Origin of the sequence: Bartonella sp. PS17NMGDW, assembly GCF_042193555.1 — a bacterium.
GTDB classification, from domain to species: domain Bacteria; phylum Pseudomonadota; class Alphaproteobacteria; order Rhizobiales; family Rhizobiaceae; genus Bartonella; species Bartonella grahamii.
Genome location: NZ_JBHILY010000004.1, coordinates 1 through 115,343 on the forward strand (window position 1 = coordinate 1; position 115,343 = coordinate 115,343).

Below are 115,343 nucleotides of genomic sequence, written 5' to 3' on the forward strand. Positions count from 1 at the left end.
AGTATACGGATGAGAAAGTTTCTCATATTGTAAAAGATGGAGTTAATGAGGCTAATTCGTATACGGATATGAAGTTTGAAACGTTAAATTATGCTATTGAGGATGTTCGAAAAGAGGCAAGACAAGCTGCAGCGATTGGTCTAGCGGTGTCAAACTTACGTTACTATGATATACCAGGATCTTTAAGTGTTTCATTTGGTAGTGGTTTATGGCGTAGTCAATCCGCATTTGCTATTGGGGCTGGTTATACATCTGAAGATGGAAATATTCGCTCGAATGTATCTATTACGAGTGCTGGAGGTCACTGGGGGATAGGTGCTGGAATTACTCTGAGGTTGAGATGATAATAGAAAAAATGGCTGTTATTGTAAAAAAGAGAAGTATGTTAGTAAAGGTTTTGTTTGCTCTTGCCTTAATAGGCAAGAGCGAAAGCTTTGCTAATGAGAACAATAATATTTATACAGTGCATCCACCGCACTTATCGATACCTAAGGGAGAACCTGGTGAAACACGTCGAATTATTATGCAGTTTTATGACTGGACTTTGATTTGTGACGAAAAACAAAAGCTTAAACATAAGCAAGGTATATGTAATGTGACACAGACTGTTCATGATCAAGAAGGAAATACCATTTTTAGTTGGTCTCTTGTGTCTACGACAAGTGGTCAAGCAGTGATGCTTTTTCGGACATTGCCAAATTCTGATATAAATGTTCCGATTCAAATGTTTGTAAAAGGTGTTAAAAAACCTGTTCTTATTCATTATACGCAATGCAATGAAACTGTTTGTTTGGCACAATCGCCTGTAGGGCCGGTTTTGACTAAACAAATAGAGCAGGACAATAAAGTACGTATTTCCTATAAAATTAAAGAAGGAAAGGTATTTTCTTTTACTGTACCATTTAAAGGATTAAATGCGGCACTTAATTCTTTACGTCCTTAGAATCCATCGAGTGTTTTTAACAAGATTCATTTTTCATAAATTGTTATATTATATTTTTGAGTGTAAATTATAAGGCCAAATAAGTAAGAATTTTTATATAATATGATATAGAGGTAATTTATTGGAAAGAGCGAGAGTTTTATGAATATAAAGTCACAATAAGTTCTTTGTATGTAATAGAAATTCAAGTTAGTAATTTCCATAAAGCTTAAAGAGTGATTTCGTTAGTTATTAAAAGTAAAAAAGATTAGCAATACTCGATTTAAAATAATTAAAAAGATAGCTTCCTTACAATAATAAGTAGGCTAAATTCTTTTTTAAAGCTTTAAATGGATTTTTAGAGCGATCTGATTAAGCATTAATATTTTTTAGATAAATTTATAATCCTAGAGAATTTTTTGAACGATAGTTTTAATTGGTATTCACAAAATAACAGCTATTGTAATTGCATTTTGTAGTACTACGGAACTTTTATTCCAGCATAATCAAAGCCATTTCATTGTATACAACAAACGAGGCTCGTGTGTGGATAACGAGATTGAAAAAAGAAAAATTTTTTTATAAACCGTACTAATGTATAGGTTGTTGTGACCTTAAGAGTCAGCAAATAGTATTGTTATAATAGAGGTGTGCTCCGTGTAAATGGTATAAAGAAAAGAGCAAAATTTATAAAAATTGATGCGAACGTAAACGATTAATTTATAGTTTTAAGTACATAAAGAGAAGCATGATTTTACGGAAACAATCAAAAGATTATACAAAAATCTGAATGATGCTAGTGTAGAAAATTTTAATGATAGGCAAAGAAAGAATGATTTTTTGTATTTATCATTTGATGCTGCATTATTGCTTTATTTAGGAATGAGCAGAAGAGTTTTCGCGTTTATTTATTGGGGGGAACGCTCAAGGGATAAAAGAAATGACCCCGTTAAATTATGGTTCAAAAGAGTTAAAGCGAGGAGAAATATACGATACCAAAGCAGATCAGTTGTATGATCAGGGCGGTAGTAATACAAATAATCGTTCTGCATTGTCACGAACAGAGGCATACTCTGTCTTTGTTGATATAAAGAGACAACAGAGAAAAAAACATTATGAACAGAAACAGGCTTTTGTTCAATCTGAGACAGCTTTTGAGTTTCATAGTCAGATAATGATAGGTGCTCAAAAAACAAAAAAACTCAAAGCGCCTTTTCTTCGACGGTTCCCTCCAGTAAAATCTCCACCTCTTTATGCTGCACTCGATCTCGGAACGAATAATTGTCGTCTTCTTATCGCATCTCCCAGTAAACCTGGATATTTTCGTGTTGTTGATGCTTTTTCTCGTATTGTAAGATTGGGAGAAGGTTTAATAAATAACGGTTTTCTTAATACACGAGCTATGGATCGTGCGATTGAAGCATTAAAGATTTGTCATTTAAAGCTAAAACAAAGGCATATTAAGTGTTATCGCTTGATTGCAACAGAAGCTTGTCGTTCTGCAGAAAATGGTAGACATTTTATTCAGCGTGTTTTGGAGGAGACAGGTCTTGAATTGGAAATTGTTGATCGGCAAACAGAAGCGCGTTTTGCTGTTACAGGGTGTAGTACACTTGTTGAACCAAATACTGACGCAATTGTGCTTTTTGATATTGGAGGAGGATCATCAGAAATTGTGCTACTAGATGTTTCTCAAAAGCGTTCTTTTCGTTTAGCTAGACAAATTATCGCTTGGACTTCTCTTCCCGTTGGTGTTGTTACGCTTGCTGAACGTTTTGGAGGGAATGATATTAGCTTAGACGATTTTGAAAAAATGAAAAGCTATGTGCGAGGGTTGTTAAATAATTTTTCAGATCGTCATAAATTAGGAGAGTTAGCGCAAGGTTCGAAGTTTCATCTTTTGGGAACTTCTGGTACGGTTACGACTTTAGCAGGAATGTATCTTAATTTAGAGCGTTATGATAGGAAAAAAGTGGATGGCATTTGGATGAATGATGCAGATATTACACTTATGACACAACGCCTATTATCATGGGATATAGAAAAACGTGTCATAAGTCCTTTTATTGGGCGCGAGAGAGCAGATTTAGTTTTAGCTGGTTGTGCAATTTTAGATGTTATTCGGGAAGTTTGGCCAAGCCAGCGTTTAAGAGTTGCTGATCGTGGATTAAGGGAAGGAATTTTGATAGATCTGATGTTACGCGATGGGGTATGGTGTCGTCATAGAAAGAGCAGAGGTTCCAAGCGTTAGAGAATTAAATATGGAGACAATGAATAACGATGAAAAAAACAACAAAAACACCGAGAGGTGGCTATGGAGGTTCAGGGTCACATGAATTATATCAGCGCGTAAAAAAGAAAGCAGGAACCATTAAAGCTTCATCACGACGATGGTTAGAGAGGCATCTGAATGATCCTTATGTTCATCAATCAAAAGTAGATGGTTATCGTTCGCGTGCGGCTTATAAACTCATTGAAATTAATGAGCGTTATAGGTTTTTGAAAAAAGGTCAAAAGGTTATTGATCTAGGAGCAGCACCTGGGGGCTGGTGTCAGGTGGCTGAGCGTATAGTAGGGTCAAGTGATGAAGATCCTAGCGTTGTTGGTATTGATTATTTACATGTTGATCCATTGCCTAGAGTTGCCATGTTGGAAATGGATTTTTTGCATACAGATGCACCGCAGAAATTAATTGAAACTTTAGGGACCAAACCGGATGTGGTTCTTTCTGATATGGCAGCACCAACAACAGGTCATCGTCAGACGGATCATTTAAGAACGATTTATTTATGTGAAGTTGCGGCTGATTTTGCTCTTTCGGTTCTTAAGCCTGGGGGACATTTTTTAGCAAAGGCTTTTCAAGGAGGAGCAGAAAACACTCTTCTCACGATATTGAAACAGCATTTTAAAAAAGTTTATCATGTTAAACCGCCCGCAAGCCGATCAGAATCAGTAGAGCTTTATCTTCTAGCACTTGAATTTAAGGGAAAAACAAAAATACAAGAATAGCGCCTTCTTTTAAGAAGACTTAACTTCACTTAACCTATTTAGATGTGATGATTTTTTTCTCAAAGAGTTATCGGCGATATTGACAGTTTTTTTGTTATCAATGATGAAAAACTGGTAAAACTAATGTATTGCCTATAGAGGTAGAGAGATTGATTCCTCAGAGAGTGCTTCCAATGAAATTTCTTGATCAAGCTAAGGTTTATATTCGTTCTGGTAACGGAGGTTCTGGAGCAGTATCATTTCGTCGTGAAAAATTCATAGAATTTGGGGGACCTGATGGGGGGAATGGAGGACGGGGTGGTGATGTTTGGGCTCTTGTTGTTGATGGGCTTAACACGCTGATTGATTATCGCTACCAACAGCATTTTAAAGCAAAAACAGGGGGGCATGGCAAGGGTCGTAATATGACGGGTGAAAAGGGTGATGATGTCATCCTTAAAGTTCCGGTTGGGACGCAAATTTTTGAAGAAGATAATACAACGTTAATCTGTGATTTAACAGAAGTGGGACAGCGCTATCGTCTTGCAAAAGGAGGGAATGGCGGTTTTGGTAATCTGCATTTTACAACATCAACAAATCGGGCACCGCGTCGTGCAAATCCAGGTTTGACTGGAGAAGAGCGTGCAGTATGGCTTCGTTTGAAGTTAATTGCTGATGCTGGGCTTATTGGTTTACCCAATGCTGGAAAATCAACTTTTTTAGCTTCTGTAACGGCTGCAAAACCAAAAGTTGCAGATTATCCTTTTACCACTCTACATCCTCATCTTGGTGTTGTACGTATTGATGGTCGTGAATTTGTTTTGGCTGATATTCCAGGATTAATTGAAGGAGCGCATGAAGGTGTGGGAATTGGAGATCGTTTTTTAGGACATGTGGAACGTTGTCGCGTACTGCTTCATCTAATTTCTTCTCAAGAAGAAGATGTAGCAAAAGCATATCAAATTGTGCGTCATGAACTTGAGGCATATGGAAATAATCTAAGTGATAAAACTGAAATTGTTGCTTTAAGCCAGATAGATACTCTGACAATTGAAGAGCGTGAAGCTAAACGGGAAGCTTTGCAAAGAGCAGCGGATCAACCTGTTATGATGTTTTCTGCGGTTAGCCGCGAAGGTTTAGAAAATGTGCTGCGTGCTGGTGCACGTATTATTGAAATGTCACGCAAAGAGGAGATTAGTGGGGATAGCAAGGTTGATTGAGATGGCTGTTGGATCGCAAAAACTTACACACTATAAACGTATCGTGGTCAAGATTGGATCTGCACTTTTGGTTGATCCACAGACGGGTTTACGCGTTGAATGGCTTAAAAGCTTGATCAATGATGTTGTTGAATTGCACAAAAAAGGCGTAGAGATATTGTTGGTGTCTTCAGGTGCTATTGCTTTAGGAAGGACATTGCTACAGCTTCCTAAGGGGGCTTTGAAATTGGAAGAAAGTCAGGCATGTGCTGCTTTGGGGCAAATTGAGTTAGCAAAAACCTATGGGGATGCGCTTGCTCAACATGGGCTCAAAACAGGCCAAATTTTGCTCACTTTATTTGATACGGAGGAGCGAAGGCGTTATCTCAATGCACGTGCAACGATTGAGATGCTTTTATATTTAGGAGCTGTGCCTGTTATTAATGAGAATGATACTGTTGCAACAACTGAAATTCGTTATGGTGATAATGATCGTTTAGCTGCACGTGTGGCAACAATGGTGAGGGCAGATCTTTTAATACTTTTATCCGATATTGATGGTCTTTATACAAAGTCTCCCCATAGTGATCCTACGGCTGAATTTATACCTTTTGTTGCATCCATTACGCATGATATCGAAAAAATGGCAGATGTTGCTGTTTCAGAGTTTTCACGGGGAGGAATGAAGACCAAGCTTGATGCTGGAAAGATAGCTAATGCTGCTGGAACGGCGATGATTATCACCTCAGGCAAGCGTATGAATCCTCTTGCTGCAATTGACAAAGGTGAACGCAAGAGTTTTTTTGCGGCAAGTAAGAAATCTGTCAATGCTTGGAAAACATGGATTTCTGGTCATTTAGATCCATCTGGTGTTTTGACGATTGATCAAGGAGCCATTAGGGCTCTTGAAACAGGAAAATCGTTATTAGCAGCAGGGGTTATTGGCGTTGAGGGAAATTTCCAGCGTGGGGATACGGTTGCAATTATTGATACAAATGGGGTTGAGATTGCGCGTGGGCTTGTAAGCTATGACAAAGATGAAGCTGTACGTATTATGGGACATAAAAGTGAAGAAATTGAAGCTATTCTTGGGTATGAGGCGCGTTCTGCTATGGTGCATCGTAATGATATGATTGTACGTTGCTTGATCAATTCTGTTTAAAAAAGTTACTTTTGTTTTTATTGTTTTCGCAGAGTGGATGATACGATGACTTTAGAAGAACAAATGAAAGATATGGGACAAAAAGCACGCTATGCCGCTGCAGCGTTGGCCGTTGCTTCTTCTGAGCAAAAGAATAATGCATTGGAAATGATCGCTTTAAGTCTAGAGGCTCAATCAGATGAAATTTTACGAGCGAATTGTCAAGATTTAGAGAATGCTGCTCAGAATAATTTGAAAGCTGCAATGATTGATCGGCTAAAATTAGATGACTTGCGTTTACGTGCAATGATAGACAGTGTTCGCCAAGTTGCTCGTTTATCTGATCCTGTTGGACAGGTCATGAGTGCGTGGCAACGTCCAAATGGGCTTCATATAAGTCGTGTACGAACACCTCTTGGTGTGATTGGTATTATTTATGAAAGTCGTCCAAATGTTACAGTTGATGCGAGTGCTTTGTGTTTAAAAGCAGGTAATGCTGCGATTTTGCGCGGTGGTTCGGATAGCTTTCATTCTTCTCATGCTCTTCATTTAGCTTTGGTACAAGGTTTAGAACGCTCTGGTTTACCTAAAGATGCTATCCAAATGGTTGGAACGACAGATCGCGCTGCCGTTGGGGAAATGCTCAAAGGATTGGATGGAGCGATTGATGTGATCGTACCACGTGGTGGAAAGAGCCTTGTTGCCCGTGTTCAGTCTGATGCACGTGTTCCAATTTTTGCTCATCTGGAGGGACTTTGTCATATTTATATTGATAAATCGGCAAATTTAGATATGGCACGCAATATTATTTTAAATGCAAAGTTGCGGCGGACAGGGATATGCGGTGCTGTTGAGACAGTTCTCATTGACAGCCAAGCATTAAAAAAATTTCTTCCTGTTTTAACTGCTTTACAGGAAAAGGGGTGTGAAATTCGTGCCACAGAAGATATTGTTTTTCTTATGCCAGATGTCAAATTAGCTTCTGAAGAAGATTGGTCACATGAATATCTTGATGCTATTCTTTCTGTTAAAACGGTTGAGGGTGTTGAGGGAGCCATTTCTCATATCAAGCGTTATTCATCAGGACATACGGAATCGATTATTGCTGAGGATTTGGAAGTGGTAAAGAAATTTTTTAATCATTTAGATTCAGCTATTTTGCTGCACAATGCGTCCACACAATTTGCTGATGGAGGTGAATTTGGTTTTGGAATGGAAATTGGTATCGCAACAGGAAAAATGCATGCACGTGGCCCGATAGGTGTTGAACAGCTAACTTCATTTCAATATCATGTTAAAGGAAATGGTCAGGTTAGAGCTTGAGAACACCATTTTTTCCATGGAAAAATTGTATGCCACATGTTGAAAGATCCAATGTTGTGGGTCTTTTTGGTGGTTCCTTTAATCCACCGCATGCGGGGCATCTTCTTGTTGCAAAAATTGCCATTCGGCGTTTGCATCTTGATCAGTTATGGTGGATGATCACTCCAGGAAATCCTTTAAAGGATTGTACACAGTTGCTCTCTTTAGAGGAGAGAATGCAATTAAGTTTTAAACTTATTGACCACCCGAAAATTCGCTTAACAGGTTTTGAACAGGCTATAGGGAGTAAAGTATCAGTAGATACAATTTTTCATATTCTTACCCATTATAGTGACGTAAATTTCGTATGGATTATGGGGGCAGATAGTTTTACGACGATACATCATTGGTATCGATGGCATGATATCGTTTCTATGCTTCCTATTGCGATTATTGATCGTCCTTTAGGCAATCGGTCAGCACTTTCTTCTCCTATGGCACATATTTATCGTCGTTTTCGTTTGGATGAGAGAGAAAGTAAGCGATTACCTTTTATAAAGCCACCAGTTTGGACTTATTTGCATGGACCTTTATCTTTTCAATCTTCAACAAACCTGCGTTTGAAAAAGAATGATTTTTCTTGAATATTTCATAAGATTCTGCTTCTCTTTAGAGAAATCTCTTTTTTAGATTCCACAACGATAAGAAAGGATATTGATCTGAAAAACATTGCACACAAACACTCTTGCGATAGTATGCTTTCAAAAGAAAAAAAAGTTTTTTCTGTTAGTGAGAGTCTTGAAGTTATTCTCAAGAGTTTAGAAGATACAAAAGCAGAAGATATTGTTACTATTGATATTCGAGGAAAGTCATCTTTGGCTGATTATATGGTCATAGCTTCAGCAAATTCGCAGCGTCATGTATCTTCTGTTGCTGATCATTTATTACATACTTGGAAAGATAGTGGGCAGGGGCTTGCGCGTGTAGAAGGGCTTGCTGGAGGTGACTGGGTATTGATTGATACAGGTGATATTATCACTCATCTTTTTCGTCCAGAAATTCGTCTTTTTTATAATTTAGAAAAAATATGGATGACTCCGGATTTAAACGATACAGCTTTGCGTTTCTTCGGAGATCATTAAAATGCAAATTTCTATTTTTGCGGTTGGTCGTATGAAAAGTGGGGCGGAGCAAAAATTAGTTCAGCATTATTTGGATCGTTTTTCTAAAATTTCTGGAGTTGTAGGCTTTCATTTAAAAAAGTTACAAGAGATACCAGAAAGTCGTGCTCAAACAGCGTGTCAACGTATGGAGGAAGAGGGGAGAAAACTTATTGAATTTTTACCTGAAAAATGTCGATTAATTGTGTTAGATGAGCGTGGAGAATCGATTTCTTCAACTTCTTTTTCTGAAAAATTGAGATGTTATCGTGATGAAGGCATTCGAGATGTTGTTATTGCTTTGGGAGGACCTGATGGGCATAATGAACAAATAAGGAAGCATGCTGATTTTCTTTTATCTTTTGGTTTGATGACGTGGACACATCAAATTGCACGTATTCTTCTTACAGAACAACTTTACCGCGCTGTGACAATTGAAAATAATCATCCGTATCATCGTTTTTAATATTTTTGTGCAATTTTTAGCACTTATTTATATATTTATTAATATTGTTTTAGCTGACACCATTTAAAGCATCTCTAATGTATACGATGAGGTGTCATGGTTGGGCAAATGAAAAAGCTTCTTCATAGAAAGATGCTATATTTATATGGGGAGTGCGTGATATTTGTCATTTTGCTCTTGAGTATGTTTTTTTGCTTTTCTGTATCACATGCGGAAGATACAATGAGGAGTACGCAAGCACATAAAGAATTAGGAGAAATTCGCCAAAATATTTCACTTTCGCGTGAGCGTGTTGCTTTTCTTACGCATCAAGTTGAGCATTTAAAAAAAGATCAACGTGTTTTGAGTGATGCACTCATAAAGGCGGCTAAAGAAGAACGTACAGTAGCAGATGATATTGCTAAAAGGGAAGAAAAGCTTAAAAAAATGATAGAAGAGCGGGTACAAGTCTATCAAAGTTTAAAAAGTCGTCGCGCTGAATTTGCGGAAGTTCTTGCAATTTTGGAACGTATGGGATTGAATCCACCTCCTGCTCTTATGATACAGCCAGAGGACGCGTTGGCTTCTATACGTAGTTCTGTTTTATTAGGTACTGTTATTCCTCAGATGCAGGAGAAAACGCGAGATTTAACACAGAAACTCAAGGAGTTGACCAATTTGAGTAATTCCATTACTACGGAATATACGGCGTTAAAGACAAAACTGCAAAATCAAGCAGAGCAGCGAAAACGTCTAGAGCTTTTATTAGACAAAAAAAATAAACTACAAAAAAAATCAGAAAAAGAACTTACAGAACAACAACAAAAGAATATTGCTCTTGCTAAAAAAGCGCAGTCTTTGGAAGAATTGATTTTAGAGCTCGACCGTCAGTCAAAACTTAACTCTGATGCATCAGTACAGGTACGGAAAAGTTTGCAATTGTTAGAACAGTCCAATTTTGAAAGCCGAAAAGGTTCTTTACTTTTTCCTGTTTCAGGAAAAAGAATACATCACTCTAACAAGAATTCGCAGATTACGCGCTTTGGTGAAACGATAGAAACAGAGTCAGGAGCTGTTGTTATATCACCTGTGGATGCTTTTGTTGCTTTTGCTGGGCCATTTCGTTCTTACGGACAGTTAATTATTCTCAATGTTGGAAATGGTTATCATATCATTCTTACTGGAATGTCGAGAATTAATGTAAAACAGGGGCAGTTTGTTCTTTCAGGTGAGCCTCTGGGTATAATGGAGATGCAATTTATTTCAAACAGTGTTGCATTGGATATAGGAAAAACTTCTCCAATGCTTTACATTGAGTTTAGAAAGCAGGGAAAACCTGTAAATCCAACTCCTTGGTGGCAGACTGAAAAAATAAGAAGGAGCCAAAATGATTCGTAAAGTTATTCTTTTGGTCGCTGGGGTATTGCTCGGCGCCTGTTCAATGATTATGGTGCAGTCTGTTGCTGCAAATAATGAAGATAATGCATATAAAAAGCTAGCTATATTTGGCGATGTTTTTGAGCGCGTGCGTATGCAATACGTTACAGTTCCAGATGATAAAAAGCTTATTGAAAATGCTATCAATGGCATGCTCACATCACTGGACCCTCATTCATCTTATTTGAATGCTGAAGAAGCCAAGGATATGCGGGATTCTACGAAAGGAGAGTTCGGAGGTCTTGGTATTGAGGTCACTATGGAAAAAAACTTAATTAAAGTTGTTTCACCAATGGATGATACTCCCGCTTCAAAAGCAGGTATTCTGGCAGGAGACCTTATTTCAAAAATTGATGATGTACAAACGAATGGTCAAACATTGAATGAAGCTGTTAATAAGATGCGAGGTGCTCCTGGAACACCAATTACCTTAACAATTATTCGTTCTGGCGTTGATAAGCCATTTGAAGTGAAGATTGTTCGTGATATTATCAAAGTAAAAGCGGTGAAATATCGGGTTGAGGGTGACATTGGATATTTAAGAGTTATCCAGTTTTCTGAGCAGACATTGAATAATCTTCTGGCGGCAATTAAAGATATCCAATCTAAAATTCCTGAAGATAAGCTAAAAGGTTACGTCCTTGATTTGCGGCTTAATCCGGGTGGGCTTTTAGATCAAGCTGTTAGTGTTTCGAGTGCTTTTCTCAATAAAGGTGAAATTGTGTCGACTCGTGGGCGCAAAAAGAGTGATGTGACAAGATTTGATGCGAAGCCAGGTGATGTCATCAGTGGAAAACCGCTCATTGTCCTTATTAATGGTGGTTCGGCAAGTGCTTCTGAAATTGTTGCTGGTGCATTACAAGATCATCGTCGTGCAACAATTTTAGGGACGCAGTCTTTTGGTAAAGGATCTGTTCAAACAATTATTCCTTTGGGTGAAAATGGAGCTTTACGCTTAACAACAGCACTTTATTACACGCCATCTGGCACTTCTATTCAAGGGACAGGGATTACGCCTGATATTATTGTAGAGCAACCACTCCCTGAAAAATATAAGGGTTATGATGTAAAAGTTGGTGAGTCTGCATTAAAAGGACATATCAAAGGAAAACGAGAGAGTAATAAAGGATCTGGTTCAGCTGCTTTTGTTCCGAAAGACCCTAAAGATGATATTCAATTGAATGAGGCCTATAAGCTGTTACGAGGTGAAATGGCAAATGCAGCATTTCCACCAGATCCCAATAAGGATGTGTTAAAGTGAGAAATGATATCTATAGCTTGCGATTTTGAGGAATATTAAATGGATGCAGGTATTGATTTGAAGATTCTTCCATATCGCAAATGTGTTGGGATTGTTGTCTTTAACCATGAGGGTAAAGTGTGGGTTGGGCGTCGTTTAAAGATGCCCATTCATGCAGATATTGAAATATCTCATCGTTGGCAGCTTCCTCAAGGAGGGATTGATGAAGATGAAAAACCATTGGATGCAGCATATCGTGAACTTTATGAAGAAACGGGTATTCGATCTGTAAAGTTAATTAAAGAAGCACAAAATTGGTTCCACTATGATTTTCCACAAGAACTTATTGGGTGCACATTAAGCAATAAGTATCGTGGGCAAATACAAAAGTGGTTTGCTTTCCAGTTTACGGGAAAGCTTTCTGAAATTGCGATTAACCCGCCACCAGAGGGCAATAAAGCGGAATTCGATCAATGGAAATGGATCGATCTAGAAACCCTTCCGTTGATTGCTGTTTCTTTTAAAAAGCACGTTTATACGAAAGTGGTCAGCGAATTTCGAGGTAGCCTTAGACCATTATAAAAGCTATATGATGATGAGAAAGCTTTTTTTATTAAGATGCTTTATATTATAATAAATAATAAACATGTTTCTCTTTTACGTAAAGAACAGGAATATAAAATGAAAAAGTTATTTAATTTACTTATAGTTTTTACTCTCTTGAGTATTTCATCTGTTGCATTTGCAACAAGTTCAAAGCCTCCTGCATCAAAAGATGCGGCAGCGACATTGCCAAATGGAGCTTCTTCTTTGACTGAAACCTACGGTTTATGGACTATTAACTGTGGTATACAAGAAGGGAAAAGAATTTGTTTTATGCACCGTCAAGAAGTGAATGAGCAGGGGCGTGTTGTTGTGGCTATGGGCCTTACTCTCGATGCTGAGGGTGTTGTATCTGGTAATTTAACAGTTCCTTTTGGTATTTTGGTCTCTAAGCCTGTTCGTTTACAAGTTGATGAGGGAAAAGCTGTTATCGAAACTGGTATTCGGACTTGTGTACCAGCAGGTTGCATGGTTCCTGTCGTTTTTGACAAAAATCACGTAGCAGCTTTACGTTCTGGAAAACAGTTAAAGTTGGCAATGACAATTGCTGCTGCAGGTGAACCAGCTTTGAATGATTTATTTGTTCAGCTCAATGGTTTTAGCAGTGCTCTTAACCGTTTGACTGCTTTGCAGAAATAATTTTAAAAATAAAAGCGGCCTTTAAAAGGCCGTTTTTATTTTGTTTGTTTTTTATATATTAATAATTAAAACGATGAGATTTAAGATTAATCCTATAAGGGATATTCAGATTTTTTGCTGTTTCTTCTATTTTCATGTGCTATTTTTAATTTTGATATTTGTTTTCTAGCTGCATCGTCATTAAATAGAGAGATGAAGAATTTAGATGTCTGGTTTTTATTCAAGAAAAAAGAGTATTGAAGTATAAAACCATTTTTTGATACACAAACCTGCTTTAATGAAGGTTTTCTATACGCTCTTCTGTTTCCTTGATTGAAAGGGATCACGCATGATTTATGCATTGCTTCGGACGATTGATTTGATTTTTGATATTTATATTGATATTTTAATCGCTAGTGTTATTTTTTCTTGGCTTTATGTCTTTAATATTATAAATTCGCGCAATCGCTTTGTTGTTTTGATAGGAAGCTTTCTAAATCGTCTTACAAATCCTGTTCTAAGCCGTATCCGGCAAATTTTACCAAATTTTGGAACAATTGATATTTCACCTATTGTAGTGTTCATTATTATTTATTTTATTCGTAATTTCATGTGGCGCGTTTACGCAAACATGTATTTATAGAAATATTATTTGAGGCGAATACATGTTTTATCAAGTTGATAAAAATAACTTGATTTTGTTTGTATATCTCATTCCCAAATCATCTGTTGACAAAATAATAGGGGTTGAATGTAGAGATGGTGAAAAACAATATCTGGTTATACGCCTTCGTGCTGTTCCTGAAGATGGAAAAGCGAATAAAGCTCTCATTAAATTTCTTGCGAAGCAGTGGAGAATACCGTCTTCTTCTATTTCTCTGAAAAATGGCGCAATATCTCGCTACAAACAACTTTACTTTTCAACACATTTAGAAGAGTTAAAGCAGATATGGCAATCCTTTAGAGATTGCATCTCGTAGAAAAAATAAATAATAAAGCCTATTATAAAAACAGGCTTTATTTTATTAAAATCGTTATATTTTTTTATTGCGCTCAACAGCTTGCTTAATTAATTCATAAGCAAAGTTTTTATCACGCCATCCTTCAATTTTAGCCCATTTTCCAGGTTCCAGATCTTTGTAATGCTTGAAGAAATGTTCAATTTGTTTGAGAGTAATCTCGGGTAGATCTGTATAGTCATGAATATTGATATAGCGTTTTGTTAATTTTGGAGTGGGAATGGCAATAATTTTTTCATCTTTACCACCATCATCTTCCATCATCAGAGCTCCGATGGGGCGAACATTGATAACACAACCAGGCATAAGTGGACGGGTATTACAGATAAGGACATCAATAGGATCACCGTCATCTGAAAGCGTATGAGGGACAAAACCGTAATTTCCAGGATAAACCATTGATGTATGAAGAAAACGGTCAACAAATAATGCGCCCGACTTTTTATCCATCTCATATTTTATTGGTTGCCCACCAAGGGAGACTTCCACAATAACGTTAATATCTTCTGGTGGATTTTTGCCTACGGGTATTTCCTTAATATTCATAGAGACATCCTTTCTGGGATATAGTGAGGCTCAATACAATTAAGTATTTTACCAAAGAGATTATGAAATTAACTTGAAATTGATGCACGTGTTTTTTCAAAACGTTTACGTTCATTAGGATCAAGATAGAGTTTGCGGAGACGAATATTTTTAGGGGTTACTTCCACAAGCTCATCATCTTGTATCCACGATAAGGCACGTTCTAATGTCATTTTAATGGGAGGCGTTAGCTTTACGGCTTCATCTTTTCCGGAAGCGCGCATATTGGTGAGTTTTTTTCCTTTTAACACATTAACTTCTAAGTCATTATCTCGTGAGTGGATGCCAATAATCATACCTTGATAGACTTTCACACCCGCATCGATGATCATAGGTCCACGATCTTCAAGATTAAAAAGAGCATAAGCGACAGATTCACCGTTGTCATTTGAAATCATAACACCATTAACACGACCAGCAATGTCTCCTTTATAAGGTTCATAAGCATGGAAAAGGCGATTCATAATTGCTGTACCACGTGTGTCCGTTAAAAGTTCAGATTGATAACCAATGAGTCCTCGGGTTGGTGCATAAAAGACAAGGCGGACACGATTACCTCCAGAAGGGCGTAATTCCACCATTTCTCCCTTACGTTCAGACATTTTTTGTACAACAGTACCGGAATATTCTTCATCAACATCGATAACAACTTCTTCGATTGGCTCAAGAGTTATTCCATTTTCATCTTTTTGCATAACAACACGTGGGCGTGAAACACTAAGCTCAAATCCTTCACGGCGCATATTTTCAATGAGAACTGCAAGCTGTAATTCTCCTCGCCCTGAAACGTAGAAAGAATCTTTATCGGCTGATTCTTCAATTTTAAGAGCGACATTGCCTTCTGCTTCTTTTAACAATCGGTCACGAATGACACGACTTGTTACTTTATCGCCTTCAGTTCCAGCAAGGGGACTATCGTTGACGAGAAAACTCATAGTAACAGTAGGAGGATCAATTGGTTGGGCAGTAAGGGGTTCATTAACAGCAGGATCACAGAAAGTATCAGCTACGGTACCTTTTTGTAGGCCTGCAATCGCAACAATATCACCAGCACTTCCTTCTTCAATGGGTTGCCGTTCTAAGCCACGAAATGCTAAAATTTTTGAAATACGCCCAGTTTCTAAAAGTTTTCCATCTTGTCCAAGAACCTTGACACTTTGATTGGGTTTTAGAGAGCCAGAATGAATCCGCCCTGTAATAATTCGTCCCAAAAACGGATCCGCTTCAAGAATAGTTCCAATCATGCGGAACGGTCCTTCTGCTACACTAGGAGAAGGGACATGCTGTGTCACAAGATCAAATAAAGGACCTAATCCATGATCTTTTGGTCCCTCGGGGGCTTCAGCCATCCATCCATCGCGTCCAGATCCATAAAGAATAGGAAAATCAAGCTGTTCATCGGTTGCGTCAAGAGCAGCAAAAAGGTCAAAAACCTCATTAATGACTTCATCAACGCGTGCATCCGGTCGGTCAATTTTATTAATAGCAACAATAGGGCGCAAACCCACTTTCAATGCTTTGCCAACGACAAATTTTGTTTGTGGCATTGGTCCTTCAGCAGCATCAACAAGTACAATGGCTCCATCAACCATATTTAGGATACGTTCAACTTCTCCGCCAAAGTCGGCGTGTCCTGGTGTATCAACAATATTAATTCGAGTATCTTTCCAAACAACAGATGTCACTTTCGCTAGGATTGTAATTCCACGTTCTTTTTCAATATCGTTTGAATCCATCATACGTTCGCTTGTACGCTGATTATCACGGAAGTTTCCTGATTGCTTGAGAAGTCCGTCTACAAGCGTTGTTTTCCCATGGTCAACGTGGGCAATGATGGCAATGTTACGCAATTGCATAAATTTTCTTCTTTTCGTTTAATGAAATTTCATTTGAGGCAAAGTCTTTACATTCTTTGCCTGACTATTAAAAAACCTTTTACATGTTTTTTTATAATTTTGGAAGATGGAGGCAATATTTTTATGGCAAAACTATTTATCCAAGTCTTTAAGGCTCTATTAAGCTTCAATTGCTGGAGCTTCGTAAAAGGATTTTTATAGTACGTATGTTCTATTCTCGAGTTAAGAATTATCCCAAAAATCACCGTCAACTTGATTTCTATCAATATGACACAAGGAGTTTATATGAGCTCTTGTAAGAGTAAGTAAGTATAAAGCTAGCCGTATTATTGTTGTTTTTTTGCAAAGAGATTGATAAAAATCCCGAATATCTCTTAATTCATAGCCAATTTATTACAACTGTACGATATTTTTATTCTAACACAGCTTTTTCTTATTCTATAACTTGTCAATCAAAATCCAGATCTAATGCAACCGTGTATTTGAGGTAAATATTGAGACGATTAAGCATTTTATAAGAAGTTCTAGCTTTTGTATGACAGATTGGGGCAAGAATTATATCTGTTTTATTTATTTATTTATGAAACCGGAATACAGTCTTTTTTAGAAAGAAGATGAAGGCATCAAAAGAAAATTCTTATCTTTGCCGTTAAGCCAAACTTATGCTTTCAAAAGCATCTAAGCAATATCTTCTAAGCCATGGAGATAGTGCATTACCTCACACTTTTGTTAATCGCATTCTCTAATAGGAGTATGCTTTTCATGCCAAACAGAACGCTTCAAACAGAATACACTTGTTGTTGCATATTCATGTACTTAAGAGAGTTTTCTGAACGTACACTAAATCCATTCCATGATAGGGCTCATAAATGATGTAATATACGTGAATAGTATACCTATCAACACCTTTGTGAAGAAATATAAAGCCTATAGAGCATATCATTATTATTCTTTCTCAGCTGTCAATATTGCAACAGTTTTTGATACGAGAGAGAGGATATAAGGAGTATTTAATTTTTTTCTTGAATAGTTTTTAGCTATACACCAATCCCGTTTGTGACTGGCAAGAAGATGACTTTAATTGATTTAATATGAGAAGCTTTATGATGAGGCAAATTCACGATATTCGGAGCTGTTATTCAATAAAAATAATAAATTGTTTATGGAGCGGTGCGCTAGAAAATAAATTAATGGAGCTTATTCTCTTCTGGAAAGATCTTAGGTTACATGACAAAGTCTTTCCAGAAGAAAGAGTTTCTACTTTACATGTTTAAAGAAGAGTTCCTGACAAAATGATGGAAGCTACAGAGAAATAGATTATAATGCCCATGACATCTACTAAAGTTGCCACAAAAGGAGCAGAAGCACTTGCTGGATCAAATTTTAAACCTTTAAGAATAAAAGGCAGCATAGATCCAGAAAGAGAACCAAAGGTAACGATTCCGACTAAAGCTGTACCTACTGTTGTCGAAACAGCAATCCAATGTTGCCCATAGTCGTAGATACCGAATTGTTGCCAAAGAGCAATGCGCGTAATGCCAATAATTCCGAGTAAGAGACCAAGAGATAGTCCTGTTGGAATTTCACGAATGAACACTTTCCACCAGTCTTTCAACGTGAGTTCACGTAAAGCCAATGCACGGATAATAAGGGATGTAGCCTGTGAGCCGGAATTTCCTCCTGAGCTCATAATGAGAGGTATGAACAGTGTAAGAATAATCGCTTTTTCGAGTTCTGTTTCGAAATGTTGCATAGCACTTGCTGTCAGCATTTCACCGACAAAGAGTAAAGCGAGCCATCCGCCACGTTTTTTCATCATTTCAGGAAATTTAATTTGCATATAGGGCTTATTAAGCGCTTCCATACCCCCAAATTTATAGGCATCTTCATTCATCTCATCAACCATAGTATCAAGCACGTCATCGACGGTTACAATGCCAATGACATGGTTACTTTCATCAACTACAGGCACAGAGAGAAGATCATGGCGCTGGAAAAGGCGTGCGATATCTTCATGATGTGTGAAGGGCGATATTGTAATGGGCGAGTCATGGGTAGGGACATTAAGAATTTGTTCATCAGGTGAGGCAAGAATAAGGTTACGCAGTGAAACAGCTTTGAGAAGAATACCTGTTTTAGGGTCAATTACATAGCTGGTATAAACGGTTTCACGTGTTCGCTCGACCTCACGAATGTGATCCAACGTTTTTTGTATAGTCCAGTTTGAAGGAACGGCTATAAACTCTGTTGTCATCAGTGCCCCTGCTGTATGATCAGGATAACTGGTGAGTTTTTTAAGTTCAGCGCGCGTTAAGGGTTTAAGCAAGGCATAAAGTCGTGTGCGGGTTTCTTTATCCATTTCTTGAAAGACGTCCGCAGCAGCATCGGCAGACATGCCATCAAGAATTTCAACTGCACGATTTATAGGGAGAAGTTCTAGGATGGAAGCAGGTTGCTCAAGCTCTGGTTTATCAAAAAGTTCGATAACATAATCAAGAGGCAGAAGACTAAGAATGGTTACACGTTCCATGATATCGAGGTCATTGATGATATCAATAGAGTCTGCAAAATGCTGATTTTTTAACTTTTCAGCGAGAGCTTCAGGAGAAAAATTTTTGAAGTCGAAGGTCGTTTTAATTTCAGTCATGATAAAGTACCTCCTGAAGAGTTGGAGAGTTGTAAATCTAGATAATAGATGAGATAAAAACAAAAGTTTATGGAAGATTTAAAAAACTCCCCAGCTATATTCCCAATTGTTAATATTTGAAGTAAAGTCAATGGTAAATTATAGGTTATAAACAAGTTTCTGAATCAATAAAACAAGAATACAGTTTAATTTGAGAATAATATAAAAGCGTAAATGTAAAAATCAGTTCTGATTTTTACCATCATTTCTTTGATGCAGTTTTGCGATTTTCAAAAGGATCTACAGCAATATTTTCTAAAGAGTGGAGATTATGCCTTTCTTCAAGTGTTTTTATTAATATGCAATTGTATTGTGATGTGCGAACGAATAATCTTTATTTCTCCAATATAATATGGTTTGAAATGAAAGAATTTTACGATTTCTAGATTTTTTTATTCAATAGCGTTTGGAAAGGTCGTTTTGAAACTCACGAAATAGTTTTAGTATATTATCAATTTGTGTCGTAAAGATAATCGTTACAGCTTAAATTTATAATGGAGACATAAAGTATTATGACAAAAGCAGCAGTGCTGGACTGGAAGGGATTTTCAGGTCTTCCTGATTTTTCTTCTATCAGTGATGAAGATTTTAAACCCGCTTTTGAACAGGCTCTTCAAGAAGCCGAAGAAGAACTAGAGGCGATTGCGATGGTGCAAGAACCACCAACGCTTGAGAGTTTTTTGCAGCCTTTTGAGCTTTGTGGCAAAGCGCTTGATCGTGTTTGTTCAATATTTTTCTTGCGCACCAGTGCTCATACGAATGTATTAATTCAACAGCTAGAGCAAGAGTTCGTTGTAAAACTTTCTCGTTATTCTTCAAAAATGATGATGGATGCACGGATATTTGCAAAAATAGATGTGCTTTATAAACAGTCGCAGCTGGGCATATTTGAGAGTGAAACAACACGTGTTCTTGAATTATGGTGGAAAAAGTTCGTTTGTCATGGGGCAAAACTCGATGAAAAAGCTAAGAAACGGCTTTTGGAAATTAATGAAAGACTTGCTTTTTTAAATGCTACTTTTGGACAAAATGTCTTAAATGATGAAGCTGAATGGATTCTGTTTTTAAAACAGACCGACTTATCTGGTTTACCGCAAGATCTCATTGATTCAATGAAGGAAATTGCGTGTGAAAGAGGTAATGAAGAAGCGTATGCATTAACACTAGCACGTTCGATTGTTGAACCTTTTTTAAAATTCTCTGATCGTCGTGATTTGCGTGAGGTTGCATTCCAAGCTTGGGCTAAACGTGGTGAAAATAATAACAAGAATGATAATAAAACAATTATTGTAGAGATTGTTGCGCTTCGAGATGAGCAGGCGAAATTATTAGGATATAAATCTTTTGCAGATTTGAAACTCGATAATACCATGGCTAAAAGTGTTGATTCCGTTATGGATTTGCTTATGCCTGTATGGGAGCGTGCAAGAGCGAAGGCTTCTACTGAGCAAATTGAATTACAAAATTTTGCCAACAATCAGGGCAGCAATGAATCTTTAGCTGCTTGGGATTGGCGTTATTATACTGAAAAACTTCGCACTGAAAAACTTTCTTTCGATAGCGCTGAAATTAAATATTATTTTCAGCTTGATCGTATGATTAAAGCGGCTTTTGGGGTAGCAGAAAAACTCTTTGGCATTACGTTTGAAGAAAAAAATGCTGTTGCACTTTGGCATCCTGATGCACGTTTGTGGGAAGTAAAAAAGTCTGATGGAAGTCTACTTGGGCATTTCATTGGTGATTATTTTGCACGTTCTTCAAAACGGTCCGGTGCGTGGATGAGTAGTTTGCAATCACAATATAAATTGGATGGCGGACAAAAGCCTATTATCTACAATGTTTGTAATTTTGCTAAACCACCCAAAGGGGAGGTTGCTCTTTTATCACTTGATGATGCGCGTACGCTTTTCCACGAATTTGGGCATGCATTGCATGGTTTGCTTTCTGATGTCACATGGCCATCTGTATCGGGAACATCTGTTTCACGTGATTTTGTTGAGCTGCCTTCTCAACTTTACGAACATTGGTTAACTGTACCAGAGATATTAAAATCTTATGCTACGCATGCAAAAACAGGACATCCTATGCCGCAAGCATTAATGGATAAGGTTTTGTCAGCACAGACATTTAATGCTGGCTTTGCTGCAGTTGAATTTACTTCATCAGCTCTCGTAGATATGGCTTTTCATAAAGGACAAAAGGTAACTGATCCAACAGGATTTGAACGCCAAGAATTAGAAAAGCTGCAAATGCCTGATACAATTATTATGCGCCATCGTCCTCCACATTTTACGCATATATTTTCAGGTGATGGTTACGCCGCTGGTTACTATTCTTATATGTGGGCGGAAGTCCTTGATGCTGATGCTTTTCAGGCTTTTGAAGAAACGGGAGATGTTTTTAATTCAGAGCTTGCTGATAAGTTGAAACGTTTTATTTACTCTGCTGGGGGAAGTCGTGATCCAGAGGAGCTTTATAAAGCTTTTCGGGGACGGATGCCTTTACCAGAGGCAATGATTAACAAACGTGGACTATAAGATATAACGGTATGGTTAATACCATGCCGTTTTCATATTATTCGAAAAATGCAGTTGTGATTTATACGAATTCTCTCTTCATTATAGCTCTGTAAACAGAGTTTTTTATCTTGTTCACCTTTTGTTTATGAAGGAAATTAGATTTTGTCTTTTAAAGAGACATTATGGGAAAGAAAAATTATCAGCTCGATCTTTTTGATGCCCATTTGGTGCAAACCATGATTTTTTTATAAAACTTGACTTTCTTTTGCCTAAAAGGTGAGTGTTTTGTTGTGCCATATCATCGAGGCTCATTGGAGGCTGACGCATAATATTGCTCCGCTCTTTATTCTCTGATTCTTGTATAAGTTTTTGAATAGCTTGATCGGTTGAGTAAGGATTTTTATGAGAAAAGGCATAAAAATTTAAAATATTTTTCAATGGTTTTTCTAAATAAGAGGCAAGTTTTTTCTTTCCTTCAGAGGTGAAATGCATGCCATTATTGGTGCGTAATTTGGTTATTTTTCCATTAATATCATAGCCTGAAAAAGAAAAATTTCCTGTCTCATCACTAAAGCCGCTCCAGATATCGAGGAAATATCCTCCTGCTGTTTCTGTTTCTTGTTTATAGAGCACATTAAAAATTTTCATTTTTTGTGTCAAAAGGTCATTTCTAAAGGCAGGTTGACTTATCCATATCCATGATTTTCTAGAGGCATGAAGACTTTCAACAATTTCGATAATTCTTTGTTTGTAGATGTGCATCCATTCTGATTGATCTGTGTTAATTGTTCTATAAGAGTCTGTGATTGGTTGATTGTCATTTGCACCGATCATCATGATAATAACATCGGGGTTATTTTGATCAATGAGTTTAGGAATATTGCTTTGCCAAGAATAATAATTCGTCCGAACTAAGCCGGAAGCTGGCATTGTATTGTTCATGATAACGATATCGCTATTATTTATAAAAAACTTCTTAAGTGCATCGGCAACAGCAGAAGCTGTAAAATCCCCTATGACAAGAATGCGCTTTGCATTCTCATCTTTTAGCTTTTGTATGTTTTTTTGTGTTACGATCTTTTTTTGCGGCTTGTCTATTTTTTGTTCTATAATTTGCGGTGGTTGTTGCGTCTGTTTGTTATGTTGTGATAACCATTTGAAGAAGTTCGTTGCTTTACTTGGGGATGGCTGTATGATCCCCACAATGGAAAGTGAAAATAGCAATAATGCCAAGTATATCAGGCGAACAGAAGACAAAACCTTAGTCTCCATTATTGTTTGCGAAGGAGAAAAAGCACTTGAGATGATGGATATCCATTTGCTTTTAGACCGTGACGTAGTTGAAAGGCTTTAATTGCTTTGCGAGAAGCTGTTCCGATTTTTCCATCAACATTCCCTTTGTAATAGCCCAGTGCACTTAAGCGAGATTGCAGTTCTTTGCATTCTTGGAAAGTAAGAGGTTGAAAAGGTCTTTGCCAATCATGCACCAATCCAGGATGTCCAGCGATGCGGTCAGCAAGAAGAGCAACAGCAAACGCATAACGATCTGCATTATTATAATGTTTCAGAACAAAGAAATTTTTTGTGACTAAAAATATAGGTCCTTTTGCTCCATCTGGATATTTTAATATTGCTTGTTCAGCTAATGTAGGAAGAGGATGCCCATTTGCGTGTTTTACACCTAATTTTTTCCATTGTTCAAAGGAATACCAGCCTTCAGGGAGGTTTTCCCCCTGCGGTACTTTTACCTCTACTCCCCAAATAAGATTAGATTGCCAGCCATTTTTGTGGAGAAGGTTAGCAGCAGTAGCCAGAGCATCTGGAACAGAGTTCCAGATATCACGCCGTCCATCTTGGTCCATATCAACTGCATAGGCGAGATAACTGCTTGGAATAAATTGTGTATGCCCCAATGCACCGGCCCAAGATCCAGTGAGTTGAGAGCGTTTAATTTCGCCACTTTGTAGAATTTTCATAGCAGCAATCAGCTGTGTATATGCATATTTTGCACGTTTTTTATCAGCATAGGCTAAAGTTGCAAGAGAACGAATGGTGTCACGCATTACACTTTTATTAGCTAAAACTTTCCCATAGTTGCTTTCCATTGACCAAATAGCAAGCAGAATATTGCGGTCAACACCAAAACGTTTTTCAATTTGAAGAAGCCATTTGTTCCATTTTTGAGTTTGGCGCCGTCCTTCCTCAATTGCAATATCATGGACACGATTATCGAAATAGTTCCATGAAGGAGCAACAAATTCCGGTTGGTATGCGGCACTTTTTAGAACTTCTGGATCAATTGCATTAACACCTTTAAACGCCATATGAAACGTATAAGGGGTAATATTGTGAGCAATAGCTATTTTTTTAAATTCTTTAATCCAGTGTTTAAATCCGCTATCAGCATATGAAAGGGATACAAAAAACATTAAAAAAGCAGAAAAAATAACGGCAGAGCCAGTGAGAAGAGTTCTCCAATTTATGGACTTCTCTAAAAAAGAGAAAGTCTTCAATTCTGTTTTTTGCATTTTGAAATCCCCATTAATATTCAATTTATTAGATGTGCAATAACTTTATTTTGTATTTAGTTTAATCGATAATATGATCAAGAAGGGGAGAAAACTGAAATAAATAATTCGTTTTAATCCTTTCAATAAATTCTCATACTCTTTTTTACATTTTTGATTGCCCATTATAATGATAATCAAAACAATAAGATATCTTTTTTACCATTTCGTAAAAACATATGTTAAATAAAACAAAAAATATATGAATTCATTGAGGAGGGTGAGTGTGCGTAAAATCCGGAAAGCTGTATTTCCAGTAGCAGGTCTTGGTACGCGTTTTCTTCCTGCGACAAAAACAATTCCTAAAGAAATGCTAACAGTTGTTGATAAACCTGTTATTCAATATGTTGTGGATGAGGCGAGGGAGGCTGGTATTGAGCATTTTATTTTTGTGACTGGACGTAACAAAGCAGTCATTGAGGATTATTTTGATGCGCAAGTTGAATTATACACGACACTGGCTGAATGTGGAAAGAAAGAAGATCTTGCACATTTATACCGTTTACAGCCATTACCAGGGTCAACTTCTTTCACTCGGCAACAGCAACCTTTGGGATTAGGGCATGCTCTTTGGTGTGCGCGTGAATTAGTTGCAGGGGAACCTTTTGCTTTGTTATTACCCGATATGCTGATTCAAGCCAAAAAGGGATGTCTTTCTGAGATGATTAGTCTTTATGAAAAGGTGGGCGGGGGAAATATTATTGCCGTTCAGGAATGCGATCTTGAAGAAGCACATAAATACGGTATAGTTGGCAAAGGTAAACAGATTGCAAATGGTTTTAAAATCACAAAAATGGTAGAGAAACCAGTGTTAGGAACGGCACCATCAAATTTGTACATCAATGGACGTTATATTTTGCAGCCAGAAATTTTTAATATTCTTTCCACTCAAGAACGAGGAACAGGAAATGAAATTCAATTAACAGATGCTATGATACGGCTTTCAAATGAGCAGGATTTTTGGGGTTTGCAAGTAGAAGGGCGCACTTTTGATTGCGGTTCTAAAACTGGTTTCATTGAAGCCAACGTTGCATTTTCTTTGGCACGCGCTGATATGCACAGCCATGTTTCTGCCTCATTGAAAAATTTACTGGAAACCATTAATGTTGAAAGATGATATAGATCTCTCATTTAATTTTATTGATCGAATTTGATTATGATAACACCGTCTCCTCATATGGCTTTGCAAGGTGCAGTTGCATCAGCGCTTAAAACACTTGCCAGTGAAAAGCAGGGGCTTGAAGCCCTTGAAAAATCTCTTCTGGGAACTCTTTCTTCTTCTGTTGAAGCGGCTGTTCAAACTATTAGAAAAGCTCGTGGACATGTGGTCATTACTGGTCTTGGGAAAAGTGGTCATATAGGGACAAAAATTGCAGCAACCCTAGCTTCAACTGGAACGCCTGCCTTTTTTGTTCACGCTGCAGAAGCCAATCATGGTGATCTTGGTATGATTGGATCTGATAATGTTATTCTTGCTTTATCATGGTCTGGTGAAACTCAAGAGTTAAGTGGTATCATAAGTTATGCGGCGCGTTTTCGTATCCCCCTTATTGCGATGACATCAAGTGAGTACTCTGTATTAGGACGACAAGCTGATATTGTTTTATTATTACCAAAGATAGAAGAGGCTTGCCCCCATGGTTTAGCCCCTACAACTTCAACAATTATGCAATTGGCAATGGGAGATGCATTAGCGGTTTCTCTTTTAGAAATGCGTGGTTTTACCGCAACGGATTTCAAAATATATCATCCTGGTGGTTCTCTTGGTGCAAGCCTTAAATACGTGTGTGATATTATGCATGAGGGTGATAATATGCCTTTGGTTATGCAGGGAACATCTATGACTGAAGCGATGAATGTTTTGGTGGAAAAGCATTTTGGTTGTGTTGGTGTTGTGAATCAAGAAGGCGAACTAATTGGAATTGTAACCGATGGCGATCTTGCACGTAACATGCATTTTAATTTATCAAAATTTAATGTTGACGAGGTGATGACCAAAGCTCCTAAAGTTGTAAAACCAAATACACTTGTTGGTGCAGCAACAGCTTTTATTAATGATCATCATATTGGTGCATTTTTCGTGGTTGAAGATAAAAAACCGATAGGAATTGTTCATTTTCATGATCTTTTGCGCATTGGCGCTGCTTAGATTAAAGTTTCCTATCAAATAAAATGTTATTTTAGGTTAAAATAGATTGAATGATACAAAGTAACAATTTTATTGTGAGGTGGCTTTACTGATATTTGGTGGAAGAAAATGATTATTTTATGCATTTCATAATGTTTAGAAAATTTTCAAGGTAAAAATTATATCCGTATCTTTGCGTATTTTAGAGAGGATTTTCTATCAGGAGGAGAAAGGATCACCTCCTGTTTAATGTATGTGCTCCCTCTGTTCTTAAGAGAGGCTTCCTTTGTACCTTGTCTAAGATTTCCGCTTAAGGAAAAACTGTGCTCCTGTATGCGAGGTGCAGAGAAGTTGTGTGGCATCATATGACACTGTACAATTGACTCTAGAAATTGTTCCACGGAGAATAGAGCGTATTTCAATTTCTATATTTTGGGCATTGAGATAATTATATACCCCTTCTGATAGTTTTTCTTCTGTATCTGCTGCACGCGTTTCAAAAACACCATTGTGGAAAGAAGAAATAATACCATTCTCATCAACCCATTTTCCATCAATTCCAGTTGGCATATTTGAGTTATAATATTGCGAAAAGCTACAGGCACCTAACAGCAAGGTGGTAATTGTAAGACATAAAATATGATAGGTATGTTTCATTTATTGCACTCTATTTAGATTATTTTGCTCTCTAGTTTTTATAACATTATCAAATACTCCATGAGTCAATATGAAAAATTTGATGAAAATCAATGAAAAAGCAAAAAAATGGAAAAAAATGCCTTAATGTTGTATTTAATTAACAGCTTGATGAAGTTCGTAAGTGAAACACAAGAGGTGAAATATTTCTTATGGTTTACAACAATTTTTATATTAAGCTGCTGAGTAGTCTCAAAGGAGATTATTGACATTATGGTTGGTCCTATTCTTGTTGCGAGTGAAGATTATGGAAGACGGATAGAACTTTCTGCTATGCTGCGAGGTTTTGGCTATCGTGTCATTGAAGCAGAAAATGGTCTCCGTACGATTGATCTTTTACACAGGCGTAAAAACATTGTGCTTGCACTCCTTGATGTCGTTATGAGTGATTTGAGTGTGAGCGATTTAATTAAAATGATTAGAGTTGCTGGTGTTTCTGTTCCTATTGTCGTTATAGCACAACAAGAGAATCAGAATTTACTCCAGAAAGCTTTAACAGCTGGAGCTATTGATTATTGGATCCACCCAGTAACATTATTACGCGTAAGGGTTACTTTGGATATTCTTGCTCTTATTTCTGCCTTGGAGCATGAAGTTAGAGATATTCGGCGAAAAAAAGAGAATCATTTACGGTTTTCTGATCTTTGCATAAAAAGTAGAGCTATGCAGGTAGTGTTAGAACAATCGAGACAAGCAGCAACTTCTTTACAGAATCTTTTGATAGAGGGGGAAGTTGGAACAGGACGTGAAACATTAGCTCGGATTATTCATCATGAGGGATTATTCTCGGAAGGTGTTTTTATTCGCTTTCAATGTTCAGCCATTGTTGATCCAGAAGAAGAAAATCAGCAGTGGTTTAAAGAATTCCTACCATTGGTTTCTTCTCTTGAGAAAGGGACACTTTGCCTTTGTGATATTGATCGACTTGAGCCCATACAGCAAAAACGGTTCGCTCATTACCTTAAAGAAAGGGAAAGGAATACAAAAGGAGATTTTTTCCCTTTTCGGATCATTGCTATTTCAACATCGCGTTTAAAGGATTTGGTTAAAGAGAACTTTTTTTTGCATAGTTTGTTTGAACAATTTTCTCACTTGTCTATTAGCGTCCCTGCTTTGCGAGAATTAAGGGATGATTTTCCAGAGATCACACAACGTTTGATTGATCGCATTATCACCGAAACAGGGCGATCACATGTCCATGGTTTAGCAGGATCTGCTCTTTCCTTGCTTATGCAGTATGATTGGCCTGGCAATAGAAATGAGCTTGAAAACTTTTTATTTCGTGCGATTTTACTCAGTGAAGGACCGTTATTAACTGTTCGAGATTTTCCGCAATTAATGGGAAATCCATTAATGAATGTTCCCAATATCATTGAGGGTGCTATGCAAGAAGATAATGAACAAGAATCGATAAAATTTTTGAATACAGATGGGCATGTGCGTACTTTTGCAGAGATGGAACATGATATTATCGAGAAAGCGGTCAAACATTATAAAGGACATATGAGTGAGATTGCGCGCCGCCTTCATATTGGTCGCTCTACACTTTATAGAAAAATGGAAGAATTACGAGCAATAAGAAATCAAGAACGAAAGTAAAATTCATAACAAATCTCTCTTCATGACAAGCATGAGTTTCAAAAAAATAGAGTGGATTTTGATAAAGTCCGTGGGGGGGCTTAAGAAAACAATCATTTATTGCAAAATTTATCTATAGAGGATGATTTTGTAGATTTAAAACAAATATAAATTTTATGTGACTATTTTAATCGTCTGTTTCAGTTTATACAATTTTAGTTAAGTTTATATTTATTAAAGCAGAGAGGCATTTTTAAAAACTTTTAAATACTACCGCTAAAATTTTTGTATCATCAATATTAAATTTATACTCTCTTAAGCAAGAAGTGGCATTTTATCTGCTACACGGTTAAGATAAAGTGATTAGGATTATCGTTTGCATTACTGATGATGCGATAGCTTAAAATAGAAAGTTTGTCCTCTTTGACTCTTTTACATATTGTTATTGGTTTTGTCCTCTTTTTTTTTATTGCATCTATGTTGGCAATCTACACTTATGGGCGTTTTGTGAAAAATGCTAGGGGGCAATGTTCTTATGCGTTACCTATTCAGAAAGATGAAACTAAGCTTGATCGTATCGTCAGTCAATTAGCTGAGGAAGAAAATGGATTGGGGATTGATAAAGATGCTCTTTCCCTCATTATCAGCAATTTGGACGCGTTTTGCGTTCGTGCAATAGGAGCTGCAGAGGCTGGGCGTAGCCTTGATCTGATGTATTATATTTGGGATGATGATTTAACAGGGCGTCTATTATTAAGTGAAATAGTTAAGGCAGCGGATCGGGGTGTTCGGGTACGGCTTCTTTTGGATGATATTAACGCTCAAGCACGTGATCCAGCTTATATTGCGCTAGATAAACACCCTCATATTGAGGTGAGAATGTTTAATCCAGGACGATCGCGTAAAGGTGGATTACGCCGTGGTTTAGAGATTATATTACGGGCGATTACTGTTACACGTAGAATGCATAATAAAGCTTTTATTGTTGATGGTAGGATCGCTTTTGTAGGAGGACGTAATCTTGCAGATTCTTATTTTGATGCTGGTGAAGAATCCCATTTTCGAGATTTAGATTTGATGTTAATCGGACCCTCTGTTAAAAAGGTGGAAAGTATTTTTGATGATTTTTGGAATAGTGCTGTTGTTTTGCCAATTCATACTTTGGTTGTTCCTAAAAGCGCAAGTGATCTTAGCTATTGGAAGGATAAATTACAAAAATTTCGGGATTCCAAGGTTGCAAAAGTTTATTTAGATTATGTCAAACAGCACATTAATTTTGATTGTTTTATTCAAACAGGAAGGCGGTTATTTTTAGCAGACAAAGTTGTTGTTCTTTCTGACCCTCCAGAAAAAGCATTGCGTAAAAAAGCAAGCAATTGGCTTATGAAGGCACTTTCAAAGGTTATTGGAAATGCCCAAAAAACGGTTCAGATTACGTCACCTTATTTTGTTCCTGGTAAGGTTGGAACGCAGAATTTTAGTAATTTGGTTTCAAAGGGTGTTGATGTAAAAATTCTGACGAATTCTTTAGCAGCTACTGATGTAGCACTGGTGCATGGGGGTTATGTATCGTATCGTAAGGCGTTGTTGAAAAGTGGTGTTAAGCTTTATGAATTAAAATCGGAGGGCAACACCCATGGATTACGGTTGTTTCGATCGAGTAAGGCAAGTTTACATGCCAAAGCTTTTTTAATTGATCGTAAAACAGCTTTTATTGGATCTTTAAATTTTGATCCCAGATCAGCATCATTAAATACAGAAATGGGCATTCTTTTTGAATGTGCTCCCATTACAGCAAGATTAGATTTGTTGTTTTCTGAAGAAACAACAGGAGAAATGAGTTATCATCTGCGTCTTGGTGATAATAATCGTATTTATTGGGATTTTATTGAAAATGAAAAAAAATATAGCATTGACCATGAGCCAGAAAGCAATTTTTGGCGTCGCACATTTACAAAAATAATAAGTTGGTTACCTATTGAATCTCAATTGTAAATTTTTATAAACCACACTTAAAAAAAATATTTATTTTTCTTTTCATTTTGTTTGTAGCATGGCATAATTTTTTGCCAATCTACCATGTATGAGAACCGCAGTTGTATTTTAAAGCTCCTTGCGGTGTTTTATTATAAAAGGAATTTTGCTATGGCAAAGATTGTTGAAACGGGGACAGGTGCATTGGCACTGACTTTTGATGATGTACTTTTACAGCCCGGTCATTCTCTTGTTATGCCTAGTCAAGTGGATCTCAGTACGCGCATTGCAGCGGATATTAAGCTCAATTTGCCATTGCTTTCTGCTGCAATGGATACGGTAACAGAATCGCGTTTGGCAATTGCTATGGCTCAAGCTGGAGGTCTTGGAGTTATTCATCGTAATATGTCTCCTGCAGAACAGGCAGAAGAAGTCCGCCAAGTAAAAAAGTTTGAATCTGGTATGGTTGTTAATCCGGTGACAATTGGACCAGATGCAACACTTGAGGAAGCGAAATCTTTGATGCGCTCTCATGGCATTTCAGGTATTCCGGTTGTTGAAAATAGTGTTAAAGGTGAGACAGCAGGACGACTTGTTGGTATTTTGACCAATAGAGATGTTCGTTTCGCATCGGATCCAAAACAAAAAATTTATGAATTAATGACGCATGAAAATTTGATCACGGTGCGTGAAAATGTCAAACTTAATGAAGCAAAATATCTTTTACATCATCATCGTATTGAAAAATTATTAGTTGTGGATGAACAAAATCGTTGTGTCGGACTGATAACAGTTAAGGATATTGAAAAAGCAAAATTAAATCCAAATGCTGCTAAAGATTCTCAAGGGCGTTTGCGTGCTGCAGCAGCCAGTAGTGTTGGGAATGGAGGGATTGAACGTGCTGAACGCCTCATCGACGCGGGTGTTGATGTGTTGGTTATTGATACAGCGCATGGGCATTCTCAACATGTGCTAGAAACTGTTGAACGAATTAAAAAGATGGCTTCCTCTCTAGCTGTTATTGCTGGGAACGTAGCAACTGCTCAAGCAACGCAGGCATTGATTGACAGTGGTGCAGATGCGGTAAAAGTTGGTATTGGTCCTGGCTCTATTTGCACAACGCGTATTGTTGCTGGTGTCGGTGTTCCTCAACTTGCAGCCATAATGAATGCTGCAGAAGTTGCTGAAAAAGCGGGCATTCCCATCATTGCAGATGGTGGAATCAAAGCATCAGGTGATTTTGCTAAAGCTTTAGCTGGTGGGGCTTGTGCAGCGATGATTGGATCTCTTTTAGCAGGTACAGAAGAAAGTCCTGGTGAAGTTTATCTCTATCAAGGCCGATCTTTTAAAGCCTATCGTGGTATGGGATCTGTTGGTGCTATGGCACGAGGATCGGCAGATCGCTATTTTCAAGATGATGTTCGTGATGAACTTAAGTTGGTTCCTGAAGGTGTGGAGGGGCAGGTGGCTTATAAAGGTCCTATAGCATCAGTTCTACATCAGCTTGCTGGTGGACTTCGTGCTTCAATGGGATATGTTGGAGCAAAAGATCTCGTAGAGTTTCGTGAAAAAGCAACATTTGTACGTATTACGAATGCGGGACTCCATGAAAGTCATACGCATGATGTTTCTATTACACGGGAGAGTCCCAACTATCGTGGGCCAGTTTAAAGATATAAGAGCATAATGTCATATCGCATAAATTTAAATCTTCCGAGAACGAGAAAGGAAGACTGCGCTTTTTCTGTTTGTGATTTGGTGTAATAATCCCAAAAAGGAAAGAATTAGAGGTCAAAACTCTAACTCTTTCTGTTAAGACTATATGAAATAATTTATATAAAATTAGAATTAACTTTTTGTAGTCTTCCGTCCTGTCTTTGACGCACGTTGGCGAGTGTTTGTCTGATCACTTTGGACGGATTTCTTTCCGTTGTTTGAGGGCATTGTGTTATGACGGCTTTTAGATGAAGTTGTTTTTTCATTATTATAAGTCATTATTTTCTCCTTTTAAATTGTCTGGCAGTTGCCAGTAGAGTAAAAACGGTCATGCCAAATAGTGGTTCCAAGCATTTTCTAAAAAGTTAATTTTTTGGTGAACGTAAGATAAACTTTTTTAATTTTATGAGAAGATTTTTTCTATTTTTTCAGAAGGATAGCCATAAAAGATGGGAGATATTTGATTTTTTCTGCTATTCAGATAATCCTCATAAATTTTATTTAAAGAGTTTATTTTTTTCGTAATGCATGGCGGAAATAAGGTCTTTATGGATAACTGCGTATCTTTTAGTATAAGAGGTAGAGGGATAAAAAAGTGAATGGGCAGAAGATGAAAGGAAAAATCTAGATACTCTAATATTGGATCTTATAAAAAGTATGATCAAATCATTTTAATGTTGAATGTAAATTTTTAATGGCTTTGAGAAGGTTTTATTGGCAAGAAGAAGATAATATTATTTTTTTAGATGATTTAATTTTATTATTTTAATGGGAGAAATGAATGCGATTAGGTGGGCGTTTGCAAGCAGCAATAGATGTTCTCAAAGAGATAGAAATGAAGCATCGCCCAGTAGGAGAAGCTTTAAAGGATTGGGGCCTTTCTCATCGCTTTGCTGGAGCAGGTGATCGCGCAGCTATTGGTACAATCGTTTATGATGTGTTAAGACGACGCTATTCTTTACAATGGCGTATGGAGAGTGATGATATCCGAGATATCGCTTTTGGTGCCTTATTAGATTCTGGAAAAATGACGCTGGAGCAAATTGACGGTGAGTTGGCAGAAGATCGGTTTGCACCGCAGTTATTAGGAGCTAAACAGCGTAAATCCTGGCAAGGTCAGCAATTAGTGGATGCTCCAGACTATATTCGTGGTGATATCCCGCAATGGTGTCAAGCGCATCTTCGTCCTTTATTTGGTGATAATTGGATCACTGAAGCGGCTGCGTTAGCAACGCGTCCTTCTTTAGACCTACGGGTAAATAATCTAAAAGCAACACCAGAAAAGGTGTTGAAAGAATTAGCAAAAACCAAACTTAAATCTTTGCCATGGTTTGGGCAAGCTTTAAGAATTGCACCGATTGAAAAGTTTAACCGTCATCCTCATATTCAAGTGGAACCAGCTTTTCAAAAAGGACACTTTGAAATACAGGATTTAGGATCTCAAATTGTTGCTCACCTTGTGGAAGCGCAAGAAAGCATGCAGGTATTAGATTATTGTGCAGGTGCTGGGGGCAAAACATTAGCTTTAGCTTCTGATATGAACAATCGTGGGCAGATTTATGCTTATGATTCAGACAAAGCTCGTTTGGCTCCTATTTTTGATCGTCTTCGACGCGCTGGTGTTCGTAATGTACAAATACGAGTGCAAAGAGAAGAATTAAAACCATTAACAGGTCAGATGGATAGAGTTCTACTAGATGCGCCATGTAGTGGGACAGGAACATGGCGTCGTCGTCCAGATGCGAAATGGCGTTTAACATTAGAACAGGTGAAACAACGCCAAACAGAACAGAGGGCTATTTTGAATGAAGCGATAGCTTATCTTAAGCCAAAGGGGCGCCTAGTTTATATTACCTGTTCTCTTTTTACAGATGAAAATGAGAAACAAATTTCCCATTTCCTTCAACAACATTCTCATTTTGCTCCAATAGATATGCCAGCGCTTTGGCAGAAACATTTTAGTTTTTCTCCTGTGCAACCAGTTTTTTCAAATTATGGACTTACTTTGTCGCCAGCCACAACACAAACAGATGGGTTCTTTTTATCTGTGTTGCAAAAAAAACATTGATCTATATTTTTGCATTTTTTATCATAAATTTTATGAGAATAATCTTTTTCTTAAGAAAACAGGCTTGTGAAAAGAGAAAGATTGAATCATAACTCTCATGAGTTTTCTTTTACAATTGTTGATTGGTTTTCTATGAGCATATCGCATCCAGACACTGTTCTTATTATTGACTTTGGTTCACAAGTTACACAACTTATTGCACGACGGGTACGAGCAATGGGGGTATATTGTGAAATTGCTCCTTTTCAATTAGCTTTAGAAGCTGTGCGCCGCATAAATCCTAAAGCTATTATTTTATCAGGGAGTCCTTATTCCGTTATTGATGAGGGCTCTCCGCGTGCTCCAATGGAAATTTTTGAGGTGGGTATTCCGATTCTGGGTATTTGCTATGGTGAACAAGTCATGTGTGTTCAGCTTGGAGGAAAGGTTGAAGCTGGACATGAGCGTGAATTTGGGCGTGCTTTTTTGAAAGTGCAAGAAGAGAGTGCCCTTTTTGATGGAGTGTGGGAAAAAGGTTCTTGTTATCAAGTATGGATGAGCCATGGTGACCGTGTGGCAGCTTTACCAGAAGGTTTTCATGTCATAGGGACCTCAAACGGAGCTCCCTATGCGGCTATTGCTGATGAAAAAAGGCATTTTTATGCAGTACAGTTTCATCCTGAAGTTATCCATACACCAGATGGTACAAAACTTTTGCAAAATTTTATTCATAAAATCTCTGCTATTAAAGGTAGTTGGTCAATGGCTTCTTATCGTGAGCAGGCAATTGCTACGATACGACAAAAAGTTGGGAAAAGTCGTGTGATTTGTGGTCTTTCAGGAGGAGTGGATTCATCTGTTGTAGCGGTACTCCTTCATGAAGCCATAGGAGATCAACTGACATGCATTTTGGTAGACCATGGGCTGATGCGCAAGAATGAAGCTGAAGAAGTTCTCACGCTCTTTCGTGATCATTATAATATAGAGCTTATTCACGTTAATGCTGCCGATATATTTCTTAATGCTTTAGAAGGTGAGACAGACCCAGAAAAAAAGCGCAAAACGATTGGTCGCCTTTTTATTGAAGTTTTTGAAGAAGAAACTAAAAAAATAGGAGGTGCAGAGTTTTTAGCACAAGGGACGCTTTATCCAGATGTTATTGAGAGTGTGTCTGCTATTGGTAAAACGGTAACCATTAAAAGTCATCATAATGTGGGTGGGCTACCAGAACAGATGAATATGAAACTTGTAGAACCGTTGCGTGAGCTCTTTAAGGATGAGGTTCGCTTGCTAGGGCGAGAGTTAGGATTACCAGAGCAGTTTATTGGTCGCCATCCTTTTCCAGGTCCAGGTCTTGCAATTCGCTGTCCAGGTACTGTAACCCGTGAAAAATTAGAAATTCTACGTGAAGCAGATGCTATCTATCTTGAGGAAATCCGTAAAGCTGGTCTTTATGACGAAATTTGGCAAGCTTTTGCTGTTCTTCTTCCTGTTCAAACTGTTGGCGTGATGGGGGATGGTCGCACTTATGAATTTGTTTGTGCTCTTCGCGCCGTCACATCTGTAGATGGAATGACTGCTGATTTTTATCCCTATGATATGGCGTTTTTAAGTAAGACGGCAGCACGTATTATTAACGAAGTTAGAGGGATTAATCGTGTTGTATATGATGTAACCTCAAAGCCTCCTAGCACTATTGAATGGGAATAATTAAAATGAAGGATAAGTCTTTTTAAGAATAAAATATGACTGAGGGTTTGATATTCGAAAAGTGTAGAAAAAATCATTTAAAAATGATTGTGTATTTTCATATGATATAAGCCGGTATCTGGCAATCTGTACGTCAGTATCGTTTAAAATTGAGAAGTGCGGAATTTTGCATGTCTGAGAAAAAAATTGTTGCACACCGTGGTGGAGCTCATCTTTATCCTGAAAATACTCTTTTGGCATTTAATAATGCTATAGCGTTAGGTGTTGATGAAGTTGAGTGCGACGTTCATTTGCTGAAAAGCGGTGAAGTGGTTGTCTTTCACGACTTTCGTCTAGACCAATTGGTTGGAAAAAAGGGGTATATTCACGACATTGATAATGAAACACGCAAACAACTCTGCGTAAAAGGAAGCCAAGAAGCTCCTCCCTTATTAGAAGAGGTGCTTGATCTTTTAACACCAACGAATATCGCATTGCATCTTGAAATCAAGACATGTGGTGAAGTGGAGCGTGAAACAATATTATCCCAAAAAGCGCTTGCGCTAATAAAAAGCCGAAATTTATCAGAACGGGTTTCTGCAATTAGTTTTGATCCTTTGATCCTTCGTCCTTTTATTGAAGCAGGAATATCATCTGGTCCATGTGTTGATAATTTTGAAGGTGATATGTACCGTCATTTTTCTGAATGGAAGCAATTAGGTTATTCTGATCTAAGTTTAGATGGCTCTATTGTTTCACAGGACTTTATTGAATCAGCTCTTGAGGCTGGTTTTACTGTAGGGGTATGGACAATTAATGGAAAAGCTCGGTTATCACATTGGCTTGACATGCCTGTACATTATATTACGACAGATCAACCTGATCTCGCATTGCAATTGCGTGCACAAAGGTAAAAAATACATCAATACAAAGAGAACTATATATCCTCATAAAGCTAGCGTAATGAAAGAAGAAAAAATATCGAATATATAACAATAATACATTGATTTATAATGATAATTAACAGTTTATTCATGTGAATAAGAGACTTTAATACGTAGGATTCTCTTATTTCGAATCTTTTTACAATGAATCAATCAAAATCATTCGTTTGCACATTACAAGCAGGGTTGGTGTGTGGATAAAAGATTATTGAAAAAAGAATAAAAATATTCATTTAACGTATTTAAAATGCAAGACTTGTTAAAGCATTAGGATCTCATATAATGATGTCGTTTTGCACTTTTATGAAGTGAAAATGATAGCATGCAAAAAGTCTTATATACTTTAGTGGAGAGGTTTTATAGCTTATTTTATAGGCGCTATCATGAAATGTAGATGTATTGAAAGATTTTTTAACAGCATGGAAATTGGTCATAAAATGTCATTTTGTTTTGCGTGAGGGGCATGATTTCACTACAAGGAAGGAGACTATTAAGCGCTTCAAAATGATTTTCTTAATTTTAAGAAAATTTCTATTTATCTCTTTGTTAAATTCAGGAGAAATATCGTGTTAAAGTTATAAGCCGAAACTTATAAGATAAATAACAAAAGAATAAACAATTCTTTAAAAAAAAGTAAATCCAAATATTAAAATAGTCATTGAATGACATTTACGATCTACATCTTTTTACCAAGTGACTTTGCTTATTTAAGCCATCTCACTTTTTTCAGATAGTTATAAACGCGTATCTCGTTAATATATAAGAAAGCTTATAAAAGAAAACGAAAAAATTTAAACAAATTCATTTGACCTTTTGGTGGTTCCTGTTTAAATGAAAGAATATATTTCTGAAATAAGACTGTCATAGCATGTTCATGTGTAATACTATAAATTTAGGGGTAGTTTGTATTCCATCACTTCAGAAAGGGTGAACCATGAGTCGTTTTTATCTTTCCATAGCGGCCACGGTTGCTATCATAATGTCCACAGTGGGAATAACAGCAGGTTTTGCGCAGACAAAAATCAGCTTTTGGCATTCTATGAGTGGTGAATTAGGAAAGCAAACTGAAAGTCTCATTAACGATTTTAATGCAAGTCAATCTGAGTATAAAGTTGTTCCTTCATTTCGCGGCGAATATGAAGAGGGGTTGATTTCACTCATTGCGGCATTTCGTGGAAAGAAACAGCCAGTTCTTGCCCAAATTTATGACGTTGGTACTGGAACTATGATGGCTGCAAAAGGTGCAATTTATCCATTTTATCAACTTATGGCTGATACAAAACAAGAATTTGATCTTACAGATTATTTCCCTGCTATTAGTGGTTATTACTCCGATGAACAGGGGCGCATCGTCTCTATGCCATTCAATATTTCAACTCCCATTCTTTATTATAACAAAGATATCTTTAAAAAAGCAGGGCTTGATCCAGAACAGCCTCCTAGAACATGGCAAGATATAGAAGACTTTTCCAAAAAAATTCTTGAGACTAAAGCGGCAACTTGCGGTTTTACGATGGCTTATGCTGCTCAATGGATTGGTATAGAAAATTTTTCAGCGTTGCATAATGTTCCTTTTGGAACGAAGGAAAATGGCTTTAAAGGACTTGATTCAGAACTTACATTTAATGGACCTTTACAAGTGCGTATGTGGACTGACCTGAAAAAGTGGTCTGATCAAGGTATTTTCCGTTATGGTGGTCCAGCAGGTGCATTAGATTCAACACCAATGTTTATGGCACAAAATTGTGCAATTTTTATGCAATCTTCAGGATCACATGCTGGAATTGTTTCTGAAGCTCAGTTTAATGTGGGGGTTGGTATGCTACCTTACTATAAGGATACAGAAGGAGCACCACAAAATTCAGTTATTGGGGGCGCTTCTATTTGGGCGTTTAAGGGCCATACCCCAAAGGAATATGCAGGGGCAGCTGCTTTTCTTAAATTTCTTTCAAAAACAGAAAATCAAGCAAAATGGCATCAGGAAACAGGTTATCTTCCAACCACAAAAACGACTTATGAATTGAGCAAAAAACAACATTTCTATGAAAAAACGCCAGGTGCGGATATAGCTATCAAACAGATTAATCTTAATCCACCAACAGTTAACTCGAAGGGGATAAGATTTGGTAATTTACCACAAATCCGTGCCATTCTTGATCAAGAGTTGGAAGCTGTTCTTAGTGGTTCAAAAACACCGAAAGATGGTTTAGATGAGACCGTTGAACGTGGAAATAAACTCTTGCGTGAATTTGAAAAATCTAATCATTAATTTTGTTTTATTGTTAGACATTAAAGACTCAACAAAAACAGTTGAGTTCTTTTTGTTTATCTTTTTAAAGTCTCTACATTTAAAGAGCCCTACGAATGCAAGAAAAACATGCATATTTTAAAAATAGTCTACTTTCTTACGGACTGCTTTTCCCTCAGCTTCTTGTGACTTTTTTGTTTTTCTTCTGGCCTGCTGCTCAAGCAATAAAATCATCTTTTGAGCGTGAAGACCCTTTTGGCTTTACAACAACATTTATTGGTTTTGAAAATTATCTAACGGTTCTTTCTGATCCTACTTATCGGCAATCACTTCTTACAACCGCAGTATTTTCCATCTCAGTTACTGTCGCTTCAATGACAATATCACTTCTCTTAGCGGTCTGTGTTGACCGTGTCATCCGTGCAAAAAAGGCTTATACAATGCTTTTGCTCTGGCCCTATGCTGTTGCTCCAGTATTGGCAGGTATATTATGGCTGTTTATCTTTCATCCCACCATCGGAATTATTCCTTTTCTTCTCGAGAAAATAGGGGTGCTATGGAATTATCGTATTAATGGCACTCAAGCAATGATTCTTATTGTCATAGCGGCTAGTTGGAAGCAAATTTCTTACAATTTTCTCTTTTTTCTTACAGGTCTTCAGTCTGTTCCGCGTTCTCAAATAGAAGCAGCCGCCATTGATGGTGCTGGTCCCTTTAAACGATTTTGGACTGTGGTCTTCCCGCAAATTTCACCAACGACGTTTTTCCTTCTTATTGTCAATGTCAATTATGTTATGTTTGATACCTTTGGTATTATTGATAATACAACTTCTGGAGGTCCTGCGCGTGCAACGAGCATCCTCGTCTATAAAGTATATGACGATGGCTTTAGAAATCAAATAATCGGTGCATCAGCAGCACAATCAACAATATTGATGTTGATGGTTATTGTCTTAACCTTTATTCAGTTTCGCTGGATTGAGCGCCGTGTACAATATTAGGAAGTAAATTATGGTTGAAAATCGCCCTGTTTTGAAATTTCTAACCCATATTACTCTCATTATTGGCATTATCATTATTTTCTTTCCAGTTTATGTTGCTATCATTGCATCAACCCATAGTTCAGCAGCATTCAACTCAGGAACACTTCCTCTTTTACCTGGGAAGTATGCTTTGGAAAATTATAAAACAATCTTTGGTGATGGCCTCGCACAACTCGGTCTTCCCAACCTCTGGCCACTCTTAATGAATTCACTCATTATGGCTCTTGGGATTAGTATTGGGAAAATTATTATTTCACTTTTGTCTGCTTATGCAATTGTTTATATGCGTTTTCCTTTCCGAAAAACTGCTTTTGTTCTTATTTTTGTTACATTGATGCTCCCTGTCGAAGTTCGTATTCTTCCAACCTATGAGGTTGTTGCAAAATTGGGGATGATCGACACCTATAGTGGAATGATTATTCCACTTATTGCATCTGCAACCGCTACATTTTTATTTCGCCAGTTTTTTCTGACTATTCCAGATGAACTCTTAGAGGCGGCACGTGTTGATGGTGCAGGTCCAGTTAAATTTTTTAAGGATATTCTTCTTCCTCTCAGCAAAAGCAATATCGCTGCTTTATTTATCATTATGTTTATTTATGGATGGATACAATATCTCTGGCCTCTTATCATCACAACGGATCAAAAGCATCAAACGATCCTTATTATTTTAAAACAGCTTATTGTCGAATCACTTCAACATGATCCTCAATGGAATATACTCATGGCAGTATCGGTTGTTGCCATGGTTCCCCCTGTTCTTGTTGTTATCTTCATGCAACGGCTTTTTATCAAAGGCCTTATTGAAACGGAGAAGTAATTATGGCCATAATCCAGTTATCAAATATAAAAAAACGGTATGACAACGGCATTCTGGTCATTGATGATTTAAACTTAACTGTTGCTGATAAAGAACTTCTTGTTCTTGTCGGTCCTTCAGGGTGTGGGAAATCAACCTTATTGCGTATTATAGCAGGACTTGAACAAGTTACTTCAGGTGAATTATGTATTGATAACGAACGCATCAATGATCGTGAACCAGCTGATCGTGATATTGCTATGGTTTTTCAAAATTATGCTCTTTATCCCCATATGACAGTTCGTGGAAATTTAGAATATGGTCTTAAAAATCGTAAAACCCCTAAAGAAGAAATTAAAAAACGCATCGCACATGCTGCAAAACTTTTGGAGATAGAACCATTTCTTGATCGTAAACCACGACAATTATCAGGAGGACAACGTCAGCGTGTTGCAATGGGGCGTGTGATTGTACGTCAACCCCGTGTTTTTCTCTTTGATGAACCTCTTTCAAATCTTGATGCAAAATTACGGGCGCAAATGTGTATTGAAATAAAAACACTACAGCGTTCATTAGGAACAACCAGCCTCTATGTTACCCATGATCAACTAGAAGCTATGACATTAGCTGATAGAATAGTCGTTTTGAATAAAGGAGCTATCGAGCAAATTGGAACACCAATGGAAATTTACGACACTCCAGCAACAACATTTGTTGCTGATTTTATTGGTTCTCCTCCTATGAATTTTCTTGATCGCCATGTCTTAGAACAACATTTAGGGCATTCATTGTCTTATGGCGAAGAAACTGATCTTTTAGCATTCAGACCTGAAATAATCTTATTAGGCGAACATCCAGATAAAGGACCTGTCTTTCACACAAAAATTGAGCTTATCAAGCCTATTGGAACAGGTTGCCATGTTTTAACGCGCTGGAATGATATCATCTTTACGATTGAAATAAAAGAACGCTTGACACACGACTATGGTCAAAAACTAAGTTTTACTGTCGCTCATCAGAATTTTCATACTTTTAATAAAAACACTGGAAAGCGCACAAATAATAAGTAAGCATTAATTGATGTGACACGACTTTCTTTTATGTTGCGTCATGATAATGTTGTGTTTTGACTTTCTCGATTACATTTACAAAATCAGGTTGTACCCGATGTGATTAAAAACAAAATTTTAAAAGTTTTGGTAATGATCTATTGTTCCATGGCGCTGAGAGTGTCAAAATATTTATATGAAGAAAATTTGCATTTTCACGGTCTGTAAGAAGAATATTATTTTCAAACCTCAAACATAATAAAATCATTTTCATTATAAAAAATATCAATATAAAATAACCATTCATTAACCATATGTTTCTTGATGTAATAATTTATGTATCTTATAAAAAGTAAATGAGGGAAATAGAGGGAACCAATAATTCACAGATGAGAGGGGATGCGCCCCATATCTTAGCTCTGATCCCTAACATAAGAAGTCTATTTGATCCAAAAAATACGACGCTGTTCTAAATAGCCTGTACGAGAATAGGCATATTTTATTTTACCGCTGACCATATGATCTTAAATGGTTTCAGAGCTTCTATAAGAAGCTTTTATTTTTTCTCATGTAAATCACTATGCAATTTTCAGCTAGGGTATCTGGTCAGTTGCAAAAGAAATCACTGAGAGATAGAAGGCGCGCTTGTTTTAAAATTTTCATTACTTTTAATGATAAAAGCAGATGAAACACATCTGTAACATCCCATCAAATTTTCTATATTCTTGAGTTAAAAAATTGCCTATAGATCATCCTTAGACAGATCTTTATGAATATGACATAAGGGATTGGTGCGAATACCTATAAGAATTAGCAGGGACAAAGACAGTTATCTTGTTGTTTTGCAAAGCATTTTATAAAAGCTGATATATTTTTTTAATATATTGCCAGTATATTAATGGTTTTATGATATTGCATTCTTATAAAGTGCGTACTTTTTTGTTGCTTATAAACCAACCTAAACTTTATACAACAGTATGTTTGAGACAAATATGAAGACGGTTCAGTGCTGTATTCAGTTTTTTATCTCTTTTGTAGAAGATCTTAATGTTTTGTGATGGCATCAATGATGGTATTCACATTATGTTCCATCATATCGAGATAAGTTGCTGCGGGGCCATTTTTATTTGACAATGCATCAGAATAAAGTGTCCCACCAATTTTCAAACCTGTTTCTTTTGCAATCTGTTTTATGAGACGGGGATTAGAGATATTTTCAACGAATAGTGCAGCTGCTTTATTCGCCTTAATTTGTTTGATAAGTTTAGCAACATCGGCTGCGGTTGCTTCAGCTTCTGTTGAAGCACTTTGAGGGGCGAGGATAGTAAAACCGTATTCTTTTGCAAAATAGCCAAAGGCGTCATGAGATGTGATAATGATACGTTTATCTTTAGGGATGGTAGTAATTTTTGTTTTCAGGGTATCTTGTGCTATTTTAAGTTTTTGGATGTAGGTTTCGGCATTTTTTTTGTAGCTTGTGCAGGATTGTGGATCGATTTTACAAAAAGCAGCAGCGATATTCTTCACATAGATTTTGACATTGGGAATTGTTTGCCAAGCATGTGGATCAATAACGCTGTGGTGATGATGGGCGTTATGTTCTTGATTTTTCATTTTGAGGGAGGGAATGTTAGCGCTAACTTTGACAAGAAGTGCTTTTGTACCGCTTGCTGTAATGAGGCGATCAATGAATCCTTCTAAATGAAGTCCGTTGATGAAAATAATTTGAGCATTTCTAAGAGCTTGAACATCATGGGGGGTAGGTTCATAAGTGTGGGTATTTGCATTGGGACCTACAAAAGTGGTCATAGAGATATGGTTGTCTCCTACATTTTTTACGAGATCTGCGAGAATAGAAAAGCTCGCAACAACTTTGATTTTATTGTTTGCAGAAGCAGAAAATGGAGAAAAAGAAAGCAATAAAGCTCCAAGAAGAACAAATTTTTGAGCAAACTTAGGCACATTTTTTTCCTTAAAGTGAGGAGGTATAAAAGAGGTGGGGAAACCATGTTACAATAAGTCCACGTGGACTTATCAAGCAGGAAAAAAGATAAATAAATCCTGCGGCAATGATGATCGCAGGGCCGGAGGGAAGTGAAAGATGAAAAGAAAGCAGGAGACCACATACGCTAGAAATGATTCCAAAAAGAGTGGAAAGTGCGCAAATAGGGCCTAGCCGTGAAAACCAAAAACGGGCTGTAATAGCTGGAATCATCATAATGCCAACGGAAAGTAATGTTCCTAGTGATTGAAATCCTCCAACCAGATTCAACACCACAAGTCCAAGCAATGAAATATGAATATATTTACTCAATGGAGAGAGTGATTTAAAAAAGAGGGGGTCAAAGCTTTCTAAAACGAGTGCACGCCAAAAAATACAAAGGCTGCATAGTGTAATCAGCATTATAGTAGTGATTAACCAGAGGGCTTGTGCATCAAGTGCAAGAACCGATCCGAATAAGAGATGAAGCAGCTCAATTGTTGAGTCTTTTAGTGAGATAATAATGACACCTGCCGCGAGTGCAATAAGATAAAAGACAGTCATGGATGCATCTTCTTTCTGAAAGCTATTTCGTGAAATTAAAATGGTTGCTAAAGCGACAATAATACCAGCGAAGATGCCACCAAGTGTCATAGATATGAGGGAAAAGCCACAAATCAGAAAAGCAGTTGCAACACCAGGAAGAATGGCATGAGAGATAGCATCTCCTGTCAAGCTCATTCCACGGAGCATCAAAAATACACCAACAGGACAAGCGCTAATAGACAGGAAAATAGAACCGATAAGGGCGTTTTGCATAAATTGGAAATCAACAAAGGGAGCAAGAAAAAATGCATACACGTCTTATAACCTAAGAAAGAGAGGATCATTGATGGGAAGATTTTGTTTTTGTGCGCTAATAGGAAAAGAATTGGATGTGAGAGGTGGCATAACGTGATGAATAGTGTTGTTTAAAAACTGTGTTGTTTCTCCATAAAAGGCGTTTTGTTGATTAATTTGAATCATTTGGGGGAAAAATTCTTGCACGATGAGAGGGTTATGGAGTGCTGTGAGAACTGTGCGTCCTTGCTGTTGCCAGTATGTGATCAGTGCAAGAAGATCTTTTTGGGTCTTATGATCTACACCATTGAAAGGTTCATCAAGCAAAATAATATTGGCATCTTGCACAATGATACGTGCAAAAAGAGCGCGTTGTAATTGCCCGCCTGATAATGTTTCAAGCGAACGGGGTGCGAGTTCTGTAAGCCCAACCATTTCAAGCGCATTTTGAATCTTAGAATCATAAGGGCGCTGGCTTTTCCATAATCCACAAAAAGACCACAGCCCTGTTTTTACAAGCGTTTTCACATCAATTGGAAATGTTTGATCTACATCACATTGCTGAGAAAGATAAGCAATGCGGCTTTTTTTTGGTTTTGTAATTTTTCCCTTAAGAGGTTTAATCAATCCGGCGATGGCTTTTAGCAGTGTCGATTTTCCAGCGCCATTATCACCTGTTATTGCGACCAATGAACCAGCTTTTAACTTCGCTGAAAAGTTCTTTATTGCTATTCTATTTCCATAGCCTAATGTTGTCTTATTGAAGTGCAGATCCATATTTTTTACCATCGTTGCTTATTATTTTGGAAACTATGTAATAATATAACGTTTGTCAATAAAATGTTATATTATTACATAGTTTTGAGAACTGAAAATTTTAGTGTGAAGATCGTGGAAAATTAAAAATAATAATTGAATTCACCTTGACGAAAGAGAGAGAGTATATACTATATATAGTATCAAAATGATTGGTGATTCTAAATAAGCACAAGAGAGGGTGTTAGTGTGTTTCGTTTGGTATCTAAGTTATTTCCATTATTGTAAAGAGTTTATTGACCAAGGGCATAGCAGTATTTTTGCTGAAGGATCTCTTTTGGAAGGATTCCTTTCGTTTTTGTAATTGATTTTTGCCGAAAAAGAGTAAAACAGAGCTCTTGAAAAACGGTAGTTTAGAACGTTAGTTTTTTAGACAGCAGGAGGGAATTGTAATGCAAGCAAAAGATTGTTTATAACTGGGGGGCTTTGCCATTTAAGTTATAGAATAATCGCTTATTCTCATCATAGTCTTTGAAGTTATTTGATGAGGAATTCTGTTATGTTCAGGAAGCTGTGTACTATTTGAAAATAACCACATGTTTTGCGTACAATTTCTGTTTTTTTGTTATTCTTGAGTACTTATAAAATTATTAGATTGACCCTTTAGGGTTGATTATTTGGAATTGTGAAAGTTGAAGAAAATGTCGATCACTATTTATAGCAAACCATCTTGTGTCCAATGTGATGCTACACGCCGTGCTTTTGATGCAAAAGGCATTCATTATCGCGTTGTTGATATTTCTTGTGATGAACAAGCATACAGTTTTGTTCAATCTCTGGGGTATCGTCAGGTTCCTGTCGTTGTTTGTGGTGAAAATCATTGGTCTGGTTTTAGACCAGATATGATTAGTGGTCTTTGTGCTTAATGGGGCTTATTGTTTATTATTCGAGTGCAACGGGTAATACAGAACATTTTGTCTCGCAACTTGGTCAACGACTCTTCAAAATTGATAAAAGAAAGCCTTCTGCATTGGTTGGTGAACCTTATGTACTGGTTGTTCCTACATATGCAGATGGTGAAGGAAGAGGAGCAGTGCCGAAAGCCGTTATCCATTTTCTTAATGAAGCTGAGAACCGAAAATTAATTCGTGGTGTCATTGGTGGTGGGAATCGTAATTTTGGTTGTTATTATAATTTAGCAAGTAAAATCATTGCTGAAAAATGTTGTGTACCTTGCCTTTATCGTTTTGAGCTGCGTGGAACTGATGAAGACGTTCTTTATGTAAAAAAGGGATTGGAAAGATTTTGGAAACAATTGGTATAGGACAATCGCAGAAATCGGATCAGATTACTGATTATCATGCGCTGAATGCAATGCTTAATCTTTATGATGAAAATGGTCATATTCAATTTGATATGGATCGACTTGCCGCACGGCAGTATTTCCTTCAGCATGTTAATCAAAATACAGTTTTTTTTCATAACCTGAAGGAAAAAATAGATTACTTAATAGAAGAAGGTTATTATGAAAAAGCTTTATTTGATCTTTATGATTTTTCTTTTATTAAAAAACTTTTTAAACGTGCTTATGCATTTAAGTTTCGTTTTCCCACCTTTTTAGGCGCATTTAAGTATTATACCAGTTATACACTGAAGACTTTTGATGGGAAACGTTATCTTGAACGTTATGAAGATCGCGTCTGTCTTGTAGCTTTATATTTGGCACAAGGAAATAAATCTCTTGCTGAAAATTTTGTGGATGAAATTGTTACAGGCCGGTTTCAACCGGCTACACCGACATTTTTAAATGCTGGGAAAAAACAACGTGGTGAATTGGTTTCGTGTTTTTTGCTACGTGTTGAAGATAATATGGAATCGATAGGTCGTTCGGTTAATTCGGCTTTGCAGCTTTCAAAACGTGGTGGAGGTGTGGCGCTTTGTTTAACCAATTTGCGGGAAGCTGGAGCACCAATTAAGCAAATAGAAAATCAGTCCTCAGGTGTCTTACCGGTGATGAAACTCTTAGAAGATTCTTTTTCTTACGCCAATCAGCTTGGGGCACGACAGGGGGCTGGAGCTGTTTATTTGCATGCCCATCATTTAGATATTATGAAGTTTTTGGATACAAAGCGTGAAAATGCTGATGAAAAAGTTAGAATCAAAACGCTTTCGCTTGGTGTCGTTATTCCTGATATTACTTTTGAGCTTGCACGGAATAATGAGGATATGTATCTCTTCTCATCTTATGATATCGAGCGTGTGACAGGTAAGCCCTTTAGCGATATTTCTTTAACGGAGCATTATCGTTCTTTTGTTGATAATGCAAAGATTCGTAAAAACAAAATAAGTGCACGCGTTTTTTTCCAGACATTAGCAGAAATTCAATTTGAATCAGGTTATCCCTATATTTTATTTGAGGATACTGCTAATCGATCGAATCCGATAGCTGGGCGCATAAGTATGAGCAATTTATGTTCAGAAATTTTGCAGGTGAGTGAGGCGAGTGAACTGGAGACAGATTTAACTTATCGCACGATTGGAAGTGATATATCCTGTAATCTTGGATCCATGAATATTGCCAAAGCAATGGAAAGTCCTGATTTCGGACAGACCGTGGAATCTGCTGTTCGTGCCCTTACTGCGGTTTCGGATATGAGTAATATTGCCTGTGTGCCTTCCATTGCGAAAGGCAATGCTGAAAGTCATGCGATTGGTTTGGGACAAATGAATTTGCATGGGTTTCTAGCGCGTGAACAGATCTATTATGGGTCTCCAGAAGCGATAGATTTTACCAATATCTATTTTTATATTGTGACATATCACGCCATACGGGCTTCCAATTTGATTGCACGTGAACGTCAAGAAATGTTTGCAGGGTTTGAAAAATCAGCTTATGCAGATGGACGTTTTTTCGAAAAATATATTGAAAAAGAATGGAAACCGCAATTTGCGCTTGTGCAAGAGCTTTTTGCGCGGAACAATATTGTTATCCCAGATCAAAAGGATTGGCAGGAACTGAAAAAATTAGTCATTGAGTATGGGCTTTATAACCGCAATTTGCAGGCAGTTCCACCTACGGGATCTATTTCCTATATTAATCATGCCACTTCTTCTATTCATCCAATTGCTTCAAAAATTGAAATTCGCAAAGAGGGAAAAATTGGGCGCGTTTATTATCCCGCTCCTTATATGGATAATACGAATTTAAATTTTTACCAAGATGCTTATGAGATTGGTCCTGAAAAAATTATAGATACCTATGCTGCTGCAACACAGCATGTTGATCAAGGTCTTTCATTAACATTATTTTTTCCTGATACCGCTACCACACGTGATATTAACCGCGCACAAATTTATGCCTGGAAAAAGGGTATAAAGAGTATTTACTATGTACGATTACGGCAAGTAGCGTTGAGTGGAACAGAAGTTGATGGCTGTGTTTCGTGCAGTTTATAGGAGATCATCATATGACAAAGATTACAACCAAAAATCCTGTTGTGTGCGCTGTTAATTGGAATAGATTACATGATGAGAAAGATCTTGAAGTATGGAACCGCTTAACTGGGAACTTTTGGTTACCTGAGAAGGTTCCACTTTCCAATGATATTCCCTCATGGTCAAGCTTAACAGATGAAGAACGTAAATTAACAATTCGTGTTTTTACAGGACTAACGCTTTTAGATACAATTCAAAACACCGTAGGAGCCATTTCGCTTCTGGCTGATGCAATAACAGAGCATGAGGAGGCAGTGTTGACGAATATTGCTTTCATGGAAGCGGTTCATGCACGTTCTTATTCCTCTATTTTTTCAACCCTTTGTTCGACGGTAGAGGTTGATGATGCGTTTAGATGGTCAGAAGAAAATATTCATTTGCAGAAAAAGGCTAGATTAGTACTTGAGCGTTATGAAGCAAATGATCCACTTAAGAAAAAAATTGCTTCGACTTTGCTGGAAAGCTTTTTATTTTATTCTGGCTTTTATTTGCCCATGTATTGGGCCAGTCGCGCTAAGTTGACCAATACAGCAGATCTCATTCGATTAATCATTCGTGATGAAGCAGTCCATGGTTATTATATAGGTTATAAATTCCAATTGGGCTTTGCAAAGCTTGATGAAGCCAAAAGACAAGAAATTAAAGATTTTGCTTTTAACCTGCTCTTTGACCTTTATAATATCGAGTGCAAATATACTGAAGATCTTTATGATGCACTTGGATTGACAGAAGATGTTAAAATTTTTCTTCATTATAATGCTAACAAGGCTTTAATGAATTTAGGTTTTGAAGCTCTTTTTCCCCCTGAGGTTTGTCGTGTTAATCCCGCTATTTTGGCAGCTTTATCACCAAACTCTGACGAAAATCATGACTTTTTTTCAGGGGCAGGTTCTTCTTATGTCATTGGCAAGGCGGTTGCTACCACGGATGATGATTGGGAATTTTAATGTTTGCATGCAAATAGAAGTGCGCGGGGTATTCCACTTAGATCTTTACGCACTTCTAAACATTGAAAACCATTTTTTTTAAATAAATTGCAGACTTCATTTTCTTGAGAGTAACCAATTTCAACAGCGACATAGCTGTTTTCTTTTAAGTAGTTGGCTGCTTCATGGGCGAGTTTTCGATAAAAATAAAGTCCATCTTCCCCTCCTATCAGGGCGCGCAATGGGTCATGTAAGCGCACTTCTTTTGCAAGTTTTTTGATATCTTGTGCGGGAATATAAGGTGGATTGGAAACAATGAAATCAAAGCGATCTGCGACAGCATCAAACCAGTCGCTAAGAAGAGGTGTGAAGCGGTGTGCTACTTCAGCATTCTTTGCATTTTTTTTCGCTGTTTTAAGGGCATCTTCAGAAATATCGACTGCCACCGCATAGGATTGGGGAATTTGTTTAAGGAGTGTAATGGCAATGGCGCCACTTCCTGTTCCCATATCAAGGAATGTTGTTCTTCCCGAATTTTCGACCTGTTTTTGGAGAAAAGGGAGAACAAGATCTATCAGCGTTTCTGTATCAGGACGAGGTTCTAACGTCTCTTGAGACAATGTAAAAGATATACCATAAAATTCTCGTGCTCCTATAATACGATAGACGGGTTCGCCTGCAATACGCCGTTGTAAAGCCTGTTCTATTTGTATAATATGCTCAGAAGACAGATGCATATCTGGTTTAGAAATTCTTTCAGCAGCATTTATTCCTGTTATCCATTCAACGAGTATTTTCGCATCGAGATCGGCTTCAGCAATTCCTTTCGTGCGCAATTTTTCTTGCATTTGTTGGATGACATTCTTGAAAGAATATTTTCTCAATTATTATCCATTTCCATCAGCAGTGTTGTTTGATGATCTGAGATGAGTGCATGAAGAAGCTCATCAAGATCTCCCTCTAGAATGCGATCAAGCTTATACAAGGTTAGATTAATACGGTGATCCGTGACACGTCCTTGTGGAAAATTATAGGTACGAATACGTTCTGAACGATCACCAGAACCAACTTGGCTTTTACGAGAAGCTGAACGTTCACTTTCCGCTTTTTGTCGTTCGATATCGAATAAGCGTGCCCGTAAAATTTGAAGGGCTCGTGCTCGGTTTTGATGTTGTGATTTTTCTGCTTGTACGACCATAATTCCTGTTGGAATATGCGTGATACGAACAGCTGAATCCGTTGTATTAACATGCTGTCCTCCTGCTCCAGATGCACGCATTGTGTCAATACGAATATCTTCAGGGCGAATATCAATATCAATTTCTTCAGCCTCCGGAAGGACTGCAACGGTAGCAGCAGATGTATGGATACGTCCACCGGTTTCTGTTTCGGGGATGCGTTGCACACGATGAACCCCTGATTCATATTTCAATTTAGAAAAGACACCTTTTCCTGAGATAGTAGCAATAATCTCTTTATATCCGCCAACTTCTCCCTCACTGAGTGAAATAACTTCTACTTTCCAATGGTGAGCATGGGCATAACGTTCATACATACGGAAAAGATCACCGGAAAAAAGTGCTGCTTCTGATCCACCTGTTCCTGCTCGAATTTCAACAATAGCGTTTTTTTCATCAGCAACATCTTTAGGCAAAAGCAGAATCTGGAGTTCTTTTTCAAATTGCTCTACTTTTTTATATAACAATGGTAGCTCTTCTTGGGCAAGATTACGCATCTCTATATCTGTTTGTTTATCATTGATAATCGTTTCTAATTCTGTAATCTCTCCGTAAAGAGCATTTAATGCGCGTATAGAGGCAATAACGGGTTGTAGTTCTGCATATTCAGAAGCTAATTTGACATATGTTTCAGCATTTGGATTAGTCGTCATTTGGCTTTCAATTATTTCAAAGCGCTTTTCAAGCTGTCTCATACGATCTTGTGGCAAAGAAACCATGATAATATTGGCCTAATTTTTCATAATACAATTTTTATAATATTTTGTTGCAATGATTTTTCGTTATAATGCTGACAATGAATTACCGTATAGCATCATACAAAAAGGGGTAATAGAGCAAAAAATTTTTTTTGCCAATGGAAACTGTTATATCTTAAAGGTAAATTTTTATAAAACTTGATTTACCTGAGGTATTTTATCTAATGATATATAATCACTTTTTTAAGAGTTTTTTTTTCCGTAAAGTTCAAGGCGGTGATGAATAATATCATAGCCAAGGGACTTTGCAATTTCCTCTTGCAGCTTTTCAATAACATCAGAATGAAACTCGATAACTTGTCCTGTTTCTATATCAATGAGATGATCATGATGTTGCCCATCTGCTTGCTCAAAACGAGATGGACCACCACTAAAGCTATGGCGATGAATTGTTCCATTTCCTTCTAATGTTTTCATGGTTCGATAAACAGTTGAGAGTGAAATACTCGAATCTATTTTGTTTGCACGCTGAAAAATCTCAAATGCATTGGGATGGTCATTTGTATCAGTCAAAATATCAAGAATAACTCGTCGTTGACGTGTTACTCTTAAACCAGCTGTGCGCAATTCTTGCTCATAATTTCGCTTTTTATTCATTTTCATAGTTTGCTTTTCAAACAAAGGCTCCATGACAGTGTTTGTATTTTTTCTCTGAACCGCAAGGACAACGCTCATTACGTCCAACTTTTCCCCATGTGGTTACATCGTTAGGGTCACGATCTTGTGGATTAACAAATCTATTTTCTTGTGATCGTGCCCATAAGGTGGGAGCATTTTCTTGACTTTGATCATTAAAAACAGAAGAAGCAGCATCAGTTTGCTCAGGCATGGTCGGTTCTGTAGGTTGTTGAATGATTTCAAAGCGCATAAGCTTAGAAGTGACAATTCTGCGCAAATTTCTCAACATACTTTGAAAGAGTTCAAAAGATTCTGTCTTATATTCATTGAGCGGATCCCGCTGCGCATAACCACGAAAACCAACAACAGAACGCAAATGGTCTAAACTCACCAGATGTTCACGCCATAACGTGTCAATAGTTTCGAGCAATACTGCCTTGTGAAAATAAGCCATAACTTCTGGAGAATAGCGTTCAGTACGTTCATTTTCAAGTTTTGTAACAGCATCTGATACACGCTCTAAAATCTGCTCCTCGGCAATTCCATCTTCTTTTGCCCATTCTCTTACTGGAAGCTCAAGATTAAAGAGTTGTTGAAGTTCTTCTTCGAGAGTTTTTACATCCCATTTTTCAGAATATGTCCCTGATGGAATATAAGCCTCTACGAGATCCTCTACGACTTCATTGCGCATTTCAAGGATCATTTCTGATAAATCATCTGCGTTCATGATCTCCATACGCTGTTCAAAAATAACCTTGCGTTGATCATTCATGACATCATCATATTTTAGCAGATTTTTACGAATTTCAAAGTTTCGTGCTTCGACCTTTTTTTGTGCTTTTTCAAGGGCTTTATTAATCCATGGATGGATAATAGCTTCATTTTCTTTCAATCCAAGTTTTTGCAGCATACCATCCATACGATTGGAGCCAAAGATACGCATAAGATCATCTTGAAGAGAGAGAAAGAATTTTGAGCGACCTGGATCGCCTTGGCGACCAGAACGTCCACGAAGCTGGTTATCAATACGACGGCTTTCATGACGTTCCGTCGCAATGACGTAAAGACCACCAGCAGCTAAAGCTTTGTCTTTAAGCTTCTGAACATCTTTTTTTATTTCTTCGATTTTAGCTGTCCGCTCTGGACCTTCGGGGATATCCTGTAACTCTTGTCGGATGCGCATTTCAACATTACCACCAAGCTGTATATCCGTACCGCGTCCTGCCATGTTGGTTGCGATGGTGAGAGCTCTAGGAACTCCTGCTTGCGCAATGATGTACGCTTCTTGTTCGTGATAGCGAGCATTTAAGACTCTAAAATCGGTAATGCCTTCTTTTCGCAAACGCTCTGCCAATTGTTCTGACTTTTCAATAGAGGTTGTTCCAACAAGAATAGGCTGTTCTTTTTCGTGTGCTTGACGGATATCACGCACAATTGCCCGATATTTCTCTTCTGCTGTTCGATAAATTTCATCATCTTCATCAATACGTTGTATTGGCAAATTTGTAGGGACTTCAACAACGTCAAGACCATAAATATTTCTGAATTCTTCGGCTTCTGTTGTTGCAGTTCCAGTCATTCCAGATAATTTCCTATACATACGGAAGTAATTTTGGAAAGTGATGGAAGCAAGTGTCTGGTTTTCTGGTTGAATAGCAACATGCTCCTTAGCTTCTAACGCTTGATGAAGTCCTTCAGAATAACGCCGCCCAGGCATCATTCGCCCTGTAAATTCGTCAATAATAACGATTTCATCATTGCGAACAATGTAATCTTTATCGCGAGCAAACAGTTTATGAGCTTTTAGAGCATTATTGACATGATGAACGATAGCGACATTTTCTATGTCATAAAGACTTTCACCTTTAAGATGTCCAGCTTGTTCGAGCATTTTTTCAATTTTTTCAGTACCAACTTCGGTAAAAGTCGTTGTTTTTTGTTTTTCGTCTATTTCATAGTCTTCTGGAGTTAAGGCAGGAATAAATGTATCAATAAGGTTATAGAAGTCAGTACGATCTTCTAGAGGACCAGAAATAATAAGGGGTGTACGGGCTTCATCGATAAGAATCGAATCAACTTCATCAACAATCGCGTAATGATGTCCACGTTGGACCATTTGACTACGATCGAAGGCCATATTATCACGCAAATAATCAAAACCTAGTTCATTATTTGTAGCATAGGTGATGTCGCATGCATAGGCCTCTCGGCGGGCATCACTATCAAGATCATGAAGAATCACGCCTGTTGTAAGCCCTAGAAAACTAAAAATTTTCCCCATTGTTTCAGCATCACGACTGGCGAGATAATCATTTACTGTCACAACATGAACGCCTTTACCTTCCAATGCATTGAGATAAATTGGTAAAGTTGCCATTAATGTTTTACCTTCACCAGTACGCATTTCAGCTATGCCACAGTCGTGAAGGACCATTCCACCAATAAGTTGCACGTCAAAAGGACGCATGTCATAAACACGTTTTGCGGCTTCACGAACAGTTGCGAAAGCTTCTGGTAAGAGCAAATCAACACTTTCACCTTCACTAAGACGTTTACGAAAGGCATCTGTTTTTTGGCAAAGCTGCTCATCACTTAATTTTACAAATTGTTCTTCCAAAGCATTAATTTGTGCAACTTTTTGGCGGAGTGCTTTGAGACGTCGCTCATGAGCTGAACCAAAAAACTTACGGGCAAAAACACCTAAACTGACCATCTCTGGCCCTTTCTTTTAATTGTTGTCACTCTTGTTGGGTAATTCATACGCTTTCCCCATACTCTACATTTTCTTCAAGTTATCTGATATTATTAGAGACATCATGAAATGCAGATGGTACCATTATACTTGTTGGTGTGCAATTTTTCACTTTAATTGTAAAGTAGAGATAAGAGGCTAAGCGCTCTATGTCAACTTTAGGTACGCTATTTAACTGATACAATACAAAGTAATTTAAGATACAATATGTCATTTTTCTCTATTATCATGTTTTTCATCTGCATTAGATAGGATTGGAGCAACTGAGATAAAAGGACAATTTTATACTTTTTTAAAATAAAATTACTAATTTATTTCTCTATGTTTAAAGGTTAAAGTGTTATGGTAAAGAAAATTGGAATCTTGAACCTGCCTTCATTTTTAAGGAGTATATTTATGAAATTTAACTTTATCACGCTTTTTTTAGCATCAGCTTTATTGGCAAGTACAAGTTTAGGGGTGAGAGCCCAAGAAGGTTTGAATTCATCGTCGAATGATTTAAAGACTTTGGAGAAAGCTTCTGAAAAAGCCGTTTCTCCTTCTCATGTTATGGCGGTTATCGATGGGAAAAATATTACAGCAGGCCAATTGGATGATTTAGCGCTTGAAATAAATCCTAATTTAGCACGTTTTCCTGATGAACAACGCCGTATGATGGTTCTAAAAGCTTATTTAGATATGCAGGCACTTGCAAAAGCAGCAAGAAGCAAAGGTCTTGATAAGACAGAAGCTTACGATAAACGTATGTCAGTCATGCGTGACAATGTTCTTCAACAGCTTTATTTTAAACAGGCGATTGTTGACAAAATCTCGGATACTGATTTGGAAGCTCTTTATAAGCAAGAAGTCGCTGCTTTACCTAAAGAAGATGAGGTTAAAGCGCGTCATATTTTGGTCAAAACAAGAAAAGAAGCAGAATCTATCATTAAGCATTTAAATAAAGGCGAAAATTTTGAAGAGATTGCAAAGAAAAGTTCAACAGATGGTTCTGCTGCTGTTGGAGGTGATCTTGGTTATTTTAGCCATGGTCAAATGGTCAAGCCTTTTGAAGATGCTGCATTTGGTTTAAAAATTGGCGAATACACTAAACAACCCGTTGAAAGTCCTTTTGGTTGGCATATTATTAAATTAGAAGATCGTCGTTTGAAACAACCTCCTGCATTTGATGATGTTAAAGAGATGTTGCGGACACAGCTGATAAAAAAGCGCTATCAAGAACTGATTGTTGATTTGCGTAGCAAGATAGATGTGAAATACCCTGATCCTAATGTTACAAAAATCATGGAATCGCTTCATCAAAATGGAACGCTACTTCCCGATGAGACATCAGATGAAGAAGATACGGAATAGCTAGGAAAAATAAGTGGATAGCCTCTTTAATAGATAATTTGCTAGGTTAGTTTTGTTCAAAAAGCCTAGCAGTTTTCTATGAGGGGTTATTGATCTGCAATTATTTCATTTATTTTTACAGAAAGCATATTGTGGTTTTGAAAATTTCTCCTTTGTCGCCTCAAAAGATCCAGGAGCTTTCTCCCTTATCTGGGGTACGGATAGCAACAGCTGAAGCTGGGATTAAATATAAAGATCGTACAGATCTTCTTTTCATCATATTCGATAAGCCAGTGAGTGTGGCCGGTGTTTTTACCCGTTCAAAATGTCCATCTGCCCCTGTAGAGCATTGTCGTGCATCGCTTCCTCATGGGGTTGCGAGGGGTGTTGTTGTGAATTCTGGAAATGCAAATGCTTTTACAGGAAGCAAAGGAAAGCGCACAACCGATGAAATCATCTGTGCAGCAGCGAACGCTTTAAAGGTTAGAGGAGATGAAATTTTTATAGCTTCTACGGGTGTTATTGGTGAGCCAATGGATGCATCGGGTATTGTCAATCTTTTACCAAGTATGGCAGAGACAGCAGAAGAGGGGAATTGGTTGGAAGCTGCAAAAGCCATAATGACAACGGACACATTTCCAAAACTTGCGACGCGCACTTTTGACTGTGGGGGAGAGAGTGTTACCATTAATGGAATTGCAAAAGGTGCTGGTATGATTGCACCTGATATGGCGACAATGCTGTCATTTGTGGTTAGTGATGCGACTATTTCTTCGGATGCACTCCAATCCATGTTATCAGAGGCAGTTGAGGGTTCTTTCAATTCAATTACTGTTGATAGCGATACCTCAACTTCAGATACGCTTATGTTGTTTGCGACAGGAAAAGAACATTTTCCATGTCTTACAAGTAAATCTGATCCGCGTTATGGAGTTTTTGTGAAACAATTGAGTGCACTTCTGCATGAACTTGCACTACAAGTTGTTTGTGATGGCGAAGGTGCTCGTCATTTAATTGAGGTTAATGTGATGGGCGCTACAACAAACAATGCAGCTAAAACTATTGCTTTATCAATTGCAAATTCACCGCTCGTAAAAACGGCTATTGCCGGTGAAGATGCGAATTGGGGGCGGGTCGTTATGGCAGTTGGGAAGGCCGGTGTTGAAGTCGATCGTGATCTATTGACGATTTGGTTTGGTGAGCATCGTGTGGCCGTGAATGGCGTACGAGATCCTGAGTATTGTGAAGAGACAATAGGTGCTTATATGCAAGGTAAACACATCACAATTCGTGTTGATATCGGTTTGGGTAAGAGCACAGCGACGGTTTGGTCTTGCGATTTAACAAAAGAGTACGTTATGATCAATAGCGATTACAGAAGTTAATGGATGCACTCTCTATATTTAACTGCCTATTATTATTTTTTAAAAGAGAATGAGATATGTGCGTTCTTTTTGAGGTAAGGGAATATACTAGAAAGAGACAGTTATCTTTATATTCTCATTGGAGAGTGGTATGTATATAAAAAGTCCCCTTCTTCTTGTTGTTGCATGTGCACTGTTAGATCAAGATAATCGTGTTTTGCTTACCAAGCGTCCTGAAGGAAAATCGCTGGCTGGTTTATGGGAGTTTCCTGGTGGAAAGGTTGAGCAAGGTGAAACTCCAGAAATTTCATTGATTCGTGAACTAGAAGAAGAGCTCGGTGTGTATGTTCAGGCAAATAATTTACACCCTTTAACGTTTGCGAGCCATAGCTATAAAACATTTCACCTCTTGATGCCGTTGTATCTTTGTTATCATTATGAGGGAGTTGCGCAAGGACGAGAGGGGCAAAATTTAGAATGGGTTTTTGTTAATGATCTTGATAAATACCCTATGCCTGATGCTGATAAACCATTGGTTCAGGTATTGAAAAATCATCTTCTTTAATGTGTTATAAGAAGGAAATATTGTTTAAATATAATTCAATATATTGATTTAAATTGATAATTTATAATTTTTATGTTGAATGGGAAAGTCCAGAGTCGTAATTTTTTTCATTTCAAATCTGTTTTATGTTAAATTAATCAAAATCATTCTTTTGCACGTTCCAAGTGAGGAGGGTCATGTGGATAAAATTATTTAAGAAAGAAATAAAATACGTGCTGAAAGAACTCTCCAATAGCCAAGGGTTATCGCAACATTGAGAATTGGCAAAGTATATAATGATGCTTTTTCACGCGGATCATTGTGAGATGGGTTTGGGTGCACTGAGAGGTATAAGGGGTACTTATTTCATGAGATATCGATAATAGGAAAAATTTCAAAAAATGTTGCTTTTGATTAAGAGGGGGGCATTCTTTAGGTAATGTAGAACGGCATTGTGTTGTATATTCACGAGCTTGTTTAAAAGAGGCATCTCGCAATGCTCCAAAGCCCGTTTCGTGTCGCACTAGTGAATGGTATAACGTTAAAGCCCCCATGGAAATAATGTAAAATCTATTGAGCACCACTATCCTTACGCTTATGAAAGAGTAAGCTGGTCCCAATGTTATTATGATAGCTTTTGGCATTTGAGAGCATTCAGAAGGGATATTCTTACTTATACATCAATGTCGCTTGTGATGAACAAGCAAGCGATTTTGATTGATTCAACATAAAAACCGATTTGAAATGAGAGAATTTTTACGATATTTGGAATTCTTGACACAGAATGAATGATGGATAATTATCCTTATAAATCAATTTATTATATAACAAAAACATCCAATTAATTATTTTTATAGGAGGCATGTATTAAGTTTCTTGCATTGGACGACGTTTTGCGATGGGATATTGATTTTTTTTAGCGATACGCGTAATTGCCTCTTCCAGTGGCTCGATCATAACGTCCATGGAAAAACCATTTGCATGAATAATATTTTCATGATCAACCATAATAGCAACATGATCTTTCCAAAAAATTAAATCGCCTCGTTGAAGTTTATCAGTATCTGTAAGAGGACTGCCTATAGTTTCTTGCTGCATATCGGTGTCACGTAAAACTATTTGATCGGTCATCATCATAGAGAGTTGAATGAGTCCCGAACAATCAATTCCAAAACCGCTGACACCACCCCAAAGATAAGGTGTACGGATAAAGGTTTCTGCAACTGTGACATAATCTTCGTATACACGTCCAATGGGGCTGAGATGGCTTGTAATGATTGCTGTTCCATTTTCAAGAATAGAATACATTGTGTCACGGACTTCAATTTCATCAACAACACTGACTTTGCTTCCCATAGATAATGGGGACACTATTGGTCCACGTAAGTCAGCGTGTAAATATTTAAATGTACGTGGTACTGAAACTATATGCGTTTGTTTTATAGTTGATGTACAAAGGGCTGTTGTATCAATATAACCAACATAACCATCTTTGAGGGATTGTCCCCACGACATCGTTTCCCCTTGTTCAAAAATGAGAAGTTCTTCTCCCAATAAGCATTCTGTTTGTCTTTCACTTTTTTTACTATTTTCTTTAAAAAGTCCAGCGACCGCTGTATTAACACGTTTTTTTTCACCTTGAACAAAGCGCTGGGCTGTAATTTCTGTTTCAAGACGTTGATCTGCTAGATCATTTCTGAATGCATAAAGTCTTGGGTCTTTAGAGATCATCTTTTTGCTTCCATTTTGTTACTTCTTACTTTTAAACAAACTCATGAAAACTCTATTGGTAAGGTTTTTATCCTCAAACAAAACTAAGAACACAGTTTAAGACGATTGCAATTATTCTTTAAGATGCAAAATTGTCTATCTTTGTGGATATTGTGTGTCAAACTTCATTTTTAAATATATTATAAAGGGCACGAATAGTTTGTGCTGATCCACCAATAGGGTATCCTGGTTTTTCTTTTGGAACCCATCCATAAAGGTCAAAATGCGCAAAATGTTCAGCTTTTTCAACAAAAGAATTAAGAAATAAAGCAGCCGTTATAGAGCCAGCAAAGCTATTTCCAGTTACATTGTTAAGATCAGCAATTGGTGATGATAACATCTCTTGATAAGGTTTCCAAAGGGGCATTTGCCAAAGAGGATCAAAAACAGCGTGAGCAGATTCAGAAATTTGTTGTGCCCATATTGAATCATTACAATAAAATGCGGGAAGATCTGGTCCTAATGCTATACGCGCTGCCCCTGTTAAAGTAGCCATACACAGCATGAATTGTGGACTTTCTTCATCACCATAGGCGAGCGTATCGGCAAGGACAAGTCGTCCTTCAGCATCTGTATTACCTACTTCAACACTTAAGCCTTTACGACTTTTTAGAATATCACCTGGTCGGTAAGCATTCGCAGAAATTGCATTTTCTACAGCTGGAATCAAAACACGTAGACGGAAAGGCAATTTGGCATCCATGATAAGTTTAGCCAATCCCAAAACGTTTGCTCCACCCCCCATGTCTTTTTTCATAAGCAACATGTTATTGGCTGATTTAATATCGAGCCCTCCCGTATCAAAAGTTACCCCTTTTCCTACCAACGTTATTTTAGGATGATGTTCTTGCCCCCAGTGTAACTCAATCAGTCGCGGTGCAGTACTGCCTGCTCGTCCTACGGCATGAATCATCGGAAAGTTATGGGTTAAGAGATCATCTCCACAAATACTTTGGATATGAGCACCGTAGATTTTTCCTAGTTTTCGTACTTCTTTTTCGAGAGCATCAGGGGTCATATCATTGGCTGGAATATTGATGAGATCACGGACGAAAAAGACAGCTTCATAAATTCGTTGGAGTTCATTAAGATCAACGGCCTCATTGACATGGATAGACAATGATTTGAAAGAGGAATTTTGATGATAGCGATTAAATTGATAGCTACCGAATGCTAATCCAAGATAGGCATTTATTTCATCAGAGGTTGTACCTTCTAAATGCCATTGACCAGCAGGAAGTTTTTGAGCAAGCAGTCCTGTGATAAAGGGATCGTTCCCATTGCCAATTCCAAATAAAACTTTTTTTAAATGCCCCGTTTCATGAGGAACAAAGAGTATTTGTCCTGCTTTACCAGTAAAGTCATTAACTTTTATCCATGCTGTTGTTGACGCATCAAGTGATAAGTTGGCAAGAGTTCTTTGGTTTACCAAGATGATAGGGCAACTGTTATCAATACGCGTTGAGGTAAAATGAATGTGATAGTGCTGCATAGTTATGAGATCCTTATAGTCGTCTAAGTGCGACATACTCGACCAAATGATTTTTTCCTTTTCGTAGAATGAGATTGGATCGTGGTCGTGTTGGCAATATATTTTCTTGTAAATTTTTTAAATTAATTGTTTGCCAAAGATCCTCAGCGATTTTTGAGGCTTCTTTTTCACTGAGCTGGGCATAACGATGAAAATAGGATTCAGGATTTTGAAAAGCTGTTTTACGCAAACGTTTAAAGCGTTCCAAATACCAGTGACGAATGACTTCTGTTTCGGCATCGACATAGATTGAAAAATCAAAAAAATCTGATACGAAAGGAATAGCTTTCCCATCTTTAGGAAGATCACTGACCTGTAATACATTAATACCTTCAACAATTAAAATATCAGGACGATCAATGGTAATTGTCTGATTTTCTAGAACATCATAGGTCATATGTGAGTAAAGCGGGGCACGAACATTTCCGATACCTGCTTTTATAGCCGAAAGAAAGCACAGCAATTTCTTAATGTCATAGGAATCAGGAAATCCTTTACGATTCATACGATTTTTTTGCTGTAAGATTGCATTAGGATAGAGAAAACCATCCGTTGTGATCAGATCAACTTTAATGCTAGATGCCCATCGTTTCAACAGTTCTTGAATAATGCGAGCCGTGGTTGATTTTCCTACTGCTACAGAACCAGCAATTCCAATAATAAAGGGCGTTTTTCTACTCTCTTCTTGATGGAGAAACTGCTGACGTTTGTGAAAAAGTTCCTGTACTGCTTCAACATGGCATGCTAACAGACGCGATAAAGAAAGATAAATGCGTTGGACTTCTTTAAGATCGATAGGATCATCAATAGAGCGCAAACGCTTAATTTCATCAAAAGTCAAAGTAAGAGGTGTGTCTGCGCGAAACTCTGACCATTCTTGTGCAGTAAAAACACGATAGGGTGAATATCGGTCAGAAACGCATTTGACCAGATTATCTTCCTGATTAATTTTTTGTATAGTCGTATCAATCATTTGTATTGGACGAGAATTTTTTGCCGCAGCAATCGATTAAAAGTGGACAAGATGAGCGGCTTGATTTTCAAATAAATTTTGTTTTGCATGCTCTCTTCTTTAAGATAATAGATCATTTTTCATTAACTTATAGTCCAGTCATTCCAGTTTGCACGGATTTGTGCTAATGAGTGCCCTTGCGATAAAAACGCCCATAAAAGTAGACGCGCCTTTACGGCTGATAAATAACCAGACATGAGAGCACCAGAAGCAATCATATCGATTTCTGAGCCTTTATAGCCATAAGTTATACGAGTTGTTGAGCCATTACAACAACGACTAGCAATAATGATTGGTATTTTTTGTGCATATTGTTGCACAAGGTCGGCTTCTTGAAAACTACAGTGTCCTGCACCAAAACCAGCAATAACAACTCCAGCATAATACCCACTTTCAAGGCATAGTTTCATTAATTGTGCATCAGATGATAAAGAGGAATAGAGGAGTGCAATTTGATGATCGTGGTTTTGGGGGAGATCAAACGTTGTCGGAAAAAGTTTTTGATCATTGAAATAAATAAGTTTTCCCTCTAAAATAGTTCCTAAAATACCTACAAGACCTGATTGAAATGTTTCGACTTTGACGGTATGGCTTTTATAAAGCCAATAAGGTGAATGAATTGTATCATTTATGACAACAAGAACGCCCCTGTTACGACTTTGTGGAGCTGCTGCGACACGAGTGGCTGCTAAAATATTGGCCGGGCCGTCCGCACCTGCTTCATGAGGCATGCGCATAGCGCCGGTTATGATGAGTGGTTCAGCTTCCTTCCAATAAAGAGAAAGAAAAAAAGCTGTTTCTTCCAGAGTATCAGTCCCTTGTGTTAAAACAATACCTTCTGCACCAGCGTTTATTTGTTGTTTTGCCCACTCGATTATTTCAAAAAGAATTTGAAACGATAAAGATCCACTTGGTATTTGCATTAATGTTTGTGCATGAATATCAGCAACGTTATTTAAATCAGGAACACTTTTTATGAGGTTATCTGAAGTTAAAGTCGGTTGCATGTGACCAAAACGATCAGCAGTCATTGCAATTGTTCCACCTAAGGTCCCTATGGCTATTTTTTTCATAATTTTCCTCTAAAAGGCACAAACTGTTTATATAAAGCTATTTAGCAGTAATTTACATTGACAACAATGATATCATTTTTCCATTTTCAACAAATTGAGTTATGCTGAATCATTGTGTTTTGTTGTATATGTTCTTAAATAGGACAATAGTAGTTGAGTTTTACATTGTATGAAAAGAAATCAATATTAAAAAGTAAAGTTAATATTAAGGAGTCTCCTTATGACAGAACATAAGCCAGACATAATGTATGGTACAACAATTATTACGGTACGAAAAGGTGGAAAAGTCGTGATGGCCGGTGATGGTCAGGTCTCTCTTGGGCAGACAATTATGAAAGGTAATGCACGTAAAGTGCGTCGTCTTGGAAAGAACGGAGTGGTTATTGCTGGTTTTGCTGGTGCTACGGCAGATGCTTTCACATTACTGGAAAGATTGGAAACAAAGCTTGAACAATATCCTGATCAGCTTATGCGTGCCTGTGTAGAACTTGCAAAAGATTGGCGAACAGATCGCTATTTGCGTCGTCTCGAAGCAATGATGCTCGTGGCTGATAAGAAAGTAACTTTGGCTCTAACAGGGCTTGGTGATGTATTAGAACCAGAGGATGGGGTTATGGCAATTGGCTCTGGAGGAAATTTTGCTCTTTCAGCAGCGCGTGCACTCATGGATTTGGATTTGGATGCAGAAACTATTGCTCGTAAAGCTATGGCTATTGCCGCTAAAATTTGTGTTTACACCAATGATCATTTTACGATTGAAACATTGGATGCAGAATTATCTTCTTTAGAGAAAGCTATTTAAATGTGTGTTGTATTTTCCCCTCGTGAGACTGTTTCTGAACTTGATCGTTTTATTATTGGCCAAAATGATGCCAAACGCTCTGTAGCTATTGCACTGCGCAATCGGTGGCGTAGGCAACAGCTTGAGGAGCCGATGCGTGAAGAAGTTATGCCAAAAAATATTTTAATGATAGGGCCAACAGGTGTTGGTAAAACTGGTATTGCACGTCGATTAGCAAAACTTTCTGGAGCACCCTTCGTTAAAGTAGAAGCGACTAAATTTACTGAAGTTGGTTATGTGGGACGTGATGTTGAGCAAATTATTCGCGATCTTGTTGAAATTGCCATTTCTCTTGTGCGTGAAAAGAAACGGGATGAAATAAAAGAAAAGGCTCACGTGAATGCTGAAGAGCGCGTTTTAGACGCCCTTGTTGGTAAAACAGCCAGTCCCGCTACCCGTGATAGTTTTCGCAAAAAATTGCGTGAAGGTGAATTGGATGAGAAAGAGATTGAAATTGAAGTCGCTGATAATAATAGCAATAATGCTTCAACCTTTGATATTCCTGGTATGCCTGGGGCACAAATGGGTATTATGAATTTATCAGATATTTTGGGCAAAATGGGCAGTCGTACAAAAATCCGTAAGACGACAGTAAGGGATGCTTTTAAGCCGCTCATTGATGATGAATCTGAAAAACTCCTTGATCAGGATCAAATTATTCAAGAAGCGCTTCGTGTTGCTGAAAATGACGGGATTGTTTTTATTGACGAGATTGATAAAATTGCAACTAGGGATGGTGGAGCTAGTGCTGCGGTTTCGCGTGAGGGCGTTCAACGTGATCTTTTGCCTTTGGTTGAAGGAACAACGGTTAGTACAAAATATGGGCAAATCAAAACAGATCATATTCTTTTTATTGCCTCAGGTGCATTTCATGTTTCTAAGCCATCTGATTTATTACCGGAACTTCAAGGACGTTTGCCCATCCGTGTGGAGCTCAACCCTTTAACAAGAGAAGATTTACGGCGCATTCTAACGGAACCAGAAGCTAGTTTGATTAAACAATATATTGCTCTTATGGCAACAGAAGAGGTTCATTTGGAAATTACCGATGATGCAATTGATGCTTTAGCAGATATTGCTGTAGATTTAAATGCAAGGATTGAAAATATAGGGGCACGTCGTTTGCAAACAGTGATGGAGCGCGTTTTGGATGAAATTTCTTTCACGGCACCTGATAAAGCTGGAACATCGTTTACAATTGATGCCGCTTATGTGAGAAAATCTATTGGCGAGCTTGCTGCTGATATCGATCTTTCACGTTTTATTCTTTAGAGTTATCGCTTGTTTTCTTTATCTGCGCGCTTCGATAATTTTGAAACCATGGGCTTGTTCATGTATCAACACTGTGCGGAAAATATTTTTTAATAATGTTTCATAAGGCAGGTGGCGGTTTGCAACAAAAAGCAGGCTGCCGCCTGGTTTTAGGCACTTTGCAGCATTTATAATAAAATTTTTTCCTAATGAAATATCTGTCGTTTGTTGCGTGTGAAACGGTGGGTTTGAAATGATTGTGTCATACAGATTTGTGATAGGTTCATGCACAAGGTCGTGCCAATAAAAATGAATTGAAAAAGGAGCTGTTATGGATTTAAGGTGCTGTTTTGCTGCTCTCAAAGCGTTATAGTCTGCTTCATAAAGGTCGAGAGCGGTGAGTTTTTCACTTCTTTCAAGCGCAACGTGAGAAAGATAGCCCCATCCAGCACCAAAATCAGCCGTTTTTCCAGAAATAACTTTGGGCATATAAGAAGCAAGTGCAGCGGATCCCGGATCAATACGTCCGTGTGAGAACATACCAGAAGTGGTTTGAAATTTACCAAAAGTGAGCGATGGTGAGCGCAATTGTGAAACGTTATGTCTCTTAATTTGTTGAGGAACTTGCAACCAAAATACAAGACCATGATTTTTAGACAATTTGTTGGTGATGGGAACAATTGTTTTAACCCACTTCATCATTGAAGCAGCACCAGCAGTTTTATTCCCACTGATTACAATCCATCCATTGGGTTTAACGCATTCTAATAAATCAAGAAAACAATTTTGGTTAAAACCACGATATTTGCTCAAATGTAAAAATGCACCATCATAGCTGCAGGTTTTATCTATTTGAGGAGAGCAGTGAAATGGAGTATCGACAAATTTTAAAAAATCTGGTCGCCAAGGCGTAATAACTTTTAAATTCTGTGCCCATTCTGGAGTTGGGATTTCTGTTAAACCGAAACCTAACCAACATTGGTTTGGATCAGGATATGGGAGTTCATGATTTTCAAAAGGCAAAAATAATAACACATATGACTCTTTCAAAGAAAAATGCCACTCCAATGTTGGGATGGCATTTCATGATACGATAAGAGGAAAAATTTACCCTTCTTTTTTCTTACGGCGGCGCTTATTTTCAGGTTGTTTTTTTTCATCCACGCACTTTTCTTCATTCATCGCTTTATCACCGGTGATTTCCTTTCCGGTTTTTTGATCAACAACCTTCATTGATAACCGAACTTTTCCACGCTCATCAAAGCCCATTAATTTAACCCAAACTTTGTCACCTTCCTTCACAATATCGGTTGTTTTGGTGACGCGTTCTGATGCAAGCTGAGAGATATGAACGAGTCCATCACGAGAACCAAAGAAGTTTATAAATGCACCAAATTCTGCAGTTTTTACAACTGTTCCTTGGTAGACAGCACCAACTTCAGGCTCATCGACAATAGAATGGATCCAGCGTTTTGCTGCTTCAATGGTTTTAGCATCAGCAGAAGCAATTTTAATGGTACCATCATCTTCAATATTAATTTTTGCTCCAGTTTGTTCCACGATTTCCCGAATAACTTTACCACCAGAGCCGATAACATCACGGATTTTATCGACAGAAATATTCATAACTTCGATTCGTGGAGAAAATTCACTCAGCTCAGCACGTGCACTGGTTAAAGCTTTCGCCATCTCATTGAGGATATGGATTCGTCCACCTTTAGCTTGTTCAAGCGCGATTTTCATAATCTCTTCGGTAATACCATCAATTTTGATATCCATTTGCAAGGCAGTAATACCATTTTCTGTTCCTGCAACTTTAAAATCCATATCTCCAAGATGATCTTCATCCCCTAAAATATCAGACAGAACAGCAAAGCGTTCTCCTTCTTTAATCAAGCCCATAGCAATACCAGCAACAGGGCGTGCTAGAGGAACGCCGGCATCCATGAGAGCAAGTGAGGTCCCACAAACCGTTGCCATAGAAGAAGATCCATTGGATTCAGTGATTTCTGAGACAGCACGAATAGTATAAGGAAAAGATTCTTTCGTTGGCAACATGGGGTGAATTGCCCGCCATGCCAATTTGCCATGTCCAATTTCACGACGACCAGGAGAACCAAGGCGTCCCGTTTCACCCACTGAAAATGGTGGAAAATTGTAATGGAGAAGGAATGTTTCCTTATACATTCCCGTTAACGAATCAACATATTGTTCATCTTCACCAGTTCCTAGTGTTGCAACGACAATAGCTTGTGTTTCTCCGCGGGTAAAGAGTGCAGATCCATGTGTGCGGGGTAAAATACTCACTTCTGATTGGATAGGGCGCACGGTAGAAAGATTGCGTCCATCAATCCGCTTTTGGGTATCAAGAATATTCCCGCGAACAATTTTTGCTTGCAACTGTTTAAATACGGTTGCAATTTGATCTGCACTAAACTTACAGTCTTCTTCTGTTTCGGGCGTAAATTTATTGAGGATTTCTGTCTTTAGTGCATCAATTGCAGCATAACGTTCTTGCTTATCAGTAATTGTGTAAGCCTTTCGTATATCCTGTTCTGCCATTTTCTGCATTGCTTTTTCAAGTTCAGAAAGATCTTCAGGAACAAAATCACGAGGATCTTTTGCAGCAACTTCAGCAAGCTTTATAATGGCATCAAGGACAGGTTGAAGGCCTTTGTGACCAAACATCACGGCACCCAACATGATATCTTCTGGTAACTCTTGTGCTTCTGATTCAACCATCAAAACAGCACTTTCTGTTCCAGCAACAACAAGATCAAGTTTTGATTCGGGCATTTCATCGATATGAGGATTGAGAACATATTGTCCATTACAATAGCCAACGCGGGCACCAGCTATAGGCCCCATGAAAGGAACACCTGACAGGGTCAATGCAGCAGAAGATGCAATCATCGCAAGGATATCGGGATTATTTTCGAGATCATGCTGTATAACGGAAACAATAACTTGTGTATCATTTTTATACCCCTCAACGAAAAGGGGACGAATTGGGCGATCAATCAAACGTGAAACCAAAGTTTCATTTTCACTTGGTCGACTTTCACGTTTTAAATAGCCTCCAGGTATTCTACCAACAGCATAGGATTTTTCTTGATAATTAACAGTGAGTGGAAAAAAATCCTGGTCTGGTTTTGGACTTTTGGCTGATACAACGGTTGCTAAGACAATAGTTTCTCCATAGGTAGCAATCACTGCACCATCAGCTTGACGTGCTATTTTCCCTGTTTCAAGGGTGAGAGGACGCCCAGCCCATTCAATTTCTATCTTGTGCGTTTTGAACATTTTTTATCCTTAATGACCAGTGTTTAAATCTTTGATTGCTCACATTCTGGTTTTGCGTAGCATATTTCCAAGCTCTGGGGTGGACAACATACTTTTTATCTTTGTTACGAGAAGAGAGAAGTAAACTGCCTTAAATGCGAAATGATGAGCAGTCCTATCCCATAATAACTTGTCAGTTTTTAAATTTTTTAATTAAAAGCAACACGTTGAAAAAATGGGTGGTTTTTTTTTAAACACCACCACCATTTTTCTTTTAGCGACGCAAACCTAACTTCTTGATAAGTGTCTGATAACGATTTTGGTCAACTCCTTTAAGATAATCAAGAAGGCGCCGGCGTTGAGACACCATCTTCAAAAGACCACGACGAGAATGATTATCCTTTTTGTGAGATTTAAAGTGGTTTGTTAAATTAGAAATACGTTCAGAAAGTACAGCAATCTGTACTTCTGGTGATCCTGTATCACCAACTTTATTTGCGTATTCTGCGACAAGAGCTTGTTTACGTTCAGCTGTAATCGACATCGTATTATCCTTTCCAAAAACGAAGAAACATAAAGTCACCCATAGCCGAGATGTCGTTCAGCAAGGGTCTGTGAGGAAACAAGAAGAGTCAAAGACTCTTACCTATTTTCGTCCTTATATAGGAAAGAAGGTTAAAATACTAGTCCTTTACAGCATTTTGAAGTCTTTCTTTAAATAAAAGCTTTTGTTTTGAAATATTGATTTAAATAGAGTTTTATGAGAAGTCTTTTAAAGAATTATGCATCCTTTTGATACAAAGATTATGAGCGTGTGTGTGTTAACAAAGATGATAAATACCGATTTGGAGGAAAAAGATGCAGAGCATTTCAACATTAAAACTTTTTCGTAATTCGGTATTTCGAAATTTATGGTCATCTACTCTTATTTCTAATTTAGGAGGGCTGATACAGGCTGTTGGAGCAGGGTGGTTAATGGCGTTGATTAGTTCTTCGCATTCCATGGTTGGGCTTGTTCAAAGTGCCACAACATTACCACTTGTTATGTTTTCTTTGATGGCAGGGGCATTAGCGGATAATTTTAATCGGCGTCAAATTATGTTGTGTGCGCAGATTATGATGATGGTCATATCCATGAGTTTATCTGTTTTAACCTATATGGGATTTCTAACACCTTGGCTTTTGTTATGTTTTACGTTTTTGATTGGATGTGGCACAGCTTTTTATAATCCTTCTTGGCAAGCAACGATAGGAGATATTGTGAGCAGGGAAAATATTCCTGCTGCTGTTAGTTTGAATAGTGTAGGCTTTAATTTGATGAGGAGTGTTGGTCCTGCTATTGGCGGTGCCATCATTGCAACTTTGGGGGCATCTGCTGCTTTTTTGTTTAATGCTATAAGCTATATTCCTCTTATCGGTGCGTTATTTTTCTGGAAGTCGAATTATAAAAAAAACTCATTGCCACGAGAAAGGCTGTTAGGAGCTGTCTCAGATGGTTTGCGTTATGTTGCGATGTCACCTAATCTCCTGAGTATTATGGTTCGAGCGTTCCTTTTTGGTATAGGAGCTATTTCTATTTTAGCACTTTTGCCAATTGTTGCGCATAAAGTTCTCGGAGGAAGTGCCCTTCTTTATGGTACATTGCTCGGTTGTTTTGGGTTAGGAGCCATGACAGCAGGTATTATTAATGCAGTTGTACGGCATCATTTTCGTTCAGAAACAATTATTGCAAGTGCATTTATTGGTTTCGCCTTTTCTTGCTTTTTATTGGGAATCAGCCGTTCACTAATTATAAGCCATATTGCTTTATTTCCTGCAGGTTTATGTTGGGTTTTGGCATTATCATTGTTTAATACATCTGTACAACTCTCTACACCACGCTGGGTTGTTGCACGTTCTTTAGCACTTTATCAAACGGCGTCTTATGGGGGGATGGCTATTGGAAGTGCAATCTGGGGAGGTTTAGCTGATGGTTATTCTCCAACAATTGCTTTGAGTATTTGTTCTCTATTCTTGATTTTTGGTGCTCTTGCGGGGGTAAAATTTAGAATTCAAGAAATTCCTCAGATAGATTTAAATCCTCTTGATCATTTTAGAGAGCCGGAACTATTACTCGACCTCAAAGCAAGAAGTGGTCCGATCATGATAATGATTGATTATCAAATTCATGAAAATGATCTCGAAGAGTTTCTCAAAGTGATGACGCGTCGACGCCATATCCGGTTACGTGATGGTGCGCGTCAGTGGGTCCTTTTACGAGATCTTGAAAGACCTGAATATTGGACAGAGGCTTATCATATGCCAACATGGGTAGATTATTTACGCCATAATCATCGTCGTACAAAAGCGGATGCAGAAGTCAATAAGCGTTTGCGTCATTTAAATTGTGCTCCTAACGGCATAAGAGTGCATCGTATGATTGAACGCCAAACAATACCCCAAGCCAATGAGATGCTTTTAAAAGCCTCCTCTGATCATCTCCCTTAGGGTTAAAACAGTTTTTGTAAAATATTAAATACGTTAATATTATTTCGATCGATTTGTTAGCATAATCATAACAAAAAATTGCTGTTTAAGTGGTTAATAAATTGATTTATAACGATTATTTGTCATTTTCATGTTGAGTGATAGTCTTAAAAATCTCAAGCTTTTCTCGTTTCAAATCTATTTAGAGTAAATCAGTCTAAATCTTCGCTTGCACATTACAAATGAGGGTTAAAGTGTGAGTAAAAAACGATTGAATAAGAAATAAAAAGCCTCTTATGAATCCTTTCAAACGCAAGGATTGTTGCGACATTAAGAGGAAAAAGTGTGTGGTGGTGTTAGCTTATAGCACTGACTTAAATTTTGATATGAATACGGTAAATATAGACAATGAAAAGTACCATATTTTCTTAATTGATAGAGAAAAATATCTTTCCGCAAAAGGTAGGTGCGGAAAAGAATCGCTTAAATTGTGAAAATCCGCTTCGGTTTAAATAAACTTTGGTCGAGGGTGCCAATGGCAAGAAGTTGTTCTTTATAGAGGACAAAAATCTCATCTTCGTCAAGAGGTACTTTGTGATGACTTAAGAGGATAGAATGACCCTTTATAATTCTCTGTGCTTGAGTTTCATTAAGGATATAGTGAGGGAGGCAATCCAATGCAGCGCTTGTTTCAATTAAGAGCTCATCGAGTGTTGTGAAGTTTTTTTCAAAAGAACGATTATTTTCATCTGTAGTGTTTTTATTTGGCGGAACGGCCGCTTTTAGTTCGTCCCATGTAATGAGATCTTCTTCATCAAAAGGTGCGACAGAAATGCGCCTTAAATCAGCAATATGCCCATAGCAACCTAGATCACGTCCCATATCGCGCGCTAAAGAGCGCACATAAGTTCCTTTTCCGCAGGTTATTTCAAAGACAGAGTGCTCTTTGGTAGGCATTTCTAATAATTTGAAAGTTTCTATTTCCACTTCACGGGGCGGAATTTCAACAACTTCCCCTTCACGCGCTAAATCATAGGCACGATTTCCGGCAATTTTTATTGCTGAAAATTGCGGAGGCGTTTGCAAAATAACACCTGTATATTGAGGAAGAAGAGCAAGTATTTCTTCTTGTGTTGGACGTTTGAGAGAAGTTTTCGTGATTTCGCCCTCTAGATCATCTGTTGAACGCTCTTCTCCCCAAGCGATATGAAAACGGTAAGTTTTTTTGCCTTGCATCACGTAAGGGACGGTTTTGGTTGCTTCGCCCAATGCAATGGGAAGGAGACCAGAAGCAAGAGGATCAAGTGTTCCTGCATGTCCTGCCTTTTGTGCATGAAAGAGCCATTTGATTTGTGAGACAGCTTCTGTTGATTTCATTCCTTTTGGTTTATCAAATATGACCCAGCCAGAAACAGGACGCCCTTTTTTTTTGTGTTGCCGTGCCATATCTTTAATCCTCATCTTTATCACTATGGTGAAGATCGCGAGCAACTTCAGGCGAGCGAAGGAGGGCATCAATTTTTGAAAAATTATCAAAACTATTATCAAGTCGGAAACGCAGTTCAGGCATATATTTCATTTGTCGCAACGCGTGACTGATTTCTCCACGGAGAAAACGACTATGTTTATTGAGGGTATCAACAACATCGGTATGAGAAGCATTTTTAAGAGTGCTGAGAGGTGATACAAAGCAAGTAGCAATTTTTAAATCTGGTGACATGCGTACTTCAGAGACAGAAATAACAATATCTTTCAAGATATCATCAAGCAAAATATCACGCTGTAATATATGCGCTATTGCATGACGTACTTGCTCTGCTACTCTAAGTTGCCGTTGTGAGGGCTTTGCATTTTTCATCAAAGTTTTATCCTTGCTACAAGATCTCTTTTTTTAACCATTTAGATAAGGAAAAAGAGATATTGTGTATAAAACCTAATAACTTTCTTCATTTTACAACAGAGTAAAGTTATTGGATTATTTTATAATGTGCGATTAATATGTTCGATACGGAAGATCTCAATGATGTCTCCTGCGCGCATGTCTTCATAATTTTCAAAGGCTATTCCACATTCTTGACCACTTTGCACTTCATTGACTTCATCCTTAAAGCGTTTGAGTGTTTTCAGCTTTCCTTCGTGAATAACGATATTATCGCGGATAAGGCGAACACCGGCTCCTCGTTCTATTTTACCTTCTGTAACACGACATCCTGCAACTTTTCCAGTTTTTGTAATGTTAAAGACTTCTAGAATTTCAGCATTACCAAGGAAAGTTTCACGCTGTTCTGGTGAGAGTAATCCAGACATGGCAGCCTTAATATCGTCAACAAGATCATAAATGATGTTGTAATAACGAATTTCAATTCCTTGTGTTTTAGCAAAATCACGTGCTTGCTTATTGGCTCGAACATTAAAACCAATTACAGCAGAATTAGAAGCTTCCGCAAGAGAAATATCACTTTCGGTAATTCCTCCCGCACCAGAATGTACAATACGCGCACGAACCTCATCATTTCCGAGTTTTTCCAATGCTGAAGCGATTGCTTCAATTGATCCCTGCACATCCCCTTTTATAATAAGAGAAAATTCCTTAACACCTATCGTTTGCAATTTTGTCATCATCTGTTCAAGAGAACCACGCGAACCAGTTTGCCGCGCAACAGCTTTATCACGTGCTAATCGTTGACGGTATTCAGAAATTTCACGTGCCTTTGCTTCATGCGTAACAACAGCAAAACGGTCACCAGCTTGAGGTGTTCCCTGCATGCCCAAAATTTCAATCGGTGTAGAGGGGAGCGCTTCTTTAATATGGCGACCATGGTCATCAATCAAAGCACGCACACGACCCCATTCATTTCCGGCAACTATAATATCAGAAGGGTGTAATGTACCTTTTTGAACAAGAACTGTTGCAACAGATCCACGTCCGCGATCCAATTTGGCTTCAATGATAACGCCCTCTGCAGTTCGTTGAGAATCTGCTTTCAGATCAAGCATTTCAGCTTGAAGAAGGATAGCTTCGAGAAGTTTATCAAGATTTTGACCAGTTTTAGCAGAAACTTCAACGTCCAAAGTTTCTCCGCCCATAGTTTCAACAAATACTTCATGTTGTAAAAGTTCTGTACGCACTTTTTGTGCATTCGCAGCTGGTTTATCAATTTTGTTGATAGCAACAATGATAGGTACACCAGCGGCTTTCGCATGATTGATTGATTCAATCGTTTGGGGCATAACACTATCATCAGCGGCTACAACGAGAACAGCAATATCGGTAACACGAGCTCCACGTGCACGCATAGCCGTAAATGCAGCATGTCCTGGTGTATCAATAAAGGTAATTTTTTGACCGTTTTGTTCTACTTGATAGGCACCAATATGCTGCGTAATACCTCCTGCTTCGCCAGAAACAACATTTGCTTTACGAATAGCATCCAAAAGAGAAGTTTTTCCGTGGTCAACATGGCCCATAATGGTTACAACAGGAGGGCGCTGCTGCATGTTTTGAGGATTATCTGTTATATTAAAGATACCTTCCTCTACGTCAGATTCTAAAACACGTTTAACAGTATGGCCAAATTCAACAGCGATGAGTTCGGCAACATCTGCATCAATAACATCGCCAGGTTTCATCATTTGTCCTTGTTTCATCAAGAATTTAATCACATCAACAGAACGCTCAGTCATACGTTGTGCGAGCTCTTGAATGGTAATCGTTTCAGGAAGAACAACTTCGCGAGAAATTTTTTCTCTTGGTTCTTGATTTTGTGCACGCTTAAACTTTTCCTGTCTACGCCGCATTGCAGCCATTGAGCGTCCACGTGCGCTTCCTTCTTCATCCAGTGCACTATTCAGAGTTAGCTTTCCGCGTCGCCGCTCATCAGCTCCTTTGACAACTTTTGGTACACGTATTTCTGATTTAGCAGGATTAGCACGTCGACTATGCCGTTCTTCCTCTTTATTTTCATCTATTTTGCGTTTTTCAACCACAGTTGTGTTTTTAGGCGCAATAGAAATATCTGTCTGTTCAATGAGAGGGGGAACAGGTGGAGCCTGTACTGGCGATATTTCTTCTTCTTGTTGGAGATGTATTTCTTTTTCTTTAATTTCTTGCTGTAAAATTTCTTCACGCTCTTTAGCGCGTCTTGCTTCTTCTTCGGCTTGTTCTCGTGTTATTCTTTCTTGGATATGTGCTTCTTCTAATGCGCGAAGTCTCGCTTCCATTTCAGTCGATGAAAGATTGCTTTTGGTCACAGATTCTTGAGGCTTTTTTCCCTCAAAACGCGGTTTAGAGCGCTGAGGGGCCACATGCGGCTTTGTAATGGGCTGTGGGGTTTCAGCTTTTTCATCAGGTCGCGTAATTTTACGCCGTTTGGTTTCGACAACGACAGCCTTCGTACGGCCATGGCTAAAATTTTGTTTGACCGTGCTCGTTTCCAAGACAGACCGCTTGAGAGTTAGTGTCTTCTTGACTGTTGTTTTGTCGTTGTTATTTTCACTCATTGTATTTCCTTCACGGCTTGTGCCGTCATCTCACTAGGCTTACTATGCTTGTCGTCACGATAGCTGATCAATTTATATGTCGTTTTGAGAAATCCCTCAGCAGCTTTTGTGTCCAATAAGGCCGCGTGCATTACAGGATTAGAGCCAAAAGCCACTTGCATTTCATCACTTGTAAATAAAGATATGGTTTTTATAGTCCGATTTGTTTGTTGTTGTATTGAATGGATGGCCTGTGCAATTTTTCGTTTCCCATCATCTGTTGTTTCTTTAGCATGAAGTACAAGAATAACTTTACCAGATCGGATAGCAGCATCAACCTTTGTTGCTCCCATAACAATTGCTCCCGCTTTTCGTGCCATGGAAAGGCTTGAAAGAGCGGCTTTTAGTAAAAGCGTATCAACAACATGCACAAGATTTGGCGCAACCTCAACATCTGTTTTAAAATTTCTATGAAAAGCTTTCTGTTTGATTGCTTTCTCAATAATAGCGTGATGGGCAGAAATCCAAACGCCACGCCCTGGTAAATTCGCTTTAAGATCAGGAACAATTTGGTTATTGGGACCAATAACAAAACGGATCAGCGTTTGTGCTGAAGCATTTTTTCTGGTCACAATGCAAGTCCGTTCATTCATTTAAAGTGTATCCACATCCAAATCATCTGTTTTTTCATTTTCTGCAGAATTTTTATCTTCTACAGGATTTTCTGTAACAAGATCAGCTTGGTCTATCCAGCCTGCTTGTACACGTGCGGCTAAAACCATAGCTTCTGCATCCGCGCGTGTAATGTCAAAAGGGGTTAAAATACCAGAAAAATTCTGTGTTTGACCTTCTTTGCGTTCTCTCCAACCAGCTAAATCATCAACGGCATAGCCAGCAAAGTCTTCTATTGTTTTTACACCATCCTCACCTACAGCAACCAACATAGCACTTGTCATTCCAGGAAGTGTTCGCAATTCGTCAGAAACTCCGAGCTTTTTGCGTTTTTCATCGAGTTCTTTTTCTTGATGATCAAGATATTCTCGGGCACGACTTTGGATTTCAGCGGCGGTATCATGGTCAAAACCATCAATAGAAGCGATCTCTTCAAGATCAATATAGGCGATTTCTTCAATAGAAGAAAAACCCTCTGATGCCATAACTTGTCCGATCATTTCGTCAACCTCTAAGGCTTCCATAAACAATTTACTCCGTTCAGTAAATTCTTTTTGACGATTTTCAGATTCTTCCTTTTCCGTTAAAATATCAATGTTCCATCCTGTTAGTTGCGAAGCCAAGCGAACATTTTGTCCACGTCGTCCAATAGCAAGGCTAAGTTGATCATCTGGCACAATAACTTCAATCCGTTCAGCATCTTCATCAAGGATGATTTTAGAAACTTCAGCAGGTTGCAGTGCATTAACGACAAATGTTGCCGCATCAGGCGACCAAGGAATAATATCAATTTTTTCGCCTTGTAATTCAGCAACAACAGCTTGTACACGACTTCCTCGCATTCCAACGCATGCTCCAACAGGATCAATGGAACCATCGCGTGAAACAACGGCGATTTTAGCCCGTGAACCTGGATCACGAGCAACAGATTTGATTTCTATAATACCATCATAAATTTCTGGCACTTCCATAGTGAAAAGTTTTACCATAAATTGGGGATGTGTGCGTGAAAGGAAAATTTGCGGACCACGCGTTTCACGGTGTACATCATTGACAAAAGCACGAATACGATCTCCATAGCGGAATGATTCACGAGGAATTAATTCATCACGGCGCACAATAGCTTCACCACGTCCGAGATCAACGATAACATTACCATATTCCACACGCTTAACTGTACCAGAAATAATTTCACCAACTTTATTTTTGAATTCTTCATATTGCTGATCACGCTCTGCGTCGCGTACTTTTTGTACAATAACCTGTTTAGCAGATTGTGCTGCGATACGTCCAAAATCCATAGGAGGTAAAAGATCAGCAAAAAAATCACCAATTTTTGCTTCTGCTTGATGTTTAAGAGCATCAGACAAAGTAATTTCCGTTGTATAGTCTTCAACGACATCAACGATTTTAAGCAGGCGCTGTAATTTAATTTCACCTGTTTTAGAATTGATTTCAGCACGGATATTTGTTTCTTGACCATAACGAGAACGTGCTGCTTTTTGAATAGCATCAGCCATCGCAGAAATGACAATTTCACGGTCGATTGACTTTTCACGTGCAACAGCATCTGCAATTTGCAGAATCTCAAGCCTGTTAGCGCTTGTAGCCATCAATTTTCTCCTTCTTTGTGCCACACGATGGGTATTTCCCAGTGATATTATTTTTTGAAATTGAGCGTCTGTATAGAGTCGTTAGCTTTCTCTTCAGCAATGAATTGTTGACCTAACTCTTTATTTTTTTTCAATGCATCGCGAATAAGCTCATCGGTAAGCACTAAATGCGCATTTATGATATCACAAAAGGAAATAGGGGTATACATGGCTTCTCCATAAGCAGCTTTATCAGTGTTTAAAATAAATCCATCTTGCGTGATATTTGTAAGTGTCCCGCGAAATTTTCGGCGCCCATCAATTGTTATTTTGGTTTCAATTTTTGCAAGATGCCCTTGCCAATGAAAAAAGTCAGATTTTCTTACCAATGGACGATCAATTCCAGGTGATGAGATTTCTAAATGATATTTGCGTTCAATAACATTTTGTACATCAAGGAGGGGGGAAACAGTTCGACTAACAGTTTCACAATCTTCTACGGTCATAGAACCATCGGCACGTTCAACCATAATTTGAAGTGTTAAACCATTTTGACCAAGAAGTTTCACACGAACCAAACGAAAACCTAAAGGTTTAAGTAGTGGTATGACAAGAGCAGCAACCTGTGCTTCGATACCATCTTCTTCAAACAGGCGTGGTTCGTCAAGATTGCTTATTTTTTCAGCTTCGTTCATACATTTTATCCAAGTTGGTTTCATCAGTTTTATGATATTAAAAAAGAGCGGGTCCAACGGCCCACCCTTCATCATAAGACCAAGAATTTAACTATTGATACTCTTAAATTCAAAATTTTTCAAGTTGTTTATGAGAAAAGCGCTTGATCATTTATTTCTTGATAAAGGTAAGATAGGCAGGTGTTCGTCCTTCGCGTAAAGCTTTTGCTTCATAGCGGGTTCCTTTCCATAGTGGATAAGGGAGTTTCCAGTCTTGAGGGCTTTCTGCTTTCCATTCAAAGTGATCATGTTGTGCACAATGGTACAAAGTCCAGTTTACATAACTGTCTATATCGCTAGCAAAGCGGAATTTTTTGCCTGTTTTAAGAACGCGCGCAAAACGATTAAGATTTTTTATGTTGATGAAGCGTCGTTTCCAATGCTTTTTTTTAGGCCATGGATCAGGGTAGAAAAGGTCTATTCCATCGAGTGATGCATTTGGGAGCCAATCAAGGAGGCGTGTAGCATCATCATCATAGAGTCGGAGATGATTTTGATGCTGTGCATGCTGTTCAAGAGACATTAACATTTTTGCCATGCCATTAATGAAGGGCTCGATGCCAATAAAACCGGTTTGTGGAAAATATTCCATTTCATGAAGTAAATGTTCACCTCCACCAAAGCCGATTTCAAGTCGAATTTCTCTTACTTTGCTTGAAAATAAGGATGTAAGGTTTGAGGGAGGAGGGACATTTAAATCAATGTTAAGAGTTGGGAGAAGCGTTTTTATACGGATAAGCTGACAGTTTCGTAATCGTTTTCCTTGTCGGCGTCCAAAAAATGCTTCACTCTTGCGTGTATTATATTTAATCATGGAATTTGGATCATTGTTTGAAGCGTTTTCACGAGATCAGTTTTTTCCCATGAAAACGAACCATCGTGTTTTGGTTTTCGCCCAAAATGACCATAGGCAGCTGTTTTCGCATAAATAGGTTTATTGAGGTCAAGATGTTTTCGAATGCCGGTAGGTGAAAGGTCCATTATTTTGCGAATGGCTGCTTCAATAACTTTTTCATCGACTTTTCCTGTTCCATGAAGATTAAGATAAATAGATAAAGGTTGTGCAATACCAATTGCATAAGAGAGTTGAATGGTGCATCGCTCTGCTAAATGAGCCGCAACAATATTTTTAGCCAGATAGCGTGCCGCATAGGCTGCAGAACGATCAACTTTTGTTGTATCTTTTCCTGAAAAAGCACCGCCTCCATGGGGTGCTGCGCCTCCATAAGTATCCACAATAATTTTGCGTCCTGTTAATCCGGCATCGCTTTGAGGACCACCAATGACAAATTTTCCTGTTGGGTTAATATACCAACTGCATTGAGCTGCAATGGGAATGTCATGTAAAGCTTGACGAATGTAAGGTTCAACCACTGTACGTACCTTGTTGGAATCCCAGCTTTCATCGAGGTGCTGAGTTGAAAGAACAATGGATGTGACCTCTATCGGTTTTCCATTTTTATAGCGTATGGTTATTTGGCTTTTAGCATCTGGTCCTAATTTTCCAGCTTCTCCCTCTCCTTTATGACGGGCTGCGGCAAGAAGTTTGAGAATTTTATGCGCATAATAAATTGGCGCAGGCATGAAATCAGGTGTTTCACGGCAAGCATATCCAAACATGATGCCTTGATCACCTGCTCCTTCTTCACCATGCCGATCCGTAGCATTATCAACCCCTCTTGCTATGTCAGCTGATTGAGGGCGCAAAAGAACATCAATTTTAACAGTTTTCCAATGGAATCCTGCTTGTTCATAGCCAATGGTCCGAATAGCACGGCGCGCTGCTGTACGAAAACGCGTAGGATTAATGAGTGGAAAGCCAGTTTCATCATAGATAAATTCTTTATTTTTATCTTTTTTTAATAGCGTATCGGGGACACGCACTTCACCAGCGATAACAACACGGTTGACACTGACGAGAGTTTCACAGGCAACGCGTATTAACCATGGATCAGTACCAGTCTTTTCAGCTTCTTTATAGATCATATCAACGATTTCATCGGAAATACGATCACAAATTTTATCAGGATGTCCTTCCGATACCGATTCGCTCGTAAAAAGATAATCTTGATGCGGCATAGGAACTCCTTCAAAAAAGAAAATCAACGATTTAATTAATTGCTTACTAAAGTTGTCACGATCTGCTAATTCTACAGCAAATCGTCAATGAAAATTTATATGAATAAAAGAGAAAAGATATAATTTAAATTTATAGCTTATTTGTCAAATCTTCCTCAGAAAGTGCTTTTGCCAAATCAATAATTTTTCGACGCACTTTAGCATCAGATATATTTGTAAAAGCGCGCATGAGCTGAATCCCTTCGCTGCTAGAACAAAAGTCTATAAAATTGTGATCATTTTCAGCAAAACCCTCTACTTGTTGGGAGGTAATACCTTTATCAAAAAAGTAAGAAACAGGAACATCCATAATTTCCGCTATCGCTTGAAGACGACTGGCACCAATACGGTTTGTTCCTTTTTCATATTTTTGGATTTGCTGAAAAGTAATTCCTAATTTTTCACCTAGTTTCTCTTGAGTGAGTCCTAAAATATTACGACGTAAGCGGATACGAGTTCCAACATAGATATCTATAGGGTCAGGTTTTTTTCTAGTTTCGGTCATAATGCAACTCTTTATTTCCAGCACTTTTATTCTAAACCAACATCATATTTATGCGCAGCTGATTTATCATATAATTAAAATAATATGTAATATTTTTTCCCAATATTACTGGTAAACGCAACATAATACCGTACAAAGGGCACTTGAATCATTTAAGCTGTTTTGTAGAACCAAAACCAACACGACACAATAGCATAAGGATGAATAAGATAAAAGTAGAGAAAGTTCTGTATTCATTGCTTCCTATAGGGGTAATGGATGATGGAACTTGTGAATCAATAATGCCCACAGCATTTTGTTGAAGAGCTACAACGATTCGTCCATAAGAATCAATAACAGCTGATATTCCGTTATTGGCTGCTCGTATGAGGGGGATTCCGAGTTCAACGGCACGAAGTTGTGCTTGTTGAAGATGTTGATAGGGTCCTGGTGTTACACCAAACCATGCATCATTTGTAATATTAATAATTGCTTGAGGCGGGGAGCCTTTAAAAGTCATTTCATGAGGAAATATTGCTTCATAACAAATCAAGGGTAGATAAGAAAATCCGTTTGGCATTGTAACAATTTTGCGCACACTTGCAGCACTATATCCACCAATATTATCGGCAAGGGTACGCAATCCAATTTTTTTCAATAAATTCTGATAAGGAAGATATTCACCAAAAGGAACCAAATGAAGTTTATCGGAAGTATTTAAAATATTACCTTGAGCATTAATGACTGCAATTGTATTAAAATATTGTGTTTGGGAATGAGGTAGATCATTGCTGGCTCGTATTGCTCCGATAATAGCCCATTGTTTAGGTTTTAAAAGAGAGGCAATGCGCATTGTGATAGATGAGTTATCATAGAGAAGGTAAGGAACGGAAGCTTCGGGCCATACGATAAAATCGGGTTCTGAATTTTGATCGGTTGTTGGCATTGCACTTAGATTCATATGCGCTTCCAACATAGCTTCTCGTGTATTATCACGCAATTTTATATTTTGTTGGATGGAAGGTTGAACAATGCGCACCCAATAAGAACTTTTTTGATTTTTAGCTGTGTTTTCTATAGTATGAAGACGATAAAACCCAAAACCACTGTGAATGAATATAAGTGATAAGCAAAGAGAGAGTGCCACTTTCTTTTTTTCATTTGTTAATAAAACAGTTGGCAAACTGTAGGCTAAGACAGCAAGAATATTCATTCCGTAAAGTCCCACGATTGCATCAGATTGCATGAACATTGGGGTTGGCATGGCTGTATAGCCAAGAGCATTCCATGGAAATCCTGTGAATAAAAACGCACGCAACCACTCGGACAATCCTAATGCAAAGGCTAAAACAAAAAAGCGTGCTATTCCTTTTGTCCATAATAAACCGACAATGAAACCAGAAAAAAACCAATAAAGAGAAAGGTAGAGTGGAGGAACTAAAATGGCTAATGGGACTGCCCAACCAAAAGAATCTGGATCTGTTAACAAAGCATTGCATAGCCACCAAAGTCCGCAAATAAAATAACTAAAACCAAAGGTTCCACAGCTTAAAGCGTAAGTAAAAAAATGTTTTTTATTGTTTTTTGCGTCCCGTATTGAGTCCAGCAAAACAATAAAGAGAGGGAAAGTTAAAAAGCAAAGAGGTGTCAAATAAAAGGGTGGAAGTGCAAAAGAAGTAAGAGCACCACAGAGAAATATCCATGCTTGGCGCTTCCAACCGGTAACAGAGGACAAAAAAACGATAAAATTGTTTAAAAACGCTGGACTATTCTTTAGGGATGACATTGTTCTCAAGATTCTCATTTTTTGGAATGCGAAAAATACGCAATCGCTTAATCCGGCGTTTATCAGCTTCTAAAATACGAAATCTATAACCAGGTACAGCTTCGACAATTTCACCTTTGGCAGGAATGCGATCAAGAATGGAGACGATCAAACCACCAATCGTATCAACATCATCACCATATTCCCCTACGATAAAATCAGGACCAAGAGCTTTCTCCACATCTTCTAGTTCAGTTCTTGCATCAACGAGCCATTTATTGTTTGGTTCACGTACGATAGCATTGTCGACATTATCATGTTCATCTTCGATATCACCAACAACCAATTCAACAATATCCTCCATTGAAACGAGACCATCTGTTCCCCCATGTTCATCAATAACTAAAGCCATTTGAGTTCGTGTAGTTTGCATTCGTGTTAATAATTTGCTTGCAAGCATGGAACTTGGAACAAAGAGAACAGTTCGGATCAGATCCAATTCACCGATTGGGGTATGTAAGTCTGTATGGTTTAATTGAAGCAAATCGGATTTCTGTTCGGTTTTTGTTGGGCTGACAATAAAGCGAGTCATATAGTTAAGAATATCGCGGATATGAATCATGCCACGCGGATCATCTAAAGTTTCAGCATAAACAGGTAAGCGAGAATGACCAATTTTTGCGAAGCATTTAAGGGTTTCTCCAAGTGAAGTGTTTATTTCCAGTGCTTCGATTTCAGAACGTGGTATCATAACATCATCCACGCGTGCTTCACGTAAGCGTAAAATATTATGCAACATAGTACGTTCTTCAGGTGAGAAGAGGGCAGTGTCTTTTTTATTGTCAGTCGTGAGTGCAACGGTAAGATCATCGCGCAGTGATGTAGACACACAATTACGACCCCGTAAAAATGAAAACAAATGATTCATCAGAGAATATTTTTCTGTATGATTCGTCTGTTGAGAGGTTTTTTTTTCATTATTAGAAGATGTTTGACTATTATTTTGTGCATTTGTTTTGTTTGTCATGGTTTTGAAATCTTCTAAACTTTCTTTTTATAATTAGGTGAATGAGAGGCTTTGAATGGTATGCTCGTAATATTGATTTTAAAAGTTAAATTTTATCATTTATAGACAATTCAGCGTAAGGATCTTTTATGGAAAGCTTTTGCAGAATTTCTCTTTCGAGCTTTTCCATTTGATATGCTTCATTATCAGTTTCATGGTCATAGCCAAGCAGATGCAAGATACCATGAACAATCATATGCGTTAAATGGTCTTGAAATGTTTTTCCTTGTTTTTCTGCTTCGAGAACAACAGTCTCTCGCGCAATAATAATATCACCGAGCATGGGACCAGGAGGATTTCCAGCTTTAAGTGGAAAAGCAGGAAAGGATAATACATTAGTAGATTTGTTTTTGTTGCGCCATTGTGCATTGATTTGTGCCATATGTTTATCATCCGTAAAAAGCAGGCTAATCTCGCTTACAACATTTTCCAATGAAACATGATGCATAGTCGTCATTAATGCTTTTTCAGTGATATTATAAAGCATTTTCTCATCATTCCACCCTGCGCTTTTGACCATTATATCAATAATAATCATGATGAATCAAATTCATTTTTTAATGCATCGCATGCGAATGATTTTTTTTTATTTTGTATTTCGGAATCACGATCATAAGCACGAACGATAGCAGCAACAAGTGGATGGCGTATAACATCTTCTTCATCAAAATGTACAATTGCAATATTTTCTACATTTGAAAGAATGCGAATTGCTTCAATGAGACCTGATTTTTGCCCTGTAGGCAAATCAATTTGGCTTACGTCACCGGTAACAATCATACGTGTTCCTTCACCAAGACGTGTGAGGAACATCTTCATTTGCATGGGCGTAGTATTTTGTGCCTCATCAAGAATAACAGCAGCATGGGCAAGTGTTCGTCCGCGCATAAAGGCAAGAGGAGCAATTTCTATGACACCAGAAGCTAAAATGCGTTCTATTTTTTCAGCGGGCATCATATCATAAAGAGCATCATAAAGTGGTCGTAAATATGGGTCGACTTTTTCTTTGAGATCACCGGGAAGAAAACCAAGATGTTCTCCAGCTTCAACAGCCGGACGTGAGAGAATAATTCGCTCAATGATACCACGTTCTAGAAGCATTGCAGCATGAGCAACAGCAAGATACGTTTTGCCTGTTCCTGCTGGTCCTACACCAAATACAAGCTCAGTATGCTCCATAGCGCGTATGTAAGCATCTTGTGTTGGAGTTCTTGCATGAATTATTTTTTTATGGGTACTCAACCGTGCTGGTATACGTTTCGTTGCAGATTTGTATGTTATTGTGTCTTCTTTCTGCTTCTTTGGTATATTTGCCATAGCAAGTGCTCCTTTTATATCTGATAAAGTGAGCTCTTGATGTGTTTGGGCACGTTCATAAAGTTGCTGCAATACATATTGCGCACGTTTTATAACAGAAATACTTCCACGGATTAAGACTTCATTACCACGCGGATGAATACTAAGTTCAAGTTTTTTTTCGATATAAGCGAGATTTTCGTCAAATTTACCAAAAACTGCTTTTGCATATTTATTATTTTCGAAAATCAAAACAACTTGGCTCGGATCTGAAGCGCTTGTTTGTTTCAAGTTATCAGCCTTTTCAAGGGACATATTTACTTTTTCTTTAATACGCTTTATTTTTTCGGTTGAAGCTTTCAGCCTATTCTCCATATCTACATAAATATTGCACGTTTTGTTAAGTAAATTTTATAAAAGACAATTTTTTAGAAAAGTGCACGTTTTAGATGTAATCATTTTCTTTTAAAATAAAAGAGTTTTCCAAAATATTTATTGTGAACAAGGTTTTAGAGGTATGTTTATCTATTTGTCATTTCACCAACAAAACTGTTTGAGCTTGCATTTTTAATATGAATTTCTATTACGCTACCTGTAGAGGCTTCTGTATCTACGACAACAGGTAAAAGCCAAGGGGAACGTCCTACCATTTGCCCTGAGTGACGTCCAGGTTTTTCGATGAGAACGTTAGTTTTTTGACCAATTTTAGAACGCAAAAACGCATTTTGTTGTTCAAGGAGAAGGACTTGTAACTGTTGAAGGCGGGCATCTTTTACAGATTCATCAACATAATTTTTCATTGTGGCTCCCACTGTTCCAGGACGGGGAGAATATTTAAAAGAATAAGCTGAACTGTACTGTACTTGTTGAATAAGTTTAATGGTTTCTTCAAAGTCTTCATCTGTTTCTCCTGGAAATCCTACAATGAAATCGCCTGAAAAGGCAATGTCTGGCCGTGCGGTTCGAATTTTTTCGATAAGATGAAGATAATGAGAGCTTTTGTGTTGGCGGTTCATAGCTTTTAAGATGCGATCTGAACCTGATTGAACAGGAAGATGGAGGTAAGGCATTAACATATCAAGATCTCGATGCGCGGCAATAAGGCTATCATCCATATCACGTGGGTGGCTGGTTGTGTAACGCAAACGCTTTAAACCATCGAGTTTTGCAAGATGATAAAGAAGATCGCCAAGACGCCAAGTTTTGCCATCAGCACTTTGTCCATGCCAACCATTGACATTTTGTCCAAGCAGTGTAATTTCTTTGACACCCGCTTCGATGAGTTGAAGGGCTTCTTCAGTAATTTGCTCAACGGATCGTGATATTTCGGCACCGCGTGTATAGGGCACAACACAAAAAGTGCAAAATTTATCGCAACCTTCCTGTACTGTTAAAAATGCGCTAACACCTCGTTTTCTTACTGCATGTTTATTATGGGGTGGCAAATGAGCAAATTTATCTTCAACAGCATAGTCTGTTTCGATAATTTTTTTTCCTTGTTTGGCCTTCTCTAACAATTCTGGCAAGCGATGATACATTTGCGGACCAATAACAAGATCCACTGTTGGAGCACGGCGCAAGATCTCACTTCCCTCAGCTTGTGCAACGCAACCCGTTACACCAACCATCAGGGGTTTATCAGGTGTGCGCTCTTGACGCATAACGCGCAAACGACCGAGATCAGAATAAAGTTTTTCTGCTGCTTTTTCACGAATATGACAGGTATTAACAAGAATAAGATCGGCATCATTGGGAAATTGTGTTGTTACATAGCCTTGCGAACTGAGGCTATCAGTCATCCGTTGGCTATCATAAACATTCATTTGACATCCATAGGTTTTGATAAAAACCTTTTTCGGAGCAACAGGAGGTGTATTTTTAGGATTTACTTTATTCATGGTGCATGTGTAAATGTTTTTTACACAAATCTCAATCTATTTACTTAAAAGTTTTTTGCATGATAATTGCATCACCACGACCATTTTTTGACGGGTAGTAGGCAAGACGTTCAGAAATTTTTTGAAATTCAAAGCGTTGATAAAGGTTCAAAGCAGAAAGGTTTGTGGCTTCTACTTCCAAGAATAATTTTATAGCGCCTTTGTCGTGAAGATGGTGAACTGTTCTTTCGATCAGAAAGGTACCAATTCCTTGTTGACGATAATGAGGGTGAACAGCAATCGTGATAATTTCTGCTTCATCAAGGATGAGACGGCATAGGCAAAAGCCTAAAATTTGATCAGAGCGATCGATGAGAAAAACTTTGTATCCGAAGATAGAGTGATCTGTTAAGAAATTATCAAAAGCTTCTTTTCCCCAAGACGGGGTAAAACAATGTTGATGAATTTGATGAAGAGGAGCACTATCATTAACTTGTAGCGGAGCAATTCCAAAAATCTTTTTTGTCAATGAAAATTTGGGCATTATTTTTTTTGTGGTAAAGCAAAATTGGTTTGTTGTTTTGCATCAGCGCTGCGTAGATAGAGTGGGCGAGGCGAATTTTTTGATTGTTTGTTTGCAGCAAGATAAGCATAGTTTACAATATCAGCCGCTTCGCAGGGGATTTTTTCTAGGACAATTTTTTCGTTTATTTTATGGCTTTTAATATGCTCCACAACGGCATCAGCAGCTGGGCCAGTCAGTCGGGTTTTTTTTGGCAAATCTTCGAGGATATTTTCAATTGTTTTTAATCCCGGCGCTCCTAAAGGTGTGAGATCATTATGAAAATTTTGATGGTAGAACATCTCTCTTCCTGCTTCAATGACAACAGTAATTGCTGATGCTGTACTTTTACTGTTTATTACTTGTGCTGCTAACGCTTCAAGAGCACTCACTCCAACAGCAGGTATTTCAAGTGCTAATGCCAAAGCGCGCGCTGTTGCAACACCGACACGTACACCAGTAAATGATCCAGGTCCAATATTGACAGCAATACGCTCAACTTGATCAAGCGTCATATTGGCTTGTGTCATTATTTGTGTAATCTGCCCAATAAGTTTTTCAGCATGTCCTTTGTTCATGCGCTCATTGATACGCGCAATAACAGATTTATGATGAATGAGCGCAACAGCACAATAAATTGAAGCAGTATCTATAGCAAGGATAAGCATAAAAATATTTTAGTCGAATAAAATGATAAACAAAAGTCCTGCTGTATTTTTAATCTTTTTATTATCGTATATTTCATTTATAAGAGAGTTACTAGTGCCAATAAGCAACAATATCTTTTTATGGGATAGAACGAGATGTTGATTTAATCCCTATTTGTTATCACTTTTTGAATGAGTACCTTGAATATTGTAAGATTCTCTTATCTCAAATATACTTATGGCAAAACAATTAAAGTTATTAGCTTGTAAATTACAAGCGAAATTAGGGTGTGAATAAAAACTCCTTTTACGAATCGTTTAAATGTAAGGATTGTCACAACATTTTAAGCTATCAAATAGTACGACGATGCCACTTATATTACATAGACTTATATTACATAGTAAGTAAAAGTAATTTAAAAGGGGGAAAGCCATGACCCCATATTTTTTCCAAACAAGAGCATATTTTATCAGTCTTTGTATAAAAACTTCAGCGTAATGAGAAGATGAAAGAAATGGCATTGTTTTACATGAGTTACGTATTTGATACTACGTCATTGCAAATCATTATGGACTGAAAAGCTAATTGAAAAAGTAATTCTGACAGTCTTCACTTAACATAACAGCTCTTTCAATTTTTTGTATAGAATAATGAGCAGTTTTTTAGAACTTTTGCTGGTTTTATAAAAAACTGCTTTTAATACTTAGTGAGCCTTTGAATTGATTGCATGCTCTGTTGAAAAAAATAATAAATGCATATTTCAAAATGTTATATGGTTCAGATCAATTAATCCTATCATGATAAGGCTACAAGCGCCAAGAAGGAGTATGGAGGAAGTTGAAGCTAAAATAACGCGCCATCCTGCTTTTTTTAATGAGCGGATATCAACACCTAATCCTAAAGCTGCCATTGAAATGACCGTGAACAGTTGAGCAATAAGTTTGATTGGATTGATAGCCTTTTCAGGGATAAGACCACTTGAGCGAACAAGCATCATGATAATAAAGCCAATGATAAACCATGGGACGAGAGTGTGTAGACGAAAATGTGTTTGTGCTGATCGACGATAGATGATGGATAGGATAAAAATAACAGGGCCCAACATTAAAACCCGCACCAATTTGACAATTGTTGCAATTTGAACGCTTACGAAAGATATTGGCGCTGTTGCTGCTAAGACTTGTGGTACAGCATAAACAACCATTCCTGCAAGCACACCATATTGGTTAAATGATAAATTCAAAAGTGGGTGTAAAAAAGGGAGAAATAAAATAATAAGAACCCCTAAAAGAGCGGTAAAAGCAATTGCTGCCGCTACATCTTCATGTTTAGCATGGATGACAGGGGCAGTTGCAACGATAGCTGAATTGCCACAAATGGCATTACCACAAGCGACTAGCATTGCTAAATTGGCAGAAAGTCCAAAAAGTCTGCCTATAACAAAACTAATGAGGATGGTTATAAATATAACGAATACGATGCTTGCAAGCAAATTCCAACCGGCTGAAAGAACAGCATGGATGCTAATGCTTGCCCCTAAAAGAACAATAGCAATTTCAAGAAGCGTTTTTGCACAAAAGGTTATACCTTTTTGGAAATATTTTGGCAGATTAAAACAGCTACGAGTAATGGATCCTAAGAGAATTGCCAAAACAAGGCTTTCAAGCCATGCTTCTGCGGAAAACAGTTTTTCTATCACTTCTAAACCATAAGCTAAGGCAGATATGAGCAGGCATAATAGAATACCTGGACCAAAATTATTCACAAGGGAAAGTTTTTTCTTTGACATTTTAATATTCCCTCATAAAAAGAAAAAAATAGCAAGTAAGAAGAGACAATGGGCATTAGAAGCGAGTTTTAAAGATTTGTTCGTGCTTGTACAGCTGCTGCTAAAGTTCCATCATCAAGATAATCAAGTTCGCCTCCTACAGGAACACCATGAGCAAGTCGCGTAATTTTAACTGAAAAATTGGAAAGCTGATCGGTGATATAGTGAGCAGTTGTTTGACCTTCGACAGTCGCATTGACAGCAAGAATAATCTCCCTAATAGGGTTTTGTACAACACGTTGTATTAAGGTGGCAATGTTGAGTTCGTCAGGACCTATTCCATCTAAGGGGGAGAGTCGTCCACCCAATACATGGTAACGTGCGGCTAAAGTTTTTGCGCGCTCAAGAGCCCACAGATCAGCAATATCTTCAACAACGATAATTGTTGTATCATCGCGGCGAGGATCTGTACAAATTGAACAAGGATCAATGGTATCGACATTTCCACAAACAGAACAAATGCCAACTTTTTCTATAGCTGCTTGTATAGCTGCTCCTAAAGGCTCCAGCAATGTCTCTTTTTTTTTGATAAGATGAAGCGCAGCACGACGCGCTGAACGTGGACCAAGACCTGGTATACGTGATAAAATCTGAATGAGACGTTCAATCTCAGGTCCTGCAATGTATTTAGACATATTTTTGTCCCAAGAAAAAGATCCGTTTCATTAAAATGGAAGCTTTAAACCTGAAGGGAGCGGTAACCCTGCCGTTATACTTTTGGTTTTTTCTTCTATTGCAATTTCGATTTTTGTTCTTGCTTCATTATAAGCTGCCATAATGAGATCTTCGAGAATTTCAGCTTCCTCAGGGTTGAGTAATGAAGGATCAATTTGAATTGCTGTTATAATATTTTTGCCATTTAAAGTGATATTGACGAGCCCCCCCCCTGCAGTGCCGGTAGCTTGCAGATTAGCTATTTCTTCCTGAATCTTCTGCATTTTTTCTTGCATTTCTTTGGCTTTTTTCATCATGCTCATCATTTCACGCATAGGAATAGGTATCCTTATTCATCATTGATATCATTTTTATTTTTTAAAATATCAGCATTTTTAAAGGTATTGGGGAGTAAATCAAGATCATTTTCTTCTTTATTGAGTCGAATATCGACAATTTTTGCTTCTGGGAAATGGTTGAGGATTTTCGCGATATCAGGATCTGTTTCTGCATTGGAAAAAAGAGTCTTTTGAATCGCTATACTTTCCTCCTGTAAGGTTGGGCCACCTCCTTCATTAACAAAAGTTATTGTCCAGCGTTTTTCAGTCCATTGAGATATCTTTTTTTCTATATCATGAGCAAGAAATTGAGGGGTATTTTCAGAAAGTCTTAAGGTAATATGCCCAGCTTCAAAAGAAACAGGATGAACAAATTCTTTAATAAGGAGTTTGAAAGGAGCATCATTATGCTGTTCGGCTAATTGAACAATATCGTGCAAAGAATTAATCACTAGAGTTTTAGGTTGAGTAATCTTTTCCGTTGTTTGCGTGACAGAATGCGATAAATTTGCACTCTTTTCAGAAAGATCAATAGATTGAGAAGTTTCAAGAGTTTCTGTTATTTCTTGGGCGTTGATTTTGTCAGGGTTTCGATTTCTAACTAAATTTTCCTGTTTTAAGGAATGATCTAATTGGTTTTTCAAGGATGTTTTTAAATCTGATTGATCTGGTAATGTATTTGAAACGCTGGAGGAAGCATGGGCTTCGACCATTGTTTCTTTTGTTATATTATTTGTATTTGTAGATTCTTGATGAGAAGAGTTTTTAGCCAGTGTGAGAGGTTTTTTTTCTTGCGTAAGCTTTTTTAAAGCTTCATCAAGAGTTGGTAAGTCAGCCGTGTGAGCAAGACGAATTAAAAGCATTTCAGCGGCTTGAAGCGGACGTGCAGTTTGATTAACTTCCTGCAAACCTTTGAGTAACATTTGCCAGTTTCGGGATAAAACAGGAACGGAAAGTTTTTTTGAAAAGTTTAAGCTTCTTAAACGTTGTTCTTCAGTCAGTGAGAAATCTTCCACTATTTCTGGTGTAAAACGTAAACGTGTAACCAGATGATTAAAATCGGCTAGTTCTGTCAATACAGTAAGAGGATCAGCACCTGCCTCATATTGACTGCGTAATTCATGTAATGCATTGACAACATCGCCCTTCATGATAAATTCAAAAAGATCAATAATACGTGCTTGATCCGCTAATCCTAACATTGTACGCACCGCAATGGCATTGACATTGCCATTGCTATGGGCGATCGCCTGATCAAAAATGGATAATGCATCACGTGCAGATCCTTCTGCAGCACGGGCAATCATAGAGAGTGCTTGATCTTCTACTTCTACCTTTTCATATTTCGCAATTTGGCGCAAATGTGTACTCAAAGCTTTTGATTCAATACGTCGCAAATCAAAACGTTGGCAACGCGAAAGAATTGTAATAGGAACTTTGCGAATTTCTGTTGTGGCAAAAATAAATTTCACATGGGACGGTGGTTCTTCAAGAGTTTTCAATAAACCATTAAAGGCTTGTGTTGAGAGCATATGTACTTCATCGATAATATAAACCTTATAACGTGCAGAAACAGGACGATAGCGTATTTGTTCAATAATTTCACGAATATCATCAATGCCCGTATGAGAAGCGGCATCCATTTCTATAACATCAATATGGCGTCCTTCGATAATTTGTGTGCAATGTTCACCAAGAGAGTCCAATACGGTTGTTGGTTGGTCAATATCTTTTGTTTTATAATTAAGTGCACGTGCCAAAATACGTGCTGTTGTGGTTTTACCTACGCCACGAATCCCTGTTAACATCCACGCTTGTGCAATACGACCTTTTTCGAAGGCGTTGGTGAGAGTACGCACTATAGCTTCCTGACCAATGAGGTCAGAGAAGTTTTGGGGTCGATATTTACGAGCAAGAACACGATAGGCTGTTTCTACCGGTACATTTTCCATGAATATTTCCAACTTCGAAGTTTTTTATGCATACATTTTGATATACAAAAGCGTAGATCAATACTGTAGTCTCATATAAAAGGATTTTTTCTTAATCAAATTATTTATGGGACAATTTGTTTAAAAATAACTAAATCCCTTCATTTGCTACATACAAATGCCGCTCTGAAGATTAAAAATACCTCGCTAAAAGACAGCATAAAAAATAATTTCTTCAGCAAAATAGGAGGTTGGCACGATGACCCGTACCAGAACTCGTTGGGGCTGCTTCTTTCCAGACCTGACCCAGTTGGCGAGCAGTTCGTCCACCACCAACCTCCCAAGTTCATATTGTCGATTTGGAATGAAAAATCAAGCTCAGAAACGAAAAATATCCTAAGAACGACGAAGAATTTTCCTTTGCGTTTAATTTATTGACATATAAACAACAAAGAGATTATGGATTTATCAGTTTTCATAGCAGTAGCTCTTCATATTTATTTGGTATGAAAATATTTTTCGCTTAAGATAATCTGAATGTATAATTATTCTCATTCGCTGAAATATGTAAGAGTTTTAGGATAGATATGTCTGTTCTAAAACTACGAAATTGAATCATCAAAAATTTACAACAGTCAAAGAAGCAAATAAAGTAGATAGATCATGTAATTGGCTAACATTCGAAAGTTAGGGGGAAGAGTGCTATTTAAATAATTAGCAAATATTGCTTTAATGATGTTGCTCCTCTCACACAAAACAGAACATCTCAAACAGAACAACTTAATGTTGTTCATTTACATGCTTTTTAAAGAGCTATTGCTCAGTACTCTTAACGATATTTCAAACCCCGCTCGTAAATAGGATACATGCTTCCCTTGAGGTGTAAATCCATTGTGCACTATCCTCTTTATGCTTAATAAAAGTATAAATTTGAGCTCTCATACTATTAACAATTCCCAATATTGCGATCCCTTGCACTTGAGAAGCTTTATAAGAAGCATTTTTATTCCTTTTTTAATCGTTTTTACTCACACACCACCTCCATTTGTAACTTTCAAGGAAACGATTTTAATTGATTTAATATGAAGATTTAAGATGGGAGGATCTTACTTTATTTGTGATTGTAATTCAGTATAAAAAAATCAAAGTCTTATAATGATAAGTCAATATCTTAAATAGCTTATAAGACCACTACCTTATTTCTATAACGAATGAGAATATCAAATACGTAATATTTTTTTCCTTTAACATATACGAATATAAATACTGAGTAGATGTTATCGCTCTTTGCGTGCTTGTTCTTTTAATTAAAAAACATCGATGTTTATCACAAGATGGGTCAATATATGAAGTTTCATCATTTGAGAAAAGATTTCATATATTTTTAAGGGGCTGTACTCATGCAAGAGAAGAGGCGACATTAAACGCTATAGAAATAAGGAGATATACTGGTTTTATAAGCATAAAAAGGTTCTTATTCGATATAAGCGACATTTTATAGTTTCAAATCTGTTTATCTAGGTGATTTGGGTACGATGTGCTTTACAGTGCTTAAAATGAAGCAGTTGCGAAGATAGAAGTTATATGCTTATAAAAAAATAGCTCTGATAGTAGAAAATACAGAACAATTGAATTTTAGTCTTTTAGTTTTTGCAAAAGTCCTTTAATATCTAACGTTCTGAGCAGCTTAAGGTTTTCCATATTAGTATAAAAATACCTCTTCGGCGATTAGTTTTAATAGCTCATTATGCTGTATTTTGAAAAAATAACTGAAAAAAATAAATCTACTCAAATTTAGATGTTACAGAAATATTATTAATCATAATCTCCTGTGTCACAATTGGTTCCAACAACTTTTTTCTTCGTAATATTCTTAAAAGTATAATGTCCTGACGAAGGAAAGCTTATATGAAGAGATTTTATATTTTTCAGTGTAAAGATCTTCTTTTCTTTATCATGGGTTAATTTCTTTTCATCATCAACAACAATTCTCAATTTGTTTAGATCAGAAGGGGCAGAGTACGATAAAGTGAAGGATACTTTATTCGGTTTAAAGATACTACAAGAGTATTCAACTCCTTGATGGACAATATCGGATGGGATGATCACAACACTTTCATCCAGCGCAAAATTCCATTTTTTCTCACCAAAGCCAGCAAATGCAACACTAGAGTAGGCGAGAATATTTGCAGCTAATAATCCTTGCGTGAAGATTTTTTTCATTATCCTTTCCTTTTTTCTAAAGTGAGATGAATCATAAATCAGTTTTTATAAAGATGAAAGTTCAAACTTAATGCTAAAAGCAGGTTTGAGTTGCATTTTCTAGCTTTAAACCATGTTCAGACTAATATCATTCTAATAAATTTGAATGCTCTATCATGTATAATAATTTGAATTGTTTTGAGAGTTAATTAGAAGTTCGTTATCTTTATTGGCATAAACTATCAGAAGAAATGACTTGTTTCAAGAACCTCTCTATAATATATAAAGGGAAATATATGGTACAAGTGTTTTTATTTTTGGTTACTGTGTTTTTTACATTGGTTTTTATACAAGTTGAATTGCTTTTTATCATGATATAATTTGTGAAAAAGTATTATGGAAATAATTTATATATTCTTTTATGAACCGTTTTTTCTTCTTCAGTTTTTATGAAGGGTGTTGAGTAGAAAAAAACGAGCTCTTCCAAGATGCGTCGCATCATGAAGTTTTTACGATGCTCTTTGATATCAGCAAAGAATGATGGCAGTTTAATTGCTTTTATATATACGATGTTCGATCGTTTTGTGCTGGATAAGTACCGATAATACGCAGTTCTGCAGAAAAGAAAGATAATTCTTCTAAGGCAAGTTTCATCATCGGGTCTTCAGGATGTCCTTCAATATCAACAAAGAATTGTGTTGCATTGAAATTTCCACCAATTTGATAGCTTTCTAATTTTGTCATATTGATACCATTCGTTGCAAATCCTCCCATAGCTTTATAGAGAGCAGCTGGGACATTGCGCACTCGAAAAAGAAGACTGGTGATAATTTTTTCGCCATTTTTAGGCTTGGGGACATGTCGTTTGGAGCGTGAAAGGATGACAAAACGGGTAATATTATGAGGGTTATCTTCAACATCACTTTCAAGAATATCAAGTCCATAGAGTTCTGCTGCGATCAGAGGAGCTAAGGCAGCCTGTGAGCGTTTAGCATTTTTTTTAATAAATTTTGCAGCTCCAGCAGTGTCTGTAGAAACAACAGGTTTCCAACCGTTGTTTCGTATGATTTTTCGGCATTGTGCAAGGGCATGCGTATGGCTGTGGACGGTTTTAATTTCGTCATATGTAACGCCGGGCAAAACCATTAATTGAAAATGGATAGGTAAAAAATATTCATCAATAATATAAAGAGATGATTGCGGTAAAAGATGATGAATGTCTGCAACGCGTCCTGCAAGAGTATTTTCAATAGGGATCATAGCAAGATCAGCTTGCCCACTTTCCACTAAATTAAGTGCGTCTTCAAAAGTAGCAGAGGGAACAGCATCCATATTGGGGAACATATTGGAGCAAGCAATGTGGGAATTAGCGCCGTATTCTCCTTGGAAAGAAATTTTATTGGTTTTTTGAAGTATTTTCATGCTAAAATCTCACAAACTCTATCGAGATCATGTTGTGTGTCTACACCTAAGGGAATTGTATCGACTATTTCCACATCGATACGCATATTGTTTTCTAATGCACGTAATTGTTCAAGTTTTTCACGTTGCTCAAGTGTAGAGGGTTTGAATGATACAAATTTCTCAAGTGCTTCGCGCCGATAAGCGTATATTCCAATATGATGATAAAGAGGACCATCTCCATAGGGTGCTGTGGCGCGCGTAAAATAAAGAGCACGAAGGCGATTTTGAGAAAGCGGTGTACCAATGATTTTGACGACATTGGGATCTCTTTTTTCATTTTCTTCAATGATTCGAGCACCCAAGGTTGCAATATCAGTAAAGCTATTTTCTAAAGGGCGTAGTGCATGAATGATTTCACGAGGCATTATTGTTGGTAGGTCACCTTGTATATTTAAAATGGTATTGTAACGTTGTTCAGGATCAATACGCATTAAAGCTTCATAAATACGATCAGATCCAGACTTATGATCACCTTGTGTTATGATACATTCATGCCCATAATCTGCAACAGCTTTAGCAATATCATTATGATCTGTTGCAACGATCGTACGCCCTATTGCAGCTTTTTTGGCTTGTTCTGCGACATGTACAATCATCGGCTTTCCGCCAATTTCAGCGAGAGCTTTTCGAGGAAGACGGGTTGAGCCTATACGAGCAGGAATAAGAATAATTGGTTCAAGAGCCATTGTAAGATTCCAAATGTCATCTGTGATGCATTTATGATGTTGTGTGTTATAAAGAAAAAGCTTAAACTAAAAATGGTAATGAAACCGTGAACATTTGAGTTTTTATGAATCGTCCGAGATTTATTTATTTTATTTGTGCTTGTTTATGTGTTCTGGTTATTATTGTGGGGATTTCCACACTCAGTAATATAATTTACGATCATCCTACATCAGTCCAATACTATTATACAGTTGCCAAGAATGATACATTTCAAGAAAAACAAAAAGCACCTGATGTTTCCCTATCACTAAATAGCCGTCTTCAACAAGGCAATTTTGAAAATGGCCGTAAACTTTTTCGCCAATGTGCCATATGCCATACTTCTGGACGCAATGAAGCAGGGCGTGTTGGTCCAGTTCTTTGGGAGATTGTTAACCGCCCTTTGGCATCAGCAGCAGGTTTTGCTTATTCACGGGCATTGCGTTCTCATTCTGATCAAAAATGGGATTTTATCACGTTGGATCGTTATCTACATTCTCCACGTGAAGCTTTTCCTGGGACCATTATGTCTTTTCGTGGAATTAAAAATGACCAAGATCGTGCCGATCTTTTGCTTTATTTACGCAGTTTATCCGATCATCCTGTTCCTTTACCAATGGATAATAATAAAGCAAAAGAGCTAAATTAACTTATACCATAAATGTTAATTTTAGAAAGATGTCTGATTTTTTTGTAATTTTAGTTTCACTGTTTTATCAAAAGAGCTCTTATTGATGTTTTGTTAGGGGGAACGCCCCTCACGCAAAACAGAATACATTTAACGTTGCATATTGACTCGCTTATTTTAAAGAGATCTTTTATAAAAATGCACTCTTTACGCTGTCATCTGTAGATTGGTTTTCAAGATTTGTGTGCTTCACTTTTTCTACATATACTTGTCTGTGAAATTATTGCTGAAGGATTATCAATTCATGAGCTGCAGCTTTCTGCTTCTGAATGCAATAATTATGTAATTAAAGCTCTCCACGAGGTTTATCTCAATCCTTCTATACACATCAATCCCTATGTACTTTTCTTGCGAACAGAGACAATTGATTATTCTTATACGTGCAATAATCCTAAGCTGCTTTTTATGATGCTTGATGAATAGACGTTTTCTCTTGAGGTTAGAGGTGTAGGGACAGATCATTTACCTTTTATAGTATCGATAACTAAAATATGATTTAGATTATTTGTTTATAGGTTATGGTATGAAGTAAGCACTTTCATGTGAAGCAAATTGGAAGCAATTTTTATGTGTGAATAGTAAAATAGTTGAATAGAGTTCTGCTGATTATATTTTTATTTACTTCGAAAATTTTTTACACAAGAATACTGATGGCAGCTAAGTTTGCACGAGTCTCTGTTCATTTATAGACGATGACATGAAATTATGCTGATAAGCTATTATAGAGAATTATTTTTTCACAAAAGGTCTTCCATATTTGTGATAAATTTAATAGTTTCCATTGGTTACAGTGTTTCGATGACTTACGATAAAACATCAGTATTTCAATACATATTGCGACATATTGCGAGAGTGCTAAAAATTAATGCGGGAGGAGACATAATCATGATTCCCCAAGCTTCTTAATAACTATGGCATTTTTCTTATAATTTGAGCGTTTATAAGTAATAATATTAAATTGCGCTAATAATCCATTGTAGAGAAGAATTTTTCCCACTAAGGGTTCACCAATATTTGTGATCATTTTAATAACTTCCATTGCTTGTAGGGTCCCAATAACGCCAGGTAAAACACCGATGATTCCAGTTTCAGCGCATGTTGGGATAGTTCCGTGAGCCGGAGGCGTGGGAAATAAATCGCGATAGTGAGGATTATTGTCTTTATATGGCATAAGGACGGTTAATGAGCCATTAAAACGTTCTACAGAACCACTTATTAAAGGTTTTTTGCATTGGGCAGCGTGATCAGCAAGAAGATAGCGTGTCGTAAAATTATCACTTCCATCAACAATGATGTGGTAAGCATTGAGCAGTTTATCCACATTACTTTTATCTAAGCGTAGGGTGTGTTTTTCAACTACAACATGAGGATTTATTGCTTTTATAGTGGTTTCAGCACTGTCTGTTTTTCTTTTGTTTATTGCATTTGTTTTATGAATAACTTGGCGTTGTAAATTGGAAAGTGAAACGATGTCGTTATCGACAATTCCAATGGTTCCAACACCTGCGGCAGCCAAATAGGTTAAGACAGGAGCACCAAGACCACCAGCGCCCACAACAAGAACACGTGCTTTTTTTAGCTTTTGTTGCCCTGCACCACCAATCTCAGGCAAAATGATGTGGCGTGCATAGCGTTCGATTTCTTTGTTGTTTAATTTTGTATCTGTTTCTTGTGTCATAAATTTTCTCTTGTCATAGTTCTTTTATTGTTTACTAAGTTTATGGTGCATAGACCAGTCTGCTTTTAGGATAGGGAGGATTTATTTATGAAAATTGCCATTCAGATGGATCATATTTCAACAGTTCGGATTCAAGGAGATACGACATTTGCACTCGCTTTAGCAGCACAAGAACGTGGACATTCTCTCTTCCATTATACACCAGATCGTTTATCTCTGTGTGATGGTTGTGTGATTGCACGACTAGAGCCATTGATTGTGCGTGATAAAGAGGGAAGCCACTATCAATTAGAAAAGCCTGCTCGCACGGAATTAACAGATATGGATGTGGTTCTTTTACGCCAAGATCCACCTTTTGATCTCAATTATATCACGACGACTCATTTGTTAGAACGTATTCATCCTAAAACACTCGTTGTGAATGATCCAGCATGGGTACGCAATAGCCCAGAAAAAATTTTTGTTACTGAATTTTCTGATCTGATGCCAGAAACATTAATTACCAAAGATATTGAAGAAATAACAGCTTTTAGAGAGACATTTGGCGATATTATTGTTAAACCACTTTATGGAAATGGGGGCGCTGGTGTTTTTTATTTAAAACAAGATGATCGCAATTTAGCATCATTGTTGGAAATGTTTGCAGAAATTTATCATGAACCTTTTATTGTTCAGCGCTATTTAGAGGCAGTACGAAAAGGAGATAAAAGGATTATTTTGCTTGATGGTACACCCGTTGGAGCTATTAATCGAATTCCGACAAAAACAGATGTGCGCTCTAATATGCATGTTGGAGGTCGCGCGGAAAATGTTGAGTTAACAAAACGTGATTATGAGATTTGTGAACGTATTGCTCCAGCCTTAAAGGAACGTGGTCTTCTTTTTGTGGGGATTGATGTGATCGGAGATTATATAACAGAAATTAATGTGACGTCTCCTACAGGAATTCGTGAAATTAAACGCTTCTGCGGTACAGATGTTGCTCATTTGTTTTGGGATGTTATTGAGTTCAAGCGTTCAAATTAATTTATTTGACAGAGGACAAAAACATGGTTTTAAAAAAATGATCCATGTTGTTTTTTATATTTGTTATGTTGCAAATGTGAACTAGAATGACCGTATGATATAAATTAAGAGGCTGTGTCCTCAATTTTTAGGGAGTTTATAGATGAGCAGAGTATTATCAATTGGAGTGGGATTGATTTTTGCGCTACTGCTGTCAGCAAATGGAGGCAATGCGCGCGATCAAATACAGATTACTGGTTCATCTACAGTTTTACCTTATCAAAAGATTGTTGCTGAGACATTTGGAGAAATTTATCCCCATTTTAAGGTTCCTGTTATCGAATCAGGTGGAACAGGAGCTGGTATTAAGGAATTCTGCCGTGGTATTGGGGAGAACACCGTTGATATTGTCAATGCTTCGCGAGCAATGAAGCCGAGTGAATTACAGTCTTGTTTTGATGCTGGTGTAAAAGATGTTGAGGAAATACGTATTGGGTATGATGGTATTGTTTTTGCAACAGATATTAAGGGTCCTGATTGGAAGTTAAAGCCAGTAGATGTTTATAAAGCTCTTGCTGCTCGAATTATTATAGACGGAAAGTTGCAACCGAATAATGTTTTGAAATGGAGTGCAGTTAATAGTGCTCTTCCTGATTGGACGATAGCAGCGTATATTCCTGGAGAGAAGCATGGGACGCGTGAAGTTTTTGAGGAAAAATTACTTACTGAGGGGTGTAAAGAGAGTGGGGCAGTTGAGGTGATGAAGTCTTTAGGAATGGATGATAAGGAGATACACACTGCTTGTATTGCGATACGTAAGGATGGAAAAGCGGTTGATATTGATGGTGATTATTCTGAAACATTTGCGCGTCTAACTTCTAATAAAACAGGGGTTGGTATTTTTGGTTTGTCTTTTTATCAAAATAATGCTGATAGGCTAAAGGTTGCCGATATTAACGGTTTTGCGCCAACAGTTGAGACGATTTCTAGCGGACAATATCCAGTTTCTCGTCCGCTTTTTTTCTATATTAAGAAAGCACATTTAGGTATTATTTCAGGTTTGCGAGAGTATGTTGACTTTTTTCTTTCTGATCAGATGATTGGTCCAGAGGGTCCTTTGGCTGAATATGGTTTGATTGTTTCTCCTGAAAAGGAGCGTCAAGCGCAGCGTTCTGATTTTTCTGCTGGTCGAGTAATGACATTGAAATAATTTGCAGGGAAAATTTGTTGGATTTCTGGAATAGGAAACTTGGGTGCTATTTTTTATAAAAACTGAAAGATAAAATGCGCATTTCCTTTATTATTTTGCTGTTATTGATTTTTGGATTTTGTGGCTTTTGTATTTCTTATATGCGAGCACGCATTCTTGAATACAGACAACATAAGATGCATTCTCGTGCGTATTATTATGGCTGGTGGACATTTTTGATTACTGTTATTCCAGCTTTTATTTTTTTAATTGTTTGGGATGCTGGGAGTACAATTTATTTAGAATATAATGCCTCTCGAGAGCTTGGGGCGTATAGTGCGCATGTAACAGAGTCTGTAAATCATGATCTACTTTGGGAGACACTTCGAAGTCTCGTCAAAATGATTCATCGCTTTGAGGGGAATCTTTCTACCGCTTCCTATAAGGAAGTGCAGGCACAATTACTCGCGAAGGGATTGATTGTATCTCATGAAGCATCAGATGATGTGTTCAAAATAGCCCGGTCGTGGGTATTCTCTTCTGAAAAGCTTAAGTTTATAGGTTATGGTTTCCTTTTTGCTATTGCATTCTTTGGTTTTATCTGTGGAATGATGCAAATTGCGCCTCATCAGCGTGCGCGCAATAAGGTTGAATCTTTTATTATTATTGGATTAATTTGTGCATCTATTGTTGCAGTTTTGACAACAATAGCCATTGCGCTTTCTATGCTTTTTCAGACAGTGAGCTTTTTTCAGTCTGTATCCTTTTCAAATTTCTTTTTAGGAACTGTTTGGGATCCGCGTTTTTCCGCGAGTGGCTCAAGCGATGAAGTAGGACAATTTGGTTTAATACCGCTTCTTGCTGGTACGCTTTATATTGCATTTGTCGCCATGCTTTTTGCTGTACCTATAGGACTATTTTCAGCTCTTTATATGGCTGAGTATGCTTCTACGCGATTGCGAGCAATTGTAAAACCATTGTTGGAAGTTCTTGCTGGCATCCCAACCATTGTTTATGGTTTTTTTGCTTTGAAGGTTGTAGGACCATTTTTACGTGATCTCTCTGCGTCTCTCTCAGATGGGGGTGGTTTTATTATGGCACAAAGTGTTTTGACTGCTGGAGTTGTGATGGGAATTATGTTGATACCTTTTGTTTCCTCTTTATCGGATGATGTTATTACGGCTGTTCCACGCATTTTACGTGAAGGTTCTTATGGTTTAGGCGCAACGCAATCTGAAACAATTAAAAAAGTTGTTATACCAGCAGCGCTTCCAGGGATTATGGGGGCCATTTTGTTGACGGCATCGCGTGCAATTGGAGAAACAATGATTGTGGTTTTGGCGGCAGGTGTTGCAGCAAACTTAACACTCAATCCTTTCGAAGCAATGACTACGATGACTGTAAAGATTGTTAATCAATTGACCGGTGACTTTGAGTTTAATTCTCCACAAACTCTGGTGGCTTTTGCCTTAGGAATGACGCTCTTTGTTATGACACTTTTGATGAACATTCTGGCTCTTTATATTGTGCGTAAATATCGGGAACAATATGAATGAATGAAGATTTTTTCCCTCGTCGCAATATTAGCCTCAAGCGTCGGTATTGGGCTGAACGTCGTTTTCGTGCCTATGGTTTGATTGCCATTTCTATTGGTTTGTTTTTTTTATTTACGCTTTTATGGTCTATCATTGGTCAGGGTTATACAGCTTTTTTTCAAAGTGAAATGACATTATCGATTTATTTGGATGAAAAGATCATTGATCCAAGTGGTCAACATAAAACAAAACCGCGAGTACTCATGACGGCGAATTATCCACTTCTTGTACGCAATGCTTTAGCAAAGAAACTTAATATAGATCAAAATGATCGAGCCTCTCTTCGGGAAGTTAATCGTATGTTTTCAAATAGTGTTCGCGTTCAACTGCGTGAAATGGTGACAAAGAATCCAAAACTGATTGGCACGATGCAAAAAGTTAAAGTTTTGGCATCTGCGGATATTGATTCTGCTTATAAGGGACAGATTGATCTGCGTGTAGCAGAAAAAAACCGTAAAGTTTCTAATCGACAAGTAGAATGGATAAAGCGTTTAGCGCATGATGGTACGCTTTATAAAACATTTAATATTGGTTTTTTTACATTTGGCGCTTCAAGTCGTCCTGAGACTGCGGGATTAGGTGTTGCGATCATTGGTTCTCTTTATATGATAGGCATCGTTTTATTAGTTTCACTCCCGATAGGCATAGCAACGGCTCTTTATTTGGAAGAATATGCACGCAAAAATAAATTTACAGATTTTATAGAGGTTAATATCAATAATCTTGCAGCTGTTCCTTCAATTGTGTTTGGTCTTTTAGGACTCTCTTTTTTTGTTAATTTTTTAGGATTACCACGTTCAGCTTCTTTTGTTGGTGGTCTTGTTTTAGCGCTCATGACTCTTCCTACGATCATTATTGCAACACGTTCTGCTCTGCGTGCTGTTCCTCTCTCTATTCGTGCAGCAGCTTTAGGACTGGGAGCATCAAAAACACAAATGATTTTTCATCATGTTGTTCCTTTAGCTGCGCCTGGTATTTTGACAGGCACAATTATTGGAGTCGCTCAGGCTTTGGGTGAAACAGCTCCTTTGCTTTTGATTGGAATGGTTGCTTTTGTTGTTAATATTCCTACGACCCCTATGGATCCAGCAACAGCTTTACCTGTTCAAATTTTTATGTGGGCGGGTGAAGCAGAGCGTGCTTTTGTTGAAAAGACATCAGGAGCTATTATTGTATTAATGATTTTTCTTGCGATCATGAATATTTCTGCGGTTTTTTTACGTCGACGATTTGAACGCCGCCAGTAATTTTAATAAAACAACAGCTTTGATAAGATTTTTGTAAGGTGAACTTTTGTAATGAAGATTAAAATGCGCGGTCAGGATGTGAAGGTTTCTTATGGAGACAAAGAAGCACTCCACGGTATTACACTTGATATTCCTGAACATCAAGTAACAGCTTTGATTGGTCCATCAGGATGCGGAAAGTCGACTTTTTTGCGTTGTTTTAACCGTATGAATGATACGATTGAAGGCGCTAAAACAACCGGTCTTATTACCTTAGATGGGGAGAATATTTATGACCAGAGGATTGATGTTGTAGAATTGCGCGCTCGTGTTGGAATGGTTTTTCAAAAGCCCAGTCCTTTTCCAAAATCTATATTTGAGAATGTTGCGTATGGTCCACGCATTCATGGTTTAGTTAAAACGCGCTCTGAATTGCATGATGTGGTTGAAAAAAGTTTGAGGCAGGCAGGTTTGTTTGAAGAAGTAAAAGACCGTCTTCATGATCTTGGAACAAGTTTATCAGGGGGACAACAACAGCGTTTGTGTATTGCACGTGCTATTGCGGTTAGTCCTGAAGTTATTTTGATGGATGAGCCCTGTTCAGCTCTTGATCCCATTGCGACGGCACGGATTGAAGAGCTTATCGATGCGTTACGGCAAAATTATACAATTGTTATTGTAACGCATTCCATGCAACAGGCCGCACGTGTTTCTCAATATACGGCTATGTTTCATTTAGGGCATTTGGTAGAAGTTGGTGCGACTGAAATGATCTTTACCTCACCAAAAGAGCAACGGACGCAAGATTATATTACGGGGCGTTTTGGATAGGTGAATTGAGGAGTGTAAGATATGTCTATGAACCATACTGTCCGTTCTTATGATGCAGAACTAAAATATTTAAAAGCAAGGATTACAGAAATGGGGAGCCATGCAGAAAGAATGATTGAACGTTCTGTAGCATCGGTTGTGTGTAGTGATCTTCAACTTGCAACGACAGTGATTGCCGATGATGTGTTTTTAGATGAAGCAGAACGTGACATTGATGAAAAAGCGGTTGCTATTATTTGCAAACGCCAACCGATGGCTGTCGATTTGCGTGAAATTATTGGAGCCATTCGTATTTCTTCTGATCTTGAGCGGATTGGGGATATGGCCAAAAACATTGCTAAAAGGACTGTTGCACTTTCAGAAATACGTCAATCTGCTTCTGTTTATCATGGGCTTGAAACAATTACAGCTTTAGCACTCAATCAATTAAAAGAAGTCTTAAATGCTTATACGAGTCGCCTATTAGAGCGTGTTGACGCGGTGCGTGAGCGTGATGAGAAGATTGATGCTTTGTATACTTCTCTTTTTCGTGAACTTTTGACATATATGATGGAAGATATGCGTAATATTACGGTTTGTACGCACTTACTGTTTTGTTTAAAGAATATTGAACGGATTGGTGACCATGTTACTAATATTGCTGAGATGCTGCATTATATCATAACGGGGTACCATATGTCTTCTGATCGTCCTCGCGATGACCTTACTTATAAAGTTGGGATAGGTGAGAAGAAAATAGATTAAAATTTTTCTTATATGTATAAAATCAGTTTGTAGATATTATGAGTATTTTCTTACAGTGCAGCTATAGAAAGAATAAGATAGCTATACTATGGAAAAGCACAAAGAAGAAACAAAGAGTTTTTCAGAGAAGCATGGCAGATTTCTAACTCTTAGTTTGACATATTTGTATATTGGATGATATCATCACTCGTATTGTGGCAGGAGGGGAGTTTTCTAGGGGAATTTCCTTTCAGATCATTTTGTTAAAATTTTATATTAAAGGGGATATCTGTATTATTTTTTTAATATCGATGCAAAGAGTTTTGGTATCCAAATTTTTTGTATGTAGGAGAAGTGGATAGTGTTACTTCATTGTAATTGGAACGTGTGGGCTATTATGGCCTATATTGAACCATAAAGAATAACAATATTGATCTGTAAATTAAGAGTTTTTTATTTTTTATTTTGCATAGATACTTTTTGATTACCTCTTGTATTAAAATTTTACTGAGTGGTAACAGTTAGCTATGTACTTTATTGAGAGATACATTTAAAGCTCATTTCAAGACTTGAATAGCTCAGAGATTATAGGAATGTGTTGCATAAGATGAAAAAAAATCGTTGGAATGTTTTTGTTACCTGTTGTGTAGCGCCATTAGTTGTTGTGGGGTGTGCTTCAAATCGTTTAGATACTGGAAAAGTAAATAATAATAAGACAAAAACAGTTACGTATCCATTGACAGAGCGTCAATGTCTCATGCGAGCGATGTATTTTGAATCAAATCGCACAAGCCGTGAAGGAATGATTGCTGTTGGGACGGTTGTTATGAATCGTGTTAATTCAACCGCCTATCCTAAGACGATTTGTGGTGTTGTTGGTCAATATAAGCAGTTTGCTCCTGGTGTTTTAACGCGTCCTATGACGGAGAAAGCATCTGTTGCTCGTGTAAGAGAGGCGGCTGATGCTGTTTTACGGGGTGAACGAGATAAGAAAGTTAAACACGCTAAGTTTTTTCATACCGCTGGTTTGTCTTTTCCGTATAAAAACATGCATTATGTTCAGGTTGCAGGGGGAAATGCTTTTTATGAAAAACGATCACGTGATGGGGAACTTCAAGTTCCTACAAATAATCGCCCTTATGATGTTGCTTATGCTTTTGCTCAAGAACGTTCTGGTCATGCGCCAAGCTTTATAGATGAAGGCTTAGAAAGTGGGGGAGTAAAGGTAGAGAAAAGTGCATCTCCTTCGACAGAAGTAGCACAGTCCAAAACGGCACACCCTGCGCATTTTGCTATGGTACAGCTTGATAAAGTTCCTATTCCTGCCTATGCACCTCAACATCTAGCTAGGAAAGAGGAAAATAAAACGATTATGACTTTGCCTTCATCAGATCAGTTAAATGCAATTGTTGCAATGTTAGAAAAACGACATAGAAACTGGTAAGTTTTTCACGACAAAAGAAGGGTTATATACCCATTGCGGTTTATGAATTAAGTGAACCTTTTAGCGATAATGACACGCATAAATATACGTAGAGAAAATGAACTCGAAGGATCTAAAAAAATTTATAAGATGACGACGTAAAGAACGCATTTTATTTAAAGAAGGGTATTGCTAATGTACTTTGATATTCATGAGACAATTTCGCCTGAAATGCTTAATCGTCTTGCAGAAATTACAGTAAAAGTGGGGTTGAATTTACAAGAGGGGCAGGATCTTGTTTTGACCGCTCCAGTTTCAGCATTACCTTTTGTTCGGCGTATTGCGTATCATGCTTATAAGGTTGGTGCTGGTGTCATTATACCAATTTTTAGTGATGATATGTTATCGCTTACACGTTTTGAAAATGCTCATACAGCTAGTTTTGATTGTGCCCCTTCTTGGCTTTATGAGGGAATGGCGAAGGCTTTTGAAAAGGGGGCAGCGCGTTTAGCAATTGTTGGTGATAATCCTTTGCTCCTTTCCAATCAAGATTTTGATAAGGTTGCGCGTTTGAATAAGGCGACTTCACTAGCTTACCAGCCTGCTCTCAAAAAAATATCGAATTTTTCTATAAATTGGTCAATTGTTGCTTATCCAACAGCAGGATGGGCTGAGGCAATGTTTCCTTCTTTACCACTGAATGAGGCGATTAAAAAATTAGCCGATGCAATTTTTTCTGCTTCACGTGTTACAGAAGAAGATCCGGTACATGCGTGGTTCGTCCATAACGAGAATTTAAAGAAACGGTCATCTTGGCTTAATGAGCAGCGTTTTTCTGCTTTACACTTTACAGGGCCAGGGACTGATTTAACTGTTGGTTTGGCAGATGATCATGAATGGCATGGTGGTGCATCTGTTGCTCAAAATGGTGTTATTTGCAATCCGAATATTCCGACAGAAGAAGTTTTCACGACTCCTCATGCTCATAAGGTTGAAGGTTTTGTTCGCTCAACAAAGCCACTTTCCTATCAAGGAACACTGATTGATAATATTGAAGTACGTTTTGAAGCAGGGCGTATTGTTGAATCCCGTGCATCAACGGGGCAGGAAGTTTTGCAGCAGGTTTTGCAAAGTGATGAGGGTGCAAGCCGATTGGGCGAAGTTGCTCTTGTTCCTCATTCTTCACCAATTTCTAAGAGTGACCTCCTTTTTTATAATACCTTATTTGATGAAAATGCTGCATGTCATATTGCTTTAGGACAGTGTTATTCCAAATGCTTTTTAGATGGGGCATCATTGACATCAGAAGAGATTGCAGCGCGTGGTGGTAATAAAAGTGTCATTCATATTGACTGGATGATTGGTTCTGGCGAAATTGATATCGATGGCATTACCCAAGATGGTGTAAGAGTTCCTGTATTTCGTAAAGGTGAGTGGGCTTAATCCTGCTATGTCCTCAAATATTGTCATTTGAGGTAGGGTGGGGTGTAAGCCTCATTGATACGTTAAGTATTTTAGAGTGCCAGGTGAATATTCAAGGCAGGGTTTGGTCATAAAGCCTTTAGTTAAGTGACTCACATGAGTAGGAAGCTAAGTGAAATCCACTCATCAAGAATTTGAGTCGTTTATAGAGCAGATGTAGAGGAAACCTTTGTTCTTTGAGGAGGGAAAAGAAGCCAATTTATTGGTGATACAATTGAAAAGTGTATAATTATTAAAGAAGAGAGATGCCTGAACTTCCTGAAGTAGAGACAGTTCGTCGTGGACTTGAGTCTGTTGTAACTGATGCAAAGATAGTATCTGTCAGACTTAATCGTAGAGATTTGCGCTTTCCTTTTCCTGAGGCTTTTTCTGAGCGCCTTATTGGCAGAACAATTATAGAACTTGGTCGGCGTGCAAAATATTTATTATTCCATCTTTCTCAGAATGAAACGATTTTAAGCCATTTAGGAATGTCTGGTTCATGGCGTATAGAGAATGATCTTTTAAGAACGACAAGTAAATTGGTTAAACATGATCATTTTGTCATGGATATTCAAACAAGGAATGGTGAAGTTTATCATCTTATTTATAATGATGTGCGTCGCTTTGGATTTATGCTTTTAGTCAATACGGACAAGCTTTATGAACATCCACTTTTAAATAAGCTAGGGCTTGAACCTATGAGTAATTCGTTTTCTGGTCGTTATTTACAAAAGGCTTTTGTTAATAAAAAAATGTCTCTCAAGAGCGTTTTACTTGATCAGTCTATTGTTGCAGGTCTTGGGAATATTTATGTTTGTGAAGCACTTTGGCGGAGTCGTTTGTCTCCACAACGTGGTGCATTTACATTGGCATCAAAAACGGCACGTGCATGTGAATTTGCAGATTCTTTAGCAAAAAATATACGCAATGTGATTTCTGAAGCCATTTTGTCTGGTGGCTCTTCTTTACGTGATTATATGCATATAGATGGTTCACTTGGTTATTTCCAACATGCTTTTTCAGTTTATGGACGAGAAGGCAAGCAATGTTTGGAATGTGGAACGCCTATAGTGCGTATTTTACAGGCTGGACGTTCAAGTTTTTACTGCTCACAATGCCAAAAATGAATAAGGTGTCTTGCAAAATCTTACAAGAGGCTTAAAGTCGTCGTATCTATAGTATAATTACACAAGGCTTGAGAGGTTTTTTTTATGCTGAATAAAGTACTAACACATCTTGATGGAAATATAGAAAAGAGCCTTGAACGCCTTTTTTCTCTTTTACGTTTTCAATCGATTTCTACAGACTCGGCTTACAAGGATGCATGTCGTAAAGCAGCTGATTGGTTAGTAGAGGATTTAAAAAGCATCGGTTTTGAGGCTTCACGCCGTGATACACCGGGTCATCCAATGGTTGTTGGGCATCATCCAGGACCTTCGGATGATTGTTTGCATGTTTTGTTTTACGGACATTATGATGTTCAACCTGTTGATCCTTTGAGTTTATGGGAGGATGATCCATTTACACCTTCTTTAAAAGAGAGAGATGGAGAGAAAGTTATTTGTGCTCGTGGAGCTTCAGATGACAAAGGTCAGTTGATGACTTTTATTGAAGCATGTCGTGCATTTAAGAAAGAAACAGGGCATCTTCCTGTTAAAGTTACTATTTTATGTGAAGGTGAGGAAGAATGTGCTTCTCCTTCCCTTATTCCTTTTTTAAAAGAAAATAAAGATGAACTTAAGGCAGATTATGCATTGGTTTGTGACACGTCAATGTGGGATGCGGATACACCATCTATTGCTCTTTCTCTTCGGGGAATTATGGCAGAAGAGATAATTATTACAGCAGCGAATCGTGATTTGCATTCTGGTTATTTTGGAGGAGTAGCAGTTAATCCCATTCGTATTCTAACGAAAATCTTAGCAGGACTTCACGATGAAAATAATAGGGTAACACTTCCTAGTTTTTATGATGGCGTAGAAGAAACACCTCCACAGATTTTGCAGTTATGGAATGAACTTAATTGTACTGCTGAAAATTTTCTTGGTCCTATAGGGCTTTCCATTCCTGCTGGTGAAAAAGGGCGGAGCATTTTAGAGCTTGTATGGGCACGTCCTACCATGGAAATTAATGGTATTAGTGGCGGCTATGAAGGGGAAGGGATGAAAACGGTTATTGCTTCTCAAGCGAGTGCAAAAGTATCGTGTCGTTTGGTGCATAAGCAAGATCCAGAGAAAATACGCCAAGCGTTGCGTGATTATGTACGTAGCTCAATTCCGGCTGATTGTAAGGTTGAATTTAAGAATCACGGTTCTTCTCCGGCACTTCAGATTTCTGATGATTCATCTTTTATCAAGGAGGCGAAGGATGCCTTATCACAAGAGTGGGAAGTGCCTGCTGTTTTGACAGCTATGGGGGGCTCGATCCCAATTGTAGCAGATTTTCGGTCAATTCTTGGTATGGAAACTCTTTTGGTTGGTTTTGGACTGGCTGATGATCGTATTCATTCGCCTAATGAAAAGTATAATTTAAAATCGTTTCATAAGGGGCAGCGGTCTTGGGCGCGTATTCTTGCTGCTTTCGCAAATAGGAGGGTAAATGGCTGAGATTCGCGTTCATCAAGGTGATTTACCAAACTTAGATAATTATAAAACTGACGCCATTGCGATTGATACTGAAACTTTAGGGTTACAACCCCATCGTGATCGTTTATGTGTTGTTCAGCTTTCTTCTGGAGATGGTACTGCCGATATTATACAAATTGCTAAAGGACAAAAGAGTGCACCTAATTTGGTCAAGCTTCTTGGAGATAACGCAGTCATCAAAATATTCCATTTTGGGCGTTTTGATCTTGCGATTTTAGCGCATACATTTGGTGTTATGCCAGAGGCTATTTTTTGTACAAAGATTGCTTCGAAACTCACGCGTACTTATACGGATCGTCATGGCTTGAAAGAAATTTGTAATGAATTGCTGAATGTGAATATTTCTAAACAGCAACAATCTTCGGATTGGGCGGCAGAAACGTTATCACAGGCACAAATTGAATATGCTGCGTCGGATGTGTTATATTTGCATCGTTTAAAGGTTATATTTGAAGAACGTTTAAGACGTGAAGAGCGAGAAAATGTTGCCAAGGCATGCTTTCAATTTTTGCCTATGAGAGCTAGGCTTGATCTTTTAGGATGGGCGGAAGTTGATATTTTTGCGCATAGCTAACTTTAAAATTGGCTTTTAATGGAGTTAATTATTGATGTGAGAGGATGAAATGCTTGTACATTATGGGCATTTTATCCTCTCATCTTTTCTGATAAGAGTTATAATAAATTCTTAAGTGCTATTTCATTTGAAGTTTAGGTAATCAAAGTGCTTTTGCGAATTCATATTTTTTACTTTTGTAACAGCTTTTATTTGAAAAAAGCAATTTTGAGGAGAGTTTTGAAACATATGGTAGGTTCGAAGACCTAAATCTCTGAAACCAGTACACAGCCTAATTGGGAAAAAATATGAAGGCGTAAATATAAAAACCAAATCTTATCTTTACCATCATTTTTAATTCTGCTTTACGACTTTCAAAAGTATCTAAAGCAATGTCTGTTAAATAATAGAGATTACGCATTGCCTCACGCTTTTGTTTCTCACGTTTTTAATGGATTTACGTTCTTCATGTAAAACAGAACGCCCTAAACGGAATATATTTGTGTTGCTAATTCATGTGCTTTTTTTAAAATAAACCGGCACCCAAGCTCATTTCACGGCGGCGCTTATGAGTGGTATAACGATAAAGCCCCAAAATATGATATAAAATTCGTTGAGCACTCCCATCTTTACGCTTATGGAGTAACAAGCCGCTACCATCTTTACGCTTATGGAGTAACAAGCCGCTACCATCACACAATTTGCCAACTCCCAATGTTGTGTAGCTCTTGGCACTTGGGATGGTTTATAAGAGGCATTTTTAGTCTTTTTTATTTTTGTCTACACAGCTCTCCCCACTTGTAACATGCAATCAAATGGTTTTGATGGATTCAACATGAAAAAGATTTGGATGAGAGAATCTTACGGTATTCAGGGTTTTTACTCAATATGAATAACGCTAAACTATCATTATAAATCAATATATTATATGATTAATGTATACAGATAACTACGATTGCACTGAACAATGCAAAGAGCAACTCCTAGAAAAGTGTGCTAGAAACAAGTCAGCAAGAGCGCTTTTTACTAAGTCAAAACGTTGCAATAGCTTTTGCATTTAAATAGATTCGTAAGAATCCCCCTGTTTTCAAGAGTTTTATCTCTATACAAACTTCATTTATGATGTGGAAGCGAATAAATTTGCTTAATGTATAATGAACAAGTTTGGAATGAGAGAATATTCTGATATTCTAGGGGCTCATTTTGTGTGAGGAAATGTACATTATATTTATAAATCAATTGTTTATGTGAGGCTCGTATAGTTTATTATTTTCAGACGATACTTCGTGCCTTTAATTTATTACTCAATAAGTGATTTCTATGTTGGTAGAGCAGGGCAATTTGCTTTTATTTTAAAATCAAAAGGGCTCCAAAGCTTTATTTGTAAGGATTTTCACTTTTTATCTATAAACATATTATTTTTCTCTAGAAATTTGCAATGAAGGCACTAGGTAAAATCCATTATGGATATTTAATGAGGTTAATTTATGAACATAAAATATTTTATTACAGCTTTTGCTACTTTTGCTTCAATCTCTATCGCTCAGGGTGCGAGTTTTTTAGCGTCTCAAAACCTTATACAGAGAGCATCTTCGGCTGTTCCTCCAATAGGTCTTTTTTCTGGTGAACAGCTTCGCAAGGTATTATCTGAAGTTTTTCAAATAGAACTTTCTTGCACAAATAACAGTGAATACATAACAGCAGTTAAGTTAGTACCTGTGTCACATTCTGGTAAAAAAAGAGGATATAATCCTAAAAAAGGACTAGGGAAAAGAGGACGACCAAACCTATTTACACGAAGTCCAATGAGTTTTTAAAAAGTGAGAAAACAACATTGAGAGCTGTAACGTATGCTCGAAAAATGAAGAAAAGAGATATTATCA

Annotated in this window: 98 protein-coding genes, 1 other RNA gene and 1 pseudogene; 52 read left to right on the forward strand and 48 right to left on the reverse strand. The window is 37.7% G+C overall.

The features are described 5' to 3' along the window. The 16 genes from ACFIJK_RS03940 to ACFIJK_RS04015 all read left to right on the forward strand — a co-directional run. Positions 1 to 344, forward strand: a 344-nt coding sequence (locus ACFIJK_RS03940; protein WP_375626668.1) for a YadA-like family protein, incomplete at its 5' end; no start/stop codon positions are given. Continuing rightward, the gene (locus tag ACFIJK_RS03945; protein WP_375625562.1) at positions 341 to 943 is read left to right on the forward strand and encodes an invasion associated locus B family protein; all 603 of its coding nucleotides are present in this window, start codon (positions 341 to 343) and stop codon (positions 941 to 943) included. The genes ACFIJK_RS03940 and ACFIJK_RS03945, both read left to right, overlap by 4 nt. A 919-nt stretch (positions 944 to 1,862) precedes the next feature. Next, positions 1,863 to 3,173, forward strand: coding sequence for a Ppx/GppA phosphatase family protein (locus ACFIJK_RS03950; protein WP_375626670.1), 1,311 nt, complete (start codon positions 1,863 to 1,865; stop codon positions 3,171 to 3,173). 29 nt (positions 3,174 to 3,202) lie between these two features. Continuing rightward, positions 3,203 to 3,931 (forward strand): RlmE family RNA methyltransferase, encoded by a 729-nt coding sequence (locus tag ACFIJK_RS03955; protein ID WP_273790641.1) that lies wholly within the window; start codon positions 3,203 to 3,205, stop codon positions 3,929 to 3,931. Positions 3,932 to 4,104: 173 nt separating this feature from the next. After that, positions 4,105 to 5,130 carry a GTPase ObgE gene (obgE, locus tag ACFIJK_RS03960; RefSeq protein WP_375626673.1) on the forward strand — a complete coding sequence of 342 codons (1,026 nt, stop codon included), beginning with the start codon at positions 4,105 to 4,107 and terminating at the stop codon, positions 5,128 to 5,130. Position 5,131: 1 nt separating this feature from the next. Beyond that, entirely contained in the window at positions 5,132 to 6,271 is a 1,140-nt protein-coding gene (gene proB, locus ACFIJK_RS03965; RefSeq protein WP_375626675.1) for a glutamate 5-kinase, read from the forward strand. A 45-nt stretch (positions 6,272 to 6,316) separates the two neighbouring features. After that, on the forward strand, positions 6,317 to 7,573 hold the full coding sequence (locus ACFIJK_RS03970) for a glutamate-5-semialdehyde dehydrogenase (protein WP_375626677.1): 1,257 nt from the start codon (positions 6,317 to 6,319) through the stop codon (positions 7,571 to 7,573). 29 nt (positions 7,574 to 7,602) lie between these two features. Further along, entirely contained in the window at positions 7,603 to 8,196 is a 594-nt protein-coding gene (locus tag ACFIJK_RS03975) for a nicotinate-nucleotide adenylyltransferase (protein ID WP_375626679.1), read from the forward strand. Between the two features lie 111 nt (positions 8,197 to 8,307). After that, on the forward strand, positions 8,308 to 8,694 hold the full coding sequence (gene rsfS, locus ACFIJK_RS03980; protein ID WP_375626681.1) for a ribosome silencing factor: 387 nt from the start codon (positions 8,308 to 8,310) through the stop codon (positions 8,692 to 8,694). Position 8,695: 1 nt separating this feature from the next. Continuing rightward, positions 8,696 to 9,178: a 23S rRNA (pseudouridine(1915)-N(3))-methyltransferase RlmH gene (rlmH, locus tag ACFIJK_RS03985; protein WP_375626683.1), complete on the forward strand. Its 483-nt coding sequence runs from the start codon at positions 8,696 to 8,698 to the stop codon at positions 9,176 to 9,178. A 96-nt stretch (positions 9,179 to 9,274) separates the two neighbouring features. Beyond that, positions 9,275 to 10,555 carry a murein hydrolase activator EnvC family protein gene (locus tag ACFIJK_RS03990; RefSeq protein ID WP_375626685.1) on the forward strand — a complete coding sequence of 427 codons (1,281 nt, stop codon included), beginning with the start codon at positions 9,275 to 9,277 and terminating at the stop codon, positions 10,553 to 10,555. After that, a complete protein-coding gene (locus tag ACFIJK_RS03995; RefSeq protein WP_375626687.1) occupies positions 10,545 to 11,855 on the forward strand; it encodes a S41 family peptidase in 1,311 nt (436 codons plus the stop codon). The genes ACFIJK_RS03990 and ACFIJK_RS03995 overlap by 11 nt, the downstream gene beginning before the upstream one ends. 39 nt (positions 11,856 to 11,894) lie before the next feature. Next, complete coding sequence (locus tag ACFIJK_RS04000; protein ID WP_375626689.1) at positions 11,895 to 12,416, forward strand: RNA pyrophosphohydrolase; 522 nt, start codon at positions 11,895 to 11,897, stop codon at positions 12,414 to 12,416. Between the two features lie 99 nt (positions 12,417 to 12,515). Continuing rightward, positions 12,516 to 13,076: an invasion associated locus B family protein gene (locus ACFIJK_RS04005; protein WP_375626691.1), complete on the forward strand. Its 561-nt coding sequence runs from the start codon at positions 12,516 to 12,518 to the stop codon at positions 13,074 to 13,076. A 328-nt stretch (positions 13,077 to 13,404) separates the two neighbouring features. Beyond that, positions 13,405 to 13,698, forward strand: a complete 294-nt coding sequence (locus ACFIJK_RS04010; protein WP_375626693.1) for a YggT family protein — start codon at positions 13,405 to 13,407, stop codon at positions 13,696 to 13,698. Between the two features lie 22 nt (positions 13,699 to 13,720). Then, the gene (locus tag ACFIJK_RS04015) at positions 13,721 to 14,035 is read left to right on the forward strand and encodes a DUF167 domain-containing protein (RefSeq protein ID WP_375625575.1); all 315 of its coding nucleotides are present in this window, start codon (positions 13,721 to 13,723) and stop codon (positions 14,033 to 14,035) included. 54 nt (positions 14,036 to 14,089) lie between these two features. On the opposite strand, the gene ppa is transcribed toward ACFIJK_RS04015, so the two are convergent. The 3 genes from ppa to mgtE all read right to left on the reverse strand — a co-directional run bounded on the left by ppa (position 14,090) and on the right by mgtE (position 19,162). Beyond that, on the reverse strand, positions 14,090 to 14,620 hold the full coding sequence (gene ppa, locus ACFIJK_RS04020; protein WP_375626696.1) for an inorganic diphosphatase: 531 nt from the start codon (positions 14,618 to 14,620) through the stop codon (positions 14,090 to 14,092). 68 nt (positions 14,621 to 14,688) lie between these two features. Beyond that, positions 14,689 to 16,515 (reverse strand): translational GTPase TypA, encoded by a 1,827-nt coding sequence (typA, locus tag ACFIJK_RS04025; protein ID WP_375626698.1) that lies wholly within the window; start codon positions 16,513 to 16,515, stop codon positions 14,689 to 14,691. Between the two features lie 1,270 nt (positions 16,516 to 17,785). Beyond that, the gene (mgtE, locus tag ACFIJK_RS04030) at positions 17,786 to 19,162 is read right to left on the reverse strand and encodes a magnesium transporter (RefSeq protein ID WP_012754587.1); all 1,377 of its coding nucleotides are present in this window, start codon (positions 19,160 to 19,162) and stop codon (positions 17,786 to 17,788) included. A 551-nt stretch (positions 19,163 to 19,713) separates the two neighbouring features. Between mgtE and ACFIJK_RS04035 the strand changes: the two genes are divergently transcribed. After that, positions 19,714 to 21,738: a M3 family metallopeptidase gene (locus tag ACFIJK_RS04035; protein WP_375626701.1), complete on the forward strand. Its 2,025-nt coding sequence runs from the start codon at positions 19,714 to 19,716 to the stop codon at positions 21,736 to 21,738. Positions 21,739 to 21,900: 162 nt separating this feature from the next. On the opposite strand, the gene ACFIJK_RS04040 is transcribed toward ACFIJK_RS04035, so the two are convergent. After that, on the reverse strand, positions 21,901 to 22,977 hold the full coding sequence (locus ACFIJK_RS04040) for an SGNH family hydrolase (protein ID WP_375626703.1): 1,077 nt from the start codon (positions 22,975 to 22,977) through the stop codon (positions 21,901 to 21,903). 14 nt (positions 22,978 to 22,991) lie between these two features. Next, positions 22,992 to 24,248 (reverse strand): lytic murein transglycosylase, encoded by a 1,257-nt coding sequence (locus tag ACFIJK_RS04045; RefSeq protein ID WP_375626705.1) that lies wholly within the window; start codon positions 24,246 to 24,248, stop codon positions 22,992 to 22,994. Positions 24,249 to 24,513: 265 nt separating this feature from the next. Between ACFIJK_RS04045 and ACFIJK_RS04050 the strand changes: the two genes are divergently transcribed. Further along, complete coding sequence (locus tag ACFIJK_RS04050; RefSeq protein ID WP_375626707.1) at positions 24,514 to 25,404, forward strand: UTP--glucose-1-phosphate uridylyltransferase; 891 nt, start codon at positions 24,514 to 24,516, stop codon at positions 25,402 to 25,404. Positions 25,405 to 25,443: 39 nt separating this feature from the next. Next, positions 25,444 to 26,436 carry an SIS domain-containing protein gene (locus ACFIJK_RS04055; protein ID WP_375626709.1) on the forward strand — a complete coding sequence of 331 codons (993 nt, stop codon included), beginning with the start codon at positions 25,444 to 25,446 and terminating at the stop codon, positions 26,434 to 26,436. Positions 26,437 to 26,712: 276 nt separating this feature from the next. Here the strand turns inward: ACFIJK_RS04055 and ACFIJK_RS04060 are convergent, their stop codons facing one another. After that, entirely contained in the window at positions 26,713 to 27,072 is a 360-nt protein-coding gene (locus tag ACFIJK_RS04060; RefSeq protein ID WP_375625583.1) for a hypothetical protein, read from the reverse strand. 252 nt (positions 27,073 to 27,324) lie between these two features. Here ACFIJK_RS04060 and ACFIJK_RS04065 point away from each other — a divergent pair, with 252 nt between their 5' ends. The 3 genes from ACFIJK_RS04065 to guaB all read left to right on the forward strand — a co-directional run bounded on the left by ACFIJK_RS04065 (position 27,325) and on the right by guaB (position 32,334). Further along, the gene (locus tag ACFIJK_RS04065) at positions 27,325 to 28,710 is read left to right on the forward strand and encodes a sigma-54-dependent transcriptional regulator (protein ID WP_375625584.1); all 1,386 of its coding nucleotides are present in this window, start codon (positions 27,325 to 27,327) and stop codon (positions 28,708 to 28,710) included. A 402-nt stretch (positions 28,711 to 29,112) separates the two neighbouring features. Continuing rightward, the gene (locus tag ACFIJK_RS04070; protein ID WP_375625585.1) at positions 29,113 to 30,684 is read left to right on the forward strand and encodes a phospholipase D family protein; all 1,572 of its coding nucleotides are present in this window, start codon (positions 29,113 to 29,115) and stop codon (positions 30,682 to 30,684) included. A 150-nt stretch (positions 30,685 to 30,834) separates the two neighbouring features. Then, a complete protein-coding gene (guaB, locus tag ACFIJK_RS04075; RefSeq protein ID WP_375626712.1) occupies positions 30,835 to 32,334 on the forward strand; it encodes an IMP dehydrogenase in 1,500 nt (499 codons plus the stop codon). Between the two features lie 177 nt (positions 32,335 to 32,511). Here the strand turns inward: guaB and ACFIJK_RS04080 are convergent, their stop codons facing one another. Further along, positions 32,512 to 32,658 (reverse strand): hypothetical protein, encoded by a 147-nt coding sequence (locus tag ACFIJK_RS04080; RefSeq protein ID WP_169728634.1) that lies wholly within the window; start codon positions 32,656 to 32,658, stop codon positions 32,512 to 32,514. A gap of 502 nt (positions 32,659 to 33,160) precedes the next feature. Here ACFIJK_RS04080 and ACFIJK_RS04085 point away from each other — a divergent pair. The 7 genes from ACFIJK_RS04085 to ACFIJK_RS04115 all read left to right on the forward strand — a co-directional run bounded on the left by ACFIJK_RS04085 (position 33,161) and on the right by ACFIJK_RS04115 (position 42,219). Further along, on the forward strand, positions 33,161 to 34,447 hold the full coding sequence (locus tag ACFIJK_RS04085) for an RsmB/NOP family class I SAM-dependent RNA methyltransferase (protein ID WP_375625587.1): 1,287 nt from the start codon (positions 33,161 to 33,163) through the stop codon (positions 34,445 to 34,447). Between the two features lie 132 nt (positions 34,448 to 34,579). Then, entirely contained in the window at positions 34,580 to 36,136 is a 1,557-nt protein-coding gene (gene guaA / locus ACFIJK_RS04090; protein ID WP_375625726.1) for a glutamine-hydrolyzing GMP synthase, read from the forward strand. A 170-nt stretch (positions 36,137 to 36,306) separates the two neighbouring features. After that, on the forward strand, positions 36,307 to 37,029 hold the full coding sequence (locus ACFIJK_RS04095; protein WP_375626715.1) for a glycerophosphodiester phosphodiesterase: 723 nt from the start codon (positions 36,307 to 36,309) through the stop codon (positions 37,027 to 37,029). Between the two features lie 964 nt (positions 37,030 to 37,993). Next, positions 37,994 to 39,328: a sn-glycerol-3-phosphate ABC transporter substrate-binding protein UgpB gene (gene ugpB / locus ACFIJK_RS04100; protein ID WP_375626717.1), complete on the forward strand. Its 1,335-nt coding sequence runs from the start codon at positions 37,994 to 37,996 to the stop codon at positions 39,326 to 39,328. Positions 39,329 to 39,423: 95 nt separating this feature from the next. Beyond that, positions 39,424 to 40,308, forward strand: a complete 885-nt coding sequence (gene ugpA, locus ACFIJK_RS04105) for a sn-glycerol-3-phosphate ABC transporter permease UgpA (protein WP_375611841.1) — start codon at positions 39,424 to 39,426, stop codon at positions 40,306 to 40,308. A 10-nt stretch (positions 40,309 to 40,318) separates the two neighbouring features. Then, positions 40,319 to 41,170 (forward strand): sn-glycerol-3-phosphate ABC transporter permease UgpE, encoded by an 852-nt coding sequence (ugpE, locus tag ACFIJK_RS04110; RefSeq protein ID WP_375626720.1) that lies wholly within the window; start codon positions 40,319 to 40,321, stop codon positions 41,168 to 41,170. A 2-nt stretch (positions 41,171 to 41,172) separates the two neighbouring features. Then, entirely contained in the window at positions 41,173 to 42,219 is a 1,047-nt protein-coding gene (locus ACFIJK_RS04115) for a sn-glycerol-3-phosphate import ATP-binding protein UgpC (protein ID WP_375626722.1), read from the forward strand. Positions 42,220 to 43,242: 1,023 nt separating this feature from the next. On the opposite strand, the gene ACFIJK_RS04120 is transcribed toward ACFIJK_RS04115, so the two are convergent. Genes ACFIJK_RS04120 through ACFIJK_RS04130 form a run of 3 tightly spaced genes read right to left on the reverse strand, consistent with a single transcriptional unit; the run spans position 43,243 to position 45,796 of the window. Continuing rightward, complete coding sequence (locus ACFIJK_RS04120; protein WP_375625593.1) at positions 43,243 to 44,160, reverse strand: metal ABC transporter solute-binding protein, Zn/Mn family; 918 nt, start codon at positions 44,158 to 44,160, stop codon at positions 43,243 to 43,245. Between the two features lie 10 nt (positions 44,161 to 44,170). Further along, on the reverse strand, positions 44,171 to 45,040 hold the full coding sequence (locus ACFIJK_RS04125; RefSeq protein WP_375625594.1) for a metal ABC transporter permease: 870 nt from the start codon (positions 45,038 to 45,040) through the stop codon (positions 44,171 to 44,173). Positions 45,041 to 45,043: 3 nt separating this feature from the next. After that, positions 45,044 to 45,796, reverse strand: a complete 753-nt coding sequence (locus ACFIJK_RS04130) for an ABC transporter ATP-binding protein (RefSeq protein ID WP_375626724.1) — start codon at positions 45,794 to 45,796, stop codon at positions 45,044 to 45,046. A 680-nt stretch (positions 45,797 to 46,476) separates the two neighbouring features. Between ACFIJK_RS04130 and nrdH the strand changes: the two genes are divergently transcribed. Genes nrdH through nrdF form a run of 4 tightly spaced genes read left to right on the forward strand, consistent with a single transcriptional unit; the run spans position 46,477 to position 50,217 of the window. Then, on the forward strand, positions 46,477 to 46,701 hold the full coding sequence (gene nrdH / locus ACFIJK_RS04135; RefSeq protein ID WP_005774163.1) for a glutaredoxin-like protein NrdH: 225 nt from the start codon (positions 46,477 to 46,479) through the stop codon (positions 46,699 to 46,701). Continuing rightward, positions 46,701 to 47,099, forward strand: coding sequence for a class Ib ribonucleoside-diphosphate reductase assembly flavoprotein NrdI (nrdI, locus tag ACFIJK_RS04140; protein ID WP_012754607.1), 399 nt, complete (start codon positions 46,701 to 46,703; stop codon positions 47,097 to 47,099). Before nrdH ends, nrdI begins: the two co-directional genes overlap by 1 nt. Beyond that, positions 47,081 to 49,231: a class 1b ribonucleoside-diphosphate reductase subunit alpha gene (nrdE, locus tag ACFIJK_RS04145; RefSeq protein ID WP_375626727.1), complete on the forward strand. Its 2,151-nt coding sequence runs from the start codon at positions 47,081 to 47,083 to the stop codon at positions 49,229 to 49,231. The genes nrdI and nrdE overlap by 19 nt, the downstream gene beginning before the upstream one ends. Before the next feature lie 11 nt (positions 49,232 to 49,242). Beyond that, positions 49,243 to 50,217 (forward strand): class 1b ribonucleoside-diphosphate reductase subunit beta, encoded by a 975-nt coding sequence (gene nrdF, locus ACFIJK_RS04150; RefSeq protein WP_273722534.1) that lies wholly within the window; start codon positions 49,243 to 49,245, stop codon positions 50,215 to 50,217. Here the strand turns inward: nrdF and prmC are convergent. The 4 genes from prmC to secA form a co-directional block, all read right to left on the reverse strand. Beyond that, positions 50,214 to 51,080 (reverse strand): peptide chain release factor N(5)-glutamine methyltransferase, encoded by an 867-nt coding sequence (gene prmC / locus ACFIJK_RS04155; RefSeq protein WP_375626729.1) that lies wholly within the window; start codon positions 51,078 to 51,080, stop codon positions 50,214 to 50,216. The two genes, nrdF and prmC, sit on opposite strands and share 4 nt — an antisense overlap. Continuing rightward, a complete protein-coding gene (gene prfA, locus ACFIJK_RS04160) occupies positions 51,077 to 52,153 on the reverse strand; it encodes a peptide chain release factor 1 (RefSeq protein ID WP_375625601.1) in 1,077 nt (358 codons plus the stop codon). Before prfA ends, prmC begins: the two co-directional genes overlap by 4 nt. A gap of 222 nt (positions 52,154 to 52,375) precedes the next feature. Next, positions 52,376 to 52,867: a Fur family transcriptional regulator gene (locus ACFIJK_RS04165; RefSeq protein ID WP_026500203.1), complete on the reverse strand. Its 492-nt coding sequence runs from the start codon at positions 52,865 to 52,867 to the stop codon at positions 52,376 to 52,378. After that, positions 52,806 to 55,523, reverse strand: a complete 2,718-nt coding sequence (secA, locus tag ACFIJK_RS04170) for a preprotein translocase subunit SecA (RefSeq protein WP_375626732.1) — start codon at positions 55,521 to 55,523, stop codon at positions 52,806 to 52,808. Before secA ends, ACFIJK_RS04165 begins: the two co-directional genes overlap by 62 nt. Before the next feature lie 435 nt (positions 55,524 to 55,958). Between secA and ACFIJK_RS04175 the strand changes: the two genes are divergently transcribed. The 3 genes from ACFIJK_RS04175 (at position 55,959) to mutT (ending at position 58,820) form a co-directional block, all read left to right on the forward strand. After that, positions 55,959 to 56,912 carry a peptidylprolyl isomerase gene (locus ACFIJK_RS04175; protein ID WP_375626734.1) on the forward strand — a complete coding sequence of 318 codons (954 nt, stop codon included), beginning with the start codon at positions 55,959 to 55,961 and terminating at the stop codon, positions 56,910 to 56,912. A 131-nt stretch (positions 56,913 to 57,043) separates the two neighbouring features. Next, entirely contained in the window at positions 57,044 to 58,276 is a 1,233-nt protein-coding gene (gene argJ, locus ACFIJK_RS04180; protein WP_375626736.1) for a bifunctional glutamate N-acetyltransferase/amino-acid acetyltransferase ArgJ, read from the forward strand. A 130-nt stretch (positions 58,277 to 58,406) separates the two neighbouring features. Further along, complete coding sequence (gene mutT, locus ACFIJK_RS04185) at positions 58,407 to 58,820, forward strand: 8-oxo-dGTP diphosphatase MutT (protein ID WP_375626738.1); 414 nt, start codon at positions 58,407 to 58,409, stop codon at positions 58,818 to 58,820. 846 nt (positions 58,821 to 59,666) lie between these two features. Here the strand turns inward: mutT and ACFIJK_RS04190 are convergent. The 4 genes from ACFIJK_RS04190 to ACFIJK_RS04205 form a co-directional block, all read right to left on the reverse strand. Next, complete coding sequence (locus ACFIJK_RS04190) at positions 59,667 to 60,530, reverse strand: NlpC/P60 family protein (RefSeq protein WP_375626740.1); 864 nt, start codon at positions 60,528 to 60,530, stop codon at positions 59,667 to 59,669. Positions 60,531 to 60,687: 157 nt separating this feature from the next. Beyond that, a complete protein-coding gene (locus ACFIJK_RS04195) occupies positions 60,688 to 62,061 on the reverse strand; it encodes a M17 family metallopeptidase (RefSeq protein ID WP_375626742.1) in 1,374 nt (457 codons plus the stop codon). Positions 62,062 to 62,074: 13 nt separating this feature from the next. Continuing rightward, entirely contained in the window at positions 62,075 to 63,073 is a 999-nt protein-coding gene (gene coaA, locus ACFIJK_RS04200) for a type I pantothenate kinase (RefSeq protein WP_375625617.1), read from the reverse strand. 122 nt (positions 63,074 to 63,195) lie between these two features. Beyond that, positions 63,196 to 64,185, reverse strand: coding sequence for an asparaginase (locus ACFIJK_RS04205; protein ID WP_375626744.1), 990 nt, complete (start codon positions 64,183 to 64,185; stop codon positions 63,196 to 63,198). A 220-nt stretch (positions 64,186 to 64,405) separates the two neighbouring features. Between ACFIJK_RS04205 and hslV the strand changes: the two genes are divergently transcribed. Both hslV and hslU read left to right on the forward strand, forming a co-directional pair. Next, entirely contained in the window at positions 64,406 to 64,987 is a 582-nt protein-coding gene (gene hslV, locus ACFIJK_RS04210; RefSeq protein WP_012754621.1) for an ATP-dependent protease subunit HslV, read from the forward strand. Beyond that, positions 64,988 to 66,298 carry an ATP-dependent protease ATPase subunit HslU gene (hslU, locus tag ACFIJK_RS04215; RefSeq protein ID WP_375626746.1) on the forward strand — a complete coding sequence of 437 codons (1,311 nt, stop codon included), beginning with the start codon at positions 64,988 to 64,990 and terminating at the stop codon, positions 66,296 to 66,298. 18 nt (positions 66,299 to 66,316) lie between these two features. Here hslU and ACFIJK_RS04220 read toward each other — a convergent pair whose 3' ends face one another. The 3 genes from ACFIJK_RS04220 to rpsO form a co-directional block, all read right to left on the reverse strand. Further along, positions 66,317 to 67,312, reverse strand: coding sequence for a class I SAM-dependent methyltransferase (locus ACFIJK_RS04220; protein ID WP_375626748.1), 996 nt, complete (start codon positions 67,310 to 67,312; stop codon positions 66,317 to 66,319). Between the two features lie 72 nt (positions 67,313 to 67,384). Continuing rightward, positions 67,385 to 69,580 (reverse strand): polyribonucleotide nucleotidyltransferase, encoded by a 2,196-nt coding sequence (gene pnp, locus ACFIJK_RS04225; protein ID WP_375626750.1) that lies wholly within the window; start codon positions 69,578 to 69,580, stop codon positions 67,385 to 67,387. 253 nt (positions 69,581 to 69,833) lie between these two features. Beyond that, positions 69,834 to 70,103, reverse strand: a complete 270-nt coding sequence (rpsO, locus tag ACFIJK_RS04230) for a 30S ribosomal protein S15 (RefSeq protein WP_005774142.1) — start codon at positions 70,101 to 70,103, stop codon at positions 69,834 to 69,836. Between the two features lie 314 nt (positions 70,104 to 70,417). Here rpsO and ACFIJK_RS04235 point away from each other — a divergent pair, with 314 nt between their 5' ends. Beyond that, positions 70,418 to 72,046: an MFS transporter gene (locus ACFIJK_RS04235; protein WP_375626752.1), complete on the forward strand. Its 1,629-nt coding sequence runs from the start codon at positions 70,418 to 70,420 to the stop codon at positions 72,044 to 72,046. 462 nt (positions 72,047 to 72,508) lie between these two features. Here the strand turns inward: ACFIJK_RS04235 and truB are convergent, their stop codons facing one another. The 25 genes from truB to ACFIJK_RS04360 all read right to left on the reverse strand — a co-directional run bounded on the left by truB (position 72,509) and on the right by ACFIJK_RS04360 (position 98,421). Continuing rightward, positions 72,509 to 73,471 (reverse strand): tRNA pseudouridine(55) synthase TruB, encoded by a 963-nt coding sequence (truB, locus tag ACFIJK_RS04240; RefSeq protein WP_375626754.1) that lies wholly within the window; start codon positions 73,469 to 73,471, stop codon positions 72,509 to 72,511. Positions 73,472 to 73,475: 4 nt separating this feature from the next. Beyond that, the gene (gene rbfA / locus ACFIJK_RS04245; protein WP_273787793.1) at positions 73,476 to 73,883 is read right to left on the reverse strand and encodes a 30S ribosome-binding factor RbfA; all 408 of its coding nucleotides are present in this window, start codon (positions 73,881 to 73,883) and stop codon (positions 73,476 to 73,478) included. Positions 73,884 to 74,005: 122 nt separating this feature from the next. Beyond that, positions 74,006 to 76,525: a translation initiation factor IF-2 gene (gene infB / locus ACFIJK_RS04250; protein WP_375626757.1), complete on the reverse strand. Its 2,520-nt coding sequence runs from the start codon at positions 76,523 to 76,525 to the stop codon at positions 74,006 to 74,008. After that, a complete protein-coding gene (locus ACFIJK_RS04255; protein WP_375626759.1) occupies positions 76,522 to 77,157 on the reverse strand; it encodes an RNA-binding protein in 636 nt (211 codons plus the stop codon). Before ACFIJK_RS04255 ends, infB begins: the two co-directional genes overlap by 4 nt. Beyond that, the gene (nusA, locus tag ACFIJK_RS04260) at positions 77,158 to 78,789 is read right to left on the reverse strand and encodes a transcription termination factor NusA (RefSeq protein ID WP_375626761.1); all 1,632 of its coding nucleotides are present in this window, start codon (positions 78,787 to 78,789) and stop codon (positions 77,158 to 77,160) included. A 47-nt stretch (positions 78,790 to 78,836) separates the two neighbouring features. After that, complete coding sequence (gene rimP, locus ACFIJK_RS04265; RefSeq protein WP_375626871.1) at positions 78,837 to 79,487, reverse strand: ribosome maturation factor RimP; 651 nt, start codon at positions 79,485 to 79,487, stop codon at positions 78,837 to 78,839. Positions 79,488 to 79,614: 127 nt separating this feature from the next. Then, entirely contained in the window at positions 79,615 to 80,316 is a 702-nt protein-coding gene (locus ACFIJK_RS04270; RefSeq protein WP_375626763.1) for a tRNA (guanine(46)-N(7))-methyltransferase TrmB, read from the reverse strand. After that, positions 80,313 to 81,581 (reverse strand): methionine adenosyltransferase, encoded by a 1,269-nt coding sequence (gene metK / locus ACFIJK_RS04275; RefSeq protein ID WP_375625641.1) that lies wholly within the window; start codon positions 81,579 to 81,581, stop codon positions 80,313 to 80,315. The genes ACFIJK_RS04270 and metK overlap by 4 nt, the downstream gene beginning before the upstream one ends. A 130-nt stretch (positions 81,582 to 81,711) precedes the next feature. After that, entirely contained in the window at positions 81,712 to 82,125 is a 414-nt protein-coding gene (locus tag ACFIJK_RS04280; RefSeq protein ID WP_330168649.1) for a helix-turn-helix transcriptional regulator, read from the reverse strand. A 148-nt stretch (positions 82,126 to 82,273) separates the two neighbouring features. After that, a complete protein-coding gene (gene lnt / locus ACFIJK_RS04285) occupies positions 82,274 to 83,908 on the reverse strand; it encodes an apolipoprotein N-acyltransferase (RefSeq protein ID WP_375625643.1) in 1,635 nt (544 codons plus the stop codon). Continuing rightward, entirely contained in the window at positions 83,871 to 84,896 is a 1,026-nt protein-coding gene (locus ACFIJK_RS04290) for a hemolysin family protein (RefSeq protein WP_375625645.1), read from the reverse strand. Before ACFIJK_RS04290 ends, lnt begins: the two co-directional genes overlap by 38 nt. 85 nt (positions 84,897 to 84,981) lie before the next feature. Beyond that, positions 84,982 to 85,473, reverse strand: a complete 492-nt coding sequence (ybeY, locus tag ACFIJK_RS04295; RefSeq protein WP_375625647.1) for an rRNA maturation RNase YbeY — start codon at positions 85,471 to 85,473, stop codon at positions 84,982 to 84,984. After that, positions 85,470 to 86,594, reverse strand: coding sequence for a PhoH family protein (locus ACFIJK_RS04300; RefSeq protein ID WP_375626873.1), 1,125 nt, complete (start codon positions 86,592 to 86,594; stop codon positions 85,470 to 85,472). Before ACFIJK_RS04300 ends, ybeY begins: the two co-directional genes overlap by 4 nt. A gap of 158 nt (positions 86,595 to 86,752) precedes the next feature. Continuing rightward, on the reverse strand, positions 86,753 to 88,129 hold the full coding sequence (gene miaB, locus ACFIJK_RS04305) for a tRNA (N6-isopentenyl adenosine(37)-C2)-methylthiotransferase MiaB (protein WP_375626768.1): 1,377 nt from the start codon (positions 88,127 to 88,129) through the stop codon (positions 86,753 to 86,755). 40 nt (positions 88,130 to 88,169) lie between these two features. Beyond that, a complete protein-coding gene (gene rimI, locus ACFIJK_RS04310; protein WP_375626770.1) occupies positions 88,170 to 88,652 on the reverse strand; it encodes a ribosomal protein S18-alanine N-acetyltransferase in 483 nt (160 codons plus the stop codon). Then, positions 88,652 to 89,338, reverse strand: a complete 687-nt coding sequence (tsaB, locus tag ACFIJK_RS04315; protein WP_375626772.1) for a tRNA (adenosine(37)-N6)-threonylcarbamoyltransferase complex dimerization subunit type 1 TsaB — start codon at positions 89,336 to 89,338, stop codon at positions 88,652 to 88,654. The genes rimI and tsaB overlap by 1 nt, the downstream gene beginning before the upstream one ends. Before the next feature lie 740 nt (positions 89,339 to 90,078). Next, positions 90,079 to 91,107 (reverse strand): YeiH family protein, encoded by a 1,029-nt coding sequence (locus tag ACFIJK_RS04320; protein ID WP_375626774.1) that lies wholly within the window; start codon positions 91,105 to 91,107, stop codon positions 90,079 to 90,081. Positions 91,108 to 91,175: 68 nt separating this feature from the next. Beyond that, positions 91,176 to 91,781 (reverse strand): recombination mediator RecR, encoded by a 606-nt coding sequence (recR, locus tag ACFIJK_RS04325; protein ID WP_375626777.1) that lies wholly within the window; start codon positions 91,779 to 91,781, stop codon positions 91,176 to 91,178. A gap of 30 nt (positions 91,782 to 91,811) precedes the next feature. Further along, the gene (locus tag ACFIJK_RS04330) at positions 91,812 to 92,135 is read right to left on the reverse strand and encodes a YbaB/EbfC family nucleoid-associated protein (protein WP_375626779.1); all 324 of its coding nucleotides are present in this window, start codon (positions 92,133 to 92,135) and stop codon (positions 91,812 to 91,814) included. A 14-nt stretch (positions 92,136 to 92,149) separates the two neighbouring features. After that, positions 92,150 to 94,090: a DNA polymerase III subunit gamma/tau gene (locus ACFIJK_RS04335; protein ID WP_375626781.1), complete on the reverse strand. Its 1,941-nt coding sequence runs from the start codon at positions 94,088 to 94,090 to the stop codon at positions 92,150 to 92,152. A gap of 222 nt (positions 94,091 to 94,312) precedes the next feature. Beyond that, an RNA gene (gene ffs / locus ACFIJK_RS04340) (signal recognition particle sRNA small type) lies at positions 94,313 to 94,410 on the reverse strand. Positions 94,411 to 94,909: 499 nt separating this feature from the next. Beyond that, positions 94,910 to 95,047: a hypothetical protein gene (locus tag ACFIJK_RS04345; protein WP_375626783.1), complete on the reverse strand. Its 138-nt coding sequence runs from the start codon at positions 95,045 to 95,047 to the stop codon at positions 94,910 to 94,912. An 837-nt stretch (positions 95,048 to 95,884) separates the two neighbouring features. Continuing rightward, entirely contained in the window at positions 95,885 to 96,292 is a 408-nt protein-coding gene (locus ACFIJK_RS04350) for a hypothetical protein (protein ID WP_375626785.1), read from the reverse strand. A 537-nt stretch (positions 96,293 to 96,829) separates the two neighbouring features. Next, the gene (locus ACFIJK_RS04355) at positions 96,830 to 97,693 is read right to left on the reverse strand and encodes a prephenate dehydratase (protein WP_375626787.1); all 864 of its coding nucleotides are present in this window, start codon (positions 97,691 to 97,693) and stop codon (positions 96,830 to 96,832) included. Then, positions 97,690 to 98,421, reverse strand: coding sequence for a 3-deoxy-manno-octulosonate cytidylyltransferase (locus tag ACFIJK_RS04360; protein ID WP_375626790.1), 732 nt, complete (start codon positions 98,419 to 98,421; stop codon positions 97,690 to 97,692). Before ACFIJK_RS04360 ends, ACFIJK_RS04355 begins: the two co-directional genes overlap by 4 nt. A gap of 104 nt (positions 98,422 to 98,525) precedes the next feature. Between ACFIJK_RS04360 and ACFIJK_RS04365 the strand changes: the two genes are divergently transcribed. Next, entirely contained in the window at positions 98,526 to 99,089 is a 564-nt protein-coding gene (locus tag ACFIJK_RS04365; RefSeq protein WP_375626792.1) for a c-type cytochrome, read from the forward strand. 922 nt (positions 99,090 to 100,011) lie between these two features. Here ACFIJK_RS04365 and ACFIJK_RS04370 read toward each other — a convergent pair. After that, on the reverse strand, positions 100,012 to 100,806 hold the full coding sequence (locus tag ACFIJK_RS04370) for a molybdopterin-synthase adenylyltransferase MoeB (protein ID WP_375626794.1): 795 nt from the start codon (positions 100,804 to 100,806) through the stop codon (positions 100,012 to 100,014). 87 nt (positions 100,807 to 100,893) lie between these two features. Here ACFIJK_RS04370 and gshB point away from each other — a divergent pair, with 87 nt between their 5' ends. From gshB to ACFIJK_RS04425, 11 genes are all read left to right on the forward strand, one after another. Continuing rightward, positions 100,894 to 101,832, forward strand: a complete 939-nt coding sequence (gene gshB / locus ACFIJK_RS04375; protein ID WP_375626796.1) for a glutathione synthase — start codon at positions 100,894 to 100,896, stop codon at positions 101,830 to 101,832. A 142-nt stretch (positions 101,833 to 101,974) separates the two neighbouring features. Then, on the forward strand, positions 101,975 to 103,021 hold the full coding sequence (locus tag ACFIJK_RS04380; protein WP_375626798.1) for a substrate-binding domain-containing protein: 1,047 nt from the start codon (positions 101,975 to 101,977) through the stop codon (positions 103,019 to 103,021). Between the two features lie 74 nt (positions 103,022 to 103,095). Next, a complete protein-coding gene (gene pstC / locus ACFIJK_RS04385; RefSeq protein WP_375626800.1) occupies positions 103,096 to 104,556 on the forward strand; it encodes a phosphate ABC transporter permease subunit PstC in 1,461 nt (486 codons plus the stop codon). Then, entirely contained in the window at positions 104,553 to 105,842 is a 1,290-nt protein-coding gene (pstA, locus tag ACFIJK_RS04390) for a phosphate ABC transporter permease PstA (RefSeq protein WP_375626802.1), read from the forward strand. The genes pstC and pstA overlap by 4 nt, the downstream gene beginning before the upstream one ends. A 51-nt stretch (positions 105,843 to 105,893) precedes the next feature. Continuing rightward, positions 105,894 to 106,652: a phosphate ABC transporter ATP-binding protein PstB gene (pstB, locus tag ACFIJK_RS04395; RefSeq protein WP_375625677.1), complete on the forward strand. Its 759-nt coding sequence runs from the start codon at positions 105,894 to 105,896 to the stop codon at positions 106,650 to 106,652. Positions 106,653 to 106,673: 21 nt separating this feature from the next. Next, positions 106,674 to 107,396 (forward strand): phosphate signaling complex protein PhoU, encoded by a 723-nt coding sequence (gene phoU, locus ACFIJK_RS04400; protein ID WP_273787814.1) that lies wholly within the window; start codon positions 106,674 to 106,676, stop codon positions 107,394 to 107,396. A 586-nt stretch (positions 107,397 to 107,982) separates the two neighbouring features. Continuing rightward, positions 107,983 to 108,819, forward strand: coding sequence for a cell wall hydrolase (locus ACFIJK_RS04405; RefSeq protein ID WP_375626805.1), 837 nt, complete (start codon positions 107,983 to 107,985; stop codon positions 108,817 to 108,819). 174 nt (positions 108,820 to 108,993) lie between these two features. Further along, the gene (locus ACFIJK_RS04410; RefSeq protein WP_375626807.1) at positions 108,994 to 110,241 is read left to right on the forward strand and encodes an aminopeptidase; all 1,248 of its coding nucleotides are present in this window, start codon (positions 108,994 to 108,996) and stop codon (positions 110,239 to 110,241) included. A 284-nt stretch (positions 110,242 to 110,525) separates the two neighbouring features. Beyond that, the gene (mutM, locus tag ACFIJK_RS04415) at positions 110,526 to 111,389 is read left to right on the forward strand and encodes a bifunctional DNA-formamidopyrimidine glycosylase/DNA-(apurinic or apyrimidinic site) lyase (protein WP_375626809.1); all 864 of its coding nucleotides are present in this window, start codon (positions 110,526 to 110,528) and stop codon (positions 111,387 to 111,389) included. Between the two features lie 84 nt (positions 111,390 to 111,473). Then, complete coding sequence (locus tag ACFIJK_RS04420; RefSeq protein WP_375626811.1) at positions 111,474 to 112,868, forward strand: M20/M25/M40 family metallo-hydrolase; 1,395 nt, start codon at positions 111,474 to 111,476, stop codon at positions 112,866 to 112,868. Next, on the forward strand, positions 112,861 to 113,481 hold the full coding sequence (locus ACFIJK_RS04425; protein WP_273787818.1) for a ribonuclease D: 621 nt from the start codon (positions 112,861 to 112,863) through the stop codon (positions 113,479 to 113,481). The genes ACFIJK_RS04420 and ACFIJK_RS04425 overlap by 8 nt, the downstream gene beginning before the upstream one ends. A 248-nt stretch (positions 113,482 to 113,729) precedes the next feature. On the opposite strand, the pseudogene ACFIJK_RS04430 reads toward ACFIJK_RS04425, so the two are convergent. After that, positions 113,730 to 114,218 (reverse strand): annotated as a pseudogene (locus ACFIJK_RS04430) (hypothetical protein); the annotation flags it as partial. Positions 114,219 to 114,947: 729 nt separating this feature from the next. On the opposite strand from ACFIJK_RS04430, the gene ACFIJK_RS04435 reads away from it, so the two are divergent. Next, positions 114,948 to 115,277: a hypothetical protein gene (locus ACFIJK_RS04435; RefSeq protein WP_375626814.1), complete on the forward strand. Its 330-nt coding sequence runs from the start codon at positions 114,948 to 114,950 to the stop codon at positions 115,275 to 115,277. The last annotated feature ends 66 nt before the right edge of the window (positions 115,278 to 115,343 follow it).

What these genes read in the sequence shown, in the direction of transcription:
- ACFIJK_RS03955 (WP_273790641.1), top strand. Translation starts at nt 3,203, where the DNA reads ATGAAAAAAACAACAAAAACACCGAGAGGTGGCTATGGAGGTTCAGGG.
- secA (WP_375626732.1), bottom strand. Translation starts at nt 55,523, where the DNA reads ATGGTCAGTTTAGGTGTTTTTGCCCGTAAGTTTTTTGGTTCAGCTCAT.
- metK (WP_375625641.1), bottom strand. Translation starts at nt 81,581, where the DNA reads ATGCCGCATCAAGATTATCTTTTTACGAGCGAATCGGTATCGGAAGGA.
- ACFIJK_RS04405 (WP_375626805.1), top strand. Translation starts at nt 107,983, where the DNA reads ATGAAAAAAAATCGTTGGAATGTTTTTGTTACCTGTTGTGTAGCGCCA.
- rimP (WP_375626871.1), bottom strand. Translation starts at nt 79,487, where the DNA reads ATGAAACCAACTTGGATAAAATGTATGAACGAAGCTGAAAAAATAAGC.
- ACFIJK_RS04290 (WP_375625645.1), bottom strand. Translation starts at nt 84,896, where the DNA reads ATGACAAACAAAACAAATGCACAAAATAATAGTCAAACATCTTCTAAT.
- obgE (WP_375626673.1), top strand. Translation starts at nt 4,105, where the DNA reads ATGAAATTTCTTGATCAAGCTAAGGTTTATATTCGTTCTGGTAACGGA.
- ACFIJK_RS04015 (WP_375625575.1), top strand. Translation starts at nt 13,721, where the DNA reads ATGTTTTATCAAGTTGATAAAAATAACTTGATTTTGTTTGTATATCTC.
- ACFIJK_RS04410 (WP_375626807.1), top strand. Translation starts at nt 108,994, where the DNA reads ATGTACTTTGATATTCATGAGACAATTTCGCCTGAAATGCTTAATCGT.
- ACFIJK_RS04060 (WP_375625583.1), bottom strand. Translation starts at nt 27,072, where the DNA reads ATGAAACATACCTATCATATTTTATGTCTTACAATTACCACCTTGCTG.
- prfA (WP_375625601.1), bottom strand. Translation starts at nt 52,153, where the DNA reads ATGGTTTCTTTGCCACAAGATCGTATGAGACAGCTTGAAAAGCGCTTT.
- rbfA (WP_273787793.1), bottom strand. Translation starts at nt 73,883, where the DNA reads ATGAAAAATGCAAAGCCCTCACAACGGCAACTTAGAGTAGCAGAGCAA.
- guaA (WP_375625726.1), top strand. Translation starts at nt 34,580, where the DNA reads ATGAGCATATCGCATCCAGACACTGTTCTTATTATTGACTTTGGTTCA.
- ACFIJK_RS04270 (WP_375626763.1), bottom strand. Translation starts at nt 80,316, where the DNA reads ATGATTAAATATAATACACGCAAGAGTGAAGCATTTTTTGGACGCCGA.
- ACFIJK_RS04355 (WP_375626787.1), bottom strand. Translation starts at nt 97,693, where the DNA reads ATGAAAATACTTCAAAAAACCAATAAAATTTCTTTCCAAGGAGAATAC.
- rsfS (WP_375626681.1), top strand. Translation starts at nt 8,308, where the DNA reads ATGCTTTCAAAAGAAAAAAAAGTTTTTTCTGTTAGTGAGAGTCTTGAA.
- infB (WP_375626757.1), bottom strand. Translation starts at nt 76,525, where the DNA reads ATGAGTGAAAATAACAACGACAAAACAACAGTCAAGAAGACACTAACT.
- truB (WP_375626754.1), bottom strand. Translation starts at nt 73,471, where the DNA reads ATGGCACGGCAACACAAAAAAAAAGGGCGTCCTGTTTCTGGCTGGGTC.
- phoU (WP_273787814.1), top strand. Translation starts at nt 106,674, where the DNA reads ATGTCTATGAACCATACTGTCCGTTCTTATGATGCAGAACTAAAATAT.
- ACFIJK_RS04010 (WP_375626693.1), top strand. Translation starts at nt 13,405, where the DNA reads ATGATTTATGCATTGCTTCGGACGATTGATTTGATTTTTGATATTTAT.
- nrdI (WP_012754607.1), top strand. Translation starts at nt 46,701, where the DNA reads ATGGGGCTTATTGTTTATTATTCGAGTGCAACGGGTAATACAGAACAT.
- ACFIJK_RS04095 (WP_375626715.1), top strand. Translation starts at nt 36,307, where the DNA reads ATGTCTGAGAAAAAAATTGTTGCACACCGTGGTGGAGCTCATCTTTAT.
- ACFIJK_RS04005 (WP_375626691.1), top strand. Translation starts at nt 12,516, where the DNA reads ATGAAAAAGTTATTTAATTTACTTATAGTTTTTACTCTCTTGAGTATT.
- ACFIJK_RS04350 (WP_375626785.1), bottom strand. Translation starts at nt 96,292, where the DNA reads ATGAAAAAAATCTTCACGCAAGGATTATTAGCTGCAAATATTCTCGCC.
- ACFIJK_RS03995 (WP_375626687.1), top strand. Translation starts at nt 10,545, where the DNA reads ATGATTCGTAAAGTTATTCTTTTGGTCGCTGGGGTATTGCTCGGCGCC.
- ACFIJK_RS04115 (WP_375626722.1), top strand. Translation starts at nt 41,173, where the DNA reads ATGGCCATAATCCAGTTATCAAATATAAAAAAACGGTATGACAACGGC.
- hslV (WP_012754621.1), top strand. Translation starts at nt 64,406, where the DNA reads ATGACAGAACATAAGCCAGACATAATGTATGGTACAACAATTATTACG.
- mgtE (WP_012754587.1), bottom strand. Translation starts at nt 19,162, where the DNA reads ATGACTGAAATTAAAACGACCTTCGACTTCAAAAATTTTTCTCCTGAA.
- ACFIJK_RS04425 (WP_273787818.1), top strand. Translation starts at nt 112,861, where the DNA reads ATGGCTGAGATTCGCGTTCATCAAGGTGATTTACCAAACTTAGATAAT.
- ybeY (WP_375625647.1), bottom strand. Translation starts at nt 85,473, where the DNA reads ATGATTATTATTGATATAATGGTCAAAAGCGCAGGGTGGAATGATGAG.
- ACFIJK_RS04320 (WP_375626774.1), bottom strand. Translation starts at nt 91,107, where the DNA reads ATGTCAAAGAAAAAACTTTCCCTTGTGAATAATTTTGGTCCAGGTATT.
- ACFIJK_RS03945 (WP_375625562.1), top strand. Translation starts at nt 341, where the DNA reads ATGATAATAGAAAAAATGGCTGTTATTGTAAAAAAGAGAAGTATGTTA.
- ACFIJK_RS04420 (WP_375626811.1), top strand. Translation starts at nt 111,474, where the DNA reads ATGCTGAATAAAGTACTAACACATCTTGATGGAAATATAGAAAAGAGC.
- ACFIJK_RS04435 (WP_375626814.1), top strand. Translation starts at nt 114,948, where the DNA reads ATGAACATAAAATATTTTATTACAGCTTTTGCTACTTTTGCTTCAATC.
- coaA (WP_375625617.1), bottom strand. Translation starts at nt 63,073, where the DNA reads ATGATTGATACGACTATACAAAAAATTAATCAGGAAGATAATCTGGTC.
- ACFIJK_RS03975 (WP_375626679.1), top strand. Translation starts at nt 7,603, where the DNA reads ATGCCACATGTTGAAAGATCCAATGTTGTGGGTCTTTTTGGTGGTTCC.
- nusA (WP_375626761.1), bottom strand. Translation starts at nt 78,789, where the DNA reads ATGGCTACAAGCGCTAACAGGCTTGAGATTCTGCAAATTGCAGATGCT.
- pstB (WP_375625677.1), top strand. Translation starts at nt 105,894, where the DNA reads ATGAAGATTAAAATGCGCGGTCAGGATGTGAAGGTTTCTTATGGAGAC.
- nrdH (WP_005774163.1), top strand. Translation starts at nt 46,477, where the DNA reads ATGTCGATCACTATTTATAGCAAACCATCTTGTGTCCAATGTGATGCT.
- lnt (WP_375625643.1), bottom strand. Translation starts at nt 83,908, where the DNA reads ATGAGAATCTTGAGAACAATGTCATCCCTAAAGAATAGTCCAGCGTTT.
- ACFIJK_RS04255 (WP_375626759.1), bottom strand. Translation starts at nt 77,157, where the DNA reads ATGAATGAACGGACTTGCATTGTGACCAGAAAAAATGCTTCAGCACAA.
- ACFIJK_RS04065 (WP_375625584.1), top strand. Translation starts at nt 27,325, where the DNA reads ATGGTTGGTCCTATTCTTGTTGCGAGTGAAGATTATGGAAGACGGATA.
- typA (WP_375626698.1), bottom strand. Translation starts at nt 16,515, where the DNA reads ATGCAATTGCGTAACATTGCCATCATTGCCCACGTTGACCATGGGAAA.
- ACFIJK_RS04370 (WP_375626794.1), bottom strand. Translation starts at nt 100,806, where the DNA reads ATGACACAAGAAACAGATACAAAATTAAACAACAAAGAAATCGAACGC.
- recR (WP_375626777.1), bottom strand. Translation starts at nt 91,781, where the DNA reads ATGTCTAAATACATTGCAGGACCTGAGATTGAACGTCTCATTCAGATT.
- pstC (WP_375626800.1), top strand. Translation starts at nt 103,096, where the DNA reads ATGCGCATTTCCTTTATTATTTTGCTGTTATTGATTTTTGGATTTTGT.
- ACFIJK_RS04165 (WP_026500203.1), bottom strand. Translation starts at nt 52,867, where the DNA reads ATGAGCGTTGTCCTTGCGGTTCAGAGAAAAAATACAAACACTGTCATG.
- hslU (WP_375626746.1), top strand. Translation starts at nt 64,988, where the DNA reads ATGTGTGTTGTATTTTCCCCTCGTGAGACTGTTTCTGAACTTGATCGT.
- ACFIJK_RS04280 (WP_330168649.1), bottom strand. Translation starts at nt 82,125, where the DNA reads ATGACCGAAACTAGAAAAAAACCTGACCCTATAGATATCTATGTTGGA.
- ACFIJK_RS04055 (WP_375626709.1), top strand. Translation starts at nt 25,444, where the DNA reads ATGATAACACCGTCTCCTCATATGGCTTTGCAAGGTGCAGTTGCATCA.
- proB (WP_375626675.1), top strand. Translation starts at nt 5,132, where the DNA reads ATGGCTGTTGGATCGCAAAAACTTACACACTATAAACGTATCGTGGTC.
- ACFIJK_RS04330 (WP_375626779.1), bottom strand. Translation starts at nt 92,135, where the DNA reads ATGCGTGAAATGATGAGCATGATGAAAAAAGCCAAAGAAATGCAAGAA.
- ACFIJK_RS04080 (WP_169728634.1), bottom strand. Translation starts at nt 32,658, where the DNA reads ATGACTTATAATAATGAAAAAACAACTTCATCTAAAAGCCGTCATAAC.
- rpsO (WP_005774142.1), bottom strand. Translation starts at nt 70,103, where the DNA reads ATGTCGATTACAGCTGAACGTAAACAAGCTCTTGTCGCAGAATACGCA.
- ACFIJK_RS04035 (WP_375626701.1), top strand. Translation starts at nt 19,714, where the DNA reads ATGACAAAAGCAGCAGTGCTGGACTGGAAGGGATTTTCAGGTCTTCCT.
- ACFIJK_RS03950 (WP_375626670.1), top strand. Translation starts at nt 1,863, where the DNA reads ATGACCCCGTTAAATTATGGTTCAAAAGAGTTAAAGCGAGGAGAAATA.
- ACFIJK_RS04335 (WP_375626781.1), bottom strand. Translation starts at nt 94,090, where the DNA reads ATGGAAAATGTACCGGTAGAAACAGCCTATCGTGTTCTTGCTCGTAAA.
- ACFIJK_RS04235 (WP_375626752.1), top strand. Translation starts at nt 70,418, where the DNA reads ATGCAGAGCATTTCAACATTAAAACTTTTTCGTAATTCGGTATTTCGA.
- mutT (WP_375626738.1), top strand. Translation starts at nt 58,407, where the DNA reads ATGTATATAAAAAGTCCCCTTCTTCTTGTTGTTGCATGTGCACTGTTA.
- pstA (WP_375626802.1), top strand. Translation starts at nt 104,553, where the DNA reads ATGAATGAAGATTTTTTCCCTCGTCGCAATATTAGCCTCAAGCGTCGG.
- gshB (WP_375626796.1), top strand. Translation starts at nt 100,894, where the DNA reads ATGAAAATTGCCATTCAGATGGATCATATTTCAACAGTTCGGATTCAA.
- nrdF (WP_273722534.1), top strand. Translation starts at nt 49,243, where the DNA reads ATGACAAAGATTACAACCAAAAATCCTGTTGTGTGCGCTGTTAATTGG.
- ACFIJK_RS04175 (WP_375626734.1), top strand. Translation starts at nt 55,959, where the DNA reads ATGAAATTTAACTTTATCACGCTTTTTTTAGCATCAGCTTTATTGGCA.
- ACFIJK_RS04365 (WP_375626792.1), top strand. Translation starts at nt 98,526, where the DNA reads ATGAATCGTCCGAGATTTATTTATTTTATTTGTGCTTGTTTATGTGTT.
- ACFIJK_RS04085 (WP_375625587.1), top strand. Translation starts at nt 33,161, where the DNA reads ATGCGATTAGGTGGGCGTTTGCAAGCAGCAATAGATGTTCTCAAAGAG.
- ACFIJK_RS04380 (WP_375626798.1), top strand. Translation starts at nt 101,975, where the DNA reads ATGAGCAGAGTATTATCAATTGGAGTGGGATTGATTTTTGCGCTACTG.
- ACFIJK_RS04360 (WP_375626790.1), bottom strand. Translation starts at nt 98,421, where the DNA reads ATGGCTCTTGAACCAATTATTCTTATTCCTGCTCGTATAGGCTCAACC.
- ugpA (WP_375611841.1), top strand. Translation starts at nt 39,424, where the DNA reads ATGCAAGAAAAACATGCATATTTTAAAAATAGTCTACTTTCTTACGGA.
- tsaB (WP_375626772.1), bottom strand. Translation starts at nt 89,338, where the DNA reads ATGCTTATCCTTGCTATAGATACTGCTTCAATTTATTGTGCTGTTGCG.
- mutM (WP_375626809.1), top strand. Translation starts at nt 110,526, where the DNA reads ATGCCTGAACTTCCTGAAGTAGAGACAGTTCGTCGTGGACTTGAGTCT.
- ACFIJK_RS04130 (WP_375626724.1), bottom strand. Translation starts at nt 45,796, where the DNA reads ATGGATCTGCACTTCAATAAGACAACATTAGGCTATGGAAATAGAATA.
- ACFIJK_RS04195 (WP_375626742.1), bottom strand. Translation starts at nt 62,061, where the DNA reads ATGCAGCACTATCACATTCATTTTACCTCAACGCGTATTGATAACAGT.
- ACFIJK_RS04045 (WP_375626705.1), bottom strand. Translation starts at nt 24,248, where the DNA reads ATGCAAAAAACAGAATTGAAGACTTTCTCTTTTTTAGAGAAGTCCATA.
- rlmH (WP_375626683.1), top strand. Translation starts at nt 8,696, where the DNA reads ATGCAAATTTCTATTTTTGCGGTTGGTCGTATGAAAAGTGGGGCGGAG.
- ppa (WP_375626696.1), bottom strand. Translation starts at nt 14,620, where the DNA reads ATGAATATTAAGGAAATACCCGTAGGCAAAAATCCACCAGAAGATATT.
- rimI (WP_375626770.1), bottom strand. Translation starts at nt 88,652, where the DNA reads ATGCCCAAATTTTCATTGACAAAAAAGATTTTTGGAATTGCTCCGCTA.
- ugpE (WP_375626720.1), top strand. Translation starts at nt 40,319, where the DNA reads ATGGTTGAAAATCGCCCTGTTTTGAAATTTCTAACCCATATTACTCTC.
- ACFIJK_RS03990 (WP_375626685.1), top strand. Translation starts at nt 9,275, where the DNA reads ATGGTTGGGCAAATGAAAAAGCTTCTTCATAGAAAGATGCTATATTTA.
- pnp (WP_375626750.1), bottom strand. Translation starts at nt 69,580, where the DNA reads ATGTTCAAAACGCACAAGATAGAAATTGAATGGGCTGGGCGTCCTCTC.
- ACFIJK_RS04000 (WP_375626689.1), top strand. Translation starts at nt 11,895, where the DNA reads ATGGATGCAGGTATTGATTTGAAGATTCTTCCATATCGCAAATGTGTT.
- ugpB (WP_375626717.1), top strand. Translation starts at nt 37,994, where the DNA reads ATGAGTCGTTTTTATCTTTCCATAGCGGCCACGGTTGCTATCATAATG.
- ACFIJK_RS04205 (WP_375626744.1), bottom strand. Translation starts at nt 64,185, where the DNA reads ATGAAAAAAATAGCCATAGGGACCTTAGGTGGAACAATTGCAATGACT.
- miaB (WP_375626768.1), bottom strand. Translation starts at nt 88,129, where the DNA reads ATGAATAAAGTAAATCCTAAAAATACACCTCCTGTTGCTCCGAAAAAG.
- ACFIJK_RS04190 (WP_375626740.1), bottom strand. Translation starts at nt 60,530, where the DNA reads ATGATCTCTAAAGACCCAAGACTTTATGCATTCAGAAATGATCTAGCA.
- guaB (WP_375626712.1), top strand. Translation starts at nt 30,835, where the DNA reads ATGGCAAAGATTGTTGAAACGGGGACAGGTGCATTGGCACTGACTTTT.
- ACFIJK_RS03970 (WP_375626677.1), top strand. Translation starts at nt 6,317, where the DNA reads ATGACTTTAGAAGAACAAATGAAAGATATGGGACAAAAAGCACGCTAT.